Raw genomic sequence first — 115,343 nt, 5'->3', positions numbered from 1 at the left:
GAATTGGTAACCCAGGAACTCGGCCAGCAAGGGCGTGAACTCTTGATTCAGATCGCTGATCAGGTCGGCGATGCCAATGTAGGACAGATGACGATAGCTTTCCTTGTTCGGTGAGTCAGGCATTACGTAATGCTCGCCATAAACATCCTCGTAATAGCCGGTGCTCCATTCATCCATGCGTGCAAACAAGGTGTTGAGTGCCACCGGCCAGCGTTCAGGCACGGTCAACCCCGCCGCCTGCGCCGTCTTTTTCAGCCATGCCAGGTACTGCCGTTGCTTACGTGATGAGTCACCGCTGACCAAGGCGTGCACGCCGCCGCCCCATGCGGTGACACGTTGATAGAAATCTCCCAGGGCCAGGTAGCCGTCATTGCACAACGTCGCGCGAATATCCCCAGACGTCAGATGACCGATCATCAACATATTGCGTCGGCTGGCTTCATGCCCCGTGCTGGAAGCCGGCCGCAGGGGATTGAATGGCAACACTTCCTGGTTTTCCACCATCAGCAGCTCCACGCGCGGATCATCGTGAAAAAACAGTGCGCTATAGCCATGCTGGATCGTATCCAGCGCGGTCTGCGTCATGCCGGCATGCCTCAGTGTCGCAACACGCAGTTGGAACGTTCTGGGGGATCGACCGGCGATAGTCAGTTGCGCGGCGCGCAAAAACGCCAGGCTATAGCTGCTGCCCTTACCCGCGCCGTGGGCCACGAGCACTTTGTAGTCACCAATTTGTTCAATTCCGCCGGCCGCCACGATTAATCGTTGAATCAGCAATTGAAGTGCCGTGCGTTCAGTTCTGGAAAAATGCCCTAATAAGCGTTGCAGCACTTGTTGATAAACATAGTTCATGGCCTGTTCATGAATAGCGCTCATAGTTTTACTACCTGAGTTTAAGTATCAGTTTCGAGCAACCGTTAACGGAATTTCTCGACTGTTGTATTCATAGAAATAACGCCCGTTGCGAGACGCATGGCTTGCCAAAGATTAGCACCGCACAACCAGACAATAAGTGGATAGCCTCGGGTGACGCCCCTCTGAAGCGCAAGCAAAGCAAGGGACTCGCGCAGTAGCCGCGTTCCGTCGGAGGCCCTAGGAGTATTCCGACAGCCTCCTACTCTGATTTGATTCGCAAACTAAAGAAGTGTCTGACACGGGTAACCAAAACAAGTTGATCAATAGTTGTTGTTCCGTTGGAAATGCCCACCACGCAGATCCGTATCCTTGGGTCTGCAAGTGACTAATTTCGACAGGTATGGGCTGTAATTTGAGGCATGGGTTCATTGCTCAGTCCTTGAGATGAAAATGACTCGGCAATTATCAGCGCCTGAACAATGATTAACAGATACAGAACCGGCACATAAACCAGTTCAGATGAGAGAAAGGAAAAACTATAGAGACCCACAAACAACGACGCCGCACTGGGATTCAGGGCGGCGTCAGGGTCGGGCGTATCATTTACGGGGGCACGCTCTGGATCAGTGGCTCAGCACCCAGGCGGATTCAATCCTTTCAAATGGCGCATTTGCCCCATTCACAGCGCTGGGGCAATAACCGTTTGCGAATTTTCCTACGGATTAAACAGCTTCTACCTGCAACGCCACACGCTCACGGCACGGGCATTCGTCCATATAGCGGTGAGCCTCGACGAACTGGCTGAACGGAAACACCGTCGTCTTCAATGGCACCAGCACCTTGTCAGCGGTCAACTGATTGATATCACGCAGGGCCCGTTGCAGCGCTACCTGGTCCTGGATAATGCCCAGCTCCGGCTTGCCGGTGAAGTTGCCGATGCAGTGTACAAAGAACTGAATGTTCTTCTGGAACGCGGCACAGGCCGGGAACGGCGTCTGGTTGCCACCTTGCAGGCCATAGAGCACCAGGCTGCCACGGGGCGCCAGGACATCCCCCAACAACGACATCTGCGGGCCACCCAAGCCATCGAACACCACATCGACGCCACGGTTGTCGGTGAACTTGTTGATCTGCATCAGCAAGTCCTGCTCTTCGGTGACGATCACCTTCTCTGCGCCCAGGGACAGCAGGTATTCACGCTCGTCAGCGGTCTTGGTCGCAGCAATCACCCGCACACCCAAGGCCTTGCCCAGTTGCACGAACGAAGGACCGGCACAGTGACTGGCGTCCGTCACAAGGGCAAATTGCCCGGGTTTGACCCGCGCCAGGTCGATGTAGGCAAAGTAGGCAATCAGTAGCGGCGTGTAGTGCACGCTGGCTTCCACCGGGCTCAAGACATCCGGGTAGCGGGTCAGGGCCGAACGGGGCAGGACAATCTGTTCACCATACACCGGGTAGTCATTGGGGCTCTCGGCCGGAAAGCTGGCGACCTTGTCACCCACCGCCAAGTCCTCAACACCCTCGCCCACCGCGACCACCACACCGGCCATTTCATGGCCCAGGCCTGACGGAAGACGTGCATGGGACGACGCCAGGTTCTGGCGCCAGAGAATGTCGTACCAGCTGATGCCAATCGCTTCGACACGCACCTGCACTTCGCCCGGTGCGGGCTTTGCGGCTGCATGCTCTTCGCATTTGAGCACCTCGGCCGGACCAAACTTGTGAAAACGGATCGTGCGGGACATCGCAAACCTCGTCAAAGTAACCTCTAATGCCATGAACTTTATCTGGGCTTTGGGAGCAAGGCCATCGGTCGCCGTTAATAGTCGACATGCCTGTCATTGATTCCGCAGATGAGGAAAGCAGCTCTATCTACGTAGGAAATCTCAATTAGCCGGTGCAGAGTAGCAGCCTTTCCCCGTAAGATTCGTGCTGGCCATTGTTCTCATATGGCTGCTCTCGTCAAGTTTGCTGACTCTTCCAGGACACAAGATGAACCGTAACGACCTGCGTCGTGTCGACCTTAACCTGTTGATCGTATTCGAAACCTTGATGCATGAGCGCAGTGTGACCCGCGCCGCCGAGAAGCTGTTCCTCGGCCAGCCGGCCATCAGCGCCGCCTTGTCACGCCTGCGCGGACTGTTCGACGACCCCTTGTTCGTGCGCACCGGCCGCAGCATGGAGCCCTCGGCCCGCGCCGTGGAAATCTTCGCCCTGCTCTCCCCGGCCCTGGACTCGATCTCCACGGCGGTCAGCCGTGCCTCCGAGTTCGATCCGGCCACCAGCACTGCGGTGTTTCGCATTGGCTTGTCCGATGATGTCGAATTCGCGCTGCTGCCGCAGTTGCTCAAGCGTCTGCGGGCCGAGGCCCCGGGAATCGTGCTAGTGGTACGCCGCGTCAACTACATCTTGATGCCAAGCCTGCTGGCCTCCGGGGAAATCTCCATCGGCGTCAGCTACACCACCGACCTGCCGGCCAACGCCAAGCGCAAGGTACTGCGGCGCAGCGTGCCCAAGCTGCTGCGGGCCGACACCGTGCCTGGGGCCTTGAGCCTGGACGACTTCTGCTCCCGCCCCCACGCCCTGGTGTCATTCGCCGGAGACTTGAGCGGGTTTATCGACGAAGAACTGGAAAAACTCGACCGCAAGCGCCACGTGGTGCTGGCCGTGCCGCAGTTCAACGGGTTGGGCACGCTGCTGGCGGGCACGGACATCCTGGCCACCGTGCCAGACTATGCCTCCGAAGCCTTGACCGCTGCCGGTGGCCTGCGCGCAGAAGACCTGCCACTGCCAACGCGCGCTTTTGAGCTGCACATGGCGTGGCGCGGGTCGCAGGATAATGATCCGGGGGAACGTTGGTTGAGGTCGCGGATTCAGATGTTCTTTGGGGATCCTGAGAGTCTTTAGGGGGCGTCTGGCAGGCTGTTAAGCTGATCATTTCTGCCTTTTCATAGACTATGGAGATCCATGCACTTCCAGTGGATTGCTACATTGGGGGCACATCTGAGGGCATACTTTGGATGGTTTGAAAAGGATGCCCCCAGCCTGAGGTCCAACAGTTCCCCTCTAGAAAAGTCACCCGTTGTTGTTCCCACACACCGCGGAGTGAAGGTAGGCCGATGAGATGCTCTCCTCTGCCCAAGTGCGTGAGCAACCGAGTGATACCTCCTGTGCAATTAATATTTCAAGTGTAAGTCGCCAAGCTGAATTCAGGTATCACTCCGACGCTTTTCAAGACGCCGCCAAAAGTCGGCTGCTCACTCCAGGGGGCCAGCAGGCTTTACCAGACCTCTAGCTGGAGAAAGGCTGCTAACGGTAAAGAGCGGAAATTCAGTAGGCGCGGTTCCTTGTCTGCCTTGCTGCGATATCTGACACACAGGCAGTCGTGGTCTGACAGCCGCTCTCAGCAATTTTCCGTCGTACGTGAATGGTTGCTTTCGGCTAGTCTTGTCGACTAGGAGCAGGGGAACAAGATGCAATAGGACGCCTGCATTCGATTGCCTTCAGGGAGTCAACTGCAGCATGCACATCACTTTTGGCCTTTTCTTGGACACCCGCCAGGGTCCGTCCCCGACGAACTTCTTCAACACCCCGATAGTCGGCCGCCTCGGATTCCTGTCCCTACTGGAGACTTACCTTGGTCTAAGCGCGCCAGAAGCGTCCAAGGCCAGACGCGTGGCCATCTATTCTGGCCTGCTGCGGGCCCATGACAACAATTCGCGCTTCTACAGTGAGTCCCTGAAGGCCGACAGTATCGGTACGGCCGCGCGCCTCCTGGCCTGGCGTGACGAGTGGCGGCTTGGCGGTTGGGACGGCAGCGCGAATCCAGAGCATCCTTCGCGAATCCAGGAGCTTGCTTCCATTGAAAAGGCAGCTCTCGAAACGCTGCCGCCCGGAGAGGCCGAGCGCTTGCACCTGGTGATACAGGCTCTGAGTGCGTCCGGCCCCGGCCCCATCAAGTCAGTTCACCTGGTTGACCCGCCCGAGGACTTCCCGCTTCTCTGGCGGCAGGTGCTCGAGCGCCTGCCAGCGGTCGAAGTCCGACTTCCCGAGCCACAGGGAGAAGGCCAACTCCGTGCGTTGCAAGAGCAAGCCCTAACCGTTCTGGCTGGAGGCTCTGCGGGCAATCTGACCGTGCAGACCGATGGGAGTGTCTTGCTAGTGCACGCTCTCGCGGCCACGACCGCCGAACACTGGTTGAGCGCACAACACTCGCACCAGCCCGGCGACCGGCTGATCCTGGCTGAGGATGCCGGCGACTCGCTAGATGTGTCGCTGTCTGCGACCGGCGGGGTCAACTGCGGGTTCGAACGCCCTAGTCAGCTCCGCCCAGCCCTACAGGCACTAATCCTTGCCTTGGAAATGTGCTGGGAACCAATAGACATGAACCGACTGCTGGATTTCCTGACGCACCCAGTTGGCCCATTCAGTCGTCCTGCGAGAGGCAGGCTCGCTCGTGCTGTCGCCAAGCAGCCTGGAATTGGGAGCGAAGCCTGGACGGCGGCTAAGGCCAAGATCGCAGCGGGTGACGATGCCCAGGAAGTAGCAGATGAAATTACCTTCTGGCTGGAGTCAGAGCGCTGGTCACGCACCGATGGAGTGCCGGTCGATGCACTGATTGCTCGCGTCGCCCGGATGAAGGAGGCTATGCGGCTTCGCCTCTCAGGTGAATCCGCTGATGCGGCGAGCTTTACGGCGGCGCATAGCCAATGTGCGGCCGTCCATGAAGCATTGATCGAGCTGGCTCGGCAAGGGTTGGCCACGGTGCTGCCTCGGCAAGTCGAGCAGTTGGTCGCCCACGCCACGCCCGCCGGGGCAACCAACCCCGCTGCGGTTTCCCATGTCGGCTGCATGCGCTCCACCAGCACGGCAGCCGCGTGCATCGAAGCTGCTGATGAAGTGATCTGGTGGATGCCATCTACGCCTGCCCTGCCCTCGCCTCTGCCTTGGTCTCCTGCCGAGGTGAATGCTCTGACTCAATTAGGTGTGCAGTTGCGAGACCCGGCGCGTGAGCTTGTATCGTTAGCACTGAAGTGGCTGCGGCCACTACTTGCTGCGAGAAAAAGATTCATCATCGTCTGCCCTCCCCCCGGTTCAGAAGTACATCCGATTCGCCAGCTTCTTAAGAAGCTCGTACCGGATATCGAGTCCGCTTCGCTTGACCTGGACATTGCACTCGACTCCACACTTCTCGGGGTAACCGCCGAGGTGCTTGCACCTCAGCCGCTGCCCGCTACTCCACGACACATCCAACTCCCTCATCCCGTGCAGCTCGGCGACGCTTTACAGTCGTTCACTACGCTCAACGAACTCTTCAATGACGCAGCCCTATTCGTTCTGAAACGAGTGGCGAAGCTGGATCCGACCTCCGTCCTGGCGGTGGATGAGGACAACCGCCTGCTGGGTATCCTCGCTCATCGGGTGCTGGAGAAACTCTTCGATTACAACGATGCCTTGAGTTTGTCAAACTCCGATGCCGTTGCGTGGTTCCGCGCCGAAGCAGACTCGCTCTTGCTGACTGAAGGCGCTGTACTACTCATGCAGGGTGCAGGGGTAACGCAGCAGCACTTCCGGAAGGTTTGCGAACTAGCCATCTGCAGTCTCCTCAATCACCTTAGGCTCGCGGGTGCCGTTCAGGTTCAGACGGAGGTGGAGCTCAGAGGAACCTTGGGAGCAGTCCCGCTGATCGGCAAAATTGACCTCTTGGTCACGCTTGGTAACAAGCGAACTGTCGCCGTGGACATAAAGTGGAGAGGCGATACCTACTACGCCGGGCTGCTTCGCTCTGGCGAGCACCTACAGTTGGCGCTCTACTCCAGCCTCATAGAGCAAACAAGCGGTATCGCACCCGCCGCGCTTGGCTATTTCATCCTGGAAAGTGGCGGGCTGTACATCACCGCTGCCGACATCTTCCCAAAAGCGCAAGTCAGAAGACCGCCGGACGGCGTAACCGTCTCGAATCTACTGGACCGCGCGCGCGCTACCTGGAAGTGGCGCAAGCAGCAGCTGGACGCCGGGACCATCGAAGTCGTTCCGGAAGAGCCGAACGACGAGTACCAGGGCCCTGAGGGAACCCTTCCGGTCAACGGTCCAAGCAAATGGGACCGAGACCACCTTATCTTGCTGGGAGGCTGGAAGTGATGAACAACATCGAATTCATCAGCGCAGGCGCCGGCAGTGGCAAGACCTACAAGCTGACCGAAACTCTCGCACAAGCCCTCGAATCTGGCACGGCACGGCCTCACGCCATCTTGGCCACGACCTTCACGGTGAAGGCCGCTACCGAGCTGCGCGAACGCGCCCGCTCCTGGCTTCTTGAAAAGGGCCGTATCGACCTCGCCACCGCCATAGGCCAAGCCCGCTTGGGCACCGTCAACAGTGTCTGCGGGCAGATGCTCAAGCGGTTCTGCTTCGAGTTGGGCCTGTCTCCCGACCAGACTGTCCTGGGTGAAGGTCAATCCAAGAGACTGCTCAAAGCCACGCTGGCCGAGTCGATGGATGCCGACGCACAAGCGGAACTAGTTTGGCTCACAGAGCGGTTTGGCATCGAACAGGCGGACTGGTCCAAGACTGTTGAGGCTGTCGTCAAGGCCGCGCTCGATAACGACATTGAGCCAGGGGCGCTTCGCGTGATGGGTACTCAGAACGCAGACGCTATGCTCGCGAACTGGCCTGTTCCAACTGTGGGGCTGGACCCGACCATGGCATTGGCGACCGCGTTGGCCAAGGCGCACCAGGAAGTAACCGCCTACGTAGAACAGCAGCAGGCTGTCGGCGCCAAAGTTGCAGACAACCTCTTAAAAGGCCTCGACGGGCTGCAAAAACTGGATCGCCTCTTCCGTGAAGGACGCTGGTGCTGGCCCGACTGGATCGGCGCAGCAGGGTTTGACGCCGGCGCTAAGGTCAGGGATATCGTGGCACCAGTCAAGTCCGCAGCTCAGGCTCACGAGTCTCACCCGGCCTTTCATGCCGAGGTCCGTCGGTACCTTGACAAGGTGTTCAAGCTGGCCGCCGACGTTCTCGACGCCTACGAGCAGGCCAAGAAGGCGCTGGGTGCAGTCGACTTCAGCGACCAAGAGGTGTTGCTGCTACGTGCATTGAGGACAAAGCCAGCCGTCCGTGAAGTGTTGGCGGCAGAACTGGATCTCATCATGGTCGATGAGTTCCAGGACACCAGCCCGCTCCAACTGGCGCTTTTCGTCGAGCTGGCCAAACTGGCTAAGAAGTCGGTGTGGGTCGGCGACCCCAAGCAGGCTATCTACGGCTTCCGCGGAACTGACTCAAGCCTCATTTCCGGCGTTCTCAGCGCCATCAAGGGCTGGGGCGGAGTCATAGGGAAGGCTCTGGACACCTCCAGGCGCTCCACCGAAAGCCAGGTCTTGCTCACTAATAGTGTATTCAACTCTGCGTTCGAGCCCGACCTGACGCCTGAGCAGGTTCGGTTGCAGCCTCTGCGGAAGGACATCCCGGACCAGCCCGCGCTGTTGAACTGGAACTTCGAGAGCAGCCGAAACGACTCGGACTACCTAGGCCTTGGCCAGGCCATCCGCGAGCTGCTCGAGTCCGGGGTTAAGGTCGAAGACAAGGACACCAAGGAGCTCCGTCCGATTCAGGCCGGCGATGTCGGAGTGCTGTGTCGCTACAACGACCAGGTCGAATTTGCCGTCACGTCGCTCACGCGCTGGGGCATCCCGTCAGCCAGCCCACGTTCCGGCTTGTTGGGGACTGCCGAAGCCATCTATGTCATGGCCTGTCTGAGGCGCATGAACGACCCAACCGACACCGTCGCCACGGCGCTGGTTCTAACCCTGGCCGATGGCACTCCGATCGAGACCTGGCTTGCAGACAGGCTGCAATACCTAGCCACCGATGGGGTGAGGTCACACGAGTGGCTGACGAAGGGTGACAGCGCCCATCCGCTACTGGCCCGATTGGAAGAGCTGCGTCCAACGCTAATGGCTTTGACGCCACAGGAAGTACTGCGACTTGCTGCTGCCGAGTCCCAAGTAGTGCGGCTGGTCGGCCAATGGTCCACCTCCCCTCACGAGAGCCGCAATAGGCTGTCCAATGTCGAGGCACTGGTCGAGCTCGGAAAGACTTTCGAGGACGAGTGTGTCGCCGCGAAGCGACCGGCGACCGTCAGCGGCATGCTTCGTTGGCTGGACGAACTCGCCAGCGCAGAGGACGATAACCGGGCCATTTCAGAAGACAACTCGGTCTCAGTCCTCACCTATCACGGGGCCAAGGGGCTGGAGTGGCCAATCGTCGTGCTGACAAGCCTCGATGCGACAGCACGCAGTTCACTTTGGGGCGTGCGCGCGAGGACAGTTGGGGGCTTCGATCCGCAGCAGCCGCTCGCCAACCGCTTCGTACACTGCTGGCTGAAGACCTGGGGCAAGCGGTCCCAGCCCCAAGCCGCCCTCAATGCCGAAGCCAGCGCCACTGGTCAAGCCATGCAGGCAGAAGCCCTGGCGGAGAACAAGCGCCTTCTCTATGTGGGCCTGACCCGCGCGCGTGATATGAACGTCGCAGTGTCGTTCGTTCGCAGGTCAGGGGCGGGGCGCGCCTGGGTCGGCGAAATTCAAGGCGCAGCCGACCTGTTGTTCGGCGACTCAGGAACCATAGCTATACCCGACGGCCAGCAGCTCTCCAGATTATCGAGGTCGTGGAGCAAGGATGACTGCTCAACCGAGCCACCTGCCAAAGCCTCCGAGGCCTGCCGCTGGTTCACAGCTCGTCCGCGCGTGCAGGCCGAGCCGTTGTGGCATCGACCGAGTTCTGCCTCGGGCGGCACGTTCAAGGTAGTCGAGACTGACGCAGTAGGAGTCCGGCTAAGCTTGGCGGGCAAGCCCGACATGGCATCGCTGGGCACGGCGCTCCACCTGTGCATCGCTCGCGCCGGCGTGCTTGGCGGGATTTCAGCCCCTGACGTCGAACGAATCCTGATGGCCTGGGCCGTGGCTCATTCTGTGGATAAGGAAGCCGTTTGCGCCCAGGCCAGAGCGTTCCAAGCTTGGGTAACCAAGCGCTGGCCTGCCTGTCCCGTTTACGTCGAAGTGCCCATCGAAGCCAATGGCCCTAACGGCACTCGTATCCGGGGCCGCATCGACTTGCTGGTTGAACTGCCAGATAGTTGGATTCTAATGGACCACAAGTCGAACCCCGGTGGCTCAGCCAGAGACGAGGACCTGGTGGCTGAGCACGGCCCGCAGCTCGAGTCCTATGGTCATGCCCTTCTCAACGCGACCGGCAAGCCCGTGAGCGAGCGATGGCTCTACATGCCGGTCGCTGCACGAGCAGTCCGCCTCTCCTGACGCTCCTAGAAGCCCACCGGACTTAGTTAAATAGAAACACGAGGAAAAGCAGAGATGGATGTGAAGTTCCTGTCGGCTTCGCAGACGCAATCGACACTCATAGCACTGGTTGAGAACTGCGAGTCGATGCAATGGGCAGTAGCCTGGGCGACCGAGAACGCGGTCTTCGAGGCAGCGATGAAATACAGCTCGAAGTTCGAGCACTTCGTTGTCGGCACTCATATGTTCCAGACGCAGCCCGAGGTGCTTGAGCGGGCAGCAGCGCTAGCGGCCGCAGCCGTCGTTCCTCCTACGGGCGATCTGTTTCACCCGAAGGTCTACCTGTTTCGTAACGGGCAACGCATACGCGGCGTGGTCGGGAGTCCAAATCTCACGAAGGCGGCGATGAGCCGAAACGTCGAGGCGAGCGTGCTGCTTGATGGCTCGCTCGACGATGCAGCGCTGGTAGAGCTCAGTCGCTTCGTCGCAGAAGCGTGGAAGGGGGCGGAGGACATTTCTCACGAGTTCCTCTTTCGGTACCGTCACCAGTACGCAGCTAAGACGGCTGCGCGACAGGAACTGATCAAGTTTGCTGACGTTCGGCCACCTTCTAAGCCGAATACCAAGCGCGCGCCACATGACATGAGCTGGGCGGACTACCTCGTGCAGGTCCGAAGCTCATCACACCCGTCTGCGCACCTGTTTAAGGAGCGCTTGGGAGTTCTGACAAAGGCTCGCGCCCTTTTCGCGACTGGCATACCCTACGCGAAGTGGAGCGAGGACGACCGCAAGCTGGTCGCCGGCACTCTCGGGCGCAAGAAGTCTCAGCAGCCAGGCGTGGACTACGGGCTTTTCGGGAGCATGGGCGCAAGTGGGACGTTCGCGAACCTGGTCATCGAAGCGCCCACAGGTCTCTCCCACGCCCTCGATTTCATCCCGTTGATGGGCGCGGTCATGCAGCGCGACTACGACCGCTACTGCAAAGCGTTCAGAGCAGCCTTCGATCAGGACGGGCGAGTCGGCGGACTACCGACCGCGACTAGGCTCTTGGCGATGAAGCGGCCTGACGCATTCGTGTGCATCGATTCGGCCAACCGGAAGGACTTGTGCGAAAACTTCGGTGTCAGCCCGAGCACAACGAACCTGGAGAACTACTGGCAGCGCATCATTGAGCCGATGCACGGTGATCCGTGGTGGAGACATCCGCAGCCGAGCAATGCGGCTGACACAGAAATCTGGTTGGGACGTGCAGCGCTTCTGGACGCCATCTACTACACGCCCCGTTGAGCCTGCAGCTCTTCGACTTCCTGCGGACGCCGGACACGTCCATCCCCTCTTGAAACCGCCAAGGCTCACCGATGGTGAAGAAGTCGCTGACTTGGTCATCGTCAAAAAAATCTACATCTTGGCAAAGCCTATATAAATTAATAGCTTAAATTTAAATCCAACCCATCAAACCGCCCTTTTCGCGTATCGCAGTATCACTAGACCACCGCGCTTAAACGTTAAAGCCAAACAATAGAACAACTTTCCGGCGTCAGAAAACCAACAAAAATCTCTCCAATCTGCGGTTTACAAGACGACATTTACATGGTGATATCTTTGTGCCATTTATGAGTGTCATATCTATACGTGAAGGGAGTCAACGTGAGCGTCAAGAGCAAAGGCTATCCAGCCACCGCTGTGTCTACGTGGAGCGGCTATGTCTACCAAGGGAAAATTGCACTCTATCACTCGCTCAAGTTAATCCATCAGGGCGACTTAGATTTTGAGCTTCAACTAGATAGCAGCGACGATTTCGCCATTTACAAAAGCGGCGCACTTGTAAGCGCTCATCAAGTAAAAGCCAAGATTGGCACATACAAAAGCGAGTACATCGAGGCACTGGAAAAATCATCTACTGTCGAGTACGATCGAGTTAAAGGCGTATCACGATACTTCCATGTATCGGTCCAACTCAACGATACCGATGATTACACCGGAAACAACAACGAGCTGGTTAAATTCTACTCGTACGGGAACAACAAATATTGTGGTCTAGGCGAAATCGAAAGCCTCACAAAAGCTGTCATCAAAGAAATATGCAGCAGCAACTCCATCCTGCTAACCGACGAACTCTTGCACTACAACTACTGCCTTCTGTCTGAAAAGATAAGCACACAAGCAGTCGCAATTCACCGAATGGTACAGGTCGACCGAGAAAAGGCCAACAAGGCAGCGTATGAAAGCCGTATTACAGCTCAGAGCCTAATAGACGATATTGTTAACAAAAACCCATACAACAACACTGAGTATTATGCGATCGATCTGAAGGCAAAGCTGCACAGTCATCTAGAAGACAGACTCGATCAAGCCTTACCTGGTATGAGCGACGCCTCGTACGGGCGAGCGCGTCGGCTCTTCGAACATATTCGGGATTCAGAAGCCGGCGACATGCAGACGCTTTGTCAACTGATAAAGCCATCAGAGCGTTTCTCCAGCATACAAAAAGCAGATATCCGGCGTTATTCCGGCCTTATCGAGGACATGTCGATTGAGCCGATTTTTAAACAATTCCCGCACTATCTGGACAGTGACAAGCGATTCTATCTTCCGACGGCCCTCGACCTTCCCTTCGTTGATGACCACGAGGGTTGCACTGTAGACCTGCTGGGAGAGATGGATACCAACGGAGATTTACTCAAGCTGCTGTTTGAGTACAACAACCTCATCCCCAGCAGATCTTCCGAGTCTTTCATCATCAACACCAAGTTCACGCACCCCAACGACCTTGACGATCAGCAGGTCAGAGACCGCATTGACAGCAACATTCTCAAATCATTTTGTTTAAGCATCGTGACTAAAGAAGACGCAGAGGCTCGCTTGAATGATAAATAAAATTATTGATGAGGCTCTCATTTATCATGGATTCACCAAAGACTTTGAAACCGACCTTACGAGCTTCTACGTTCGGGAATCCGGCTCCGCCATCCGCTTTGCGATTTTGCACAAGCTGGATCACTTACCCAGCCCCACCGAACTAAATACTCTTATTAATCAATCGGCCCCCGACTCCTTTCTGAACCATCCAACATTCAAGAAAAACTGTGACCTCATCTGCATTCATCACCTGAACCACCTAGCTGAATTCAAAGACCAGGAAGAACAGATTTTTGCGATTGAAGAGGACCCTCACTTTTTCAAGAAATATGTACTTTACTACAGCGATACTGAACAGCATGCCATCCAGGACTATACCTTCAACGAACTAGTGGCCACTGTCTCGGACAAGAGCCAGTTCAGCAACTACAAGGAAGACCCTCTGGCCGCTACGCACTACAGTGTTGCAGCAAAGATTTTCATCAAGCTTCCTTTTCTTGAGCTCCCGTTCACCCGACGTGAGCTTATTTCCTTGCGCCTGCAAGCAGCCGACGCCGTAGCCGAAGCAGGCCTTGATGAAACCTACACAATCATCCAGAAACTCACGTCGAATAACGCTGAAGAATTGATCACGGAGCTGATGAGCAATGAAATGGAAAATAGCGCGGATTGAAGTTTCTCGATTTAAGGCTTTTAAACACATTAATTTGGATCTTGGCACCTCATCGCTGCTAACGCTCGACGGGCCGAACGGGTACGGAAAAACCAGTGTCTTCGATGCTGTCGAGCTGTTGCTCACGGGTCAGATCAAGCGGATCGACAATCTTTTTTCGACATTGATGACGAAGCTCAAAACAAACTATGACGACAACCTCTTCTGGAACCAGCGCACCGATCAAAAAGACCTGAGCATCAAAATCGAATTCCATGATGGGGACAAACGCTTGGTTCTGGCCCGGCATGCGCCAGTAAAAGCGTTCGACAAGAAATCGAACAACCGAGCCGACAAGTTCAAGCACTTCAAGCTGTATGAACTCCCCGATTTCGAATCGAAAGCCTTCACGCCGGCCAACCTCCGTGAGAACGAGTTTCTAGACGAAGTTTTCGGCAGAAACTTCCGGGAAAATTTCACCTTCCTCAACTACCTTGAGCAAGGGCAGAACAAACTGCTTCACACGCGGGTAGACGAGCGTAAAGACCAGCTTGGCAACCTGTTCAACATCAACGATGTTGCAGCTGAGATTGAAAATTGCCGCTCACTCTCGACAAGGTTCACAAAATTCCTAGGGGACGAAAAACGCAAAGCTGATGAAGAAGCGCTTAACAATGAGTGCACAGCCCTGCGCGCGATGGTGCAAGCCGATCTGGGAAATATTGATTACAAAAAGCTGTCCACGGTTGAGGTTGGGCCGGGTTGGGATAAGGAAGATCCCTTCCCTACCTACGACTCGGAGATTCACACCCAGTTCTCGAACGCCATTCGCAAGCTAAATGGCCTGCTCCCTCAGAAAGCAGCCATTCGGGTCAGAACTCAGAATGATGCCATCAATGCGGACATCGAGTCGCACGCGGAGTCGCTGAGCAGCTTGGCACTGCTGGGCACCGACTTGAACAAACTAGATGACCTGGAACAGATCAAAAAGGAGCTCGACGGGCTCGATAAAGCAGCCAAAATCGTCAAGAAAGGTGCTTCCGCCATCACTGCTGAGCAGGCACGAACACTGCCAAGTTGGGCTGCTGGTCGACTTGAATGGTTTGAAGAACAAATCAAAACGCGTAATGACCTGAACATCAAGAACACAGCCAATGACAGCGCCGCTGCCGAACTGGCCCGACTGAAGCAGCAGTTGCTTGATGAGCACGCCAAGCTTTATCCGGACGACAAGTTTTGCCCGTTGTGCGGGAATGACTGGAAAACTCACGTTGCGATGCTCGATGCGATTGAGGTCAGAGCCCAAAAAATCTCTGACACCTTAGGAAAGGATGGGAAGGCACTCGTCGCGTTGACCACTGCGATGACCACTGAGTTGGGCACCATTGATACATTCATTCAGGCGCGCGAAGCGATCCTGAAACCTGGGTACAACGAGGCACTGCATCAGGCACTGGTCAAAGTTAAAAACCGCCTCCCTGCAATCCAGCAGCTCCTGGAACGGCTCAGGGGCGAAGGCATTCTGATCACCTTCACATTCAACAACGACGAAGTGGTGACAGAGGCTCGCCTGGAAGAACTGCGAAAATCGATGCACGCCAAAAAAACGGACGAGACAGTGGTGCTCCCTGACGATTGGCAGCAAACCATCGAAGCAGTCTTCAAGGACTTGCAGGATTTTTACATTTTCGACGCTCAGGATCTGGCAAAAAAAGAGCTCTACATCACGATCAAAGCCAACGAAGCGCAGAGCAGCCGACTTCAAAAATGCCTTGAAGAACTGCAGAAAATGCAACGCGAGACGGAGGCCGCCACCAGAGCAAAGGGCAAGGTCATCCAGCTGCGCGCTACCTTGGAGAAAGCGGAGCAGAAGTATGCAGATCAGACCATCTCGGAGATCGAGCTCATCTTCCACATCTACAGTGGGCGACTGATCCAGAACTACCAACGCGGCCTTGGGTTGTTCATCGAGAGCCGAGATGGCAAGCAGCTCAGGTTCCTGACGGCAGAAAAATCTGAGCATGACGCTGTCATGTCCATGAGCACGGGCCAGGTGTCGGCGCTGAGCCTGGCCTTCTTCCTATCGCTCAACAAGGTCTACGCAGAAGTCCCGCTTATCCTCATCGACGATCCATCCCAATCTCTAGACGAGGTGAACATCGCATCTCTGACCGACCTGCTCCGCTGTGAGCTCAAACATAGCCAGTTGATCGTATCGTCGCACGAGGACGATATCTCGGCGTACATGCGCTACCGCTTCAACCGGGCCGGTCTGACGACGAGCTCGCTCAACATGCAACGCTTGGCCAAGCAAGCGTCCTAATGGTCACCGCGTAGCAATTCAGCGACAGGGGTAACCAGAGCGAGTCATCGATACTGACGCCTTCGAGGTCGGGGTGCATGGAGCGCCCCGGATACGTCAATGCTTCGACATTACCAGGCAAGATCAATGATGGCTGCGCGAAGCCTTCGATATCCAATGCCTATTGTCCGCAGCCGGCACAACGATCATTTTGTCGCTAGCCTACGACTGAGCGGCTGCAGATAAATTATCGATAGAGGCTTTGTTTAAGCCTAGTTCATAAGGCTGGGATAAGAGTTGCTCAAGCCCTATGCCCTCTTGTGGCAGACAGTCGCCCTCCTTCCACACATCGTGAACTTCCTGAGCGAGTTCAGGTATCCACGAAGTAACCGCTTGGTTGTCACCTGCGTAAAGGATGGGCAGTGGCCTGTGGCGACCAATAGTCAGCAGCTTTCGGTAGAGCCAGATCGCCGGGTACAGCTGGGTCTTATGCTTAGAGTTGTATCGCAGCGGTATTGAAACACCCTCGGGGTCCAGATCTCCGAAGTATTCCGCTCCATCACCGTCAACCTCCCTGATGACTTCATCCAGCGCTGTACCCGTCGACGTAATGGCGCTACCCGCGCCATATACGACGGCCGCGTAGCGATGTGCGGTGTCGTTCCATTCGCCAAGGCTGAAGAACGTGTGATGGTTTTCCACGACCAGCACCGGCCGCCCTGGTTTGCCAGGCTGCTGTCGGTAAGGCAAGGGAAGGTCCACCTTTCTGGCACCAATCGCTGACAGAGCAAGCCTGCCGCCAAAAAGTGCATTGGATCGCACCCTGCCATCGAGGTATTTCTCATCCCCGAACATCTCAAGCGATCGCTCACGCAACGGCACCATCATAAAGCGTCCCTTGCGGCGGATGAGCCATTCGTTGATGACCTTGGCCGTCACCTTTTCACTTTCCGTCAATTGCATCCAAAACCCCAGTTCCGGCATCCAGGAAACGGTTGTCCAGTCTGGTTTCAACACCGAGATCGTTTCAACAATCACGGTGATAAACATGGGCATGGCCGGATTGCCAATACGCTCGAAACTGCGGGGAGAAGGAAGTCTCAGGATTCCTTGCTCATCGCCAGCCCTCAGGGCCTCCATGAGTAACCTATCCCGATTGGGATGCTGTTGGAGCTCTGGATGGTGTTCTATCCAGAGGCTCCTTAACTTCAGCAGCTCTATGCGCTTTTTACGGCTGCCGCGCAACGCTTCAAAAAAAGCAATGTTCATCAATTTGTACCTGCTCTTTGCACCGCAGTATTGAAGGTTGCAGTTGCCATTTGAATGTGAGATCGCCCATTTTTCACGCCCTCCTTGCGCAGACGGATCACTCGCTGAAAGCCGGCAAGGATGTTCACATCCTTCATGGCTGTGAAGAAAATCAGCTGCACACCAATGGCCTCGGCCAGCATGATCTGGACATCAATCAACGCCCGGGTCTGTACCTTGGCAAACGGGTTATCAAGAATAAGGGGACACCCGCCACCGCGCTTAGTGACGGCCTGATGGGTACGCCGCAGTTGGCTCATCATCAGGTACATGAACATGGCGATGACCACCCCTTGGCCGCCGGACTTTTTCAGCCGCCCGGCATCCTGGTACTGGTGATCGGCATTCTGCTCCATTTGCAATAATTGCAAGCCGAACGCGCGTTGTGGGGAAAGGTTGATCATGCCGGCCGCGACCAGGTCCGCACCATGTTCAGGAATGACCTTAGTCTCGATCAACGTGTTCAAGTAATGCCGAATAGAAGCCTTCCCGGCTTCCGTCGAAACACCTGTAATCGGGTGACGCATCTTCATGATGACTTTGCCACCGACATAGGGGGCGCCTTTTGGCACCATGACCTCGCAAGCTTTCTTCAGGACACTCATGCCCTCTTCTACCAACTGATGCACTTCGCCCACGCAATTCTCAAAGTCGGGCAGCATGCCGTCCAGCTCAGACTGAGAGGCATCCGTACGCTCAACGATCAGCATCATCAGTCGCTCAAAATCGCTGCAGGTGGTTTCAAATGAGTTGCTCGACAGCTCGTGGGCAAGGCCCGGATCAACGTCCTGCACGGCCTTTGACTTCACCACATCTGTAAGTCCATCGAAGTGCGACTGAGCCAATTTTCGAGCTTCTTCCAGACCGACACTTTGCTGCTTATAGCGGTCGAGCACCTCCATCACTTGCGCTTCGCCGTCACCTTCAAGCTCAATAAACTCAGGAGCGGCAGCCTCATGAGGAACCGCAGAAATGAGCATTTTCTTATGCTTGTTCAGCACCTCGACGTTCTTCTTGCCTTGAGCACGCCTCTGCGATGCTTTCTCGGCTTCGCTCTGATCGGAAACCAGATTTTTCTCAAGCTGATCCGTATTTCCCTGGACCACCACGATGTGTTCTGCAAGCTCATCATCACTGAGTGATAAGACATCATCAGAAGGTTGAGGGGGATCGACCTTGGCGAAGAAGGCCTTTTTATCGCTGCTAGCCACCGCATGTGCGTTCGATGATGATAAAAAAACCTGTTCGTACAAACCGACCTGCGTTATCTGGGCCGTGCATTCATTCGCGAGATCGAGACTGAGTAGGTTGACCACGGCTTCTTCGCGCAGATCGGAAAATTCAGACCTGTATTCTTCGCGAAACGTGGCTTCCGTTTTACGCAATTGCTCAAGGGTTACCCTACGAACTCCCAATCGCTGAGATTCCTCAGTATCAAATACGACTTTGTCGGAGTCGTAGGTCTTGATCAGTGTTTGCAGATCGAAACCAGACTCAAGAGCTGTTCGATAATCGAGACTGGGATCGAAAATCTCGGTGAGGTCTTTGCGATTCAGCAACTGCTGGGCGCGACCCACAAGATCGAACTGCAATTGTTTCGAGTGGGTGATGATATCCGCTTTCGAATCGATCAGTCGCTCAAGGCCTTCACTTTCTGTTTCCGCCTTTTCCCGAGACGCTTGCACCGTTGCCAACTGCTGCTTCCATTGCGCAAGCGGTTGTTCATACTGGTGCGAATAACGCTCCAGACGCTGGATCTTGCTGGTCTGATTGGCGATTTCACTTGGAATCGGATCTATCTCCTTTTCAAGTCCCTTCGCACGCTCTAGCACTTCACTGGCTTCTTCCAGGCACCCTGCCTGCAGACTCGCGAACGCCTGTTCTTCCTCATAGTGAGTGTGAATTTTTTGCTCAAGCTCAGCGATTCGCACAGCACCGAAGCGCCCCTGATATTCTTTGAGTTTGTTGGCTGCATCACGAGCGTCGTTACGGCGCTGAATGTGTGCGTCGCGCGTGCCTGAGATGTCAGCGATTCGCTGTTCAAAATCGAGCAGCGCGGCGGCCGCGGCCTCTAGGTTATAGGCAGAGTCGTCTTCTGCCGGTATCACGACCCGGTCGAATGCAACGACGGTCGCATCCAGGGTGGCAAGCGCGACAGTCACCGGGGTATTCAGGGGTAAGTCAGCACCCGCAACAATCTTGCATGACGTCTCCCACTCTTCGGAGGCCACGCAGACGCCGAGAAACCGGGCTGGGTCGGAGGCGACCAGTCGACGAGCCTCTTCAGCATCGGGGACAACCTTGGCAATGTAGGAATTGGTTGCTCGCGCAGAATGAATGCCGGCGGACCGAAGTAGCCTGACAACTTGATCGACGTCATCACTCTGGCCCGTAAGTTCGGATTCTTCGATGGACTGCCTGGCGCGCTCCAGGTTGGCCAGGCGAATGTCCCGCTCCAGCACTTCACGGTCCAGGGATTGGATAAATTCGTTAACGGTGCCCAGCAGTGTCAGAGAGTCAGGGTCACACAGCTCAGCTTCGACCACCGAACACAGCAACCGATTTTGCTGAAGATCTTCTTGAAGGGTTCTGGCATCACCGACTTCTCTGCTCAGATTTTCCTGAATGTGCGCTTCCGCTTGGGCACGCGATCCGTGCTGCGTCGCCTGATCACGAAGACGGTCAACGTGTTGTAGATAGTCCGCTCGTTCAGTGCGCAACGTGTCGAGGCGACTTTGCGCTTGGGCAATGGCTACCGTGATTCTTTCGATCGCAGCAGCGGCGTCATGATCGAACGCGTCAAGTACCCCGTCGTCCAGCAAACTGGTGCGTTGAGTCTCAGCATTATCGATGTCGGCCCCGGCTTTTGCCTCCTCTTTCTGAAGCGTCCTGATGGATAAGCTCAACGTTTTAATTTGGGCCTTGGCTTGAGCCACTGCCTCAGCAGCCTCCAGCTCAAAATTTTTCTGCGCTATGTGTTTGTCGTCGTTCTGCTTGAGCAGAATATCGATAGCGCCACGAAGCAGCGCTCCCTGTCTTTCGAGCGCTTCCTTGATCGGGCGCAAGCCCTCAACTTCTTCTGCCAGCGACTGCTCTTCAATGAGAACTTGCTCATGAGCGCTGGTGATCTTCTTGTACGAAATGGCACCCTTGAGATGCCTCAGACGCAATTGAGCCGCGTCCCTGCCAACCTTAGCCGCTTCAAACGCCGCTGCTGTGCGATTCACACTGCGCGTGTGCTGCAAAGCATGCATGGAAAACGTGAACGCTCGCTGATGTGCCAATAGCTCCTGGTTTTCCAAAATGCGTGAGTTGAGGGTATCGATCAGGTCACCAAAATTAGTGACCTGCTTTTCTTCACTTAAACGAGACAGCTCCATGGCAGCGGCCAGTCCCGACGCACGGCGTAACAACCCGATGCGCGTTTCAAGTGCAAGCTCAAACGCTTTAGAAGATTCACCCAGGGGCTTCATGGACGACAGGATTCTGGCCAACTGAACAAGCCGCGCTTCAAGGCGAGGTTTATTCTGGTATTTGTCAGCCACATTCACCACGGTGTTGCGTACCGTTTGAGCGCGCTCAGGGTCCATCGTCAGCGCCATGAGCTTACGAACCAGATCCTCTTCATCCTTGAAGGTCAGGAAGCCGCTTTCCAGGCCACCTTCTTGCCCATTGAATTGTCGTTGCATGACCAGAAGATCGAGATCCAACAACCGTGTGGTGGCAAGATGCGTGATCCAATCGTGCTGATTGCGAGTGTGATAAAAGTCTTCAGGACACTTCCTGTACATTTGGGTTAGCCATTGATTGAGCTCTCCCATCGTGCTCACCCCAGGCATGCCAAGCGTGTTAATGCCGGGTGCTGGGATATCTTCAAAAGTTATGCCGTGCTGGGATTCGAAAGCAAAAAACACCCGATCAACGTCGTTACCGCGTTCAATGACATCTCGCGTCGCAACGGCTTGGGCAATGACCAACTTGTAGTCCTTGCCCCCAGGCAGCCGTGATGGCATCGACCATTCGATGATGATGAAAGATGGCTTTCCGTCTTTAGCGAAATAGTCATTGAACTGGTGGTTGGGGTTCTGCATGTGCTGAATGAACAGATCCCGGCGCGGCTCGAAGATGCTGAACACATACGACAGCAACGAGGTTTTGCCACCGGTGTTCTCAAGGTTGACAATTGCGTTGACCGCCTCGTGCGTATCCGGCGCAGTGAAGTCGAGCAAGGTCTGGTCGTACCAGGCAGTGGCAGTACCGTAGCGACAAACATGCATTCGGGTAATTTTTTGCATAAAATCCTCAGGCCGTTGCGCCGGAACGCACATAGTCAAATAGTCGCGGTAGCGTCCGTTCACGTAACTGAATGCGCAGTCGATGGGTGGCGGTGTATTCAACCGCTTCGCCCTCATCCTGGGCCCCCACGTTATTCACCAGCCCGTACTCAATCAGGTAGTTCAGTGCCATGCGCACCAACCCTTCAATCGAGTTTGGCGACGCGCGATCGGCTTGGGGGATCGAAGTAGGCAGGCTGTGAATGTAGCTCCAGCCTGGTCGCAGCTCCTCTCGGGAATAGTTATCGGAATCTTCGAGTGCATTCATGCGCCCGGACAAGCCAGTCAAGGTGTCCCTGAACATGGCCAACGTCGCCGGCATTGGAAACCGGCTGTCATCTTCAATCAAAGCGGTCGTTGGATAAAACACCGCGCAGATGGCCAGGAAGCTCAGCGCCAGCGCGACACGCTGGTCTTCAGACAAGTTTTTGCGTAGATCACCAAGTCGAATCGAGAAGCGACTTTCCTTGCGCGCCGGGGCGATGATCAAACCACGCTCGCTGACATCGAGCACCATCAGTTCCATCCCTTCAGCAATTTGCGCAAGGACCTGCTGCAGTTCTGGGCTAGCACGGTACCGAGCCAATAGCTCGCGATACTCCACGTCATTGGCCGGGGTCGCACTTAGATTAAGTGCCCGATAAATCAGACGTGCTGCGGCGCTGTTCTGGTTATCCAAATGAACCTCCTAAACCTTTGTCTTGACGTCGAATCTGAGGTTGTCGCCTCGGACCACCCAGGTTTCGTATTCACCATCGAGCATCGCATGGTGGTTTTCAAATTCTGATTCGCTGTCGGGGAAGCTGCGGTAAAGGCAGAACGCAATGCACTGCTGCTCAATCGCACTGAAGCCTTCGTTCGCTCCCGCATCAATCAGTTCATCAATCCGCCAAGAACGGTTTTCTTCAAATTTTGCGGATAGCCATTGAGAAATTTTGACAACCAATTGATCTGGAAAAGGATCCGGCCAGACCTGGAACGGCTCGATCTCGTCGTCGTCCTCGTCGTCATCTGCGTCCTTGGTTAACTGACGTCGCTCCAGCAGGATGCTAAGCAGGTTCGATAAATCAGGTGTTTTGGGAAACACTGCCGGGAACAAACTGACAATTAGCTCCTCGGCCGCCACAGCCAACTGCGCGCCTGGGCGGATCATTGCTTGCGGGAGAAGATGTGTCTCAAGATCAGGAATGCCGGAAGATTTTCGGGCACGGAACGCGGCTGTCTGAGCGTCGATGAAACGCCCTTCGGCGCTGCTAACCTCCAGCTGCAGCCGAGCTCTTACGTTGCCAGCCTTCGACAACAAGTCATGCAGGCTTGAAAGCTCTTGCTTGCTCTTGATGTTTTCTACTTCACCAATCTTGTTGCGAATCGCCATGAGCAGCCGCCCCTCTTCCTCCTGGCGAGCTTTAACGTGCTGGCGGGAGTCGTCTAATCGAGGTTTGATATCCGTACTCCATCTCACCGTTCCCGGTGCGCGAATCGCCTGAGTAATATGTCCCTGAATGTGTTGCCGATGCTCAATGGAAAGCACCATGGCGCGCCTGGCGAACTCCGCGGCCTGCTCAAAGCGCCCTCTCTCGATCAAGATCTGCAGCATCTTTTCCATTAGGATCTGCTGATCTTCAACGTCCACATTCAGCATGCCGATCAGAAGCAGATAACCCTCTGGTGAGGGGCGATACCGATAAAAGTCATCAAGATCCGGCTCAAGATTCACCAGGCGAAAGCGGTATACGAGGGCTTGCAGAGTGGGGGCGTGAAAGTAGGTGAATTCGAATTCTTTGTAGTTCTCGGCTTTATTACTCAGGCAGCCAATCACGACATCGGCTGCCTTTGCACACGCTGAGCCGGTTTTTTCTGGCCGGATCCGACTGATCAGTGAACTCACATAGGTGTGCACATCCGCCATGCTGTACCCCGCGCCAACTGCGGATCCCTCCATCATGAAATTGAGGGTGGCCATGCACAGGTAGTGGGTGTCCAGGCCATCAAATAGCGGCTCTCCAGCCTCGTCTTGATGGAAGTTACGAGTCGCATGGAGCTGGTTCATTGGTTCCAGCAACCGCTGATTTCGCAACTGAGGCGATAAGTCGATCAACTCGCTCTTGGGCTCGCCCAGCGAATCGGATGCATCGGGCAACTGTTCGTTTGGCATAGGGCTTTCATCTGCTCAGTAGTGAGGCCAACGCCACTCTTAAATGGTCATCAATTTGATAACCTTGCATGAAGTCTATTGATGATGATGTAGTATGGCAATCCCCTTCACCACAAAAAGTTCGACCATGCTTGAGAACCTCAGTCAGCCACAACGAGACCGCCTCGCCTTCATAGATCTCAGATTGCGCATGCTGGGTGAACTCAAGCGTCAGCACTTGATCGAGCGCTTTGACATTCAGGAAGCGGCGGCCAGTCGTGACATCGCGCTGTACAAAACGCTCAGTAAACACAACCTGGTGTATGACGCGAGTTCGCGCCTCTACAAAGCCAGTGAATCCTTCAAGAGCCTGTTTGACCCCACCGCGGAACACGCGCTGATCTGGATCACCAAGGGGCTCGGTGATGGGGAACCCAGAGACACCACGCCTGGGATTACGGTCGATTTTCCAGATCAGCTGACGTGGCCGAAGCTCGATATCCTGGGCCACGTCACCCAGGCGATTCACCAGAAATGCCCCCTGCAGATTGATTACGAGTCGCTGAACGGATCCAGCCAGCGCGTCATCGTGCCTTTTTCTCTGGTCGACAATGGACTTCGCTGGCACGTCCGTGGGTTTGACAGAAAGTCGGGCGAGTTCCGAGATTTCGTCATCACCCGGATCCGCAAGGCAAGCCCTCTTCTCGATGATGCCGTTGCTGTTCACGAGACGAGCGATCAAGACATTCAGTGGACAAGGATCGTTGAGCTGACACTTATCCCTCACCCTGATCAACCGCGACCGGAAGTCACGCTCATGGATTACGCAATGGTTGATGGGATGCTGTCGCTGAAACTTCGGGCGGCTACGGCGGGCTACACCCTACGTAAGTGGAGCGTGGACTGTTCACCAGATCACAGTCTAAGGGGGACAGAATATAGGTTGTGGTTGTCTGATCCCTTGGCACTGTACGGTGTCAAGAACGCGATCCTTGCTCCTGGTTATGTCGCACCTGACGCGCGCGAATTTTGAATTGGATGGTAGGTGGCTCTGGCGATGGTCTTCTCGTTTAGGTGCTCAATCGGTAGATTTGACCTCGAGCTAATCACCTTATCGCTCTGCAGGTAAAAGCCATTGACGATGATCATTCAGCTACCAGTGTTCTAATCACGGCTATTCCGTTAGCTACCGTTGATGTGTTCGATCAAAACAAAGGCAAGCTCCTATTCCACCGCATCGACACTAAGGCACTAGACGCCCCTGATGTAATCGCAGAGCCAAGGCCGGCGTCGGCATAAGCGGTACCTGGGCACGCGGGCGCTCGCATTCGACCGCCCGCGTGCTGCGCCTCGCTACCCGACAAGTGTCGAAACCGAACCGGTCACTTTGCATTAGCAGGGCCGAACAAGAATTGGGCTGCGCATAACCTGCTTTGGTTTCCAGTTCACCGAGGGAGAACCTCTGAGCGTGCCACTTCCCTCCCCCCCCCAGCTAACCCCAGTTCGGGCGTAAACTCAAAGCCACCCAGAGCCATACTGGATTTCGTCAGGAATCGCCATTCGTGATCGCTCATGTAAGGCTTCTGAGTGGGGGCAAAATTGGGGGCATATTAAGATTTTTTCAAACTGAAACTACCGTGCTAGAGCCCAGTCAAAATGTTCTTTGGAGATCCGGATAGCCTGTAAACCGGAAAGAGCTACCGACACCGGTAACTCTTGCGCCTGGTGTTGCAAGTACGCCTTGAAAAACCTAATCACGTTGCTACCGAAGTTACTCGGCCAGTATTGCTACTGAATCTGCAACCTTGCGCCGCCGACGTTCGAACCACAGATACACCACCGGCGTGGTGTAAAGCGTAAGGATCTGCGACACCGCCAGCCCACCGACAATTGCAATGCCCAACGGCTGGCGCAATTCGGAGCCGGCGCCGTGACCAAAGGCCAGCGGCACCGCGCCGAGCAACGCTGCCAATGAGGTCATCAGGATCGGGCGCAGCCGCAACAGGCAGCCTTCACGTACCGCCTCACGGGGTGACAAGCCCCGCTGCTGCGCCTGCAAGGTAAAGTCGACGATCATGATCGCGTTTTTCTTGACGATGCCGATCAGCAGGATGATGCCGATCATGCCCAGCACCGAAAGGTCCTGGCCGCACAGGATCAAGGCGAGCAAGGCGCCAAAGCCGGCTGACGGTAACGTCGAGATGATCGTCAGGGGATGAATCGCGTTTTCGTAGAGCACGCCAAGCACGATGTACACCGTCAGGATCGCCGCGAGAATCAGCCACGGTTGTGACTTCAGCGAGTCCTGGAACGCTTGGGCGGTGCCCTGAAAACTACCGACCACGGTGTCCGGCATGGCCACCGCCAACTTGGCCTGATCAATGGCATCCACCGCTGCACTCAAGGCCTGACCGGGCGCCAGGTCGAATGACAGGGTAATCGCCGGGAACACGCCCTGGTGGTTGATGATGATCGGCACCTGCTCGGTCTGTACCTTCGCCAGCAGGCTCAACGGCACCAGGCTGCCGGAACTGGCACGTACGAACAGATGCTCAAGGGTGGCCGTGGAGGTCTGCCAGCCTGGATCGAGCTCGAGAATCACGTGGTTCTGGTCCAACTGGGTGAACATCGTTGCGATCTGGCGCTGGCCGAAGGCGTCATACAGCACATCGTCGATGGCTTGCACCGTCACCCCCAGCCGCGCCGCGGTCGGACGATCAATCACCAGCGTCGACTGGGCAATCGCCTGCTGCTGGTCGGAGGTCACGTGCTGCAATTGCGCCAAGGTCTTGAGCTTGTCCAGCAACACGCCGCTCCAGTGGTCCAGTTCGAGGCTGTCCGGGTCCTGCAAGGTGTATTGGTACTGGGTCTTGCTGGCCCGGCCGCCAATCTGGATGTCCTGGTTGGCCTGCATGAACACCTTGACCCCGGACAACGCATCCAGCGCCGGTTGCAAGCGGCGGATCACCTCACCGGCGCTGGCGGTGCGCTCGCTGAACGGCTTGAGGTTGATCATCACCTTGCCTTGGCTGACGGTCGGGTTGGGACCGATCCAGAAATATACCCGCGCCACGGCCGGGTCCTGGCCGATGACTTCGGCGGCACGGTTGACCTGGGCACGCATGGCAATCGGCGAGATGTCCGGCGCGGCCTCCGCAACCCCCTGGATCAAGCCGTTGTCCTGTTGCGGGAAAAAGCCCTTGGGAATCGCCACGTACAACACGGCTGTGGCGGCCAGGGTGGCGATCGCCACAGCCAACGTCAGCCGCTGATGATCGAGCACCCAGTCAAGGCTGCGCCGGTAGCCGTCATGCAAGCGGCTGAAGACGCGCTCGCAGGCCTGGGCGAAGCGCCCTTCTTCATGCTCGGCATGGAGTTTGAGCAGCCAGGCGCAAAGCATCGGGGTGATGGTCAGCGAAACAATGCACGACATGATGATCGCCACGCTGACGGTCACCGCAAACTCGCGCATCAGGCGCCCGACAATCCCCGACATCAACAGGATCGGCAGGAACACCGCAATCAACGACACCGTCATCGAGACAATGGTGAAGGCCACTTCGCGCAAGCCATCGACCGCTGATTGCAGCCGCGACTTCCCCATCTCCAGGTGGCGCACGATGTTTTCCATGACCACGATGGCGTCATCCACCACAAAGCCGACGGCAATCGCCAGGCCCATGATCGACAAGTTGTCGAGGCTGTAGCCCAACAAGTACATCACCCCGAAAGTCGCCACCAGCGACAGTGGAATGGTCAGGCTGGGAATCAGCGTGGCCGTGGCTTTGCGCAGGAACACGAAGATCACCACGACCACCAGGGCAATGGACAGCAGCAAGGTGAACTGCATGTCATTGACCGAGGCTTCGATGGTTTGGGTGCGGTCGCCCACCACTTGCACCTGTACGTCCCGGGGCAAGGAGGCGATAAGTTCCGGCAGCTTGGCCTTGATCGTGGCAATGGTCGACAGCAGGTTGAAACCCGGCTGTTTGTGGATGTCGACGATCACCGTGGGCTCGGCCCCCAGTTGCGCGGCTTGCTGAGTGTCTTCGGCAGCGGCAATCACCCGGCCAAGGTCGCCCAGTTTGATGGGCATGCCACCTTTATAAGCAATGACCTGATCACGGTAATGCTCAGGGTCAAGCAACTGGTCGGTGGCACCCAAGGTAATCGAACGGCTCTGCCCATCCAGGCTGCCCTTGGGTTGGTCAAGGGTGCTGACGCCGATCACGCTGCGCACGTCTTCCAGGGTCAGGCCACGGGCAGCCAATGCATCCGGGTCGATCTGCACACGCACCGCAGGCTTTTGTTCGCCATGAAAGTCCACCAGGCCAACGCCAGGCATTTGCGACAGGCGCTGGGCGATATAGTTGTCGGCGTAGCGATCCAGCTCCGGCAACGTGCGGGTGGGCGATGTCAGCGCCAGCGACAACACAGTGCCTTCGGCCGGATTGACCTTGTTGAAGGTCGGCGCGCTGGACATGGTCTTGGGCAAGTTAGGCGTGGCGGTGTTGATCGCCGTTTGCACGTCTTGCGCAGCACCGTCGATGTCCCGATTGAGGTCGAACTGCAAGACAATCTGGGTTTTGCCCGCCGCACTCGACGAGGTCATCGAGGTGACTTGCGGTACGGCGGCAAACGCCCGTTCCAGGGGCGTGGCCACTGAGGACGCCATGGTCTCGGCACTGGCGCCGGACAACTTGGCGGTGACCTGGATGGTCGGGAAATCCACGGTCGGCAATGGCGCCACCGGCAGTTGGAAGTAGGCAAACGCGCCCAGCAGCATGATGCCGACCGCCAACAGGCTGAGGCCGACACGGCGCTGGATCAGTCCGGCAAGGCCGTTCATTGATTAGCCTCCACCAGATCCGCCGTGGTATCGGTCTTGACCGGCATCACCTTCACCCCCGGCGCGACCCGCGACTGCCCTTGCACTACCACCGTTTCTCCGGCCGCCAGGCCCTGGCGAATCCACTGTTTGCCGTCGACCACACTGCCCGCCTCAACCAGGCGTGGTTGCACCCGCTGATCCGCACCAACCACATAGACAAAGTTGCCCTGGCGGCCGAATTGCACCGCTTCGGCCGGCACTACGGTGACATCCTGGCGGGTCTGCACCAGCAACCGCGCGCTAACCAACTCGCCGGGCCACAGTTGGCCGGAGGCATTATCGAACTGCGCCTTGAGCTGAATCTGGCCGCTGGCGGCGGTGACCTGGCTGTCGATGAAGCTCAAGGCACCCTTGGCGATTTCCTGACGACCGTCGCGGGTCATCGCCACCACGTGCAAGGCGCCTTTGGCGTTCTCTTCGAGGATTTGCGGCAGGTCATCCTGAGAGACCGCAAACGCCACGGAGATCGGATTCATCTGGGTGATGGTCACCAGTCCGGTGGCTTCAGCACCATGGGCAATGGCGCCGACATCCAGCAAACGCTGGCCGGTGCGCCCGGTGAGCGGTGCCTTGACCTGAGTGAATTCCAGTTGCAGGCGTGCCGTGTCCAACGCCGCCTGATCGGCCTGCACCGCGGCTTGTTGCGCGGCCAGTTGCGCACGAAAGGTATCGACGTCCTGGGTCGGGCCGGCCTTGGCGGCGGCCAGTTTGCTCGCCCGGTCAAGGTTGACCCGCAGGTTGGCCAGTTGTGCTTGATCCTTGGCCACCAGTGCCTGGGCCTGGGCGACTTGTGCTTGATAAACCCGCGGGTCAATCACCGCCAGCAGACTGCCGGCGGTGACGGTTTGGCCCTCGTTGAACAGGACCTTTTGCAGCTCCCCATCCACCCTCACCCGCACATTGACGCTGTTAAGCGGCTGCACATTGCCGATGGCACTGATCCAGATCGGCAGGTCCTGGCGACTGACGGGCGACATCTGGACCGGCACCGCCGCGGCCTCGGTTTTCAGGGGTACCGCCTGGGCATGCCTGATCCATTGGAAACCGCTGACGGCCGCTACCAGCGACAACACAACCAGTGCTCCGAGCGCAAGACGATGACGTGGGAGTAAAACATTCATGGCTGAGCCACCTGGACAGAAGAGTTGGAGGCGATGGCGGCGGTAGAAAAGTCCCCGCCCAAGGCTCGAAACAGACCGACGGCGGCCTGTAAATGCTGGAGCCGTACCTGAAGCAAGGTGTCTTCGGCCTGGTATTGAGTGCGCTCGACGATCAGTAAGGTCTGGAAGTCAGTGGAGCCCAGGCGGTAGCGCACCTGTGCCAGGCGCGCGGCTTCCCGCGCCGAGTCCACCGCTGACTGGTTCAAGGCGTAGCTCTTGTCCAGTTCACGGGCGGCGCTGAGTTGGGTTTCGACGTCTTGCAGGGCTTCGAGGATCGACTCGCGGTAACTGTCCGTCAGTTCCTGCACATGGGCCTGGTCGAAATGCAATTGACCCTTGAGTTGACCGCCGGCGAACAGTGGCTGGCTGAGGGTGCCGATGGCGCTCCAGATCTGACCACCGGCGAGCGTATCAATGCCGCCCAGCAGGTCCAGGGACAGGTTGGGCAGAAACGCGGCGCGGGCCACACCAACATCAAAGTTGGCCGACTGCAAGCGAGCTTCGGCGGCTTGAATGTCCGGGCGCTGGCGCAGCAACCCAATGGGCAACCCGGTGGCTGGCTGCGGCACTTGCAGGTCTTTGAGACCGTCGCCGTGCAGATGAAAACCCTCAGGCGGCGCGCCTACCAGCACGGCCAGTTGATACAGCGCCTGATCACGTTGTTGGCGCAGGGGCGGCATGGCGGCTTCAAAGGTCTGCATGGCATTGCGCTGTTGGGCGACTTCCAGGTTGGAGACCGCACCCTGGCTGGCCTGGATTTGCACCAGTTCGAGCACTTGGCGCGCGTCGTCGGCAATCGATTGGGCCAGGCGCAGGCGATCTTCCAGCGACAGCACCTGAAAGTAACTGTCGGCGATGCTCGCGCCTAATGTCATGCGCAAGGTGCCGGCATCGAACACGCTGGCATGGGCCAGGGCATCGGCCGAGTCGGCGGCGGCCCGTTGCTTGCCCCAGAAATCCAGCTCATAGGTGGCTTCGGCAAACACGCTGCGTTTTGGTGTGGTGCCATAGTTGTTCTGGCGCTGGAAATTACCACCCAGGTTCAGCGCCGGGTATTGCGCGGCGCCTACCACCTGGGCTGACGAGCGCGCTTCGTCGATGCGACTGACCGCCGCCTTGAGGGTGTAGTTGGCCGTCAGGCCGCGGGCGATCAATTGATCCAGTTCGGCGCTATGAAACTCGCGCCACCACTGTCCGCCTGCGACTGCCCCGACGCCTTGCCCGGCGCTCCACTGGGCCGCCAGGGGAATTTCAGGCGGTTTATAGTCAGGCACCATTGAACAGCCACTGAGCATCAGCAGCCCAAGGGCGATCAAGGTTATGGAGGTTGGGCGCACCGAGCGCCCGGTTACAACTGACATGGGCAAGCTGTCTCCCGCTTGAGCCGCTGTGGACAGGTCCACGAATGCGTCAAAGATAGCGAGAGGTGCCTGGCAGAGCGTTCGCCGGCAGATAAACTTTTGTTTAATCGCGGCTTGCGGTGCCCTCGAAACTGTAGCCGGCGCCGGGAATGGTCCTGATCAGTGAGTAGTCAAAGCCCTCGTCCAGTTTGCGGCGCAGGCGGTGAATGTGTTTGTCGATCACGTTGTCGTTGGGGTCGAAGTCGTAGTCCCAGGCGCTGTCGAGCAGCATGTCGCGGGTCACCACCTGGCCGCTGTGGCGCATGAGTTTCTCCAGCAGCAGCGCTTCACGGTGTTGCAGGACAATCGCCCGCCCCTGGCGCACCGCGGTGCGGGTCGCACAATCGAGCTGCAGCTCACCCACCTCCAGGGTGCGCGTCGGGCTGCCGGGCTGATCGCGGCCACGCAACAAAGCGTCGAGCCGGGCCAGCACCTCGGCGAAGGCATAGGGCTTGCCCAGGTAATCATCGCAGCCGGCTTGCAAGCCTTCGACCTTGTCCGCCGTCGAGGACTGGGCACTGAGCATCAGCACCGGCACCCGCCGCTGTTGCGCGCGCAAGGCCTTGACCAGCCCGAGACCGTCCAGGCCCGGCAAGCGTCGGTCGACAATCAGCGCATCATGAATACCTTCCAGGGCCATGCCCAGGCCGCTGTTGCCGTCGCTGGCAACATCGACGACATGCCCGCCCTCCGTCAAGCCGCGCAGCAGGTACGCGGCGGTCTGGTCATCGTCTTCCACCACAAGAATGCGCAAGGAGGCGCCTCCAGCAAAAACTAAACTTTAATTTATCCTGCGGGAACGTGGCACCGCAGCAGGCTTTGCCACACTATGCCATCTCTGCCCCGAAGACGTGACCGGTTCCCTTGCCATGACCCATGTTCTGGTCGTTGAAGACGACTTAGCCACTGCCCGCGAAATAGAAGCTGCCCTGTGTGACCACGGCTTCACCGTCACCCTTGCCGACAACGGCCGCGATGGCCTGTTGAAAGCCTTGAGCGAACCGTTCGACCTGATCGTGCTCGATCGCATGCTACCGGGCGGTGTCGATGGCCTGGGCGTGCTCACCGCCCTGCGGGCCGCTGGCACCGCGACGCCGGTGCTGATTCTCAGCGCCTTGAGCGCCCTCGACGAACGAGTCCGTGGCCTGCGTGCCGGTGGCGATGACTACCTGACCAAACCCTTTGAATTCATCGAACTGACCGCCCGCCTCGATGCCTTGAGCCGGCGCCGCGCCGAGCCGTCGGCGCCTGCCCAGGAGACTCGGCTGCGGGTCGGCAACCTGGAAATCGACTTGCTGCGCCGCACGGTGCGCCGTGGTGAACGCATCGTTGACCTGGTACCCCGGGAATATGCCTTGCTCGAACACTTGATGCGTAATGCCGGGCAAGTCATCACCCGCACCATGCTGTTTGAAGCCGTGTGGAATTACAGCTACGACGAGCGCACCAACGTCATCGAAGTACACATCGGCCGCTTGCGGCGCAAGATCGATGGCGAAGGCGACGGGCAGATGATCCACACCGTGCGGGGAGCCGGCTATGTCCTCCGTTCGCCTGAGTGAAATACCGCGCACCATCAGTTTTCGCACCGGGCTGCTGTTTCTGGGGCTGTTCGGCTGCTCGTTCCTGGCTTTGTTCGGCTACATCTATTGGCAGACCGCGTTTTACCTGAAAGGCGAAGCCGACGCCGCGCTCTACCAGCAAGTGGAGAACCGCAGCGCACAAGCGCCCGAGGTTCAGTTGCAGGAAATCCGCAAGCATGCGGTGCAAGACGTCGAAGGTCGCTTGCCCCACAGCCTGTTCGACGCCCAAGGGCAGTACATCGCCGGGGTGATCCGTGAGTTGCCAGACTTCACCACCTATGACAAACCCCAGGAGTTCCGCTGGCTCAAGAGCAACGGCCACCATCGCCCCGTGCGGTTCATCGCGCACCGCCTGGCAGACGGCAGGATCCTGCTGGTCGCCCAGGACATGCACGATATTCGCGAGTTCGACGAACTGCTGATCAACGCGCTGATTTCCGGCGGTGTACTGTTGCTGGTGGTCGGCCTGATCGGCGCGGTGGTGCTGGGGTTTTCCGCCCACCGGCGTCTGGACAAGGTCAGTCGCTCGATCAAGGGCATCATTGAAGGCGACTTGACCGGCCGGCTGCCGATCCAGGGCAATAACGACGACATCGACCGCCTCGCCTCGGTGGTCAACGGCATGCTCGACGAACTGGAGCGCCTGATGAGCGAGGTCAAAGGCGTCTGCGATGACATCGCCCACGACTTGCGCACCCCGCTGACCCGACTGATCGCCGGCCTGGAGCGCGCCCAGCGACGCGGCCTGGACCAGGCGCAGTACGCCGCCAGCATCGACTCGGCGCTCACCGAAGCCAAGGGCCTGCTGCTGACCTTCAAGGCACTGCTGCGTATTTCGGAAATCGAAAACAGCGCCCGCCGCAGTCACTTCGCCCCAGTGGACTTGAACCTGATCGCCGCTGATGCGGCAGAACTCTACGAACCGCTGGCCGAGGAGCGCGGCATCCGCCTCACCGTCGACAACAGCCAGGCCCCAGCGGTGATGGCCGGTGATCCGCAACTGTTGTTTGATGCGTTGTGCAATCTGCTGGATAACGCCATCAAGTTTTCGCCGGATCACAGCCACGTACGCGTGAGCGTGATTGCGGACGGGGCCGCCGTGGGGGTGCGCGTAGAGGACAACGGGCCGGGCATCCCTCAAGCCGAACGCGAGGCCGTGCTGCGCCGCTTGTATCGGGCCGAATCCAGCCGCCATACGCCGGGCAACGGGCTGGGCTTGAGCATGGTCTCGGCGGTGGCACGGCTGCATGACATGAAGCTGACGGTGAGCGATGCGGCACCAGGATGTCGAGTGGACTTACTGGGCAAGGAATAACAAAGGCCGACTGCGCGTACCCGATAATGTTCCTTGCGCCTTGTGCAACAGTCTTTTGCTATCAGCCACATTGATAGCCCCCTAACGAAAGCCCCATGCTAGAGGGCTCGATTCGCGCTTATATCATTCCGAATGATAGTTACCTTTGTTTCATTCGATTCGTGAGACAGCACCTCGCCGAGCATGATCCGCCCATCTCAAATACATTGGCGGATGCACCTCATGGAACAGTCACTCAAACATTTGCGCTATCCCCTGGCCATTTTGGCCGTGCTGGTGATGAGCGCATGCGGCAAAACCCCTGACCAAGCGGCCGCCATGCCACCGAGCAAAGTGAGTGTGGCAAAAGTCATTGAACAACCTGTCAACGAGTGGGACGAGTTCACCGGTCGCCTGGAAGCCCCGGAGACCGTGCAGATTCGTCCGCGCGTGTCCGGCCAGATCGACCAGGTAGCCTTCACTGAGGGTGCACTGGTCAAGAAAGGCGACTTGCTGTTCCAGATCGACCCGCGTCCGTTCCAGGCCGAAGTGCGCCGCCTCGAAGCCCAGCTTGCACAAACCAAAGCCGCCGCGACCCGCAGCGATAACGAGGCCCAGCGCGGCGAACGCCTGCGCCAGAGCAACGCGATCTCCGCCGAACTGGCCGACTCGCGCACCACCGCCGCCCAGGAAGCCCGCGCCGCTGTTGCCGGGATCCAGGCGCAGTTGGACGTGGCCAAGCTGAACCTGAGTTTCACCCGCGTCACCGCGCCCATCAGTGGCCGTGTCAGCCGTGCCGACATCACCGCCGGTAACCTGGTGACCGCCGATGTCACTCCACTGACCAGCGTGGTCTCCACCGACAAGGTGTACGCCTACTTCGACGCCGATGAACGCGTGTACCTCAAGTACACCGAACTCGCCCGCGAAGGTCGTCGTGGCGCCACCACCCCGGTGTACCTGGGCCTGTCCAACGAAGACGGCAACCCGCACCTGGGCCAGATGAACTTTGTCGACAACCAAGTCAACCCGGCGACCGGCACCATCCGTGGTCGCGCCGTATTCGACAACACTGACGGGCGCTTCACCCCGGGCTTGTACGCACGCCTGAAACTGGTGGGCAGCGGTACCTACTCCGCCGTATTGATCAACGACGAAGCCGTCGGTACAGACCTGGGCAAGAAGTTTGTGCTGGTGATGGATGGCGATAACAAGTCGTCGTACCGCGCCGTGGAACTGGGGCCGAAGATCGAAGGTTTGCGCATCGTACGCAGCGGCCTGAACAAGGACGACACCATTATCGTCAAGGGCCTGCAGCGGGTTCGCCCGGGATCGCCGGTAGCGCCGGAAACCATCCCGATGGCCAGCAAGGAAACCCTCGCCGCTTTGGCACAACAACGACAAGCGCTTGAAGCCAGCAACCTAGAGCAAGTGACGCCGGATAAAGCCGCGCCCAAGCTCGCAAGTAGCGCGACTCCACGCGGTTAAGGGACAACACACAAGATGAATTTTTCCCAGTTCTTCATTTCGCGGCCGATCTTCGCAGCGGTGCTGTCGCTGTTGATCCTGATCGCCGGCGCTATTTCGCTGTTCCAGCTACCGATCAGCGAATACCCGGAAGTGGTGCCACCTACCGTGGTGGTACGCGCCAACTTCCCGGGCGCCAACCCGAAGGTTATCGGTGAAACCGTTGCCGCTCCTCTAGAGCAAGCCATTACCGGCGTCGAGAACATGCTGTACATGTCCTCGCAGTCGACGGCTGATGGCAAGATCACCCTGACCATCACTTTCGCCCTTGGTACTGACCTGGATAACGCCCAGGTGCAGGTACAGAACCGTGTCACCCGGACCCAGCCCAAGCTGCCCGAAGAAGTGACCCGGATCGGTATCACCGTGGACAAAGCCTCCCCCGACCTGACCATGGTTGTGCACTTGACCTCACCGGACAAGCGCTACGACATGCTCTACCTGTCCAACTACGCCATCCTCAATATCAAGGATGAGCTGGCGCGCCTGGGCGGCGTGGGTGACGTGCAATTGTTCGGCATGGGCGACTACTCCCTGCGGGTGTGGCTGGACCCGAACAAGACCGCTTCACGCAACCTGACCGCCACGGATGTGGTGACTGCGATCCGCGAACAGAACCGTCAAGTGGCCGCCGGTGCCCTGGGCGCACCGCCTGCGCCGAATGCCACCAGCTTCCAATTGTCGGTCAACACGCAGGGCCGTCTGGTTACCGAGGAAGAGTTCGAGAACATCATTATTCGCGCAGGCGATAACGGTGAGATCACCCGCCTCAAAGACATCGCACGGGTAGAACTGGGCTCCAGCCAGTACGCCTTGCGTTCGTTGCTCAACAACCAGCCGGCGGTGGCGATCCCGATCTTCCAGCGTCCGGGTTCCAATGCCATCGAAATCTCCAATGAAGTGCGCGCCAAGATGGCCGAACTCAAGAAGAGCTTCCCCGAAGGCATGGATTTCAGCATCGTCTATGACCCGACCATCTTCGTGCGAGGCTCCATCGAGGCGGTGGTTCACACCCTGTTCGAAGCACTGATCCTGGTGGTGCTGGTGGTGATCCTGTTCCTGCAAACCTGGCGCGCCTCGATCATTCCGTTGGTGGCGGTGCCGGTATCGTTGATCGGTACCTTTGCGGTGATGCACCTGTTTGGTTTCTCCCTCAACGCCCTGTCGCTGTTCGGACTGGTATTGGCCATCGGTATCGTGGTGGACGACGCCATCGTGGTGGTGGAGAACGTCGAGCGAAACATTGAGCTGGGCCTGCAACCGTTCGAGGCCACCAAAAAGGCCATGAGCGAAGTGACCGGCCCGATCATCGCCACGGCGCTGGTGCTGTGTGCGGTGTTTATTCCGGCGGCATTCATCAGCGGCTTGACCGGGCAGTTCTACAAACAGTTCGCGTTGACCATTGCGATTTCGACGGTGATCTCGGCCTTCAACTCGTTGACCTTGTCCCCTGCCCTGGCCGCTGTGTTACTGCGCAGCCATGACGCGCCGAAGGATCGCTTCTCGAAAATCCTCGACGGGATCTTTGGTGCCTGGTTGTTCCGTCCATTCAACCGTTTCTTCGATAAGGCCAGTCATGGTTACGTCGGCACCGTACGCCGGGTGATTCGTGGCAGCGGCATTGCGCTGTTCCTGTATGCCGGCCTGATGGTGCTGACCTGGTTCGGTTTCGCCCACACCCCGACCGGTTTCGTACCGGCCCAGGACAAGCAATACCTGGTGGCCTTCGCCCAATTGCCGGACGCTGCGAGCCTGGACCGCACCGAAGACGTGATCAAGCGCATGTCTGACATCGCCCTGAAACAGCCAGGCGTGGAAAGCGCCGTGGCATTCCCGGGCTTGTCGATCAACGGTTTCACCAACAGCCCCAACAGCGGCATCGTGTTCGTGACCTTGAAGCCGTTCGACGAACGGAAAGGTGCGGGCATGTCCGCCGGTGCGATTGCCGGGGCGTTGAACGGCAAGTACAGCGACATTCAGGAAGCCTACATGGCGATCTTCCCACCGCCGCCGGTACAGGGCCTGGGCACCATTGGCGGGTTCCGCCTGCAAGTTGAAGACCGTGGCAACCTGGGGTACGACGAGCTGTACAAAGAAGTGCAGAACATCATCACCAAGAGCCGCACCGTGCCGGAACTGGCCGGGTTGTTCACCAGCTACACGGTCAACGTGCCGCAGGTCGATGCCGCTATCGACCGGGAAAAGGCCAAGACCCACGGCGTGGCGATCAGCGACATCTTCGACACCCTGCAGATTTACCTGGGTTCGCTGTATGCCAACGACTTCAACCGCTTCGGTCGGACCTATCAGGTCAACGTGCAGGCTGAGCAACAGTTCCGCCTGGATTCCGAGCAGATTGGCCAGTTGAAAGTGCGCAACAACAAAGGCGAGATGATCCCGTTGGCGACCTTTATCAAGGTCAGCGACACCTCGGGCCCGGACCGTGTGATGCACTACAACGGCTTCATTACCGCCGAGATCAACGGTAACGCGGCACCGGGCTACAGCTCTGGCCAGGCGCAGATTGCCATCGAGAAACTGCTCAAAGACGAGCTACCCAACGGCATGACCTACGAGTGGACCGACCTGACCTATCAGCAAATCCTCTCGGGCAATACTGCGCTGTTCGTGTTCCCGCTCTGCGTACTGCTGGCGTTCCTGGTACTGGCCGCCCAATACGAAAGCTGGAGCCTGCCGCTGGCAGTGATCCTGATCGTACCGATGACCCTGCTGTCGGCCATCACCGGGGTGATTCTCTCCGGCGGCGACAACAACATCTTTACCCAGATCGGCTTGATCGTACTGGTGGGGCTTGCCTGTAAGAACGCGATTCTGATTGTCGAGTTCGCCAAGGACAAACAGCAGGAAGGCCTCGACCCGCTCGCTGCGGTACTGGAAGCCTGCCGCCTGCGTCTGCGGCCGATCCTGATGACCTCGTTCGCCTTCATCATGGGCGTGGTACCTCTGGTGTTCTCCAGCGGTGCCGGTGCCGAGATGCGTCATGCCATGGGCGTGGCGGTGTTCTCCGGGATGATCGGGGTGACCTTCTTTGGTCTGCTGCTGACGCCAGTGTTCTACGTACTGATCCGGCGCTTCGTCGAACGCGGCGAAGCCCGCAAAGCGACCAAGGCCTTGACGCTGGAGGCACAGCAATGAGCGTGAAAGTGTTCCTGCCGAGCTTGCTGGTACTGGCGCTGAGCGCCTGTGCCGTGGGCCCGGACTATAAAACCCAGACTCCGGCGGCGGCCAATATCACGGCCGCCGCCGACGCCAAGCAGTATGACCATGCGAAGTTCGAAGGCATCTGGTGGCAACAGTTCGACGACCCGACCCTCAACCAGTTGGTGACGCAATCCCTGCAAGGCAACCGTGACCTGCGCGTAGCGTTTGCCCGCCTGCGGGCTGCGAGGGCAATTCGTGATGATGCGGCCAACGACGTCATGCCAGTGATCACCAGCCGTGCCAGCAGCGACGTGGGCAAGGGCCAGGTGCCTGGCCAGACCACCCAGCGTGTCCGCAGTGAGCGCTATGACCTGGGCCTCGATATGGCCTGGGAAGTGGACTTGTTCGGCCGCATTCGCCGTAACCTGGAAGCCAGCGACGCTGACCAAGAGGCCGCCGAAGCTGACCTCTATCAACTGCAAGTCACCATGATTGCCGAGTTGGTGGACGCTTACGGTCAACTGCGGGGTGCGCAACTGCGTGAAAAAATCGCCGTGGCCAACCTGAAAAACCAGGAAGACTCGCGCGGCATTACCGTCAGCCTGCGGGACGCCGGTGTTGGCGATCAGCTTGACGTGGAGCGTGCCGATGCGCGCCTTGCAGCGGTTGAAGCCAGCGTGCCGCAACTGCAGGCCGAAGAAGTGCGCGAGCGTAACCGCATCGCCACCCTCCTCGGCCAGCGCCCGGACAAACTGACCGTAGACCTGAGCCCGAAAGACCTGCCGGCGATTGCCAAGGCTTTGCCGATTGGTGATCCGGGGCAACTGCTGCAACGTCGCCCGGACATTCTCAGTGCCGAACGCAAACTGGCCGCCGCCACCGCGCGGATCGGCGTGGCCAAGGCCGACCTGTTTCCACGGGTCAGCCTCAGCGGCTTCCTCGGCTTTACCGCCGGGCGCGGATCGCAGATCGGCTCGGCCGCCGCCAATGCCTGGTCCCTGGGCCCGAGCATTACCTGGGCGGCATTCGATCTGGGCAGCGTGCGAGCGCGTTTGCGCGGTGCCGACGCTGAAGCTGATGGCGCCCTGGCGACCTACGAACAGCAAGTATTGCTGGCTCTGGAAGAGTCAGAGAATGCGTTCAGTGATTACGGCAAGCGCCAACAACGTTTGGTCTCGCTGATTCGTCAGAGTGAGTCCAGCCGCGCCGCTGCTGATCTGGCTGAGATTCGCTACCGCGAAGGCACCGTGGACTTCCTGGTGTTGCTGGACGCCCAGCGTGAACGCCTGGCCGCCGAGGATTCACAGGCTCAGGCCGAAGTGGATCTGTATCGCGGCATCGTTGCGATCTACAAAGCGCTGGGTGGTGGCTGGCAGCCGAATACGACGATCGCCAGCGCCAAGTGATGTAAAGAGCTCCTTTGGTTGGTCGCATCCAGCCAATTTTTAGCCCCGTGTCTCATTCGGTCGCGGGGCTTTTTTTTGCCTGGCATATCAGTTGGCTTCGTTGAGAATCAAGCTGCGATAGTGCCCCGGATTGGACCCCGACCACTTGCGAAACGCTTTGTAGAACGAGCTGACATCGGCAAACCCCAGGCGGGTGGCGATCTCGACAAAACTGATCTCGGGATCTGCCAGCCAGATAATCGCCAGCTCCTTGCGTACGCTGTCCTTGAGCCCTTGGTAGGTCTGCCCTTCTTCCGCCAGACGACGGCGCAGGGTCGAAGCGGAAATGCACAGGGTGACGGCCAGTCCTTCGGTTTCCGGCCAGCTTTCGGCGGGCATCTGGCGCAGGTCGTTCTTGATGTGCATGGCCAGGCTGTCGGGGTCGCGGTATTTGACCAGGATGTTAGCCGGCGCACGGGCCAGGAAACGCTTGAGTTCCTCGGCGCTGCGCTTGATAGGCCCATCGAGGCAATCAGCGGAAAAAATCATCCGTGTGCGTGGCCGATCAAAGCGCAGGTTGTCGGAAAACATCACTTGGTAATCATCACAGAACGGCGGCTGCGGGCAGCGCAGTTCAATCGCGAGGATTGGAATGCGCCGACCTGCCAGCCAGCACGCGACGCCGTGGACGATTATCCAATAGGCAAAATAGGTGAACGCCCGTTTGGGTTCGGGCTCCGGTTCCAGCAGTACGATTTCAGCCAGGCTTTGCTGGCGCACCAACTGCGCGGGCATGCGTTCAAGCATCAACGAGAGAAACGCCAAGCCGGTTTCCAGACCTGCGCCGACGCTGAGTTGCGCCATGGACGCGCGACACAGGAACGCCAGGCTGCCGGACTTGAGCTTGCGCGGGTCCATGCCAAAAAACTCATCGTCCATGCGCCGTGCCAACAAGCGCCATAGCCGCGCATAAGCCATGGCCGGGACGCGGGCGGCAGGTTGTTCCAGCAACGCAGGATCAATCCCGACCTTGTTCAGGACTTCATCGGTCGCCGCACCGGGTGCACAGCTCTGTAGCAGGGCTTCGCGGACCAGATGGATGGAGATGGTGTCTTTTTCCGCCATAACGTGTGAGGTAGCCCGGTTGTGCTGGAGATGTCGCGCATCATAGTGGGCGCAACGCCTCACCACCACCGTTCAGCCACCGTTCAGTAAATGTCAATAATAGCTGTTTAGTAATGAGTATCATTATGTTACAAATTAGCATCCTATCTAATTACGATTCGGTGCCGAATGCTTGTTCCATTTCTAATCATGTTGCGCGAAGGGATTGAAGCGGCATTGATCGTTGGCATTATCGCCAGTTACCTGAAGCAGACAGGCCGCGGCCAGTGGATGCCCGCCGTGTGGATCGGTGTATTTCTCGCCGCCGCCCTGGCGTTGCTGGTCGGTGGTGGCCTGGAACTGATGAGTGCGGAGTTTCCGCAAAAGCAGCAGGAATTGTTTGAAGGCATTGTCGGCCTGGTCGCCGTAGGCATTCTCAGTTCCATGGTGTTCTGGATGCGTAAAGTGGCGCGCTCCATCAAGCATTCCCTGCATCAATCCCTCGATCATGCGCTGACCGGCTCCAGGCATCAGGTCACGGCGTTGATTGCCATGGTGTTTTTCGCGGTGGCACGGGAAGGCCTGGAAACGGTGTTTTTCCTGCTCGCCGTCTTCCAGCAAAGCGAAGGCCCGGCTGCGCCTATTGGCGCCCTGCTCGGCCTGATCCTGGCAATTATCGTCGGCTTCCTGATCTATACCGGCAGCATGCGTTTGAACCTCGGTGCGTTTTTCCGCTGGACCGGCCTGTTCATTCTGGTAGTGGCCGCCGGCATCCTTGCCAACTCGGTGCAAGCGCTGCACGAAGCCGGGGTCTGGAATCACCTGCAAACCGTGTTGTTCGACTTTAGCGCCAGCCTGCCCATGGACGGCCCGCTGGGCTCCGTGCTGGCCGGGATGTTCGGTTATCAGGATGCGCCGACGACCAGCACGCTGGGTGCTTACCTGATCTATCTGGTGGTGGCCCTGGTGATGTTCTTCCTGCCAGCGGCACCCGCCAAACCTGCCGCCAGCAGCACTTCTTCCGTTTCCAGCCAGTAAGGACCGTCTCTTGTCCAACCAATCCCCTCAACCGGCCTCGCCTCCCCGCGCCCTGCGCTGGGCGGTGGCCGGCTCGGTGGTCGTGATGATCGCCGCCGGTGGCCTGTTCTACTATGCCTCACAACTGGCCGCTGCCAAACGCCAGGTTAACCACAACGAAATCGCTGTGACCATCCACGCCCATAGCTGTGAACCCAACGCGCTGACCGTACCGGCCGGCCGTGCCAGCTTCCGTATCATCAACCGCTCGGACCGGGCGGTGGAATGGGAAATTCTTGACGGTGTGCTGGTGGTTGAAGAGCGGGAAAACATCGCTCCGGGCTTGAGCCAAGTGATTAACGCCAACCTGCTGCCGGGCGATTACGCGATCACCTGCGGCCTGCTGAGCAACCCGCGCGGCACCTTGCATGTGACCCCGACGGCCGAATCGGACGCCCAGGCCAAGGCCAAGCCGTCGATGGTGGCGTTTATCGGGCCGCTATCGGAGTTTCGCGTGTACCTGAGCAGCCAGGGTGGCGCACTGATCAAGGCCGTGGCCGCTCTCGACCAGGCCATCGAAGCCGCAGACCTGAACCAGGCTCAGGCGCTCTATGTGCCGGCCCGCGAGGCTTATCAACGCCTGGCACCCGCCTCGCAACGCCTCGCGGAACTGGATAACGCCATCAACGCCCGTGCCGATTACTTCGAAAAGCGCGAGCAGGACCCAGCGTTCAGCGGTTTCCACCGTATTGAGTACGCATTGTTCCAGCAACGTAGCACTGACGGCCTGACGCCGATTGCCCAGCGCTTGCTGACCGACGTCACCACCCTCAAGCAACAGTTGCTGGCCCAGTCGCTGCCACCGGAACAACTGGTGAGCATTCTGGTGCGCAACCTCAACAGCCTGGCCGACGTTCGCGCCGCCAGCGGTGAAGAAGAGCGCTACAGCCACATCGACCTCAACGGCTTTGCCGCCAACCTGGACGTGACCCGCAAGGTGCTCGACCTGATGCGGCCGCTGCTGACCAAATCAGCCGCTGACCTGCTGCCCGGGATCGACAGTGCCCTGACAGCCCTTGACGCCGAACTCAATGGTTTGAAGGTCGATAACCGCTACACCGCGTACGACAGCGTCACCGCCGATCAGCGCAAGCAGATCGCCGACAAGGCCAAGGCTCTGGCCGTTGCACTCGATGGAATCGATCCCGCCCTTGGCCTCTCCGGCCTACAGTGAAGACCCCAGCTAAATGAGTGATTCAGATCAGTGCTCCTTCAACCCTCAGCGTCGTCGCGTATTGCTGGGTATGGCCGCCACCGGTGCAGCGATTGCCGGCAGCAGCCTGAGTTGCCCGGCAATGGCCGCCGGCGCCGCCCAAGTCACCACGGCGCCGAGCAGTAACAACACCCGGGACCACCACGACTTCCACGGCAAACACCAGACCGGCATCGTCACCCCGCGCCCGGCCTGCGGCATGATCGTGTCCTTCGACGTGCTGGCCAGCGACCGTGAGGATCTTACGCGGTTGTTCCGCACCCTGAACGAGCGCATCAGCTTCCTGATGACCGGCGGCACTGTCGCGCAAGTTGATCCGAAACTGCCGCCTACCGACTCCGGAATCCTCGGCCCGGTGGTGACACCAGACAACCTGACTATTACCGTATCGGTGGGTGAGTCGCTGTTCGATGAGCGCTTCGGCCTGACCGACGCCAAGCCCAAGCGGCTGATACGCATGGTCGGCTTCCCCAACGACGCTCTGGAACCGGCCCAGTGCCACGGTGACTTGAGCCTTCAGTTCAGTTCCAACACCCCGGACACCAACATCCACGCCCTGCGCGACATCGTGAAAAACCTGCCGGACCTGTTGCTGGTGCGCTGGAAGCAGGAAGGCAGCGTGCCGCCCCAGGCCCCCGCCCGACCCGGCACACCTGCGCAGAGTGCGCGCAACTTCCTCGGTTTTCGTGACGGTTCGGCCAACCCCGACTCCAACGACAACAAGACCATGGACCAGATTGTCTGGGTCCAGCCTGGCAGCGACGAACCCACCTGGGCAGCCAACGGTAGCTATCAGGCGGTGCGGATCATCCGCAACCTTGTCGAGCGCTGGGACCGCACCCCCTTGCAGGAGCAGGAAAGCATCATCGGCCGAATCAAGGCCAGTGGCGCGCCCATGGACGGTCAAAAAGAAACCCAGGTCCCCGATTACAGCAAGGACCCGGAAGGCAAGTTGACCAAGCTCGATGCCCATATCCGCCTGGCCAACCCGCGCACCCGCGAGACCCAGGCCAACCTGATCCTGCGCCGGCCGTTCAACTATTCCAACGGCGTCAAAACAAACGGTCAATTGGACATGGGGCTGTTGTTCATCTGTTACCAGGCTGACCTGGAAAAAGGCTTCATCAGCGTGCAGACCCGGCTGAACGGCGAGCCCCTGGAGGAATACCTGAAGCCGGTCGGCGGCGGCTATTTCTTCACGTTGCCGGGCGTTACAGGGCCCCAGGATTTCATTGGGCGCACCTTGCTGGATGCGACACACCCACAAACCACTGCCAATACCTAAAACAAACCCACAGCGGAAACCGTCCCATGAAAAAGTCGTCTCTCGCGTTGTCGTTGTTAATGTCCTTGTCTCCACTGGCGGCCTTTGCCGCTACAGCCCCGCTGGACCTGGTTGGCCCGGTGTCGGACTACAAGATCTACGTCACCGAAGAAATCGGTGAGTTGGTGACTCAGACTCAAGCCTTTACCGACGCTGTGAAAAAAGGCGACTTGGCTACCGCCAAGAAACTCTATGCACCCACCCGCGTGCACTATGAATCCATCGAGCCGATCGCCGAGCTGTTCAGCGACCTCGACGCCTCTATCGACTCCCGGGTCGACGACCACGAAAAAGGTGTAGAGGCCGAAGACTTCACTGGCTTCCACCGTATCGAGTACGCACTGTTCTCCAAGAACACCACCGAAGGTCTGGGCGCCCTGGCTGACAAGCTGAACAACGATGTCAAAGACTTGAAGACGCGCGTCGACGGCCTGACCTTCCCGCCGGAAAAAGTCGTCGGTGGTGCCGCTGCGCTGCTGGAAGAAGTCGCCGCCACCAAGATCTCCGGTGAAGAAGACCGCTACAGCCATACCGACCTGTATGACTTCCAGGGCAACATCGACGGTGCGAAGAAAATCGTCGACCTGTTCCGTCCGCAGATCGAGAAGCAAGACAAGGCGTTTGTCGCCAAAGTCGACAAGAACTTCGCCACCGTAGACAAGATCCTGGCCAAGTACAAAACCAAGGATGGCGGTTTTGAAACCTATGACAAGGTCAAGGAAAACGACCGTAAGGCCTTGGTTGGCCCGGTCAACACCCTGGCGGAAGACCTGTCGACCCTGCGCGGCAAACTGGGTTTGAACTGATCGTTACCCGACTTACCTTTCGCCCGGTTCGCCTGAGCAAAAGGTAAGTCGGTACGCCAGATGTCAGCGTGAAGCGGCCACGGCAAAACCTGCCAGTGGCGTCCCAAAGGGCTGCCCACTGCGCAGATCGATCGCGTACCAATGCCCGTTGTCTCGAGCCGCTCGAGTATCAGTCCCCTGGTATTCGCCAACCTGGCTCACCACCGTCTCCACGGCCCGGACTTTGGGCGTACTGACGCTCTGACCGGCAGCAACCATCCAATAGCAGCGCAATTTCTCCTCGGCTGTCAGCAGGTGTGGAGCCACCTTACCCAACTTTACCGCTCCGCGGGTTATCAGTTGAGGCAACTTGACCAACCCCTTGGTCGCCGCTTTAACCATCGCCGAATAGCCATCAACCGGATTAAATGCGGCGCTGGCAAACAGCACCGTTTGTTTAACGAAATCAAATGCCCTGTCACTAAAGGCTACTGCGGGTTTTGCCCAAGCTATCTTCGGCAACGCAGGGCTGACGGACGACCCAAGTCGGCCAATCATCCGGGTTAACGGATTGGGCACCAAGGCCCTGGCCGAACGTATCAGGGCACGTGCCTGAGCTCCGGCGCCGATGGCCACCCCCACCAAGTCCAGTGCCAGGCTGGTCATGCCGTTGCCTATGTCGCCAGCCGCAAACGCTTGGTAAGCCCCCACAAACGGCACTAGCCCCCGCAAGATTCCATGCTCCCGTGCGATGGCCTCTCGGTGTTTTTCCAGAGCAAGTGGCTCCCTTGCTCTTTCGAGCATGCTGCCTTGGGTCTCATAGAAATTACCCTGGGCAATGTGATTGGCAATGCTTGACGTCTTTTGCGATAAATAGCTGTTTGGCACGAACGTCTGTGGCATTGCATTACTCGGCAACACACGGCCAGAAAGACTGACGCCAAGCCTTTCAACAATGACACCCGGCGAAGAATGCCCCGACCGAGGATCCGATCCGCTGCAATACGCTGCAAAATCAAATGGCTGATCACTGCCCCAATGAAAGGGGATGAAGCGATCCGTCTTGCGCAAATCCGACTCTTGCCGAATGACTCCATTGAGTTTCAGGCTACGAGGCAAATCATCACGCTTGATAATCTTTCCTTTGGCAAAGACCTCGTAGTAGTGAACCTGCCCGTTATGCTCAACACGCATCAGCGTGCATTGGCGTCCTCTGGCGACAGCTCGCTGCTCGCGGGTTTCCTCCAGCGCGTTCTCACCGGTTTCGCTTCGCAGGGTAAACAACTCGACTGTACCCAACTCCAGAGCCTGACGATCAGCCAGGGGCAACTCTGCAATCATGAGTTTGAGCTTGGTGGCATAGGCGCCCTGAAGGCTTTTACGATGATCGTTGACCGCCGCTTCCAGCAAGCCGCCAAGCTTGGGCAAGCGACGGATCAAGGTATCCAGTTCAGTACGCTTGTGCGCGGGAGCTTCAGGTGCCTGGTAGTGTTGCATCGCAGTGGCAGCCGGTCGCCCTTGGGGGATGGGCACATCGCGGGTCAAGATCCACTTCCCTGGTGTCAGGTCGCCTGTCATGTAGGTCTCAATAATGGAGCGCGTCCGGGGCTCGGATACCGCCATGTTCCTGCGTACCTGCGCGTCGGCAATCTGTACGGTCATCGCCTTCAACTCATCCGCAGTGGTTCCGGGAAAAGCCCTGAGCAGCTCCTTGATGGCCAGGGATTCTCGAGTTGGCAACGGGGCAGCGGCCTTGGTGAAGGCCGCGCTGGCTTCCACTCGTTGCTTGAAGAAGGCCTGGCTGGCACTCTGGATATCATGTTGGGAATACTCACCATCACTGCGTTCGCGAATGACCCCGTTAAGCACCCCCCAATCGGCCATGATCTTGAGCCCTTGCAGTTGCATCAGGGTCTGCTGTGCTTGGCTGGCAGGGCTCAATGTGGTCAGAGTGGTGACCTGTTCTTCGTTCATCGCACGGGATGTCCCGGGTGCGTGACTGTCGGCCATTGCACACCCCAAACGCAGTTCCATCCAGGCTGGCGTGCCAATATGCACTGCCTCAGGAACATCCCTGACTAGAAACTCCGGTGCGGCTTGACCCAGGCAAACATGAGCGGCCAGCACCGCCATTTTCGGATCAACACCCTTCTTCTCATGCAGATGCTTTTCAATATCAGCCCGCACTGCATCCAGTGAACGCCCCATGTTGGCGGGCTGATAAATCTCATACCCAGCCACTTCACCCGGCTTGCCGGGCATGTCGGGATCGACATGGAGTTTGATCGCTGCAATGGCCAATTGCTGGCGGACTTCCTTTGAAAGCCCTGGACCGCCGTGAGCTGCGCCATACCAATTCACCGCCCTGCCCAGTTGCTCACCAAAAGCCAATGCGTCCGGGCTATTGAGCAGGTTGTCCAGGTGTTTGGCAGTATCCGTTCGCAGCTCCTGCGGCGTCTTGCCCGACAACACGATGAACCCTCGAGATTGAGCCCCGGCCAACCGGGTCCGAGCCAAAGAGCCAAGGGTGCTTTTGTCGCCCTCGGTCAGTTGGCCTGGCGCCCACTCCCGGCCCATCAGACCGGCGTAATCTCCAAGGGATGGCGCCGGTGGCAAGGCTGTTCGCAACCATTGAATGATATTACGTGCCTCACCGGCAGTGCGGGGCGACCCCAGGCCCTTGAAATCAATGAGCTGACGCATGTCGTAGCGCGGTGTCGAATACAGAGCGTTGCCCAGTGGCACGCTGAGGGCCACCAAGGCATTGAGTTCGTTGTTGAGGGACTCCACACCTTCGACATAACGCGTGAGATTGCGCCAGCCGCCGACAGGCATCAATCGCTCAAACTTGCCCTGAGACACTCGAAAGGGCAGGTCAGACCGATCCGCACCCTCTTGCCTGAGCAACTCGCGCATTTGCGGCAACTCGGTAAAGCGCCGCAGCCGTTCACGTGCGGCCTGATCACCCTTGGACAGAAGCGAATCCGGTGACAGTGAGACGGTCTGTTCAGACCAATCCACAGGCCCCTCATCCGGCAAGTCAGCGGCCAACAGAGAAAGTTGATCGGCCAGCGCCTCGCGCTCTTGCAAATCACCAATGGTCTGCCTGACGCAATCAAGGGCAGCAGCCCGATGGCTGAGGTCATCGGCGGACAGGGACAGACCCTCGGTGCGTAGCCGACTGATGAGTAAATCGATGTCTTGCTGTGAGTCGGGCGCTTGAAGACCGAAGGCCTGTATCACAACGTCGCGGGGCATCCAGTGATCATCATCGCCTACATAGCTCAGCCCTTGATCCGCCGGGTCCAGCAGCTCGCGAATCCCACGCAGTTTCACAGAGGCCTGCCACCATCCTGAATCGTCCGAGGTTGTGAACTTCACGGCGGTATACACACCGTCACGCTTGACGTAACCCTGAATGAAATCCTTGTGCACGGTGAGCGAAGTGGTTTCCAGGCCTGTGCTTTTTATCCAATCCTGCACGCATGGTTGATTCAGCAACTGTTGGTAGACGGTCAGTGCAGGGGACAACGTACTGCCTGCAGGCACCTGCACCATGGAATGCCCGCTTGTCATCGCGGCAGATAGTCGCTCTGCCAAGGTCGCGTCTGCCGCATTGCGGTCAGTAGTCTCGTTGTGCAAGGAGCGCTTGATGCGTGGCATCAGTTGCGGGGAAGACGTCGGTAACGTTGTGCGGGCAGCGGTGCTCGGAATTGATTGCCGGGGGGTGGTCATTATCAACGGCATATTCATGTCCTCTTCGGCTGAGTCCCTGAAAATCGGATCCGTGCCTCCATGAACGGTAAGCGCCAGTGTATGAAGCCTGCCGCCCTACCGCCTGTCATCCCCTTCCGAAAGCAGAAAGGGATGACGGAGCAAGCCCCGTCATCCCCTTTTACCTGCCACTGCTACCTATCGCCCCTAGAGGATTCGATAAAGCAATCGCTCGATCCGTACGCGGCTGACTCGGCGCAAGAACTTGCCCACAGCCTCGGGGTACTCCAGCAGCGTCTGCAATTGCTGATAGCGCTCGATCCGCGAGGTGTGCTGGAAGATTTCGGCGAGTTCAATATGCCGTGGCTCCAACCATTCGCCCTTGGGGTCATCGATCAACAAGCCGTTTTCCAGGTCCAGGCGGAACGCTCGTGGATTGAGGTTGTTGCCGGTGAGCAAGGTGTAGCGCTGGTCGACCCACATCCCCTTGAGGTGGTAGGTATTGTCGCCGTCGTGCCACAAGTGCAGGTTCAACTGGCCGCTGTCGATCATCGACTGGTGACGCTTGGCAAAGCGCCGCAGGCTGATTTCGTACAGGTAGGGCAGCGCGGCGATCACCTTGAACGGCTCGCTGGGCGGGATGTAGAAGTCGTTGGCCGTCTTGTCGCCGACGATGATGTCGATCTTCACCCCGCGCGCCAGGGCGCGGTTGATTTCCCGGGTAACGGGCAGCGGCAGGTTGAAGTACGGGGTGCAGATAGTCAGTTGGTGTTGGGCGCTGGCAATCAACTCGCAGATGACCCGGCTCAACGGGTTGTTCTTGCCGACGCCCAGCAACGGGCTGACCGACAAGTTACCGTTGGCCACACTGCCGGCGCTGGTGTCATAGGCCGCATGCTTGAGGCGGCTACGCAGGTCGCCAATGTCATTGCGCAAACTGCGGGTACTCGGCAGGTTCGGCAGGTCCAGTCGGTGCACCGCCTTGGAGGCCACCAAACCGTGCTCCACCAGGTGCTGCATCGAGTCGGCCAGCGCCTTGTTGTCAATCAGGTGATAGCGATCAAAACGGTACTTGTCGAACTTGTGCAGGTACACATTGTTGAGGCTCGCACCGCTGTACAACACGCCGTCATCGATGACAAAACCCTTGAGGTGCAGAACGCCAAACAGTTCGCGGGTTTGCACCGGTACGCCATACACCGGCACAACACTTGTGTGGGACTGGGTCATGGCCTGATACCAGGCGCTGTTGCCCGGCTGCTTGCCTGCACCGATCAGGCCGCGCTGGGCCCGCAGCCAGTCAACCACTACCACGATATCCAGCTCGGGCCGTGCGGCTTTGGCCGCGTGCAGAGCATCGTATATCTCCTGCCCGGCCTCATCCTGCTGCAAATACAGCGCAACGATGTAGATACGCTGGGTGGCCTGGGAGATTTTTTCCAGCAGGCAACGACGAAACTCAGCGGCGCCGGACAACACGCCGATGGCGTCGGGAGTGAGAGGAAAACCGCGCAGCTTGGGCAACAGGGAGCGTTTGAAGAACGACGGCATAGGGCTCGCAATGGGTCTAATCCGAAGAGCCAGAGAGCTTACACCATGGGCGGACTCAGGTCTTGTTGTTGAAATGTAAAATAGTTAATTGACTAAGAAGAATGATCGTTCTACTGTGTTCACCATGAACAATATGACTAGCAACGAAACTCGCGACATCATCCTGGATGTCACCGAAAAGTTGATCTACAAAAGTGGCATTGCTGCCACGGGCATGGATCTTCTGGTGAAGACCGCCGGCGTTTCCAGAAAGAGCATCTACCGTTACTTCGCCAACAAGGACGAGCTGGTCATCGCCGCCTTGCAGCGTCGTGATGAACGCTGGATGCAATGGCTGCGCGACGAGGTGGAACGTAGCGAAACTACCGGCGGGCGCCTGCTGGCGTTGTTCAGTGCGCTCAAGGCCTGGTTCGGCTCCGCCGACTTTCGCGGCTGCGCGTTCATCAACACCAGCGGTGAAACCGGTAACCCCCAGGACCCTGTGCGCCTGTTGGCCAAGGCCCACAAACAGAAACTGTTGGAATACGCCCTCGAACTGTGTAGAGCACATGGCACCCCCGACCCGGAACAACAGGCCGCGCAACTGCTTATCCTGGTCGATGGCGCCATTACCGTTGCCCTGGTCATGGGCGATTCAACCGCTGCCGATAACGCGCAATACATGGCCAAAACGTTATTGAAACTTTGACGCAACTTTCATCTGAACTGTTCAGGAGTGGTCCTATGTCATCCAACACAGAAGTGCGCCCACCGCTGCCGCCGTTCACCCGCGAGTCGGCCATTGAAAAGATCCGCTTGGCCGAAGACGGCTGGAACTCCCGGGACCCGCAACGAGTATCGATGGCCTACACCCTGGATACGAAGTGGCGTAACCGCGCCGAGTTTGCCAACAACCGGGAAGAGGCCAGGGGGTTCCTGACGCGCAAGTGGGCCAAGGAGCTGGATTATCGGCTGATCAAAGAACTGTGGGCCTTTACCGACAACCGTATCGCCGTGCGTTACGCCTACGAATGGCACGATGATTCCGGCAACTGGTTTCGCTCCTATGGCAACGAAAACTGGGAATTCGACGAGAACGGCCTGATGTCCAATCGTCACGCCTGTATCAACGACCTGCCGATCAAGGAAAGCGAACGCAAGTTCCGCTGGCCGCTGGGACGGCGTCCCGACGAGCATCCGGGGTTGTCTGAACTGGGGCTGTAACCGCTGGCCGATGCACGAGGCTGCGATGGGTATCCGCACGGTGGCCATTGCGCCGCCCATCACAGCCTCGTGCCAGTCAATCCTGATTCAATCCCACTCGATACAGCCCCCCATTATCCTCATCCGTCAGCACATACAAAAACCCGTCCGGCCCCTGTCTTACATCGCGGATTCGCGCTTTCAAACCGCCCAGCAGGCGCTCCTCGTGAATCACCTTGTCACCGTCGAACTGCAGGCGGATCAGCTCCTGACTGGCCAACGCCCCGATAAACAGGTTGTGCTGCCAGGCCTTGAAACGATCGGCGTCATAGAACGCCATACCACTGACGCCCGGCGATTTTTCCCAGACATGGTGAGGCGGCACGGTGCCTTCAACGGTCTTGCCCTTAGCCTCGGGAATCGGCGTCAAGGAGTAGTTGATGCCATGGGTCGCCAACGGCCAGCCGTAGTTTTTCCCACGTTCAATGATGTTGATCTCATCACCGCCCCGTGGGCCGTGTTCGTTTTCCCACAGGGTGCCGCTCCACGGGTTCAGCGCCGCGCCCTGAGGGTTGCGCTGGCCGTAGGACCAAATCTCGGGCCGGACCCCTTCCTGGCCGACAAAAGGGTTGTCTTGCGGCACGCGACCATCAGGGAAGATTCGTACGACCTTGCCTTGCAGCTTGTCCAGGTCCTGGGCGGTCGGGCGGTCGTTGTTTTCTCCCAGGGTCACAAACAGGTAGCCATCACGGTCAAACACCAGCCGTGAACCGAAGTGATTGCCCGTGGACAGCTTGGGCTCCTGGCGCAGAATCACCTGGAAGTCCTTCAGCCCGCTCAGGTCGTCCGCCAGTCGCCCGCGTCCTACCGCTGTCCCGGCAGTCCCTCCCTCACCGCCACCTTCGGCGTAGGACAGATACACCAACCGATCCTGCTTGAAGTCCGGCGACAGCACCACATCCAGTAAACCGCCCTGCCCCTTGGCCCAGACCTTCGGCACGCCGCTCAAGGGTGCGGACAGCTTGCCGTCAGGACTGACAAAGCGCAGGTTGCCGGGACGCTCAGTCACCAGGAAGCCTTGCTTGTCCGGCAGAAAGGCCACTGCCCAGGGATGATCCAGACCCTGGACAATCGGGGTAGCTGTGACGCTGCCTTGCTCGCTGGGAAACTGTTGAATATCGGCAGCGAAAACAGCAGGCGCCAAGGGCAGCAATGCGCTGGCGCAGAAGGTTGCTAGAAGGGTTTTGCGTAGAGACATACCGTGGATTTCCTTCTTCTCTTTACACACTCAATCGCTGCAGCCTTCAAGGCTGGCGGTTGCCATTGGCGTCGCGGGTGGGGGCTTGTGGCTGGATCGCTGGCGGCGTTGGAGAGGCATCACGTTGTGGATAACGGTTGCCGATCCCGCCATTCTCCAGGGTCTGCTGGCGAGGCACAGGCGCGATGCTGGTGCCGCGAACGGTCGGCGTATTGGGCTGAGTACCCTGCATGCTGTTGGGATTGGCCCGGTGAATAGGGCTGTTATAGGGATTGTTGTTGCCAGGCAGGTTTTGCGCCTGAACCAGCGAGGTGAGTGCGAGGCCCAACGCCAGCACTGCGAGATTGCACATACGGATGTTCATGACAAAGCCTCTTTGTAGCGAGTACCTGCTTTCGATAACACGCTACGCCTTGGGTTCGGCTTTGGTAACTAAATAGTTTCTCATCAGGTGTAACACGATCTGTCTGAGCAGGCCGTGCCAGCCCGTCGACAGAATGTCAGGGGCCATCTGGAAAGGAGGAATGGGGGGACGCCAATCGGCTGAGGGTCAGCAAGCAGATGAGGGATAAAGCAGGGAACGAGGCTGGCCCGCTCCCGAGCGGTACTTAGATGAGTAGGAAGATCGCCGCCAATCCTGCGAAAATCGCCCATTTCTCCAAGTAGTAGCGTGCGCGGTTGCGCTTCTTGAGTTCTTTGCCACGCAGGCGAATCTTGTACAGCCGGGTAAAAGCCCGGTTCAACCCACCCGTCTTGTCGCCGGCATCATTGGGCGAACCTGCAGCGGCCATCACATTGCGGCTGAACCAGCGGTTGAATGCCGCCGCCCAGCGATACTTCATGGGCCGTTCGATATCGCAGAACAAAATGATGCGATTGTGCGGCGTGGTGTTTTCCGCGTAATGAATGTACGTCTCGTCGAACATCACCGGCTCACCGTCACGCCAGTAGTAACTCTCACCGTCGACATTGATGTAACAACCGGGATCGTTAGGTGTCTCCAGGCCCAAGTGGTAACGGTAGGAACCGGCGTACGGATCGCGGTGGCGCACCAGTTTGGAGCCCGGTGGCAACTCGGCGAACATCGCCGCCTTGACCGAGCCAATGCTTTGCAAGAGCTCGGTGGTGCGCGGGCACAGCTTCATGGCCGAAGGATGGCTGTCGCCATACCACTTCAGATAAAAACGTTTCCAGCCCGACTTGAAGAACGAGTTGAACCCCACATCGTTGTACTGATCCGAGCGCTTGATCTCCCCTGCCCGCATCAGGTTCTGGCCTTCCTGGCGTATCTCTTCCCAATGCTCCTGTAACGGGCTCAGATCCGGAAAGTCGCTGGGGGACAGATAAGGTCGGCTGGGCAGTTTGGAGAACAGGTAGAGAAAGCAATTCACCGGTGCCAGGAAGGTCGAGTGATCGCTTAACTGACGGCCCAGCTTATGTCGCACCCGGCCACGCAGGTGCACATACGCAATGGAGACAACGTAGAGAGCAACAATAATGAGTTTCAAGGTAATTCGTCACAAGTCAGAAGAGAACAGGCTGCTCCTGCGTGCCCACGACGGCCGAGGATTGAATAAGCAGCACCTGAAATCACATTTCACAAACAGGTAACACGTCCGGCTCGGTGATAATCCGGGCGTGGCCATTGGCTGCTATTTTAGCCACAGTTTGTAACCAAAGGTTAATTAAGAATTGTGAAAAGGTGTCCAAATGCTTGGACCAGGCACCGCAAACAATCAAGAGTAGCAGCGAGGAGAGAGGCCTTTGCCCCCCTCCTGTCTCCCCTTAAACCAGAGGCTCGTCATCCTTTTGCTCACGCAGACGAAGGCGACGATCATCCTCGGATAAGCGGGGTACAACCTCACGCTGGGCCAGGACGCAATGGCGAATCAACGCTGCAATGACCCCCAATACCAATCCGACAACCAGGCTCAAGGCAATAACCAGAACCTTTTTCGGTTTGATCGGGCTCAGGGGCTCTTGCGCACGACGGTCGATTGTTACCAGTTTCACGGTGCTCATATCAATGTTCAAGCTACGCAGCCGTGCCACTTCCGCGCGCAATGGATCAACATCTTTCAGGAAGAGGTCTTCATTCCCACGCTTCTTCAGAACCTCAACCTCACGGTTGGTATTGAGCAACTGCAAGTCTTTGCCGATTTCAGCAATGCGTGGGTTGGTGAAGTCGTCGCTGGTACGCTGCTGCAAAGCCGCACGTTCGGCCTCCAGCGCTTCGGTACCCATGAAATACAGCGGGATTTTCTGGTTGTTGACCTCGGTTCGCATGACCTGACTTGAGCCACTGCGCGACGAGTCAGCCATGGACGATGGTGTGGTAGGCGTTTTTATACCCATGGACTTGGCAATGGAAATCGCCTCGGCCAGTTCCGCCAGGCGATTGGTGCGCTCCATTTTCATCTGCAGGCGCAATGCACTGAGCTCATCTTCCAACTGTGCCCGCTTGAGCTTGTCGCCTTCGAGCAGTTTGGCGATCTTCGACTCCTTATCGGTGTCGTAGTTGGCGCGAGCGGCGTCGATCTTGCCTTTGAGTTCATTGAGACGGTTGTTGACGATGACCTTGAGGTCAGCACCGATCTGATCACGTGCCGAGGCAAGGGCGTAGTCCACGAAACCATTGAGAATCGCCACACCGTCAATGTCTTTGGGGTACTGCAACTCAAGACGCAGATAACTGCTCAGTGAGTCAGCCTTTTTAGGGTCGGGGAGTATCAGGTTGATTGAATTGCGATTGAACTCTTCAAAGCTCTGTTCGAGAGTCTGCCCTGGCTTCTGAAACGGCTTGAACAGTGCTTCGTTGGTTTTGAAGAAGCCCAGGCGGGCTTCATAGGAATCCAGTTCAGACCCCACCTTGGCCAACGCGTCTGCCGGTGGCAACTTGTAGACTTCGGAACGATTGAGCGCATCCAGTTCGTTGATCGCTGCCGGGCGTAACACGCTGCTCACCTGATATTCCCGCGGAGCCAGGAATGCATAGCCGACGCCCACCACCCCGGCAAGAATAGTGCACCCAATGATCAGCTTTTTTTGTCGCCAGATGGATTGAAACAGTTCAAACAGGTCAATTTCGTCTGATACAGCTTGAGCTTGGATCTGAGGAGTTTTATTCAAAATCATTGCATCCTGAAAAGTTGACACTCAACGTCTGGAAAGCACCGTCAACCTGAGTAAATGATCAAAAAAACAGGGGCAACGCCCTGGACATCGAACATGCGCGGTCTACTGATGGCTATCCGACCTCTCAGTCACTAGAAAAATCCCACGCATTGCAGATTGTTTTCACTATTAGGTACGAAAATACTCCCACCTATGTCCGAGAGTAGACGAACATCTGCGCGGCATTATCCCTACGCCATGTCAAAGGTAGGTTAAATACCTGCCAGCAAAGAGAAAATACATACGGATATGCCCAAAACGGGAAGTTTCGCACAAAATCGTTTCAGCCAGCCTGAATCAGCACTGAACAGCACGACACTCTTATCAAAAGGAATGTGTATGCCATCCGTATCGACCTCCGAAGAAATCTGCATCAACGCGCATGACCGGCAGCGGCTCCAGGGGGACTGGGTACAAACTGCCCTGGAAGACAGCGGCGTGCTCAACCCCGTCGATGAACACAGCGCCCCCGGCGCCGTGACCACCATCAGCGGTGACCAATTCCAAGTGGTAACTCTCACTGGGGAAGTGTTGCTGGCAGGCAGGTTCACCCTGGACGCCACGACGACGCCCAAAGCGATTATCTGGGTGGATGCAATAGGGGCTGATGCTGGCAAGCAACTACCGGCGAGCTATCGCCTGGAAGGCGATCACTTCATCTTTATTGCTGCTGACGAAGGTAAGCCAAGGCCCACTCGATTCAGTACTGCCCCCGGGCAAACCATGCGCACCTTTGTGCGCAAAGCGAGTGTCACGTCGAACACTTGATCGCTGTCAGGGTGTAGCACAAGGGCAATTGCGCCGGCTGGTGCTCATATTGGTCGTAGAGGTCCTCGCGGTTGGAATGCGGGTACTCTTTCAAATGACTGATCTGCAAACCGGCCCCAAGAGCGCCGCCCACGATGTCCCCCATCGTATGCACAAACCAATAGGACGCGGCTACCGCGCGCTCTGACAGCCCCTCGTAAACGATAGATTCCTGCTGCACAAAAGGTTCGCGCTGAAAATACGAACTGGCGGGCATCATCGGATTGGCAGCCTGGGGGTCAAACATCTCCAGGTACGGGTGAGTTTCATAAATCACCAGAGTGCCGCCAGGCTTGAGCGTGCTCGCGACATGGGTCATGAACAGGCCAATGTCCGGCATCCAGTTGAGTACGCCAATGGTGATCAAGGCGAGATCAAACCGGTTGTGCAGCTGTTCGGGCAATTGGTGGATATCGGCTTCGATGAATTCCGGGCTGTGGGGCGACCTCTCCGCCAACTCGCGAGCCTGCTGCAGGAAGGCTTCGGACTGATCCACCCCCGTGACTGTTCTAGCCCCAAGACCAAACAGCGACAAGCTTTCACGGCCATTGTTGCAGCCCAGTTGCACCACGTCCTTATCCTTGACTCCGACGGCGAGCAACAAGGCGGTCAGCGTCGGGTCCAGCCGGGAGAAGCCGGCATTGCCAACCGAGTCGAGCAACGCTTGCCAATTGGCGGTGCCTTTATGATGTTTGGCGGATTCGTTCCAGGCATCCTTGTTGCTGGATATCGCCTGTTTGTCTGACAACCTGTCCATTGGATCTCCGAATGATCATTACTATATGAAGAGGTCCGCCCTACACCAATAGCCTCGCCATCCTTGAACCGGTAAAGAGCCATAACTGTAGGGCGAACGGACGAAAAGTATTCCAGGACCTTGAAATGTTCAACTGTCATCCATCATGGGACCAAAGAAAACACTGCACGTACTGATTTTTTCGATGCAACTGCCTTACTTTTGTCGATATTTGAGCGAAATTAGTCGATATCCTGTTGCTGAATGCAGCCCGTTTTCCGCCCTTGCCTTCCCCGCCATACAACTCACGCCTCACATATGCGACAATGCGCGCCAAATTCCAACATGTACCCCAATTTTCTGCTCAGCGACAGGGTTTCACGCCTTGATATCGCTGTTGACGTATGCCCGTTGGCCCAGGTCCAGGCATGGTCCGAAGGTTTTCGGCGCTGCTCGCAACCCATTGATAGGTAAAGTAATTGATCTCCACAGCTAACATCACCATGCAGTTCGGCGCCAAGCCGCTCTTCGAGAACGTCTCGGTCAAGTTCGGCGCGGGCAACCGGTATGGCCTGATCGGGGCCAACGGTTGCGGCAAGTCGACCTTCATGAAAATCCTCGGTGGCGACCTGGATCCTTCCGGTGGCCAGGTCATGCTGGAGCCGAACGTACGCCTGGGTAAACTGCGCCAGGACCAGTTCGCCTACGAAGAATTCACCGTGCTCGACACCGTGATCATGGGCCACGAGGAGCTGTGGAAGGTCAAGGCAGAGCGTGATCGTATCTACTCGCTGCCGGAAATGACCGAAGCAGACGGCATGGCCGTCGCCGAGCTGGAAACCGACTTCGCCGAGATGGACGGCTACACCGCCGAATCCCGTGCCGGTGAACTGCTGCTGGGCCTGGGTATCGGCATCGAACAGCACAACGGCCCGATGAGCGAAGTGTCGCCCGGCTGGAAGCTGCGAGTTCTGCTGGCTCAAGCACTGTTTTCCGACCCGGAAGTGCTGCTGCTCGACGAACCCACCAACCACTTGGACATCAACACCATCCGCTGGCTGGAAAACATTCTGACCCAGCGTTCGAGCCTGATGATCATCATCTCTCACGACCGTCACTTCCTGAACAGCGTCTGCACCCACATGGCCGACCTGGACTACGGCGAACTGCGCCTGTTCCCGGGCAACTACGACGAATACATGACCGTGGCGACCCAGTCCCGCGAGCAGTTGCTGTCGGACAACGCCAAGAAGAAAGCCCAGATCTCCGAGCTGCAATCCTTCGTCAGCCGCTTCTCGGCCAACGCCTCGAAAGCCAAGCAGGCTACTTCCCGCGCCAAGGCGATCGACAAGATCCAACTGGCCGAAGTCAAGCCGTCGAGCCGCGTCAGCCCGTTCATCCGCTTTGACCAGACCAAGAAGCTGCACCGCCAGGCGGTCATCGTCGAGCGCATGGCCAAAGGTTTTGACGGCAAGACGCTGTTCAAGGACTTCAGCTTCCAGGTTGAAGCTGGCGAACGCGTGGCAATCATCGGCCCGAACGGTATCGGCAAGACCACCTTGCTGCGCACCCTGGTCAACGAATTGAGCCCGGACGCCGGTACCGTCAAGTGGACTGAAGCAGCCGAACTGGGCTACTACGCCCAGGATCACGCGTCGGACTTCGAAGACGAGTCCAACCTGTTCGACTGGATGGGCCGCTGGACCAAGGAAGGCGAACAAGTGGTTCGCGGCACCCTGGGCCGGATGCTGTTCTCCAACGACGAGATCCTCAAGTCGGTCAAGGTGATCTCCGGTGGTGAGCAAGGCCGCATGCTGTTCGGTAAGCTGATCCTGCAAAAACCCAACGTGCTGATCATGGACGAACCCACCAACCACTTGGACATGGAGTCCATCGAAGCGCTGAACCTGGCGCTGGAAAACTACCCGGGCACGCTGATCTTCGTCAGCCACGACCGTGAATTCGTATCGTCCCTGGCCACTCGCATCATCGAGCTGAGCCCAAGTGGCGTGACCGACTTCAGCGGCACCTATGATGATTACCTGCGTAGCCAGGGTGTGGTGTTCTAAAAGTACGAATTACCTGTAGCCGCTGCCGAGGCACGAGGCTGCGATGCGGTCCGCAAGACCGCCCCCAGGGGGCTGCTACGCAGCCCATCGCAGCCTCGTGCCTCGGCAGCGGCTACAGTATTAGTTAGCCTGCTTCCTTTTCCCTCCGCCCCACGCCATCATGCGCTCACCGCCCGCCCGCGAACGAGCTCCCATGCCTCCATCCCAGCCTGTAGCCCCCAGCTCACTGTCGATCACCCTGCAAATCGTCTCTATCGTTTTCTACACCTTCATCGCCTTCATCTGCATCGGTCTTCCGATTGCAGTGATTCCAGGCTATGTGCATGAACAACTGGGATTCAGTGCGGTAGTCGCCGGGATCACCATCGGCTCCCAATACCTGGCCACCCTGCTCAGCCGGCCTATGGCTGGGCGCATGTCGGACACTGTCGGAACCAAACGCGCAATCGTGCTGGGTTTGAGCGGGATTTTGCTGAGCGGCGTGCTGACGTTTATCGCCACGTTGCTGGAAAGCTTGCCGCTGCTGAGTTTGAGCGTGCTGCTGGTGGCCAGGCTATTGCTGGGCGTGGCCCAAGGCCTGATCGGTGTCGGGACCATCAGTTGGTGCATGGGGCAGGTCGGCGCGGAGCACACTGCACGCTCGATTTCCTGGAACGGCATCGCCTCCTATGGCGCCATTGCCATTGGTGCACCGCTGGGGGTGGTGATGGTTGCCGAATACGGCTACACCAGCCTCGGCATCGCCCTGTCGGTGTTGGCCGGCCTGGGGCTGCTGCTGATCCGTAACAAGCCGTCGGTGCCGGTGATACGCGGCGAGCGCCTGCCGTTCTGGGCAGTATTCGGACGCATCGCCCCCTTTGGCGCAAGCCTGTGCCTGGCGTCTATTGGCTACGGCACCCTGACCACCTTTATCACCCTCTACTACCTGAGCCGAGGCTGGACCGGCGCCGCCTACTGCCTGACGGTATTTGGTGCGTGCTTCATCCTGTCACGGCTACTGTTTATCTCCAGCATCAGCCGCTTCGGTGGCTTCACGTCGGCGATTGCCTGCATGACCATTGAAACCCTGGGGCTGATACTGCTGTGGCTGGCGCCGTCCACCGGCGTAGCCTTGATTGGTGCCGGGCTGACCGGTTTTGGCTTGTCGCTGGTGTATCCGGCGCTGGGCGTGGAGGCGATCAAGCAGGTGCCCAACAGCAGCCGGGGAGCAGGCTTGAGTGCTTATGCGGTGTTTTTCGACCTGGCCCTGGCGATTGCCGGGCCGCTGATGGGCGCCGTGGCGCTGAATCTTGGGTATGCGTGGATCTTCTTCTGCGCCGCGTTGCTCTCGGTCAGCGGCTTGGGCCTGACCTTGCTGCTCAAGCGTCGAACCTACTGATCCGCGGTCTGCATGCCTGCTCGCGTTTCTTGGCCAAGGGTGTGGCTGAAGAAGCGCCCGGCCTCGGAAATCAAGTCACGGTGAATGCCCTCGCGGTCGACACCATCGGCATCGGTGCACACGGCTGGCATGGCGGCCAGCTGGTCGTTATCGCACGGTGCCATGAAGATAAAGTGCCCTGCCCCGGCCAACAGCTTGAAGTCCGGCGGCTCCGGCAGCTTGCGTGCCAGGGCGGCGGCATTCTTGTCTACCGCCACCAGTTTGTCGCCGTCGCCGCTGTAGAGCAACACCGGCACATGCACGTCCGCCAGGGTGTGGCGGCCGAACATCAGGCTCAAAGGTGCCATCAGCATCAAGGCATGGATCCGAGGATCGGCCTGGGGCTGCAAGTCATCACGGTCGACAATCAGTTCGCCCTTGGTGGTACAGGCATCACGGTCTTCCGGGCGCTGTTGGCAATAACGCCGCAGCCGGTCCAGGTCAGGCTTGGCGCCCGCCAGGATCAACGCTGTCTCACCGCCCGCCGAGTAACCAATGACGCCCACCTGATCAACGTTGACGAACGGTGACAGCATCGGGTCGCCCAGGGTGGCGGTGATCGCTTCGGAAATCTGGATCGGCCGGCCGTACAAATTGCTCAAAGTGCCCAGGCGGCTGTGGTCCTTGTAGTTGTCGCCAGGATGTAACACCGCCACTACCACAAATCCCTTGCGTGCCAGAGAGGTCGCCAGGTCATGCAAGGCCAGTGGCGTACCGGTGTTACCGTGGGACAGCATCAGCATCGGAAAGCGGCCAATGGCAACCTTGGAGTCTTCAGTAGCAGCGATGTGATAAGCCCCCACCTGAGTGGAATGCTCGCGACCGGTAGAGGGATAAAAGGCGATGGCCTTCATCGGCTGCAAATCCAGCGGATCGAGAAAGCTCATGCGGTGAAAGCCCACACTCCAATGAGGGTGCGGCGCGGGCGCGGCGTGCACTGAAACCAGGCCACCGAGCAACGAAAGAACCAAGACTGCACAAAGACGCATCATGGGGATGTCCACCTTTGCTGCGTGACCGCCTGCGTGTCTGTTGAAATTCCCATGATTCATGGTGCTCGGGCTCGGTGATAAACCCATGCGTGCATAACCTGGGCCAAACTGAAGACAGCGCGCCAACGAAAAAACTCCGTACTCCGGTCGCTTTCAGGCCACCAGAATACAGAGTTTAGGCGCCTCGAATCAGATTGATATCGAGGTGCGGCGAACTTTACACAAGTCTTACGCAGCGGCGAACAATTGCTCGCTGATTTGCACGTTGGCATCGCTCATGGCTTTGCTGCGGAACTCGTCACCGTAGGCCAGGCCATGGGCACGGACGAACTCGATGTCGGTGATACCGAGGAAGCCCAGCAGCACTTTCAGGTAGTCTTCATGTGCCACGCCCGTGGCTTGGCCAGCGTGCAAACCGCCGGAAGTGGAGACCACAATCACTTTCTTGTTGCCACACAGGCCTTCAGGGCCAGCTTCGGTGTAGCGAAAGGTCTGGCCGGCCACTGCGATACGGTCGATCCAGGCTTTGAGCTGGGTAGGAATAGTGAAGTTGTACATGGGAGCTGCCAGGACCACGGCGTCAGCCTCGAGGAATTCAGCCAGGGTCTGCGCGCTCAGGTCGGCTTCATGCTTTTGTACAGCATTGCGCAATTCAGCGGCGGTACCGAGGGCGCCCAAAGTAGTGCCGGAAAAGTGATTGATACCTTCGCTGGCCAGGTCCCGGTAAGTGACTTCAACGCCTGGCTCAGCCGCTTGCCAAGCCTTGACTACACCGGCACTCAACTGACGGGAAGCCGAGTTGTCACCAAGAATGCTGGAATCGATATGCAAGAGTTTCATGGGGGGATCTCCAAGTGAGGATCGCCACCGGGCGACCAATTGCTGACAATCCTACAGATGAAACCAATAGCCGATTAGCTGGTTAAAATGCGATAGTTCGTTCCACTGACAGGACAATAGGCGCGCTATGCAAGACCTCAATGACCTTTACTATTTCGCCAAAGTGGTAGAAGCCGGCGGTTTTGCCGCCGCCGGCCGGCTGCTGGGGATCCCCAAGTCGCGGTTGTCCCGGCGCATTGCCGAACTGGAAGAGCGCCTTGGCGCACGCTTGCTGCAACGTACTACCCGGCAATTGACCCTGACCGCCGTCGGCGAACGTTACTTGCGCCACTGCCAAGCGATGCTGCTGGAAGCTGAAATGGCCGATGAGGCTGTCGCCAGCATGTCCAGCCAGCCACGGGGGCGCCTGCGAGTAAGCTGCCCGGTGGGGCTGGCCCAGGAGATTCTGCCGGGCATGGTGGCTCGGTTTCTGGCAGCCTACCCGCTAGTCCAACTGGACATGATCCTGGTCAACCGCCGCGTCGACCTGATTGGCGAAGGCATTGATGTTGCGTTGCGGGTACGGGAACTGGGGGATGAAGACCCGTTGCTGGTGACTCGCCGTCTGCGCCAGGCACAAACCGCACTAGTGGCCAGCCCGGACTTTTTGCGAGCGCACCCGGTCAATACGCCAGATGACCTCAAGCAGATACCCGTTCTCGGAGCCCTGGAGCCTGATCGCATGGTCCACTTGCGCATGATTGGCCCCGATGGTCAAAGCTGCGACCTGGCGCTTGAAGCCCGCTTGGGCATAGACGACTTTATCGTACGCCGCACCAGTGCCCTCGCCGGCCTGGGTTGCACGGTGCTGCCAATGATGTATTGCGAGCAGGAGCTGCAAAGTGGCCAACTGGTGCAATTGCTACCCGAATGGTCGCTACCGGGTGGCTGGCTGCAGGCGGTCTACCCCCATCGGCGTGGCGTGTTGCCGGCAATACGGGCGTGGATCGACTTTCTGAACGAGGGGTTCAAAGGTTGCGGAGACCGACTGCTATGAGCACGAAAAAGATGAACATCGATGATGTCGCCCATTTCTGCCTGAGCCTGCCGGGTGCACGTGAGGACTATAAATGGGGCGGCGTACGGGTGTTCTCGATTGCCACAAACAAGATGTTTGCCTTGCAGAACCTGCGGGGCGAGTCCCTCGCGTTCAAAGTCGACAAGGAACTGTTCCTGGGGCATGTCGATCGCCCCGGCATTCATCCGGCGCCTTATCTGGCACGTGCGCAGTGGATCATCATGAACACGCCCTACCCGCTGGGCGCCGAGGAGCTGCGTGACCTGTTGCAGCGCTCGCACCAACTGGTGGTGAGCAAACTGCCCAAGCGCACGCAAGTCGGGCTGCTGCTAGAACAACGACAGTAACGTGCCGCCAAGAAACAGCTGATCGATCCAGAACACCTGGTGCAACAGCACGATCAGCCAGAACACCACCTGGTACGACACTTTGCGGGTCTTGTGACGGAACACTTGCTGGGCAATCAACGCGCCCGGCCAGCCGCCCGCCAGTTCCACCGCATGCAGGACGTTTTCCGGGGTGCGCCAACTGTCCTCGCGGGCTTTGCGCTTATCACTCCAATACAGGAAAAACGCCACGACACTGACCGCGCCATAGGCCGCCAGTGGAATCAACGAAACCCCGCGATACCAAAGCAACGCCGAGCCGAACAGCGGCACGGCACACAACAGCACGAAGATCAGGGCCTTGAAACGTGGATGCTGGATGCTCATGGTCTTCACGCCTTGACTGCCGCCCATTCAACCCAGCCGAACTGCCAGGTCGCCAGAATCACCAGGCCGAAGGCAATGCGATACCAGGCAAACGCCGCGTAGCTGTGGCTGGCGATGAACTTGAGCAAGCCCTTGACCGCGATCATCGCGAAGATGAACGAGGTGACAAAGCCAATGGCGAACACCGGCAGGTCATCGGGCTGGAACAGCTGGCGGTATTTGTAGCCCGAATACACTGCGGCACCGACCATGGTCGGCATCGCCAGGAAGAACGAAAATTCGGTAGCGGTCTTGCGCGACAGGCCAAACAGCAGGCCGCCAATGATCGTGGCCCCAGAACGAGAGGTGCCTGGAATCATCGCCAGGCACTGGGCCAAGCCCACCTTGAGGGCATCTTTCCAGGTGATCTCATCGACAGTTTCAGCGTGTACTGCATGCTGGCGGCGCTCAGCCCACAACATGATGATGCCGCCCACCACCAACGCTGTGGCCACGGTAATCGGGTTGAACAGGTAGTGCTTGATCAGGTCGGCAAAAATCACCCCCAACACCACCGCAGGCAAGACCGCGATCAGCAGGTTAAGGGTAAACCGCTGGGCATTGCGCTGGGTGGGCAAACCGACAACCACATCAAGAATCTTGCGCCGAAACTCCCAGACCACCGCCAGGATGGCGCCCAGCTGGATGATGATATTGAACGCTTCAAAACGCTCGCCACCGAAACCGATCAAGTCGGCGACGATAATCTGGTGACCGGTACTGGAGATCGGCAAGAACTCCGTCAGTCCCTCAACAACGCCAAGTATCAACGCCTGTACGGCGGTCCAAAGATCCATATTCCCCCCAAAAGGTCATGCTCCGGGCATGCCTCGTTGCTATTTTTTAGTGTTTCACTGACGACGAGTGCGCTGAAACCACTGCGCGAAGAGTCACCGCAGGGCCGCGAAATTTCCTTGAAAAATCAAGCAGGACTCAGGTTTTCTGACTCTCGGCCGAAAGCCTATCAGACAAGCCCGGAGTTCGCTGTGCGATATCGACGGGCAGGCCGATTACAGCACCAACAATTATAAGAACACGGAGTGACAGGACCATGAACAGTTTGCGCACTATGTCGATCAGCCGGCGCCTCTGGCTGATCCTGATCGTCGCCGTGTTGATGCTGCTGACCTTGGGCCTGCTGATGCTCAAGCAGATCCATGACGGCCTTTATCAGGCCAAGAGCCAACAAACCCAGCACGTGGTGCAGACCGCCAACGGGGTCCTGGCCTACTACCACACCCTGGAAACTACGGGTGTGCTGAGTCGCGACGCCGCGCAAAAGCAAGCCTTGAGCGTGGTGCGTGGGCTGCGTTATGACCATGACGATTACTTTTGGATCAACGACCTGACGCCGGTGATGATCATGCACGCGGCCAACCCCAAGCTGGACGGCCAGAACCTGTCGGCGATTCGCGACCCCGACGGTTTTGCGGTGTTCAACGAGTTTGTCATCCTGGCCAAGGCCAAGGGTGCCGGAATCGTCAACTATCGCTGGCCGAAACCGGGCGCCGACGCGCCGGTGGAAAAAACCTCCTACATCCAGCTGTTCGAACCCTGGGGCTGGATCATCGGTTCCGGCGTCTACGTCGATGACGTGCAGGCCGAGTTTCGCAGTCAGGTCTGGAAAGCCTCGGCGATTGGCGTGGGGATTGCTCTGATCATGGCGTTGCTGGTGCTGCTGATCGCCCGCAGCATTGTGCATCCACTGCAAGAAGCGGTTAACGCCATGGCCAATATTGCCAGCGGCGAAAGTGACCTGACCCGTAGCCTCGACACCCACGGTCAAGACGAAGTTACCCAGCTGGCCCAACACTTCAACAGCTTCACTGCCAAGCTGCGCCAGGTGGTTGGCCAGTTGCAGAGCTGCGCCAATGCCCTGGGCCAATCGTCCGCAGAATTGGGCAGCAATGCCAGTCAAGCCCATGACCGCAGCCAGCAGCAGTCGCAGCAAATGGAGCTGGTGGCGACGGCCATCAACGAGGTCACCTATGGCGTACAGGACGTGGCCAGGAACGCCGAGCACGCCGCCAGCGAAATGCGCGATGCCCAGGCCCAGGCTGAGCAAGGCCAGGTCAATATCGATGGCAGCCTGCGGCAGATCGATCAGCTGTCCGGCACCATTAACCAGGCTGTGGAAGTGATCCGCACCTTGTCCAGCGAAAGCACTCAGATTGGCGGTGTGCTGGAAGTAATCCGCTCCATCGCGGACCAGACCAACCTGCTGGCCCTTAACGCCGCCATCGAAGCCGCCCGCGCCGGCGAACAAGGCCGGGGGTTTGCCGTGGTGGCCGATGAGGTTCGGTTGCTGGCCCAACGTACGCAAAAATCCACCGCTGAAATCCAGGCCATGATCGAGCGCCTGCAAGGCCACTCGGAGGCGGCGGTCAAGGTGATCAGCGATAGCCACCTGGCTTCACAACTGACTATCGAGCAAGCAGGCCAGGCCGGAGCCAGCCTGAACGCTATCGGCCAGGCGTTGCGCAACCTCAACGGCTTGAATGCGTCGATTGCCAGCGCCACGTTGCAACAGGCCCACGTGGTGGAAGATATCAACCAGAACGTCACCCAGGCAGCCGGGCTTTCTCACAGCACAGCGTTGGCCGCTCAGCAATCCAGCGAAGCCAGTACGCATTTGAAAGACCTCAGCGAGCAATTGGATGGATTGTTGCGTCAGTTCAAAGTCTGACCGCACTCCTATAAGGGCGCTTGTTTGGGTACAATCGGCGCCCTTTCCCACTCTCCAAGGAACCCCCATGTCCGGGCTTGAACTGTTTGCCGCTGCGCTGGGGGTGATCGCCGTCTGGCTGACCGTCAAACAGAACCCCTGGTGCTGGCCCATCGGCCTGGTCATGGTGCTGCTGTACACCTGGATTTTCTTCGACGTGAAGCTGTATTCCGACATGTTGCTGCAAGTGGTCTACGCCGGCCTTCAACTCTACGGCTGGTGGCAGTGGACCCGGGCCGGTGAGGTCAAGCAAGGCCGCCAGGTCACTAGCCTCGGCGTGCAACCAATCCTCCTGGGCCTGGCCGTCGGCGCCGTGGGCAGCCTGCTGCTGGGGGCAGCCATGGCCCATTGGACCGACGCCGCACAGCCCTGGCTGGACGCAGCGCTGACCGGTTTCAGCCTGGTGGCGCAAATGTGGATGGCACAGAAGCGCGTGCAGTGCTGGCCGTTGTGGATTGCCGTGGACGTGATCTTTGTCGGCCTGTTCCTCTACAAAGGCCTGTACCTCACCGCAGCACTGTATGCCCTGTTCACCGTCATTGCGGTGCAAGGCTGGCGGGAATGGCGCGCTGACCCGGCGTTGCAGGCATGAAGATCGTGGTCATGGCCGGCCCGGAGTCCAGCGGTAAAAGCTGGTTGGCCGCTGAGTTACAGGCACATTTTGGTGGGCTGATGGTTGGGGAATACGTGCGCCATTTCATCGATCACCACCAACGCGATACCACCCTGGACGATATCCCGGACATCGCCCACGGCCAGTTGGCCTGGGAAGACACGGCTCGTGCCGAACAGCCTGCGCTGTTGATCCTCGATACCCATCTGCTGACCAATAAGCTGTGGAGTCTGACGCTGTTCGGCGACTACCCGAAGTGGCTCGACAGTGAGCTGCTGGCGCGGCACTACGACCTGCACCTGCTGCTGTCACCTGAGGATGTGGATTGGACCGCTGATGGCCAGCGTTGCCAGCCGGAACTGGCGGATCGCCTGGCGTTTTTCCAGGCAAGCCGCCGATGGCTTGAGCAACATCGGCAGCCCTTCCTGGTGATTGGAGGGGATTGGGAGGAACGCCGTGCCAAGGCGTTCTCAGCCGTTGAACAACTGCTTACTGGCCCTGCTCGCTGATCACCTGCAACTGATACTGCGGGTCCGCCTTGATCTGCTGCTCGGTAAAGAGCAGCGGGCGCAGTTTCTTCTCGGAAAACGCCTGAGTCTGGTCCTTCGAATACTTCGAGGCCGGGTCGCTGGACAAAGAGAACGCCAACAGCCCTTCTGCCTGCGGCCCCTGATCGTCAAAGGTGACAATCTGCAAGTAGCTACTGCCACTGACCACTTCACGCTTGCCGTCTTCTCGAGGCACGCTCTGCATCGCGTTATAAATGCCCAGCTCTTGCGGGCCACCGTGGAGCGGGATCTTGCCGCTGACTTGAACATCACCCCAACGGCTGTCCTGGTTCAACCCCAGCTTTGCCACGTCAGCCGCTGACGCCAGCATCGCCTCGCGCAGCGCCTTGGCCACGGGCGCCCGATCGATGGCCAACCCGCGTGGCGTGGTGAGCGGCTGCTCCGGATCGAAACTTACTTGCCAGGCCTCAGGTACTTGCTGCAGTTGCTTGAACAGGTTGATGAAGTGCACAAGCCCCAGGCCGCTATCAAGATTGGCTTTCTGGTCCCAGTTTTTCAGGCTGTCGCACACCGGCTGCAAGACGGTAGCGTCTGTACCCAGGTCCTGCTCACAGAATTTCAGCAGATCCGGCATGACCTGGCTGGCAAGGTACACCTGATTGTCCATCACCATATGCTGCAAGTCGGCCGTGGTGATCGGTTGTTTATCCAGCTCGTGCAGGCGCTGCAAGGCAAAGCGCGCACGCGGCCCCAAACCGATCTTGTCCTGGCTGATCACCGGCGAGAACCCGGTCAGCGGCGCCTTGGGGTTGACCATCCACGCCGAGTCATTGGAGTGCTGCACATAATCCGTGCGCTCTAACTGCGGCAACTGGTCAGCAGGGAAAATCCCCGCCTGTGCCGCACGCGGATCAACGTCCCAGGCACAGGCGCTATGGGAGCCGTCGAGCATGATCAATTGCAGGCCCGCGCGAGGATCACTGCATTGCGCCAGTTTCTTCGCGCTGACGTTAGGCACCACCGACAAGTTCATGTACAGGCTCTGACCCTGATCATCCGCTGCCAGGGTGTTGACCCATGGAATGCCTTGCAGGGTATGCACGGAGGTCTGCAGTTCCTTGAGGCTGGCGGCGCGGTTCATGGCGTACCACTGCTGCAGCACTCGGTCGTTACCCAGGTTGGCGTCCCGCAGGCTGAAAGCATATTGGTTATTCCAATCCAGCTTGCCCGGCCATTGCACCACCGGGCCGAACTGTGAGCTGTAGACCGTGCGCGACTCACTCTTGGTACTGCCATCAGCGGTTTTCACCTGCACTGCGAGGGTGGTTTTTTCCATCGGCAGGGACTTGCCGTCCAACAGGTAGCGGGTCGAATCTTTCGGGTCCAGGGTCAAACGGTACAAGGTGAAGTGCTTGGAGGTGTCCACTGTGTGGGTCCAGGCCACATGCTGGTTAAAGCCGATATTGATCACCGGCAACCCCGGCAAGGCTGCACCCATCACGTCCAATTGACCGGGAATGGTCAGGTGCATTTCATAAAAGCGCATAGCGCCGATCCAGGGAAAATGCGGGTTGGCCAATAACATGCCACGGCCGTTGAACGAACGGTCACGCCCTACCGCCACCGCATTGCTGCCGCGATCCAGGGCAAAGCGCTGTTGATTGGCGGCCGCGACTTCAAACGTCTGAGTGTCAGGCTGCACACCAGCGGTGGCTTGAGGGGGCGTGGCACCGACCAAGGCCTCAGCGAACTGGCCTACGCCACCTTCCACCAGCAAACGTCGGGTCAACTTGACCAGATCCTCGGGAGTGATCGCCCGCACCCAGGCCCCCTGGCACTGCTCGGGCAGCCCGGTGGCCGTGCGCTCTTTCAAATAACGGTTGTAGCCCGCGACATAGCCTTCAATCCGCTGCTGCATCTGCGCAGGCTGGGCACTCCAGAATGCCGAAACTGCCTCGGGGGTGTTGAGCCAGGTAAAGAACACATCGCTGGTGAGATTGTTACGTCGCTCCAGGGTCGACTTCTCGGCGCCAAAATACTTGGCGCGCTCGCCGTTCACGGTCACCACTTCGTTGGCCAGCAGGCACAGATTGTCCTGGGCGTAGGCATAACCAATCCCGTAACCCAGTCCGCGTTCATCATTGGCACGAATGTGCGGGACACCAAAACCGGTACGGCGTATCTCGGCCTTCGCCTCGCTGACCTGTACCCGGGCCGACACCGAAAGGCTCAAACCGAGACACACACCCGCTACACACACCCGGCACAATCCGTTGGAAATATTCACGCAGACCCCACACTCAACCCGGAAAAATAGACGTGGCCCAGCAGACCACTGCGACCTTCCAGTAAAGACGTAGAAAGCGGGAATAATTTAGCGGGCACCGGCGTTTATTCGCAGGTGTTCACATGTCACAGACCTGATACCGACAAATTTTCTACATGTTGCGCTTCATGATTTGCGCTGCTCGTTCGTCTTAGTCACTAAGAGCGCCATCATTTTCCTGATCAGGCTCTGAAAAGGAGTTTTTGCATGTACAACCCGCAATTGCCCACGGAAGGTCACCCATCGACGCACGATGCCGCTTTTGGCACCGGCGCCCAGGCATTCGGCAAGGAGCTGGAGCGGCACGGTAACCAGCGCATTCGTTACTTGCTCAAGTGTTTTGGACTGCGCACCAGCCTGATCCGGCTGAAGGTCATCGACGCCCTGCTTACCGCCGCCGACAACCAGCGCAGCCTGGGTGTTCGAGGGGTGCACAGCCATTTGCTGGAGCTGGGCATCCCGCTGTCCTTTCTCAGCGTGCGCGAGGTGCTCAAGCGCCTGTGCAGCGAGGGCGTGATCACCCTCAATGCCGATAAAAGCTACAGCCTGCACGAGCAGGCTGCCAAAGTCCTCGAAGGTCGCGCCTGACTCAAACGTTGGGCTTGACCTTGCGGCGCATGACGCCGTTGATCACCACCACAACCACCGCCACACCAATGGCGATGTACTGGAATGTTTTTTCGCTGATAGCCCCGGTGTTCTGCAAATAGGACAGGCCAAACATCGTCCCCAGGACGACCAGGGCGATCAGAATCGAGTATTTCAAACGTTGTGACTGGGTCATGACAGGTTCCTGAACTTGAAGATATGTATCCACTTTGTATCGACAACCATGCCAAGCGCATACCCGGTTACGGGGATGGCGCGGGGTTGTCAGGGTCTCATGTTACAGGCGATGAAAAGCTTTGGCTTGTCTTGTGCCTGTTTGAATCTTGAGAACCCTACGAGGATTTGGAAATGCTCCGTCGAATCACACTGCTGATTCCTTTGCTGATCATGCTGAGCATGAGTGGCTGCATCATCTTCCCCCATGGAGGCGGTTGGCACGACCATCGCTACGCTGATGCCGGCCCGGGGTACTACCACCGCTGATCGCCCGGGCAGCGTAATTGCTTACACTCCAAGGTGAACTCGCAGAGCCTGCCACACCACGCAGTTTGGACGCCCAGTAACAGGGATGTTTGGGGGGCGCCTACTCAAACAGGTGAGCAGCGATGACCTCAATACAATCCCGGCAGACCTTATCGGCCTCCACGGCAGCGTTAACCTCCCAACAAGCGCCTCCTCCCGACGGTACGCCATTGGCGCTGGTCCAGCCGCCAGCGCGTGAACAGCCGCAACCCAGCCAACCCAATACGGCCGACCTCACGTTAAAACGTGCCCTTGGGGACCAGTGCGACTGGCAGACCCTGGCGCAACAACTCAATCAGGCCGCCCAATGCCTGGCGCCACAAGCGGATGCGCAAGCGGTGGCGTCAGTGCTGGCAGAGACACGCTTCAAGCCTCACCCTGACGCATCGTATTACCAGAAGTACGACCTGGAGGTTGGGGCTACCGTCGATCTTGAGTCGTTCCTGAGCGCGTGGAGGGCAACACTGCCCACCACCCGAACTGAGCTAATCACCCTGGCCCGGGCTGCCACCGATCAATCCATGCAACACCCGTTTGGCAACTTTGGTGGCGCGTTGTCCTGGCCATTACCCCTGAACCTTGAACAACAAGAGGCCACCCACGCCCTGATCGCCTCGAATTCGGCGGGCCTGACAGGCCTTCCACTGATAGACAGCCGCCGTGGCGTGCTGGGTTATTTGATTAACGACCGGCCCTTATCCGAGGCTGAACTGCAAGACCCTGCCAAGGCGCTGGAACGCCTCCTCCTCTCCCCCAGGGCGCAGGCGCTCGGACAGACCCTGCAAACCCGACTCAACGGCATTGCGACTGAAACCAGCGTGAATGATTACGTGTTGGCGGGGATCCAGCTTGGGCTTGATGCAGAATCCATCAGCGCGCCTGACAGGAACAAAGTCGCCGGTTTTGACCTCGCGCAAAAACAACATTGGGGCCAATCACCTGCATCCGTCGTCAGCGCATTAAGCAGCCATCTGGTCAACAACGGTAAGACTTCAGCGGCCACGGCCAAACTGGGTGCCCATCTGTTGCTGGGGCGTGTGGCGCCACAGTTCCTGGTCAAAGACATTCCCGAAAACGTGGTGTATGGCAGCCAGTCCTGGACCAATCTTTGCCTTGCGGTGGCAAAAATAGAGGCCAACACGCCGGGCGCGACACCAAACATGAACTTTGCCCAGGTCATGAGCAGCGCCCATGCATCCGACACACCCATTCCCGAGGAAACCCAAAAAAGTGCATTGATTGATTGGGGGGTTGCCAACGGTATCGTCGAAAGAAAAGACGACAACCTGTACAGCTCCGTTGAAATTGAACAGGTGCGAGATGACTTCAATCGCCAATTGGAGGAACGAGCCACGGCGTCAACCGCGCTGGACAGGCCACTACCCAACCTGAAAGAGATCGCGCTGGCTAAACTTGAAGCGCAATTCGGCAAGGGCGTACCCTTTGAGGAAAAGTGCATCACTGCCGACTACTCCTTTAAAGTCACACGGCATCATCAAGGGACTTACTCAATGCTGGACATCGCCATGATGGGCCAGGAAAACGTTCCAAAATGGAAAACGCCAGACAGCCGTATCCCTATCGACGCGCTTAATAGCCACACCGGCATCAATGTATTCAACACGTTTAAACATCAATTCGATGAAACCATTACTGCAAAGAAGAAAGGCCTGGGAACTACCGTTCAACACCTTATCACTCAGCTTCCGCTGGCCGACCGTGAAAACCTGGAACGTGGCAAGATCGATTTTTATCAGGATAAGGTCTACACACTGGCAACGGATTTTTACTCGCCGCCTGCACTCACCTCAAAAAGCAGCAAGCTGCTGATCAAGACCGAACGCAACGCCGTGACCACCCTGTATGAAATTGATCTGGAAAAAGGCGCCATCCACCGGCTGACAGACCTTCAAGCACGGACCCGGATGCATGACTTTCGTAACGCCAACAAACTGCACAAGACAGAAATACTCAAACCCGCCGAAGGTGCCCCCCCAGGCCTGCAAGGTGAGGCCCCCACAAGCGCGCTGCCACCTCAAAGTTTTTCCAGCCAGAGGACACGCTACATTGCCGACACGTTCATCGAAGCCTTTGACCTGGACAACGCAGACATACTCAAGCAAGCCCGGGGCGTCACGACATTCGATCAGGAGCTCGCTTCACGAGAAAAGGTTCGTGAGTTTCTGTTGAACCTGGTCCCCCTGAGATCGGCCATCGTCAATTTTCGGGACGGCAACTATATCGACGGTGCAATGGATTTGGGGATGGACCTATTCGGCTTCCTCACAGCAGGCGCAGGAGCGGCCACCAAAGTGGGAAAAGTCGTGGCCACGGGCGCCTCCAGCGTTGCCAAGGCGCTGAAAACAGCAAGAATCGTAGGTGTCACCGCCATCGAGTCATTCAACCCATTAAGCGGCGTTGGCGACCTGGCCATAGGTGTCGGACGTCTTGCGATAAAGGGCGCCAAGGGCGCGGCAACAAAAATCCAGACACTGCTCGGTGCGGCAGACAGCTATGGCCTGGTAGCCGCCAGCCAGAAGTATGAGGCCACAGCCTCCGGCACGTTCACGTTTTCTGGCCATTATGTCGAGGGCGCTGCGGTGCGCAAGAATGGTCATTGGTATGCCTACGACGTGGGCAAAATGCAGGCCTACGGCAGTCCCCTCGAAGCCTTCAGCCCCACAAAAATCCTGATGCCACCATCCCCCACCCTACGTGTTTCCAACCGGCACCATGAAGCACGCTATAACCCATTGAGCAGGATTAATCGACCGGCTGCCACTCCCCGAGTACCGTTACCCCTGGATGAATACGTGACGAGCCCCATCACCAATGGGGCGCTGATTGACGACCACTTCACCCCCAATAGAATCAAGTTGACGCGGGAAAAATTCACACTTGAGAAGAACGGCTTTTTTCAAGAGATGGCCGCGGGCAACATGCCGCCACGCCCAACGCTTCCTGATATCACGGATACGGTACCGATCAACCAACTCTTCGCCGAGGCCCTGGAAAAAACCGATGTATTGGTCCTTGGTGAACGGCACACTGACGTAGCAAGCCTGATAGCAATGCGTGATGCCATGAAAACCTTCAAGGAAAGTGGCGTCACCGCTATCTTTGTGGAGGGTGCAACACTCGACGCGTATGGCCTGATAAACGATAGAGCGCTCGCACACGCCATCTCGAAAAGGCCGGGTGGCAGCACACTGTATGAAGAGCTGAAAAAAGCAGCCGACGAATTTGAAATAGAAATAATGCCACTTGAACATCGCTATCTGACGCGACATTCAGACACTCCAAATTATTTCGGCGGACTGGATAAACTTCCCCGCTCTTCTCCTGCCTATGCCGCCTTGTCCAAGCAACGCCTCGAAGAAATGAACTACTACGGTGCAAAGCAGGTTCTGAAAAATGAACTCGGAGGAAAATCGGTTGTTTGGGTAGGCCGAGCACATATGAACACCGCCGAAGGCATTCCTGGCATCGCTGAGTTAACCGGGGGAATCGGCATCGGCATTTATCAAAAAGCAGATATTACGCAGAGTGTGGGCCGCAGGGCAGGCGGGCAAAGAGATACAGCAGCGGCCCTCTCCACAACGGATGACTCTGTGGGCGACCTGCAAATTGACGTAAAAGTGTAAACCCCGGTAAAAACCAAAGGCCCTAGGAGAGTCGCCTCGGGCCTTTATTTGTTGAATTCTAGCTTGCGTGCACCCACCGCTGATGCAGCCACCGTGCAAACGCATCCAGGGCAAAGCCCAGCAGCCCGATCAGCAACACCATCGCCATCAGTTCTGAATAAGCCAGCCGATCCCGGGTATCGAGGATGTAGTAACCCAACCCCGCACTGACCCCGAGCATCTCGCACGGCACCAGCACAATCCACAGGATCCCGATGGCCAGGCGCACGCCGGTCAGCACATGCCCCATCACCCCGGGAATAATCACCCGGCGCAAGGTTTCCCAGCGAGTAGCGCTCAGGCTTTTGCTCAGTTGCAGCCAACGCGGGTCCAACTGACGTACACCGGCCGCGGTATTGAGCAGGATCGGCCAGACAGCGGCAAAGGCCAGCAGGAAATAGATCGGCTGGTCCCCTACCCCCATCAGCATCACCACGATAGGCATCCACGACAGCGGTGAAATCATCCGCAAAAACTGGAACGCCGGCGTGGTGGCCGCCTCCAGGTTGCGCGAACTGCCCACCAGCAAGCCCAACGGCACGCCCACCAGCAAGGCCAGAAACAACCCGACAAAGATCCGCTTGAGGCTGACGGCGATGTGCAAGTACAGCTCGCTACGCCCCAGTAGCTCCCACAAACTGGCCAGGGTGGCCGACAGCGAGAACCGTGCGGACAAACCGCCCGTCTCGCCCAATACCTTCACCCCCAGCCACCAGAGCAACAACAACCCTGCCAATCCGGTGACGCCGAGCAACCAGCCCGGCCACACCACGGTTTTGCCGTTGTTCAAACGCCAATCTCCTCGCTGCGCTCAAAGCTATCGGCCAAACCGAAGGTTTTCATGCCACCCACCGCTTCGATGGCATTGCGCACAAAGCGGTCGTCCACCAGGTCCTTGGCCACGAACGCCGGATCCAGGTCGGCAAGAAAGCGCTTGTCGCCTTCAATCAGCGTGTCTTTCAGGCGGCGTACCAGCTCCTCGGTGTAGCTGGGGAATGGGTACGGCTGGAAGTCGATACGGTGCTCATCCCAATTGGCGTGCTGGATCGCGCCATCGGCCAAGTAGGCGGCACGATCGCTGGCTGGAGGTGCCAACACTTTGCTCAACACCGGTTCGGCGTGTGGGGTGTAGCGATTCGGACCGTCCTTGGACAGCAGCTTCACCGCCTCTTCGCGGTTGTCACGGGTCCAGACCTGGGCCTTGACGATGGCATTGACCACCTTCTGCGACCATTCCGGGCGATTGGTCAGGTCGTGCTCATGCATGAACACCACGCAGCACGCATGATTGCGCCACACATCGCCGGTGAAACGCTGCACGCGCCCCACATTGAGGTTCTCCGCCAGGGCGTTGAACGGCTCGGCGACGATATAGCCGTCGATGCGTTTACTGGCCAGGGCCGGTGGCATGTCCGATGGCGGCAGCACGATCAGGTTGACCTCGTTGGCTGCCAGATTGCTGCCGGCGGCGCGGCTGACCGGGGTCAGGCCGTTATCGCGGAACAGTTGCTGCACCACCACGTTGTGGATCGAGTACCAGAACGGAATCGCCACCGACTTGCCGCCCAACTGTTTCACATCGGTAATGCCTGGCGACACGGTCAGGCCCGAGCCGCCCACATGGTTCCACGCCACCACCTTGGCCGGCACTTTACTGCCATAGCGCGCCCAGATGGTCATCGGCGACAACAGGTGAATCACGTTGACCTGGCCCGAGATAAACGCCTCGATCACCTGGGCCCAACTGCGCAGCAGCACCGGACGCTCGGCCTTGATGCCTTCGGCTTCGAACAAACCGTTGTTATGGGCCACCAGCAGCGGTGTGGCGTCGGTGATCGGCAGATAACCGATACGTACCGGTGCGTCCGGCTCGGAAGCAGCTCGAGCTTGCAGGCTGCTCAGCAGCGGCAAGGCGCCGGCCGCGCTGAGCACAGCCGAGAGTTTGAGAAAGTCACGGCGCGAGTGGGTCAGGTCATCCAGACACATGGTGAGGCTCCAGCAGTTCAGGGGTATGGGGTGAAGGTCGGCTTGCCCGCCGTAGGGTTTTGAGAATGTCGATGCGCAGCGCGCCGATTTCCTCCACCTGCTCTTCCCGCGGTTGCGGCAGGTCGATGCGCCATTCTCCCAGGGTTCGCGCCGGGCGGTCGCCCAACAGCAGAATCCGGTCGGAAAGCAGCAGCGCTTCGTCGATGTCATGGGTGATCAGCACCGCTGCCGAACCTTGCTCGCGATTAACCTTGAGCAGCAAGTGTTGCATGTCGGCCCGGGTCACTTCATCCAGGGCACCAAAGGGTTCATCCAGCAGTAACACCTGCGGTTGGCGCGCCAGGCAGCGGGCCAGCGCCGTGCGCTGGGCCATGCCGCCGGACAATTGCGCCGGAAATTGCAGACGGGCGTGTTCCAGGCCGACGGCAGCAATCGCGTGATCCACTCGGTCACGACGCTCTTCAGCACTCAAGTGGGGTTGACGGGCAAAGTCCAGGCCAAAGGCGACGTTCTTTTCCAGGCTCAGCCAGGGCAGCAGGCTGGGGTCCTGAAACGCCACCGCCACCCGTGGATGCGGGCCGTCCAACGGCTCACCGAGCAGACGAATGCTTCCGCCCTGGGGCGCCTGCAAACCCGCGAGCACCCGCAGCAGGCTGGACTTGCCAACACCGCTGGGACCGAGGATCGACACCACTTCACCGGGCTGCAGTTGCAGGTCGAAACCTTCCAGTACCGGCCCGCTGGCATAACCCAGGCAGATCCCCTGGGCCTGCAGCACCGCCTGACTCATAAGGCGGCCTGACGTGCCAACTCGGTCCGCAACTGCACCAGGCTTGGGGTGACAATCGGCACAAAGGCCGACTCTCTCCAGCGCCGGGCAAAGCCGCTGCCGTGGGCGGTCAGGTAGGCTTTGCCGCCGCTGGCCTGCAGCTCAAGCTGCACTGCGTTGGCAGCAGTTTCCGCCAGCGCGATGCGCAAACGGAACAACGGCGCAGGCTCGGCAGTGAAACGCCCGGACAACAACCCTTGCTTGAGCTCGGTGACCAGATGATCCAGGGTCGCCCGCAGCGCTTCCAGCTCCTCACGCAAAACCGTACGGCTGGACCCCAAGTGGTTGGCGACTTCTGCCAGGGAGCGTCGGGCCAGGCCGATGGCCATGCCGCATTGCAGGCCAAGGAAGGCTGGACGCACCGCCGGCAGGAACTTGCGGGCATCTTCATGCAGCAGCCAGCCGCGACTCAGCTCAACGCCTTCCAGGCCAAGGGCGGCGGTGTTGCTCGATTGCAGGCCGAGTAATTCCAGGTCACGGGAACGTTGCAGCCCCGCCACCGAGTCGGGGATCGCCATGATAAACGGCGTACCACCCTGGTTATGCTCGACGGCGGCAGCCACTACAAAACCGTTCTTGCGCAGGTTGGTCACCCAATGCAAGCGACCATTGAAGGTCCAGCCGTCATCCGTCGGCTCGGCATTGATCTGCAAGGTCTCGATGCCGGAAAGAAATTTCATCGCGTTGGAAAGGCCGGTGGCCCCAGCGAGTTTGCCGCTGAGCAGGTCCGGCAGCAGCTGTTCGCGCAGACGCTCGTTGGGGCTCAACAGCAGATACTCGATAAACGACCGCTGGCCCCAGCAGACAAAGGCCGCCGCCAGGGAATGACTGGCCACATCGGCAATGGCCTCTACAGCGCCGGCCACATCGCCGCCCAGGCCGCCCTGGCTTTTGGGTACACCGATTCGTAATACATTGGCTTCTGCCAGCCGTGGCAGCACTTCCTGTGGATCGCAACTGCCCACATCCAGGGCTTGCGCTTGAACATCGAGCCAGCGGCTCAAGATAGGGTCAAGCATGGGTGTCTCTCCTTGTTACAGCATGTTTACCATCGCTGACGCCAGCGCGCCGCTTCTACCTGAGTACATCGCGCGTCTTCAGCCGGCAGGCTTTTCCCAACGGTATTGCGCCAGTTCCGGGTTCAGCGGCGTACGGGCAAACACATTGGCGAAGTTGCACAGCGTGGCCAGGCTGACACCCAAAATAACTTCCAGAGCATGACCGTCCGTGTAACCGGCGGCACGGAATTGTTCGTAACCGGCGTCGCTGACATCACCCCGGGTGGCGATCACTTCCCGGGTAAAGGCGGCCAGTGTCTCATAACGCTCGTTGGGCAGCTCGCCGCGCTGGCGCAGGGCATCGATGACCTCTTCCGAGAGCTTGGCCTTATTGCGCGCGACCGCCGTGTGCCCAGCGACGCAAAAGTCGCAGCCATGAGTAGTCGCGGCAATCAACTGCACCACTTCCCTTTCCGCCAGGCTCAGCTCGGACTTGGCGTTCAGGCCGGAGACGGTGACGTAGGTTTCCAGCGCGGCCGGAGCATTGGCCAGCACCGCCAGCAAATTAGGGATGAAACCAGAGCCCTTGAGGGCATTTTCGAGGAACGGTTTGGCCGCTTCCGGTGCGGTTTCCAGAGTCAGCATGGGTACACGGGACATGGAGTGGTCTCCTGATTGATTCGTGCTGCAAGTCTGTTGGTTATAAAAAAACCTCTCAATAGTCTAAAGTAGCGATTACTTGCTCTAGAGTCTTTCCATTAGATGAATTCGTCCAATTCGCTCCTCGATTGGTTATTAGATAGCCTCGAACTCGATACCAGCCTGTTCCACGTCGGTCGCTATTGCGGCGGCTGGCACGCCAGTACCCACGGTTTGGCCAACGCCAGTTTTCACCTGGTCGTACAGGGTCAGTGCTGGCTGCATGTGGAGGGTGATGACACCCCGGTGCTGTTGAACAACGGTGACGCCTTGTTTCTGTTGCAGGACCTGGCTTTTCGGCTGTCAAACGAACCCACGTCTGAGGGGGCCCGGAAAAGCCCGCGCCGCCCGATGCTGCCGCTGGATGCCGAAGCCACCGACGGCGTGGGCCTGGTGTGCGGGTTCTTTCACTTTCATTCGGGGTTGTCAGCCATGATCGTGGACGCCCTGCCCAACTGGATCATCCTGCGAGCCGGCGATCCGTCATTGGTGGCCGCGCGCAACCTGTTCGAGCTGATTCTCCAGGAATGCCAGCGCAAACCCGCGCCGTCCTCGGCATTGCTGGAGCGTCTGTGCCACCTGTTGTTTCTCTATGTGTTGCGCCAACAGGTGGTGGACAACACCGACCTCGGCGGCTTGGCAGCGCTGGCTCGGCAACCGGCGTTTGCCGGTCTGCTGGAGCGATTGATCGCCCAACCGGCCGAGCCGTGGAGCCTGGAGAGCATGGCTGCCTGCACGGGCTTGTCCCGTTCAGCCTTTTTCAAGCGCTTCAATGAGCTGTGCGGGCAATCGCCGGGGCAAGTGCTGTTGATGATGCGCATGCGCCACGCTTGCCAGTTGTTCAAGAACAACCAGACGGTGGCGGATGTTTCGCTGGCGGTGGGTTATCAGTCGGTGGCGGCGTTTACTCGGGCCTTCCACAAAGTTACTGGCCAGCAGCCCGGTGCCTACCGGAAAGCTCAAGGCTAACGCGTCAATCCACTGCCCGGACGGGCACAAAGCTCCACCAGCCAATCCACAAAAACCCGCACCCGCTGAGACAACTGGCGGTGCGGCGGGTACAGCGCGGTCAACGGCAATGGCGGTGGCAGCAAGGCCGGCAGCACCTCCACCAGGGTGCCCGCTTGCAGCTCACGCCTGGCGTGATAGTACGGCGTCTGCACCAGCCCATAGCCGGCGACACACGCTGCCAGGTAACCGTCGGCGCTGTTGACCGCCACCTGCTTGGGCAGGTCGACCAGGCGGATGTCGTTACCTATCAGGAACTCCAGCCCATAACGCTTGCCACTGGCGCTTGAAAAATACTCGACGACTTGATGGCCGGCCAACTCATCCAGATTGTTGGGTACACCGATGCGCAGCAGGTAATCAGGACTGGCGCAGGTCACCTGATCCATCATCGCCAATGGCCTTGCCACCAGTGATTCGTCCAGGGCCAGGCCGCCGCGCAAGACGCAATCCACGCCTTCGCGGATCAGGTCTACAGGACGGTCATTGAGGCCGATTTCCAGGTCGATCTGCGGGTAACGAGCCGTGAACTCGGGCAATGCCGGAATCACGATAAATCGCCCTATTCCCGCCGGCATATCAATACGCAACGTCCCGCGCGGGTTGCGACGGCTGGTGGAGAACACCGCTTCGGTTTCCTCAAGGTCTGCCAACAGACTGACGCAGCGTTGATAGTAGGCAGCGCCATCCAGGGTCGGACTGACCTGGCGCGTGGTGCGCTGCAGCAGTTGCACACCCAGATGCGCCTCAAGCTGCTTGATCAGAATCGTCACCGACGCGCGTGGCAGTTGCAGGCTATCAGCCGCCTTGGCAAAACCACCCAATTCGACAATCCGCGTAAAGACCCGCATAGCGTTGAAACGGTCCAAGGGATGGCCTCTCCAAAGGATTATTTAGAATTTACTAATAGTGATAGCGTTTTTAGCCGGTTTATCTTGGTTTTGTCGAGGACAACAATGGAGCCCTTCCCCCTCAACGGAGCTGAACCCATGCACACTCGTCAACTCGGCAAGAACGGCCCCCGCATCAGCGCCATCGGCCTTGGCTGCATGGGCATGACTGATTTCTACACCACCGGCACCGATACCACCGAGGCCACGGCCACCCTGCACCGCGCCCTGGAGCTGGGGATCAACTTCCTCGACACCGCCGACATGTACGGCCCCCATACCAACGAAGCCCTGATCGGCAAGGCCATCGCCGGCAAGCGCGACCAGGTGTTCCTGGCCAGCAAGTTCGGCATCGTGCGTGACCCGGCCAACCCGGCGTTACGTGGCGTCAATGGGCGCCCAGAGTACATTCGCCAATCCATCGACGGCACACTGAAACGCCTGGGTATCGACACGCTGGACTTGTACTACCAACACCGCATCGACCCCGCTGTGGCCATCGAGGAAACCGTCGGTGCCATGGCCGAATTGGTCAAGCAAGGCAAAGTGCGTTACCTGGGCTTGAGCGAAGCCTCGGTCGCCACCCTGGAGCGAGCCCACAAGGTCCACCCCATCAGTGCGCTGCAAAGTGAATACTCATTGTGGAGTCGGGATCAGGAAGACAACGGCTGCCTGGCGGCCTGCCAACGGCTGGGGATCGCCTTCGTCCCGTACAGCCCACTGGGCCGTGGTTTTCTGACCGGCGCACTGAAAAGCCCGGATGATTTTGCGGCAGACGACTACCGCCGTTTCAGCCCACGCTTTCAGGGTGAGAACTTCACGAAGAACCTGTTGCTGGTGGACCAGGTGCAGACGCTGGCCGTCGAGAAAGGCGTGAGCGCAGGCCAGCTGGCGTTGGCGTGGGTGTTGGCACAGGGGGACTACCTGATCCCGATTCCGGGGACCAAGCAGCGTAAATACCTGGAAGAGAATGTGGCGGCACTGACGGTCAAGCTGAATGCGCAAGAGCTGGCGGCACTGGAGGCGATATTCCCCGCCAATGCCACCGCAGGCCAGCGGTATCCGGAGGCCGTGATGCAATTGCTCGATAGGTAGCCTGTAGCCGCAGCCGAGGTACGAGGTTGCGATGGGTTTGGTGCGGCATCCCGACGAAGCGACCCCCGAGGGCGGTCCTGCGGCCCGCATCGCAGCCTCGTGCCTCGGCAGCGGCTACAAGGTGCAAGGTGCAAGGTGCAAGGTGCAAGGTGCAAGGTGCAAGGGTGCAGGGTTATTTATCCTTGAACTCCGGCGTGCGCTTGGCCACAAACGCCGCCATCCCTTCCTTCTGATCCTGTGTGGCAAACGCCGCATGGAACACCCGACGCTCAAAGCGCACGCCTTCAGACAGGCTGACTTCAAAGGCGCGATTAACGCTTTCCTTGACCATCATGCTGATAGGCACCGATTTGCTGGCGATCAACGCCGCGACCTTCAGGGCTTCTTCGAGCAACTCATCCGCCGGCACGATCCGCGCGACGATGCCACAGCGCTCGGCTTCCACCGCATCGATGAAACGACCGGTAAGGCACATTTCCATGGCCTTGGCCTTGCCCACCGCGCGGGTCAGGCGCTGGGTACCGCCCATGCCCGGCAGCACGCCCAGGTTGACTTCGGGCTGGCCAAACCTGGCCGTGTCGCCCGCCAGGATGAAGTCGCACATCAACGCCAGTTCACAGCCACCACCCAGGGCAAAACCGTTGACCGCTGCGATGATTGGCTTGCGACGGTTGGCCACGCGATCGCTGTCACTGAACAGGTCGTCCAGGTAAATCTGCGGGTAAGTCAGCTCGGCCATTTCCTTGATGTCGGCACCGGCCGCAAAGGCCTTTTTCGAGCCGGTGATCACGATGCAGCCGATCTCGGGATTAGCCTCCAGACTGTCCAGCGCCTGGTTCACCTCGCGGACCAACTGCGCGTTCAGGGCGTTCAGCGCTTGCGGGCGGTTCAGGGTAATCAGCCCGACCCGGCCCTGAACGTCCAGCAAAATGGTTTCGTAACTCATCTAGTGCTCCTCAGAGATTGCGTGAGATGACCATGCGTTGAATATCGCTGGTGCCTTCATAAATTTGGCAGACCCGCACATCGCGATAGATCCGCTCCAGGGGAAAGTCGCTTAGGTAACCGTAGCCGCCGAGGGTTTGCAAGGCGTGCGAACAGACCTTTTCGGCCATTTCCGAGGCAAACAGCTTGGCCATGGACGCTTCCACCAATGCCGGCTTGCCGCTGTCACGCAGGGCCGCGGCGTAATGCACCATTTGCCGAGCGACCGCAATCTGGGTCGCCATGTCCGCCAGACGAAACGCCACAGCCTGGTGCTCGATCAGCGCCTTGCCAAAGCTCTCCCGCTCACGGGCGTAATCACGGGCCGCTTCAAACGCCGCTCGGGCCATGCCCACTGACTGCGAGGCGATGCCGACACGACCGCCTTCCAGGTTAGCCAGGGCGATCTTGTAGCCTTCGCCCTCCTCGCCCAGACGGTTAGCCACTGGCACCTTCACGTCCTCGAAGAGGATCTGGCAGGTGTCGGACGCATGTTGGCCAAGCTTGTCCTCGACCCGCGCCACCTTGTAGCCCGGCGAGTCGGTGGGCACGATAAACGCACTGATCCCACGCTTGCCGGCCGCCGGATCGGTCACGGCAAACACGATCACGATCCCGGCGTTTTGCCCGGAAGTGATGAACTGTTTGCAGCCGTTCAACACGTAATGATCGCCGTCCAGGCGGGCACGGGTTTTCAGGCTACTGGCATCGGAACCGGCCTGGGGCTCGGTCAGCGCGAAAGCGCCGAGCATCGCGCCGCTGGCCAACGGCTTGAGGAATTGTTCTTTCTGCTGGTCAGTGCCGAACGTGAGGATCGGCACGCAGCCAACGGAGTTGTGCACGCTCATGATCGTCGAGCAAGCACCGTCACCGGCGGCGACTTCTTCCAGCGCCATGGCGTAGGCCAGGTAACCGGTGTCACAACCGCCCCACTGTTCCGGCACCAGCATGCCGAAGAAGCCCAGCTCCGCCATTTCGCCAATCGCTTGCTTGGGAAAGCGGTGCTCGCGGTCCCACTCGGCGGCGAACGGTTTGAGCCGCTCCTGGGCAAATTGCCGGGCCGCTTCGCTGATTTGCAGTTGTTCGTCATTGGGCAGCATAAAGGCTCCTCAGTACAGGCATTCGACAGCCATCGCCGTGGCTTCGCCGCCACCGATGCAGATGGCCGCCACACCACGCTTCAACCCTTGCTGGCGCAGGGCCGACAACAGTGTCACCAGAATCCGCGCACCGGACGCGCCGATCGGATGCCCCAGGGCACACGCGCCGCCGTGGATGTTGACCTTGCTGTGGGGGATTTCCAGCTTACTCATGGTCACCAGGCTGACCACGGCAAAGGCTTCGTTGATTTCAAACAGATCCACCTCACCCAGGTTCCAGCCGGTCTTTCTCATCAGCTTGCGAATCGCGCCCACCGGTGCAACCGGAAACAGGCCCGGCTCATCGGCAAACGCCGCATGGCCATGAATCACCGCCAAAGGTTTAAGCCCACGCTTTTGTGCCTCGGACTGGCGCATCAACAGCAACGCCGCCGCGCCGTCGGAAATGGAACTGGAATTGGCCGCCGTCACCGTGCCACCCTCGCGGAATGCCGGTTTCAGGGTCGCGATCTTGTCCAGCTTGGCTTTGGGCGGCTGTTCATCGTGGCTGATGGTTTTCTGTTCCTTGCCGACGGTGACCTGCACTGGAACGATCTCCGCAGCAAAGTTGCCTTCAGTGATGGCCTGCTGAGCGCGGGTCAGGGAGGCAATGGCGAAGGCGTCCTGGGCTTCACGGGTGAAACCGTTGTGTTCGGCGCAATCTTCGGCAAAGGTGCCCATCAGGCGGCCCTTGTCGTAGGCGTCTTCCAGGCCGTCGAGGAACATATGGTCGATGACCCGGCCATGGCCCATGCGGTAACCGCTGCGGGCTCGGTCCAGCAGGTACGGGGCGTTGGACATGCTTTCCATGCCACCGGCAATGATCACCTCGACGCTGCCAGCCAGCAGGGAGTCATGGGCCAGGATGGTGGCCTCCATGCCCGACCCGCACATTTTATTGAGGGTGGTGCAACGGGTGGATTTGTCCAGGCCGGCACCCAGGGCAGCCTGACGTGCGGGCGCCTGGCCCAGCCCGGCGGGCAGCACACAACCGAACAGCACTTCATCCACCGCATCGCTGGCAATGCCTGCGCGCTCCACAGCTGCGCGAATGGCGGCAGCTCCCAGTTGCGGCGCGGTCAGGCCCTTGAGGTCGCCCTGAAAGCCGCCCATGGGCGTGCGGACAGCACTGACGATAACGATGGGATCGTGGTTAGTAGTCATGACAAATACTCCTTATTTGGCGGCCATGCGCAAGGCGCCGTCGAGACGGATCACCTCGCCGTTGAGCATGCTGTTTTCAATGATATGCCGGACCAGCGCGGCGTACTCGGTCGGCTTGCCCAGGCGTGGCGGAAACGGCACGCCAGCGGCCAGGGATTCGCGCACTTCGGGGGTCATGCCGGCCATCATCGGGGTCTCGAAAATACCGGGCGCGATGGTCATCACTCGAATGCCGAAACGCGCCAGTTCCCGGGCAGCGGGCAACGTCAGGCTGGCAATCGCGCCCTTGGAGGCCGCATAGGCCGCCTGGCCGATCTGGCCGTCAAAGGCGGCCACCGACGCGGTGTTGATGATCACGCCGCGCTCACCGTCAGCATTCGCCTCAGTCTCAGCGATGGCCGCCGCGCACAGGCGCAACAGGTTGAAGCTGCCAATCAGGTTGACGTTGATCACCTGGGCGAAGCTGCCCAGCGCATGAGGACCGTTCTTGCCAAGGATCTTCTCGCCACGCACCACACCGGCGCAGTTCACCAGCCCGTGCAAACCACCGAAGGCGGCAACAGTCGCCTGCACCGCCGCTTCGGCGGCGGCTTCCTGGCTGATGTCAGCCACGGTGCTGCGGGCCTGATCGCCCAGCTTGGCGGCCTGGGTGGCGACAGCGTCGGCGTTCAGGTCGACCAGCATCACCTTGGCACCGGCCGCTACCAGCATCTCAGCGGTGGCCGCACCGAGGCCCGAGGCGCCGCCGCTGACCAGAAAAACCTTGTTCTCGATTTGCATCACTGTTTCCTTGAAAGATGGAATCAAGCCGTAGTCGAGGAAGCTTGCGCCGCCTGGACCTTGGCAATTTCCTGATTACGCAAAATAAAGCGTTGCAGCTTGCCGCTCGGGGTCTTGGGCAGCTCGCTGACAAATTCGATTTCCCGTGGGTACGAGTGAGCCGCCAGGCGCTTGCGCACGTGTTGGCGCAACTCCTCGGCCAGTTCCGGTTCGGCGCGGTATTGCGGACTGAGTACCACAAACGCCTTGACCAGTTCGGTACGCTCCGGGCAAGGCTTGCCCACCACCGCCGCTTCCACTACGGCCGGGTGTTCGATCAGCGCACTTTCCACATCGAAAGGGCCGACCCGATAGCCTGAGGTGGTGATCACATCATCGCTGCGCCCGACAAAACTAATGCTGCCGTCAGGGTTCAACTCCACGGTGTCGCCGCTGAGGTAGTACTGGCCGACGAATGCCTTGGTCTTGCCCCCTTCGTAGCCGGCAAACCAGCACATCGGTGATTGGTCGCGGTCGATGGCCAGAATCCCAGGCTGACCGGCAGGCAGCTCCTGATGGTTATCGTCCAGTACCACAATACGATGGCCCGGCGAGGCGAAGCCGGCTGAGCCGACATGCACCGGGTGATCCAGGCCATGGTGATTGCACAGGACCATGCCCAGTTCGGTCTGGCCGTAATGGTCGTGGATGGTGACGCCCAGGTTGTCGGCAAACCAGCGGATCACTTCCGGGTTCAACGGCTCGCCGGCACTGCTGACAATCCGCAGTTTGCCCTTGATCGAACCGGCGAATTGTTCGCCACCGGCAATCAGCAGCCGATAGGCCGTGGGTGAACCGGTGAGGTTGGTGATCCCGTATTTATTGATGACCCGGCAGGTGCTTTCCAGGGTGAACGGACCATCGTAAAAGGTGATCGGATGGCCCATGGACAAGGGCCCGGTCACGCCAAAGTAGATGCCATAGGCCCAACCCGGGTCGGCCACGTTCCAGAACGCGTCTTCGGGGCGCAGGTCCACGGCATCGCGGGTGTAGCTCTGGAAGGCAACAATCGCCTTGAGCGGCACCGCCAAGGCTTTCGACGGACCGGTGGTGCCGGAGGTGAACATCAACAGAAAGGGCTCATCAGCGCCCAACAGCACCGGCTCGCAGACGTTGGAATGAGTGGGCAGCTCCGCCCAGAAGCTGAAATCGCCCCGCACAATGCCTTCGCCCTTGGGGCCGGCGACGGTGACAATGGTTGGGCAGTCGGCAACTTCATTGAGTTTGGGCCGGTTGACCGCGTCGGTGACTACCAAGGCCGCGCCCGAGCTGCTCAAGCGGTGCTCGATGGCCTTGGGGCCGAACGCGGTGAACAGCGGCTGATAGACCGCGCCGATACGCCAGGTGGCAAATACCACTACCAGCAATTCGGCAGTACGCGGCAACAGGCCGGCGACTTTGTCGCCACGCTTGACGCCCTGGGCCAGGAGGAAATTGGCGAAGCGCGCCGCCTGGTCCTGCAACTCGCTGAACGTGGATGTGGCGCTGCGGCCATCCTTGCCCTCCCAGAACAGCGCAATACGCCCCGGCAACGCATGCCGGTCGCAACATTCGACGCAGGCATTGAGCCCTTGCAGGTTGCCGGACAGTGCAGCATCGACCGTTTGCTGGTAGTTGAACTGAGTGGTGGCCGTCGAGTAATCACGCATCGCTTCAAATCCCTGTGTATTTTTGTTTTCAGGATGGGCTACGTAAACCGGTGAAATAGTCGCTCCAGAGCGCTCGGCGGACAATGGTCAAAGCCTTCAACATGGCTGACTGGTTTGGCCAATGGCCTGGGTCATAGAGCTGGCCGATCACTCGGTCGACACTGACGATTGGACGCTGTACCCCCAGGCTTCTAATCTGATGGCCTGCACTCGTGATGAAGCCCTCCGATGATCGTCCGTCCAAAACCCAAGCTGCTCGGCATCCTCTTCTCTCTCAAAGGCTCGATTGCCAAGCGCATCGCCATGCGCAGCCTGATGGTCACGCTGCTGGCGTCGGTGATCGTGTTGGTGGAAACCCTGCACCCGGCGTATTTCTCCAAGGTCAACGCCACACCCTTCACGTTGCTGGGCCTGTCGCTGTCGATCTTCATGAGTTTTCGTAACAACGCCTGCTACGACCGTTGGTGGGAAGGCCGCAAGCAACTGGGGCAAATGATCATTGAGATACGCTCGCTGATCCGTGAAACCCAGGTATTGCACGACCCCGCTGAGCGCGCCGGCGTACTCCGGGGTTTGTGCGGGTTTGCCCACGGCTTGGTTGCGCACCTGCGCCGGGAAGATGAGGCACGCGTTATCCAGCCGTGGATCGCTGTGGATCCTGGTCACCCCAACCTGCCCGACAGCGTCCTGCAAACCATCGGAGCCCGTTGCTCAGGTTGGGCCGAACAAGGCCGCATCAGCGACTGGCGCTACACCCAGCTGGAAAGCCGGCTGGTGGGCCTGAGTCAGGTCCAGGCCGCCTGCGAGCGGATCAAAAGCACCCCGCTGCCCTTCCCCTACACCTTGCTGCTGCACCGCACCATCTACCTGTTCTGCATTCTGCTGCCCTTCGCCATGGCTGAGCCGTTGGGCTGGCTCACGCCGCTCTTCACCGCCATCGTCAGCTATACCTTCTTTGGCCTGGATGCCATCGGCGATGATCTGGAGGACCCGTTCGGCTTCGATGAAAACGATCTGCCCTGCGATGCCATCGTGCGCACCCTGGAACGGGAAATCCTCGCCGCCCTCGGCGAAACCCACCTGCCGCCGGCCCTGGAGCCTATGGACTATGTGCTGACATGATGTGGGTTTGACACATCGAGTGGTCTGACCGAAGCTGATGGCTTTGTAATAGCTGCCCAGCTTTTGGACGCCTGCATGTCAAAGTCTCGCCGTTACTCCATCATCGGCTTGTGCGCCCTGTTGTTTATCGTGCTGATCACTTGGTATTTCACCCGCACCGCTCAAGTGGCGGTGCCGCCAGCCATTGCCCATGGCTATTCCAAGGCGTTGAAACAAGCCCGTAACGGCGAACCAGGGGCCGCACGGGTGTTGTACCAACAACTGGGACGCCCGGACTTGTCCGATGTACGCCGGGCGGCCCTACATGCCGAACTGCCGAACTACCCCAGCCCCCAAGCCCTGAAGCTGGCAGACAAGGACCTGGCCAACGAAGCGCCGTTGGTGCGCCAGGCAGCCATTCACAGCGTTGTCGGGCTGGTGCCCAGCGGCCAACGCACTTTGTTGCTCGGCCCCTTGCTGGAAGATCCCGAACAAAGCGTACGGTTTGCCGCCGCCAACGCCTTGCTGGGTCTTTCACCCGACACCCTGGGTTTGTATTTCGGCCCGCTGCAACGCGTGCTCGACGAATTTGAGAAGCAGCTCAAGGGCCAACCCGAATCTGCCGAGGGCTGGATTCAACTGGCACGCCTGTACATTCACAACGCTCGCCTGGCAGAGGCGCAAAGTGCCTTGGAACAGGCTCTGCGCCTGGAGCCAGACAACCTGCCAGCCGTTGTGGCGCAGATTGAGTTGTTGGACAAACAAGGCAAGGTCGACGATTCCCGCCAATTATTGGCCGCCCAGTTGCAAGCACACCCTGAATCAGCCTACCTGCAACATGCCCTCGGCATGTGGCTGTTGCACCATGGCGAACGCGAATACGCCCTGCTCGGCCTGTCCAAGGCCGTGGAGCTTGAACCCGGCAATCAGGATTACCGCTACGACCTGGCCACCACCCTGCACGCCCAGCAGGAACTGGAAGCCGCCCAGCGTCAGTTGGAAGAGATCGTCCAGCGCCACCCGGAGAACCGCAAGGCACGGGTGTTGCTGGTCAACTACTGGACGGAAAGCGGCCAGCTGCAAAACGTGCAGGTACTGTTGGCGCAACTGGAACAGCAGAATCCCGACGATCCGGCACTGCAACAGGGTCTGTAGCTCTGCAAAAGCGGAAAACTGCTCGCTACCTTGCCTCATTGAAAGAGATCGAGTCCGAGCAACGGAGTGATCTGTTGACGGCGAAGGTACAGGAGATGATTCGGGCGTAATGACATAAGTGTGGCTATTACCTGTCAGGCACGTTGGCAGGGCAAAACGCTGAAACCATTGGTTTTTCGCGAATTGGAATCGCTCATGAGGTTTGGGTACGAAGGTTTACACCGGAGGGGATGAAATGTTCCCCAGGTGTCCCAATAACCAGAATGAGCCACCAATGATTACGTCCAACAGCGTTATTCAGACACCCCGTCAAATGCCCTTGAATGGTGCCTCTGCACAGGTTCCCACCGAACCGCCCCCCCTCACCCGGTACAAGCGCGATACTGCGATCTCTTCTGAACCTGATGAAAACACCCGAGCAGGAGGAGACAGCGCCCTGGCAGTGCTTTATGGGAAAGCGCTGCTTCAAACGACGGGGGTTCCCAGCCAAGACAGCCAGCTCATGCTTGAGAATATCCCGCCGAGCTCGACGTTTGGCCAATGGTGGGCGCAACTGGGACGGGCCATGCAGTCCCCGGATGTTGCTGAATGGATGAGATACGTGAGCGCTGATCCCCGATCGGTGAAAATCGCTCCCGAGTCAGGTCACATCTCCTATAAGGTCCAGCACCACATTAGCTCCAACCCGAAGGTGCAAAGCGTTGGGCAAGATGACAAGCGCTGGTCGGCAGTGAACGGTCCTGTCATGGAGGCCGCAAAAGTCATCGCCGCAGGCTACGGGTTTTCTACCTTTCAGCCACCGTTATCCGAAAGCAGCAGCAGTGCACCGTTATGGCTGGTGAAACGTTTCTACAGGGAGAAGGAGCAACTATCTGTTCCGGCAGCCCAACAGCGGGCGGCTGAGTTGGAGCGCGATAAAGCCTTCCCGGAGCTCCCTATGGCGCATTTTTCAGGTTTGCACGAGGTGCGTAGCGAGGATGCACTCGACAGGCAGAAGGCGGTATTGGGCAACCATAATACCCGGCGCAACGCCGCCAGTGAATTCAAGCATTTAGCCACTCTTCTGGAGAGCGGCGACCTTGTAGAGCCACTGATTCGCGATCATCTGGAAAAGAGTAAGTTCCAGGTTGAGCCCTACAGCACGTATTCGAAAGATAATAGAAACACCTGGGGTGAGATCAGCCTCAAGCAATTCCTGGACGACAACGGTTTGGATATTCCCACCCATCGCCAGGAAGTGGAAAACCTTACCGCTGCCCTCCTCAACCCCGAACCGAAAAGCCCACCTTATGGCAACTATGGTGGTGCTCTGGCATGGCCGACCCCTCTTGACAGCACCAGCCTACAGCAGCTGAAGGCTAATCTTAAGCACGGTAAGTTCGGCGAACTTGATCTGAAACCCTTCAAGAACGTGCTGGAGTATTTGATGCAAGGCACGGCATTCGAGCCTTCAGAGTTGCATAACCCGCCGCGGGTATTTGATAGGCTAATCCAATCGCCTAAGGGTCAGGCATTGGGCAAAGCCATTCAGGCCAAGTTCGAGACGATGTCAGTCAAAGGCAGTGTCAACGACTGGTTACTGGCAGCCCTGAGCGTCGATCAGAGCGATCAGGTGAACACCGTCGGTGCGTCCTCAAAGTTCAGTGTCGCGGGCTTTCCACTGACCGCCCCCAGTAATGACGGCAAGACTGCATCAGCGATCTTCAAAGGCCTGGTTGATGGCTTGGTCTCCACCGGCAAATCATCATCGCCCGAAAAGGCCGCGCTTCAAGTCAACCTATTGCTGTCCACCCGAGCCCCGGAGTTTCTGGTTGAGGGCATCCCCGACAAAGTAACCCCCGGTTCCCATAGTTGGGTCAGCTTTGTCACCGCTGTGGGGCGTCTCGAAGCCAAGGCCCCCGGTTCGACTGCAACGATGACTTACGCCGACGTGATGCTACAAGCGGCCATTGCGCCGATCTCTGCCAAAGAACGCCATATTGAATACGCCGCCCAGCAAGATGCCCTCAAGGATTGGGGGGCTGCCAACGGCCTGCCATACCCTCAGACTGATGCGCAGATGGACACGGTGCGTAACGCCTTCAACGCGCAGATCAGTGAGTTGAAAACAGCTTCCGAAACGCTAAACACTCCGATGCCAAATACCAGAGACATGGCATTGGAACAGTTGAGAAAAGCGCTGCCAGACATGGACCCGGAACTGTTTGATGAAAAACACATAACCCTGCAGCCACCTGTTCGAGATCTTCCTGGGCCTTACTCGATCCTGGATCTGTACAGAGATGGGAGAAGCGCAAGCGGGGCACCCACTGCATCTCACGATGCTTTTTACAGTGCTTTCTTCACCAATGGAGAAAAGCCATATCCCAGCAGATTTACCTCCTCAACAAGGGCGATAAATATCCCTGAGATGTTGAAAGCAATAAAAGAACTTCCAGACATATCAAGCATCTTTAAAAAATGCTTCTCAGAATATGCTCATGCAATGGAAAAAAGCATTGCGACCCAAGCCAAGCACTTGATATCACAACAGCCAATCCATATCCGAAAAAATTTCGAGGAAGGAAAAATCACAATTGTCCGTGAGGACGCCATCGATTACGCAGTTTACTCCATGGCCCCGACAGACATAAGGCGCGCGGATAATAATCTATTGATAAAAACCGAGCGCAATGGCTCGATTCACACCTACGAAATTGACCTAAAACAAAGTCGAATCATTGAACGTATGGACTTAGGGGATTTTCAGCCTGGAACACTCCCACTTAATCACACCCATCCTAATAAAAGGCTTGTAGAAGTAAAATCCAGCACACCTGACCAGTACACGCCTGGTTTAACTGATGAAAAACTCGGGGCCCCATACATCCCTGACAGTTTCAATAGTGAGAGGACGTCCTACATAGCGGACGCACTGGTAAAGAACACTAATATTCGGGAGCTCCAAAGCGAAGCCATGGGATTGACAACCTTTGATACCGAGGTGCCCTTTTACAAGAAATTCAACGAATTCATGCTCAACCTGATTCCTTTAAGATCAGCGATTGTCAATTTTCAACAAGGCAATATCGGAGAAGGCATTCTAGATTTGTCATTGGACGTATTGGGTTTTGTGGTCGGCGTCGGGGCGGCGGCAAAAGGGGCCAAGGTGCTATCAGCTGGGGCGTCAGCGTTTAGCAAACTGGTCCAAGGCGCCAAGATTGTGGGGCGGGCGGCCATCGGTAGCCTTAATCCCGTGGATGGTTTCGTTGACCTCGCCAAAAGCGTTTTCACATTAGGGAAAAAGGGGGTTAATGCGGCCACTCATAAGTTTAAGGCGCTGATTCATTCTGCCGATTATGATCTTTTGTCAGCCAGCAAACGCTTCGATGCTTCCTCAATAGGAACATTCAAGTTTAACAATGAGCTTTTGGAAGGACCTGTTGTTCTTACTAATGGGAAATGGCATACCTATAACCCAATAACGGGCGAAGCCTACGGCCCGGCGCTAAAAGACTTTTTGCCGTCCGCACGAATAAATACGGAGGATTTCGGAAAATGGGCCACGGCGGACGGCCCAGTCAAAAAAGTGGATGAAGCCGTTGTCAACACCTGGAAAAAAACCGTTAACACTCATCGAAACGGGCCTGAAAAAAACGCCTTTGAAAATGGCTATCACTCTGGAAACCCGCAGACGATCAGAGGTTTCTCCAGAAATATGAAGGCCGCAGACGTGATGAAGTTGGCCGGCAATAAAGGTCTCACAGCCGAACAAATAGGGATGCTGGTCAAGAAATACGACGATATCGCCTACGAATTTGGCCGGGTTGGATCAGCCAGGTTTATCGACAATATCGAGCCTCGCTTCGGAGAAGTAATACCCATGCCGCAAGTTGTTTACTTTTCCCAGACAGCACAATTGTCTGACGGACAGTGTGCCGCACTTTCGCGAGCCATGGCCACGGCCATGGCGGAAGGAAAGGAGCAGATATTAATCAAAAACATGTTCACCGCAGCCGCTTTTCCAACGGATCCGGCCTCCAGGGACTTTATAGCCAAGTTGAGCAAGATTCAAACTCAAGTGGGTGGCCAAAGCGCCTTCCATGCGGGGCAACCGATCCGGCAGCTTTCAATTCAAGATATGGTCAAAGAACTGGCCGATGCCACTGTTTCAAAGTCAATAATGATCGACTCTCCAGGTCACGCAATGGCAGCTGGCGTAAAAATCGATGGCACCAGCAAAACCTATTATTTTTATGACCCTAATCATGGCCTTGCAAATTTCTCAAGTGCAGAGGCCATGGAAAAGGGGCTGGAAAGACTTTCTCGCGATAAAAAATTAACCCCACAATATAAAACCCACAGCACTGATTCTAACAAGCTGGAGTTCAAGGTTTTTGATCATGATGACACTTGGCAGAAAAAAAATAGTGTTTTCGGTTCGGACGTTAAAAAGTTGTATGACGCTCCAATCACTCCATCTAGAACGCCGCACCTTTCTAACGCTGAACTGAAAAGGAGCTGGGAGACCTTACAAAAGGCTCCGGGCAATCAAGACCTGATCTGTTACGAGGCCTCTATCCGTGTAGGGCAGGCTGAAAAAAATCTCTTACCCGAAGTATTTGATGCAGTCAAAGCATCCACAAACCGTCGGGGCGGTACAAACTACTCACAAAACTATCTGGATATCATGGGGATCAAACCAGACAGCCTGAAAACCACGTTCAATCCCGCCGACATTACCGAATCGGGGCTCCTCAACTTCAAGCATGCCAACGAAGGCGGCGCGTTTGGTCACACCGTCTACATCCAAAAAACCAACAACAATGAACTGTTCCTTTTCAACACCAATAGCCCAGACCTAGACGTGGCCATGATCAGAAATGGCAATCCACCGCAGATCAGCGGCGCAATGACCGTATATAACCTTAGCGATGGCAAGCACAAAGGCCTACAGGACTTCCTCGGTGGATTCAATGGAAAAGAGGGTTGGCAATTCGCCTATACACCAGCCAGTACGCTCAATGCCAATGTGCAGAATCTAAAACCCTAATCACTTGAAACCAGCGGCGCCCTAGCTGTTAGGCGCCGCCAGTCTCAAGCCAACAACCGCTGAATATGCTCCTGCAACGTATCCAGATCAAACGGCTTGGCCAGGATCGGCGCATCACGGGTAATCGGGCTGTTGCAGTCCAGAATCTCCTGCGGATAGCCACTGATAAAAATCACCTTCAACTCCGGCCGCAGCTTGACCGCCGGTTCGGCAATCTGCACCCCGGAAATCCCGCCAGGCAAACGGTAGTCGGTAATCATCAAGTCGAGGTGCGGCTTGCTGGCGAGGATTTCAAAGGCCTGCTCGCCATCAATTGCCTTCAGCACACGATACCCCAGGCCTGACAGGTATTCGCCCAATACGAACATAATCGACTCGTCATCCTCAACGATCAGTACCACATCTTGTGCATCTTCACTCATGGGAAGCCTTTGTCCGGTCAATTGCTGCTGATACGACCATCGGGTCACGCAGAGGTTGCGTCGGATCTGTCTTAGTGTTCAAACCTCGCCCCCAAGGGGCAGGCACACACGGAACAACGCGCCCTCGCCTATCCGACTCTCGACCTCAATCGTCCCACCATGGGCCGCGACGATCTGCTCGGAGATAAACAGTCCCAAGCCCAGGCCCGCCACCGCATGGTTGGCCGACACCCGCTCGAACTGCTGAAAAATCCGCTTCTGGTTGTCTTCGCTGATGCCAATCCCGCGGTCCTGCACCTCGACCCGAGCCTCGCCGTGTTCAGCATACACCCGCACGTCCACCGGGCTCTTGGCTCCGTAGCGCAGGGCGTTGGTCAACAAGTTGGACACCACCTGTTCGATACGGAACTCATCCCAACTGCCTTCCACCGGTTGCGGCGCATCCAACTGCACCGAGGACTCGGCCGCGGCCACTTGCGGAGCAAAATTCTCCAGCAACTGGCGTACCAACTGCACCAGGTCGAAATGCCCCGGACGAATCGACAACTTGCCGGTGCGGATTCGCGACACGTCGAGCATGTCTTCGATCAGGCGGATCAGGCTCTGGATCTGTCGCTCATCGCGATCGACCATGGCGTGCATCTTGTCCAGGGTAAAGGCTGCGGCGTTATCCCGGGCCAGGTGCATCTTGCGCAATTGGGTTTCCAGGATGAGACCGTTGAGGGGGGTGCGCACCTCGTGGGCAACGATCGACATGAAGTCATCGCGCATGCGTACCGCTTGCTCCAATTGCGCCTGGGTTGCTTGCAGGCGCGTCAGCAACAGCTCCTGCTCGCGACGACTCTGTTCCAGGGCCTCGACCTGCAGCTTCATGGCCTTGCTCTGGCGGTACAGGTCGACGAACACATTGACCTTGCTCTTGACCGCATGGATATCCAGCGGCTTGTGCAGGAAGTCCACCGCTCCGCTCTCGTAGCCCTTGAACGCATAGTTGAGCTCACGGCCGGCGGCGCTGACAAACACAATAGGGATGTTCTTGGTCTTGTCAGTGCCGCGCATCAGCTCGGCCAGTTCAAAACCGTTCATGCCGGGCATTTGCACGTCGAGAATCGCCATGGCGAACTCGTGCTCCAGCAACAGCGACAAGGCCTCGTCAGCACTCAGGGCCTTGTAGACCTGGCGGTCCTCGCGTTTGATCAAGGCCTCCAGGGCCAGCAGGTTTTCCGGCAGATCGTCAACGATCAACAGTTTGGCCTGGATATTACTTAACATGAGGAAGATTCCAGGGAAGCCAGCAAATCGCCAATGTGGCTCAAGGTGAGAATATGGTCAGGTGTGTGCAGTGCCAGGGCGGCCCGGGGCATGACATCTACCCGCGCCTGCAAAGGGTCCTGGACCACGGTGGTACCGCCGCGTTGCTTGACGTGAGCCAGGCCGCGCGCGCCATCCTGATTCGCGCCGGTCAGCAGGATCGCCAGCAGGTGTGGGCCGTAGGCGTCGGCGGCCGACTCAAACAGATAATCAATGGCGGGCCGGGAGTGATGCACGCGCTCCTCCTGACTCAACGACAGGCTACGGTCGTGCTCCACCGACAAGTGGTAACCAGGACCGGCAAAATACAGAGTGCCGGCCTCGATTGCCTCCTTGTCCCGCGCCTCCACCACGGGCATCGATACCCGCCGGGCAAAGACCTCCGCCAACTGACTGCGGTGCTCGTCCGGCAGGTGCAATACGGTGATGATCGGCAGGCCGAAACCCTGAGGCAGCCGGCCATAAATGCTCAGCAACGCCTCGACCCCACCCGCGGATGCGCCAACGACAATGGCTTCGATACCGGGTACAACCACCGGTCTGGCAGCAGCTTCATTCATGATTTTCGGTAGATCCGTTCTTGCTTGACCAAGGGTTCGAACTGCTTGCTGTAGGCGGAGAAATCCAGGGTTTCCTTACTGCCCAACACCAGGAAGCCGCGATGGCACAGCGACTCATGAAACAATCCAAATGCTCTGTCTTGTAATTTTTTATTAAAGTAAATCAATACGTTGCGACATGAAATTAATTGAGTTTCTGAAAAGACACTGTCGGTTGCGAGGCTGTGGTCGGCAAACGTCACGTTTTCCCGCAGGGTCTTGTCGAATATCGCGTAATCGTATGCTGCGGTGTAGTAGTCGGCAAACGAACGTTGCCCGCCGGCCTTTTGGTAGTTATGGGTGTAGGCGCGGACATTCTCCAGGGAGAAGATCCCCTGCTTGGCCTTTTCCAGGGAGCTTGGGTTGATGTCAGTGGCATAGATGATGGTGCGCTCCAGCAAACCCTCCTCCCTCAGCAGAATGGCCATGGAATACACCTCCTCCCCCGTGCTGCAGCCAGCGATCCAGATCTTGATCGACGGATAGGTCTTGAGCAGCGGCACCACTTCCTGGCGAATGGCCAGGAAGTGCGAAGGATCGCGAAACATCTCGCTGACCGGGATGGTCAGGAACTGCAACAACTGCATGAACGCCGTGGGATCGTGCAGCACTCGCTCCTGCAAGGCCGAGATGGTCTTGCAGTCGAACTGGCGCAAGGCATGCGCCACGCGGCGCTTGACCGAGGCCCCGGAGTAGTCACGAAAGTCATAGCTGTACTTGAGGTAAATCGCCTCAATCAATAAACGCAGTTCAATATCAGTACTTCGATCCACTTAGCGTATTTCCACTTAAATGCGTTCCATCTTCGGCAACCACACACGGATCAACGAGAACAGGCGATCCAGGTCAATGGGCTTGGCCAGGTAATCGTTGGAACCCGCCGCCAGGCAGCGCTCCTGATCGTCCTTCATGGCCTTGGCCGTCACCGCAATGATCGGCAGTTTGCGCCAGCGCGGGTTTTGGCGGATCAGGGCTGTGGCCTCGTAGCCGTCCATCTCCGGCATCATCACGTCCATCAGCACCAGGTCGATGTCGTCGACTTCATTGAGTTTCTCGATCGCCTCACGGCCGTTACGGCCAATGACCACAATCGCCCCCTTGTGTTCCAGGGCACTGGTGAGGGCAAAGATGTTGCGTACATCGTCGTCCACCAGCAGCACCTTGCGCCCCTCGAAGACTTTATCGCGGCTGCGGGCGGTCTTGAGCATCTTCTGGCGCTCTTGGGACAACCCGGATTCGACTTTGTGCAGAAATAACGTCACTTCGTCCAGCAACCGTTCAGGTGAGCGGGCGCCCTTGATAATGATGGAGCGCGAATACTTGCGCAGTTCAGCCTCTTCATCCCGGGTCAGGTTGCGCCCGGTGTAGATAATCACCGGTGGGAACGAACAGATGTCCTCGGTGGCCATGCGCTTGAGTAATTCGTTGCCAAGCATGTCCGGCAGTTTAAGGTCGATGATCATGCAGTCATACACCGTGCTGCGCAGCAGATCCAGAGCCTCCTGGGCAAAGCCAACCGCAGTGATTTCGATGTCATCATCGCCGATCAGGCGGGCAATGCTGTCGCGCTGCAGGTCATCGTCCTCCACCAACAGGATTCGTTTGACCTTCTGTGTCAACTTGGCCTCCAGACGTGCAAACACATCCTTGAGCTCTTCGCGGGTGGTGGGTTTAACCGCATAACCAATAGCGCCCATGTGCATGGCGGCTTCGACGCGGTCTTCCACGGAAATCACATGCACCGGGATATGCCGGGTTTCGGCGTGTTCCTTGAGGCGTTGCAGCACGGTCAGTCCGGAGTGGTCCGGCAGGCGCATATCCAGCAGGATCGCGTCGGGCAGGTACTGTTCGGCCAGGCTGTAGCCCTCGTCCGCGCCATGGGCCACCAAACACTGGTAACCCAGTTCATGGGCCAGATCGAAGAGGATGCGTGCAAAATTCGGCTCATCCTCCACCACCAGGATGCAGCGAGTGGCAAACGGCGCTTTTTCGCGGTCGTCGGCAAAACGCGGAATCAGTGTTTCGTCGGCCATCGGCAGTGGTGAAACCTTGATCGGCACTGCAGGCGCCGGGGTGACAACCACCGTCCGAGCGTGCTCTATCGCAGGAGCGTCTTCGTCACGTTCGACATACTGCTCCGGCAACACCAACGTGAAGATACTGCCCTGGCCAGGCTCACTGGTGACGCTGATGTAGCCCCCCAGCAATGTCGCAAGGTCCCGGGAAATCGAGAGCCCCAGGCCTGTGCCGCCATAACGGCGGTTGGTGGTGCCATCGGCCTGGCGGAAGGCTTCGAAGATACTTTCCTGCTGGTCCTGGGCAATACCGATCCCGGAATCGCGCACGGTAAAGGTGATACCCTCCCCCGGCTGGCGGGAAACGGTCAGGCTGACTTGACCCTTTTCAGTGAACTTGACCGCGTTGGACAGCAGGTTCTTGAGGATTTGCTCCAGGCGCTGACGGTCGGTAAACAGCATCAGCGGAGCACCTTCCTGCACCTCCACCTGGAACCCCAGTTTGCGGTCTGCGGCCAACGGTTCGAACATCCCGCGCAAGCCATCCGCGAGCCGCGCCACACTGGTGTTCTCCGGGCGCATTTCCAGCTTGCCGGCCTCGACCTTGGCAATGTCCAGAATGTCGTTGATCAGGTTGAGCAAATCGTTGCCCGCCGAATAGATCGATTCGGCAAACTTGACCTGTTCGGCACTGAGGTTCTCCTCGGAGTTCTCCGACAGCAACTTGGCCAGGATCAGTGAGCTGTTGAGCGGTGTGCGCAGTTCGTGGGACATGTTGGCAAGGAACTCGGACTTGTATTTGCTGGAACGCTGCAATTCGTCCGCACGGTCCTCCAGCTCGACCTGCACGCGATTGAGTTCAACGTTCTTGCGGTCCATGGCGTCGCGCTGGTCGGCCAGGATCTGGGTCTGTTCAGCCAGTTGCTCGTTGGTTTGCTCAAGCTCCGCCTGCTGGGTTTCCAGGTGAGCCTGGGACTCCTTGAGGATGCGCGACTGCTCTTCCAGTTCCTCGTTAGCGGTCTTGAGTTCTTCCTGCTGCACTTGCAGCTCTTCATTGAGCTGTTGGGTCTCGGCCAGCACTTCCTGCAGGCGCTGGCGATAGCGCGCCGCTTCGATGGAGGTGCCGATATTGCCGGCGATCAGCTCCATCAACTCGACATCTCGCTCATCCAGCGAGCGCAAGAAGCCCAGCTCAATCACTCCGTTGACCCGGTCATCGTTGCTGGTGGGCACCACCAGTACGCTGCGCGGTGCACCATCGCCCAGGCCCGAACTGACCTTGAAATACTCCACCGGCACATCATCCAGGCGAATCAAGCGTTGCTGCTGGGCGGCCTGGCCAACAATCCCTTCGTCGTTATAAATAGATTGTTCCTGCTGCTCCTGCTCACGGGAGAAGCCGTACGCAGCCACGCGTTTGAGGCCGCCGTGCTCTTCGCGCACATACAGCGCAGCAACCACCGACCCCATGTATTGGGCAAAGAACTGCAGGATGTTGCGCCCCAGCAGGTTCACCGTCAGTTGGCCCAGAACCTGTTCAGCCAGTTCGGTCTGACCGTTACGCAACCAGGCTTGCTGCTCCAAGCGCTTTGCAATTTTTATTTGTGACGCGAGGGTTGCACTGTAACTGCCTGAAAGTATTAATAGATTCTTTCTTCCTGCATAGGCTAGAAAACCACTCAGGCCGAGTACAAACACTAGGTAAAGCGTCACGCTCAACACGGTGCTGCGGGTAACATCCTCATTACGGTTGATTCGAAACTGCTGTTCCATCGCAATGGCTTCGTCGTACTCCTTGCGAATCTCGTCCGTCAGGCGCTTGCCACGACCTGCCTTCACAGCGCTGCGGTAGTCACCGTTCTCACGTTGCAGATCAATCATCGACTGGGCGTAGTTGTTCCACTCGACCTGCAGCGACTCCAGGCGTTTGAGTCGATCCACCTGCTGAGGGTTATCCGCGACCAACGCCTGCAAACCGCGCAAGTCGGAAATGATCCGGGGCTTGGCCACTTCGTAGGGGTCGAGAAAATGCTCATCACCCGTGATCAAGAAGCCGCGCATACCGGTTTCCAGGTCAACCGTCAGTTTTGAAGTTTCATTGAGGTTATTGATCACCCGGTCTGTGTGCTCCACCCACTGGATCACCGACAACAGGTAGGTAATCAGGCACACAAAAAACACCGCGCTGAGTACCCCAACCCCCAGCGGCAACGCCACGTTGCGGCTCAGGAGTTTGCGGAAACTGTTCTCATCGACTGACGAAGCGGGAGTCATGGGCATGCCTTGGCCGAATACGGAAAAACCGCGAGTTTGCCCCAAAGTTGAGGGTCAGGGCTATGTTTCTGACGTCTTTCAAGGACAAAACCTCCACCTTCCCTCAAAGCGCTTGGTTACATCGTGTCATCTACATAAAGCCTGACAAGTGCAGGCTGCACCAAGTGGAACGTTGCTATCTGTTTTGAACACCCAACAAGACGCCTCGGGTACATGGAAGCTCCTTCAGGACGGCGTTTTCCAGCACACTCAAACAGGTAATCCGTGATGAATGCAGTCAATAGCTTACACCTGACTTCCGCCACTGATCTTCAGGCAATCCCCACGCAAACCCCTGATTCACCTGCTCAACCGACGCCCGTCAACACCCCCGCCGTGACGCTCCCTTCGCCCTTCAAGGGTGCCCAGGCCCTGCAACAGGCACTCGGGGACCAAGGTAATTGGCACAACCTGGCGCAAGCACTGAACACCGTCGCCCAAGCCCTGCCAGAAAACGCCGATAAAAATGCCGTATTGGCGGCTCTGAAAAGCCAACAAATGGATATTCATCCCGTCTCCAGCTACCCCCTGCAATCCTCGCAAGCAAGCAAGCCAACGGCCAGCCTTGAAGCGTTCATCACCGAGAAGGGACTCGCCCTGCCAAAAACCCGTAACCACCTCATTTACCTGGCTGATGCCGTGGCCCAGAGAGCGCTGCAACATCCTCTGGGCAATTTTGGTGGTGGCCTGTCCTGGCCAATCCCGTTGAGTGTCGAAGACCAGAGCAGGATTGGTACCCTCGTGGACAAGAATACGGCCGACTTGCCGGGCCTCCCATTGGCGGATGTACGCAAAGGTGCGCTGGGCTATCTGTTGAATGCCATTGATCCCCCCTTGGCCACCGCCGAACTGCAGGACCCTGCCAAAGCGCTGGAAAAACTTGTCGTCTCCCCCGCAGCCCAGGCCCTGGGGCAAGCTATCCAGACTCAATTGAGCGGCATTCCCACCGCTACCAGCGTCAATGACTATGTACTGGCAGCCATCAACCTTGGCCTCAATCACAGCGCCATACTTGAGCCCCGCAGAAATAGCGTCGCCGGCTTTGACCTGGCAAAGGAACAACACTGGGGCAAGCCGGCTTCATTTATCATCAATAGTTTGGGCTGCCATCTGGTCAGCGAAGGCAAAGCGACAAACGCGACGGCCAAGCTAGCCACCCACCTGCTGCTGGTACGGGCCGCGCCCGAGCTTCTAGTCAGGGACATTCCCGCCTCCGTCGTTTACGGCAGCCAAGCCTGGGCCAACTTCAGCATCGCGGTCGCCAAAGTAGAAGCTGAAGCCCCCGGAACGGCCGCCAATATGACCTTCGCCCAGATCATGAAGGCCGTTGATGGATCCGGTGCAACTGCACCCGAGTCTGCGCAAAAAGCAGCCCTGGTGGACTGGGCGATAGCCAGTGGGGTTATGGCCAAGAGCGGGGACGACACCTACACCCCCACTCAACTGGAGACGGTAAGGACCCTCTTCAATCAACAACAAAGTGAACGGATGATTGCCTCGGGATTACTGGACACACCGACCCCCAGCCGAAAAGAAATCGCACTGGCCAAACTTAAACAACAGTTTGGAGAGACTGTACCGTTTGAAGAAAAACTCTTGCGCCTTGATGAGCCTGGCACCCCCTACGCCGAGCCACTCTACAACCCCCATAGACGGCCCGCCGGCCTTCATTCGATGCTCGATATCGCCATGATGGAGCTGGGTGATACCAAATGGAAAACCACCGACAGCCGGATTCCACTTGAAGCGATAAATGCGCCCCTCAAACTCGAGGTGAACAAGGCGTTCAACCATCAGTTCGCGCAGGCGATCCAAGCACGCCAAAAGGGCATCGGCACGACCATCAAACACCTTATTGCCCAGCTTCCATTGACCGACAGGCAAAACCTGGAGCACGGCAAACTTGAGTTTTTCCAGAAGAAGACCTACGCGCTAGGCATGAACTTTACGTCCAAGACACTCCACGACAAAGACAACACTCTATTAGTGAAAGCCACCGGCGTTAATGGAGAAACCGTTTATAAAATTGACATCCAGAAAGGAGAGATCAGTACGGTTCCAGGCCGTGAGCTAACGAGGAAAAGGGAGCGAGAGGCCAACAAAGAAGAAAAAATAGAACCGTTCACCCCAACCAACACCAACGAAGCAGCCCTGAACCAGACACCGCAAGACGGCGCTTCTACCACACCCTCAAGCTTCTCCTCAACGCGAACACAATCCATCGCCGATGTGTTTGTCGAACATCTTGATATCGACAGCAAAGACGTGGTGAAACACGCCAAGGGGGCCAGCACATTCGACAAACAGAAAGAACACGAATGGGCCGTCGCGGACTTTTTTCTGAACCTGGTGCCGCTCCGGTCAGCCATTGTCAACTTCCAGAACGGCAACTACCTGGACGGCGCAACAGACTTGGTAATGGACGTCCTGGGCTTCTTGACCGCCGGCGCAGCAACAGCAGCAAAAGTCGCAAAAGTTGGGGCCACCGCCGCCAGTACGGCCGTCAAAGCCGCGAAAGTGGCAAAAATCATTGGTGTGGGCACCATCAACGCGTTCAACCCGGCGGGAGGGCTCGGGGATTTGCTGGTGGGTGCAGGACGAGCCATGATCAGCGGCGCAAAGACCACCGCAAGGGGCGTGCGCTCCGTTGGCCGTGCTGGCCTATCACTAGTGTCCGACACTATCAACAACGCCCGTGGCGCATCGGGTAATTATGACCTGTTGAAAGCAGCCAGCAAAGAACATGGGCCAGCACTCATAGGCTCCTTCCAGTCTGCGGGGCGCAACATCGAGGGGGTGGCCATACTCCGGAATGACAATTGGTATCACTACAATCCGATCACGAATCAGCCATATGGCCCCCCAATCAAGGACTTTACGCCTATACGTGGTAGTCGGACTCACGCCATCGCTGCAGGGGGGCAGTACGAAAGGATCCACGCTAAACTCTACGAGAACGTGATTAATGCGCAAACCCCGGAAAAGATTCGCGACTATAATCGCGGTTATATAAATGGAAGTTTGGAAAGCCTTCCAGATTATTACCCCAACATCTCAACTGACGAACTAAAGAAACTCGCCTCAAAGCCAAATAGATCGCCAGAAGAAATCGGTACTCTGTCAAAGGCGATAAAGCAGAGTCAAATCGAGGATGCCAAATATCATTCTTATCTCCTGATGAACGACGTACAAGCGCCAGGCGTTAAGGTGACACCTGTCTCGCAAACTTATTACCTCGCCCACGTTGACATCACCTCAAAAGGCGAATGCGCCGGATTGGTCAATACCATGGCACTCGCTATTCAATATGGAAAGGAAAAGCAACTCATGAAAAATTTTTACAGAGCTGCTGATCTCGCCTCTCCCCAAGCAATCAAGTTCAACCAGGACTTGAGAGACTTTCAGGACATCGTAGGTAGGACTCATACTTTTCATATGGGGAAGACCCCAAAAAAAGTTGACTACCAGGAGATCATTGACGATTTGACAAACTCTCCCACGTCAAAAACAATTAGAATTGCCAGTGAAGATCATGCAATGCTAGCAGGTATAAAAGTCGAAAACGGTAAAACCGAATGGTTTTTCTACGACCCTGACTCAGGATTCGTAGAGTTTGAAACGTTGAGGTCCATGCAAGAAGGCCTGGAAAAAACGTTAAATAGTGGGGGAATTGCCGCCTCGCAAAAAACATCTAAATCTCAAACTGGAGCCCGTGAGTACCATATAAGTGAGTTTCATACTGGCGACATAGTTGCAGATGGCGTAGACGAATTCGCCGTCGCGAACTTGGCTATGGCTACACTACCTTGATTTAACCGGCGGTCCTGTGAATAACCCCAGCCTTGATCCATTATTGAACTCGGCTGGGACGGCCACATACCAGAGCTGTCCGCACTTTCTATTACTGCGCCCTGCCTGATACAAACACCCCATATTGAACGGGACATTTGTGCTCATTATCGTCACAATGCCTGCCCTGTTTCGGGAACTTGTCGCGATCGACCTGACTCGCGAGAGGATGATCCTTCAACGACTTGTACCCTCATTTCTTGGGAACCCTCACCATGTCCACCGCCGCCACCATCCTTGTAGTCGAAGACGATGCCATCGTGCGCATGCTGATCGTTGATGTCCTCGAAGAACTGGCGTTCAAGGTGCTTGAAGCGGCAGACGCCACACAAGCCCTGCAAAATATCGAAAACGCCAATCAAGTGATCGACCTGATGATGACCGACTGGGGCCTGCCCGGCATGAACGGCAAGGAGCTGGCGCAAGAAGCCCGGAAACTGCGCCCCGCCTTACCGATCCTGTTTGCCAGTGGTTATGCCGAGAACATTGAGCTTCCCCCAGGCATGCAGATAATTGGCAAGCCGTTTTCCATCGACCAGTTACGCGATAAAGTCAAAGCGATGCTGGCGAACCACTGACCTCCTTTCTCCCAAGGTTGCCATCACGGTGACATCCTTCAACAAAACCGTGACTTCCCCCGCACAAAGCAACTAATTCATTCGCATGACTAGCGAGTCTGGATTTTGCTGCTAGCTTAAATCGACATGTCCTGCATGATCTTCAAATATGGACAAACTGACAGCCTTTAGAAAAAGGCGCTATCGGGTCAGTGACCACGGAACAGGGGAATTATCATGTTCACCTCATCGTGCACTCCAGCATTTATGTTGGCCGCCCTACTGTTGCCCGCGTTTTCTGCCCAGGCCGATAACGCCGACACCGCGAACAAGAGCAACAACCCGCTCAACCTTGCGCCGGGTGCCAACCTGCAGGACTACTACACCCCCAGGCTGTACAACACCAATGCCCATACCAATGACGTATTGCTGCGCGGCACACTGCCCATTGCGCCGTCGGACGTTATGGGTGTTCCCCAACTGTTGCGCGCCACCCTGCCCCTCAGTACCCGACCCGCCCCCCGCAGCGGCTACAGCACTGGCATCGGCGACCTGAACCTGTTCGACATTTTCCTGCTCAAGACCGAAGGCGTGCAATTGGGCATCGGCCCGCAAATCACAGCGCCCACCGCCGAGCACGATGAGCTGGGAACGGGCAAGTGGCAGGCGGGCCTGGCGGCAGTGGCTATCGACGCCTCTCCCCGTGGCCTGCTCGGGGCACTGGTGCAGTACCAAAGCTCATTTGCCGGTGACAGTGACCGGGCCCGCGTCGAAAGCGCCACCTTCCAGCCCTTCCTCATCCATAACCTGCCCAAAGGCTGGTACCTGCGTTCCACCGGCACCTGGACCTTCGACCTGAAAAACGACACCCATTACATCCCCATCGGTTTCGGGATGGGCAAGGCCTGGAAGACCGGCAGCAATATTCTCAACGCCTACGTCGAACCCCAATGGACCGTCGCGCGTAAAGGTGACGGGCTGCCCCAGTTCACCCTGTTTGCGGGCCTTAACGTGACCTTCGGGAAATAGGGATATGGCTATGCACCTGTTGATTCGTAACGCCGGTTTGAGCCTGCTCGCCCTGGCCATCAGTTATGGCCTGCACGCACAAACCCTCGAGACCCGCATCGGCCCGATCACCATGGACGGTGAACTACCGGCCCATAGCGAGATCGCCAAGCTGTATGGCGAGCTGGATTTTCAACAAGCCACCCAAAGTTTCCTCTGGGCCTTGCCATTGGTGTCCTACGCCCAGTGGCAGGATGAGTTCAGCACCAAACTGGGCGCCCGCAGCGGTGACCTGATGGTGCTCAACAGCTACGAAGACAAGCTCGGCGTGATCACCGCCAATGCCACCACGCCGTATATCCTGGGTTTCGTCGACCTTAATGAGACCGGCCCACTGGTGATCGAATTGCCGCCGGGCCCTACCGCTGGCGGCATTGGTGACTTCTGGCAGCGGGCAATCATTGACATGGGCCAGACCGGCCCTGACCAAGGCAAGGGTGGCAAGTACCTGGTACTGCCCCCAGGCCATAAGCCGCCTGCCGATGCTGGCCAGTATTACCTAGCCAAGTCCGAAACCATGAACGTGCTGGTGGGCTTTCGTGTCCTCGACCCTGATCCGGCCAAGGGCAAAGCCCTGGTCGAGCAGTTCAGGATGTATCCCTACGCCCAGCGCGCCAACCCCGGCAAAACCCGATTGCTCTCGCCCGGTGGCAAGCCCTGGTCGGGCACCCACCCGCGTGGCATTGCTTACTGGGAGCGACTGCACGGGATTATCCAGAAGGAGCCGGTCAACGAACGCGACCGTTTCTACATGGCGATGCTTGCCAGCCTGGGTATCGAGAAGGACAAACCCTTCAACCCCAACGAGCACCAGCGCCAGGCCCTGGAGCAAGGCGCACAAATGGGCGAGTTGATTGCCAAGGCCAACGCCTTTGCCAAACGCTTCCCTCAGGCCCAGTACTGGCCTGACCGTCAATGGGACACCGTCCTGAACATCGCCGAACCGTCCCAGCGCGTGACCTATTACGACCAGTTGTGGGAGCGCAGCGCCTGGTTCTACGAAGCGGTGACCAACACCAAGGGCATGGTCTCGAAAACGCCAGGGCTGGGTCAGACCTACCTCGGCGCCTACACCGACCACAAAGGCCAGTGGCTGGACGGTGGCCAGAACTACACGCTGCACGTGGGGGCCAACCCGCCCGCCAGGCAGTTCTGGTCGCTGACCGTGTATGACATCGAAAGCCGCTGCCTGATCGACAATCCACAGCGCAAGGCCGACCTGTCTTCACGTCAGGATTTGAAGAAAAATCCCGATGGATCCATCGATCTTTACTTCGGACCGCACGCGCCAAAAGACTTCGAGAGCAACTGGGTGCAAACTCTGCCGGGCAAACACTGGTTCAGCTATTTCCGACTGTATGCTCCCACCGAGGCCTACTTCGATAAAAGCTGGAAACTCGACGTCATCACCCCAGCTCCCTAATAGAGACGCAACAACATGATCAGAAAACCGACGCGCCTGCTGTTGGCGAGCCTCTCGATTCTCATGAGCACCGGCGCCTGGGCCGACTTCACGGCCACGCCCAGTGACGCCAGGGCCATTGCCAAGGATGCCTACCTGTATGGCTTCCCGGTGGTGGAAATGTACAAGACCCTCTACACCCAGGCGGTGGACAAGGGCGGCCCGAACTTCAAGGCGCCGTTCAACCACATCGGCAACACCGCTCAGGTCTTCACCCCCAAGGATACAGCGTTCGTCACCCCCAATTCAGACACGCCCTACTCCTTCGTCTGGCTGGATCTTCGAGCTGAACCGGTGGTACTGACCCTGCCGAAAATCGAGGAAGACCGTTATTACTCGGTACAGTTGGTCGACCTCTACACGCAAAACTTCGGCTACCTGGGCACCCGCAGCACCGGCAACAACGGTGGGCACTACATGATTACCGGACCTGACTGGAAAGGTCAGCAACCGGCCAATATCGATCGCGTGGTGCGCAGCGAAAGCAACATTGCCTATGCGCTGTTTCGCACCCAGTTGTTCGATGACAAGGACCTGGGCAAGGTCAAGCAGATCCAGGCCGGCTACAAGGTGGAGCGCCTGAGCCGTTATGTGAACCAGCCCGCCGTCAAGGCGTCGAAAATCATCTGGCCAAAACCCGCACCCCATATGAGCGACAGCCCGCAGCTGTTCCGCTACCTGAACTTCATGCTGGCCTTCGCCGCCCCGCAAGACAGTGAAAAAGACCTGCTCGCACGTTTTGCCACCATTGGCATCGAAGCGGGCAAGCCGTTTGACCTCAAGGCGCTGACCGCCGAGCAACGCAAAGCGCTGGAAGACGGGATCGCCGACGGCAAGGCCGAGTTTGCCGCCTTCAAGAAGGACAAGGTCGACACCCATCAAGTCAGCAGTGGCGACCTGTTCGGCAGCCGTGACCACCTGCAAAACAATTACCTGTACCGCTACGCCGGCGCCAACATGGGCATCTTTGGCAACTCCAGCGATGAAGCGGCGTACATGAGCTATTTCGTCGACAGCGAAGGCAAACCCGTCAACGGTGCCCGGCACAGCTACACCTTGCACTTCGCCAAGGACCAGTTGCCGCCGGCCGACGCGTTCTGGTCCCTGACCATGTACGACGGCAAGACCAAGTTGCTGGTGCCCAACCACAAGAAGCGCTACCTGATCAACTCGCGGATGTTGCCCAAACTCAAGCTCGATGCCGACGGCGGCCTGACCTTGGCCCTGCAACACCACGAGCCACCAAAAGCGGAACAAAGCAACTGGCTGCCCGCGCCACCCGGCCCGTTCTACGCCATTTTGCGTATCTACCTGCCAAAGCCTGAGGTGGGTAACGGCCAGTGGAAGCTGCCACCGCTGACACCGCTCAAGTAACACCCCGTGTCCGGTCACAACAGGCTGAGACCAGACACGTAAACCCCTGACATCAGGCCTATACAAGGAGTAAAGCCATGGTTTCACGTACACGACTAAGTGCGCTCACCGCTGCAACGCTGGCGCTGGTGCCAGGGATCAGTTACGCCGACAACGCCAGGGATTGGCAAAATACCCCGACCAACCTGAACATGGTGTTCGGTTACTACAATCGGATCGACACCAACACCCCCATCGACACCACGCTGCCCATCAACGGTTTATCGTTGAATGCCGATCTCTACCTGTTCCGTTACGCCCGCTCCTTCAGCATCGATGGCCGCAACAGCGCCATCCAGTTTATCCAGCCCTACGCCGACGTCTCGGCCTCCTTCGATAACGCCCAATTTTTCAATGGCACCAAGCGCAATGGCGGCATGGGCGACGCGCAGGTGGTATTCGCCCATAACATCTTCGGTGGCCCCGCGTTGACGGCCGAGGAGTTTGCCAGCTGGAAACCCGAAACCTTCCTCACTGGTGCCCTCTGGGTAACCCTGCCAACCGGCGACTACGACAAGGACCGCATCATCAACATCGGCTCCAACCGCTGGGTGTTCAAACCGGAACTGGGTTTTGGCACGCCCATCGGCCCAACCTGGCTGGAGATCAATACCTGGGTCTCGCTGTTCGGCGACAACAAGGATTACCACGGCAACAGCAAGCTGGAACAAAAGCCGCTGTACGCCATCGAGGGCCATTACAGCTACACCATCAACCGCGCCCTCTGGGCTTCTCTCGACGGCACCTACAGCCGGGGCGGAGAAAGCAAGATCGACGGCGACTGGCAAGACAACAAGCAGGAAAACGCGCTGCTGGGCGCCAGCCTCGGCTTCATGCTGTCACCACAGTTCGGTGGCTTGCTTGCCTATACCGACACGGTCTCTGAACGGCGTGGTTCGCCCGATGTGACCACCTGGACCCTGCGTCTTCAGTACGTCTGGTGAGCTTGACCTTCATGGATTGAACGGAGTGCGCCATGTCCCGTATTCATCGTACCCGCGTGTTGCTGATCAGCCTGTTACTGAGCGCCAACTGCGCCTGGGCCGAAGAAATCGACCCCAAGGCCCTCTCCGCCCTGGAACAAATGGGCAGCTACCTGCGAACCCTGCAGCAATTTCGCATCAATGCCAGCAGCCAGACCGACCAGGTGCTGGACAATGGCCAGGTCGTTGAATTCAGCCACCAGACCCACTTGCTGGCGGTACAGCCCGACAAACTGCAAGTCTCGGTCGAAACCGACGGCTCACGCCGCAGCCTGTTCTACAACGGCAAAGTTTTCACCCTCTATGACAGCCGCAGCGGTTACTTCGCCAATCAGGCGGCACCCTCGAACATCGGCCAGTTACTCGACCAATTGAGCGAACGCTACGGCATCGAACTGCCCTTGGCCGATCTGTTTCGCTGGGCACCCGGCACCGCCAAGGACGTGGGCATCAGCAACGCCGTGATGATCGGCAGCGACCTTATCGAAGGCCAGGCCTGCACGCATTACGCTTATCGCCAACCGGATATCGACTGGCAACTGTGGGTTCGCCAGGGCCCGCAGCCCCTGCCGTGCCGATTAGTCATCAGCCGCCGCGACACGCCCGAACAACCTCGGCACAGCGTCAACTATCAGTGGGTGCTCAACCCTCTGGTGAACAGCAGGGACTTCGAATTTACCCCTCCGGCCGGCGCCCGTTCGGTGCCCTTGCAACAGTTGGAGCCCAAGGGAGACCAGCCATGAAAGGCACGGCGGCGGTCCTCACCGCAAGTTTGCTGCTGACGTTGTTCGACCCGCTGGCCGCCCAGGCCTGGCAACTGCGCGGCGGTGGCGGTGCCCGGACCTTCGTGGTGCCCCATGGCGGTGGCGGGATGCACCCGGTCCAGCCGATGCCGCATCCAACGCCCGCGCCAAGGCCTATGCCGCCTCAACCTCACCCGGAACCGCATCCCCAACCGGGTCCGCATCCCTATCCACAACCTGGGCCTCAACCCTATCCAAGGCCTGAGCCACATCCCTATCCGGTACCACCAGGACCAGGGCCGCATCCTTACCCGATGCCACCGCCGCCACCTCCACCACCGCCTCCGCACCCGGATGACTGGTATCACCCGTGGGCCACCGCCGCCGTCATCGGCGCGACCACCGCTACGGTGCTGGCCATCGGCACCCGGGTCACTACGGTGCCCGTGAATTGCGTCTCGGTGATCGCCAACGGCGTGGCCTATCAACACTGCGGGCCAACCTGGTATCAGCCGCAATACGTCGGCAGTTCGGTGCAATACATCGTGGTCACCGCGCCCTGGTGACCCCTCGATTCAAGGACGATTGCCATGACCGCGCTCAACGATTTAAACGCCCTGCAAGCCAGCATCGCCGAAAGCGTGCTGGGCCAGGACCGGGTGATCCGGCAGATCCTGCTGGGCTTGCTCGCCAACGGCCACCTGCTGCTGGAAAGCCTGCCCGGCCTGGCCAAGACCCGCACGGTCAAGGCCCTGGCCCGGCACCTGGACGCGAAGATGAGCCGTATCCAATTCACTCCGGACCTGCTGCCCTCAGACATCACCGGCGCCGAGGTGCTGCATCAGGTGGACGGCCACAACCAGATCCGCTTCCAACCCGGCCCACTGTTCGGCAATTTGATCCTCGCCGATGAAATCAACCGTGCCCCGGCCAAGGTCCAGGCCGCCTTGCTGGAAGCCATGGAAGAACGGCAAATCACCGTGGCCGGCGCCAGCCATCCTTTGCCCGAACTGTTTATCGTGGTCGCCACCCAGAACCCCATCGAGCAGGAAGGCACCTATCCATTACCGGAAGCGCAGATGGACCGGTTCCTCATGAAAGTACTGCTGGACTACCCCAGCGCCGACAATGAAAGCCAGGTACTGCGCCTGCTGCGCGAAGAAGAACAGGCCGTGGCCGCCCACGCGGTACAGGGTTTTACCCTGGCGCAAGAGGTGATCTTCGCCGCCCGTCACGAAGTCAGCGCGATCCAGGTGTCACCGACCATCGACCGCTACCTGATCGACCTGATCAACGCCACCCGCCACCCCGCCGACTATGACCCTGACCTCGCCCGCTGGATCAGCCTGGGCGCCAGCCCCCGTGGCGGCATCGGCCTGGACCGCTGCGCGCGTGCCGACGCCTGGCTGCAAGGCCAGGCCTTCGTGACCCCGGATAACGTGCGGGCAGTGGCTCATCCGGTGCTGCGTCACCGCCTGCAACTGAGCTATGACGCGGTGGCCGATGGCGTCAGCGCCGATCAGGTGCTGGACCGTCTGCTGGACACCGTGGCGATCCCGGCATGAACACTGACGGGCTGGTCTATGTGTCTTTAGGGCAGTTGATGGCCCTGCAATTCCAGGCGCGGGACCTGAGTTTTGTCGCGCGCCAGCCCCAGGGCAGCCTCCTCGCCGGTAACCATGCCTCGCGGCTGCGGGGGCGTGGTTTGAATTTCGACGAGCTGCGGCGCTACCAGCCCGGTGACGACTTGCGCCACCTCGACTGGCGTGCGTCCCTGCGCACCGGCAAACCGGTGGTGCGCACCTTTACCGAAGAGCGCGATCGTCCGGCGCTGATCGTGGTGGACCAACGCATGTCGATGTTCTTTGGTTCGGTGCGCAGC

At 58.2% G+C, this 115,343-nt stretch carries 85 protein-coding genes (1 of these 85 running past the window's edge); 45 read left to right on the top strand and 40 right to left on the bottom strand.

Annotation, left to right across the window (positions count from 1 at the left end; all coding sequences use genetic code 11):
- On the bottom strand, window positions 1-876 hold the 5' portion of the coding sequence (locus GNF76_RS07890; protein ID WP_246211884.1) for a hypothetical protein. Its footprint begins 546 nt before the window's first position; only the first 876 of its 1,422 coding nucleotides appear in the window; it begins with the start codon at window positions 874-876; the stop codon falls past the left edge of the window.
- Window positions 877-1,577: 701 nt separating this feature from the next.
- Window positions 1,578-2,600 carry a zinc-dependent alcohol dehydrogenase family protein gene (locus GNF76_RS07885; protein WP_155582615.1) on the bottom strand — a complete coding sequence of 341 codons (1,023 nt, stop codon included), beginning with the start codon at window positions 2,598-2,600 and terminating at the stop codon, window positions 1,578-1,580.
- Between the two features lie 247 nt (window positions 2,601-2,847).
- Here GNF76_RS07885 and GNF76_RS07880 point away from each other — a divergent pair, with 247 nt between their 5' ends.
- The 7 genes from GNF76_RS07880 to GNF76_RS07850 all read left to right on the top strand — a co-directional run bounded on the left by GNF76_RS07880 (window position 2,848) and on the right by GNF76_RS07850 (window position 15,982).
- Window positions 2,848-3,762: a LysR family transcriptional regulator gene (locus GNF76_RS07880; protein ID WP_155582614.1), complete on the top strand. Its 915-nt coding sequence runs from the start codon at window positions 2,848-2,850 to the stop codon at window positions 3,760-3,762.
- A 615-nt stretch (window positions 3,763-4,377) separates the two neighbouring features.
- Window positions 4,378-6,996, top strand: a complete 2,619-nt coding sequence (locus GNF76_RS07875; protein WP_155582613.1) for a PD-(D/E)XK nuclease family protein — start codon at window positions 4,378-4,380, stop codon at window positions 6,994-6,996.
- On the top strand, window positions 6,996-10,169 hold the full coding sequence (locus GNF76_RS07870) for a UvrD-helicase domain-containing protein (protein ID WP_178123225.1): 3,174 nt from the start codon (window positions 6,996-6,998) through the stop codon (window positions 10,167-10,169). Before GNF76_RS07875 ends, GNF76_RS07870 begins: the two co-directional genes overlap by 1 nt.
- 54 nt (window positions 10,170-10,223) lie before the next feature.
- Window positions 10,224-11,435, top strand: coding sequence for a phospholipase D family protein (locus GNF76_RS07865; protein WP_155582611.1), 1,212 nt, complete (start codon window positions 10,224-10,226; stop codon window positions 11,433-11,435).
- Window positions 11,436-11,795: 360 nt separating this feature from the next.
- Entirely contained in the window at window positions 11,796-13,025 is a 1,230-nt protein-coding gene (locus GNF76_RS07860) for an ABC-three component system protein (RefSeq protein WP_178123224.1), read from the top strand.
- On the top strand, window positions 13,015-13,680 hold the full coding sequence (locus GNF76_RS07855; protein ID WP_155582610.1) for an ABC-three component system middle component 1: 666 nt from the start codon (window positions 13,015-13,017) through the stop codon (window positions 13,678-13,680). Before GNF76_RS07860 ends, GNF76_RS07855 begins: the two co-directional genes overlap by 11 nt.
- The gene (locus GNF76_RS07850; RefSeq protein WP_155582609.1) at window positions 13,655-15,982 is read left to right on the top strand and encodes an AAA family ATPase; all 2,328 of its coding nucleotides are present in this window, start codon (window positions 13,655-13,657) and stop codon (window positions 15,980-15,982) included. Before GNF76_RS07855 ends, GNF76_RS07850 begins: the two co-directional genes overlap by 26 nt.
- A gap of 201 nt (window positions 15,983-16,183) precedes the next feature.
- Here the strand turns inward: GNF76_RS07850 and GNF76_RS07845 are convergent, their stop codons facing one another.
- Genes GNF76_RS07845 through GNF76_RS29305 form a run of 4 tightly spaced genes read right to left on the bottom strand, consistent with a single transcriptional unit; the run spans window position 16,184 to window position 23,758 of the window.
- The gene (locus GNF76_RS07845) at window positions 16,184-17,230 is read right to left on the bottom strand and encodes a Wadjet anti-phage system protein JetD domain-containing protein (protein WP_155582608.1); all 1,047 of its coding nucleotides are present in this window, start codon (window positions 17,228-17,230) and stop codon (window positions 16,184-16,186) included.
- Complete coding sequence (locus GNF76_RS29540; RefSeq protein WP_246211883.1) at window positions 17,230-21,564, bottom strand: coiled-coil domain-containing protein; 4,335 nt, start codon at window positions 21,562-21,564, stop codon at window positions 17,230-17,232. Before GNF76_RS29540 ends, GNF76_RS07845 begins: the two co-directional genes overlap by 1 nt.
- A gap of 7 nt (window positions 21,565-21,571) precedes the next feature.
- Window positions 21,572-22,282: a DUF6063 family protein gene (locus GNF76_RS07835; protein WP_155582607.1), complete on the bottom strand. Its 711-nt coding sequence runs from the start codon at window positions 22,280-22,282 to the stop codon at window positions 21,572-21,574.
- 9 nt (window positions 22,283-22,291) lie between these two features.
- Entirely contained in the window at window positions 22,292-23,758 is a 1,467-nt protein-coding gene (locus tag GNF76_RS29305; RefSeq protein WP_178123223.1) for a hypothetical protein, read from the bottom strand.
- Between the two features lie 127 nt (window positions 23,759-23,885).
- Here GNF76_RS29305 and GNF76_RS07825 point away from each other — a divergent pair, with 127 nt between their 5' ends.
- Window positions 23,886-24,770 carry a BrxR family transcriptional regulator gene (locus tag GNF76_RS07825; RefSeq protein WP_484573245.1) on the top strand — a complete coding sequence of 295 codons (885 nt, stop codon included), beginning with the start codon at window positions 23,886-23,888 and terminating at the stop codon, window positions 24,768-24,770.
- Window positions 24,771-25,508: 738 nt separating this feature from the next.
- Here GNF76_RS07825 and GNF76_RS07820 read toward each other — a convergent pair.
- The 4 genes from GNF76_RS07820 to GNF76_RS07805 all read right to left on the bottom strand — a co-directional run bounded on the left by GNF76_RS07820 (window position 25,509) and on the right by GNF76_RS07805 (window position 31,942).
- Complete coding sequence (locus tag GNF76_RS07820) at window positions 25,509-28,586, bottom strand: efflux RND transporter permease subunit (protein WP_155582606.1); 3,078 nt, start codon at window positions 28,584-28,586, stop codon at window positions 25,509-25,511.
- Window positions 28,583-29,749, bottom strand: coding sequence for an efflux RND transporter periplasmic adaptor subunit (locus tag GNF76_RS07815; RefSeq protein WP_155582605.1), 1,167 nt, complete (start codon window positions 29,747-29,749; stop codon window positions 28,583-28,585). Before GNF76_RS07815 ends, GNF76_RS07820 begins: the two co-directional genes overlap by 4 nt.
- Window positions 29,746-31,149 carry an efflux transporter outer membrane subunit gene (locus GNF76_RS07810; protein ID WP_155582604.1) on the bottom strand — a complete coding sequence of 468 codons (1,404 nt, stop codon included), beginning with the start codon at window positions 31,147-31,149 and terminating at the stop codon, window positions 29,746-29,748. Before GNF76_RS07810 ends, GNF76_RS07815 begins: the two co-directional genes overlap by 4 nt.
- Before the next feature lie 103 nt (window positions 31,150-31,252).
- Window positions 31,253-31,942 (bottom strand): response regulator transcription factor, encoded by a 690-nt coding sequence (locus tag GNF76_RS07805; protein WP_155582603.1) that lies wholly within the window; start codon window positions 31,940-31,942, stop codon window positions 31,253-31,255.
- Window positions 31,943-32,057: 115 nt separating this feature from the next.
- Between GNF76_RS07805 and GNF76_RS07800 the strand changes: the two genes are divergently transcribed.
- The 5 genes from GNF76_RS07800 (at window position 32,058) to GNF76_RS07780 (ending at window position 40,160) form a co-directional block, all read left to right on the top strand.
- On the top strand, window positions 32,058-32,750 hold the full coding sequence (locus tag GNF76_RS07800; RefSeq protein WP_155582602.1) for a response regulator transcription factor: 693 nt from the start codon (window positions 32,058-32,060) through the stop codon (window positions 32,748-32,750).
- A complete protein-coding gene (locus tag GNF76_RS07795; protein ID WP_155582601.1) occupies window positions 32,728-34,086 on the top strand; it encodes a sensor histidine kinase in 1,359 nt (452 codons plus the stop codon). The genes GNF76_RS07800 and GNF76_RS07795 overlap by 23 nt, the downstream gene beginning before the upstream one ends.
- A gap of 222 nt (window positions 34,087-34,308) precedes the next feature.
- Window positions 34,309-35,553, top strand: a complete 1,245-nt coding sequence (gene mexE / locus GNF76_RS07790) for a multidrug efflux RND transporter periplasmic adaptor subunit MexE (protein WP_155582600.1) — start codon at window positions 34,309-34,311, stop codon at window positions 35,551-35,553.
- 15 nt (window positions 35,554-35,568) lie between these two features.
- Window positions 35,569-38,748: an efflux RND transporter permease subunit gene (locus GNF76_RS07785; RefSeq protein ID WP_155582599.1), complete on the top strand. Its 3,180-nt coding sequence runs from the start codon at window positions 35,569-35,571 to the stop codon at window positions 38,746-38,748.
- Window positions 38,745-40,160 carry an efflux transporter outer membrane subunit gene (locus GNF76_RS07780; protein ID WP_155582598.1) on the top strand — a complete coding sequence of 472 codons (1,416 nt, stop codon included), beginning with the start codon at window positions 38,745-38,747 and terminating at the stop codon, window positions 40,158-40,160. The genes GNF76_RS07785 and GNF76_RS07780 overlap by 4 nt, the downstream gene beginning before the upstream one ends.
- Window positions 40,161-40,247: 87 nt before the next feature.
- On the opposite strand, the gene GNF76_RS07775 is transcribed toward GNF76_RS07780, so the two are convergent.
- Complete coding sequence (locus GNF76_RS07775; protein ID WP_155582597.1) at window positions 40,248-41,264, bottom strand: AraC family transcriptional regulator; 1,017 nt, start codon at window positions 41,262-41,264, stop codon at window positions 40,248-40,250.
- Window positions 41,265-41,432: 168 nt separating this feature from the next.
- Here GNF76_RS07775 and efeU point away from each other — a divergent pair, with 168 nt between their 5' ends.
- The 4 genes from efeU to efeO (GNF76_RS07755) are packed head-to-tail and all read left to right on the top strand — an operon-like array spanning window position 41,433 to window position 45,663.
- On the top strand, window positions 41,433-42,281 hold the full coding sequence (efeU, locus tag GNF76_RS07770) for an iron uptake transporter permease EfeU (protein ID WP_155582596.1): 849 nt from the start codon (window positions 41,433-41,435) through the stop codon (window positions 42,279-42,281).
- A gap of 10 nt (window positions 42,282-42,291) precedes the next feature.
- Window positions 42,292-43,494 carry an iron uptake system protein EfeO gene (efeO, locus tag GNF76_RS07765; RefSeq protein ID WP_155582595.1) on the top strand — a complete coding sequence of 401 codons (1,203 nt, stop codon included), beginning with the start codon at window positions 42,292-42,294 and terminating at the stop codon, window positions 43,492-43,494.
- A 13-nt stretch (window positions 43,495-43,507) separates the two neighbouring features.
- A complete protein-coding gene (efeB, locus tag GNF76_RS07760; protein ID WP_155582594.1) occupies window positions 43,508-44,818 on the top strand; it encodes an iron uptake transporter deferrochelatase/peroxidase subunit in 1,311 nt (436 codons plus the stop codon).
- Window positions 44,819-44,844: 26 nt separating this feature from the next.
- A complete protein-coding gene (gene efeO / locus GNF76_RS07755) occupies window positions 44,845-45,663 on the top strand; it encodes an iron uptake system protein EfeO (protein WP_155582593.1) in 819 nt (272 codons plus the stop codon).
- 63 nt (window positions 45,664-45,726) lie between these two features.
- Here the strand turns inward: efeO (GNF76_RS07755) and GNF76_RS07750 are convergent, their stop codons facing one another.
- Window positions 45,727-49,389, bottom strand: coding sequence for a hypothetical protein (locus GNF76_RS07750; RefSeq protein WP_155582592.1), 3,663 nt, complete (start codon window positions 49,387-49,389; stop codon window positions 45,727-45,729).
- Between the two features lie 174 nt (window positions 49,390-49,563).
- Window positions 49,564-50,907: a CDP-diacylglycerol--serine O-phosphatidyltransferase gene (gene pssA / locus GNF76_RS07745; protein WP_155582591.1), complete on the bottom strand. Its 1,344-nt coding sequence runs from the start codon at window positions 50,905-50,907 to the stop codon at window positions 49,564-49,566.
- A gap of 124 nt (window positions 50,908-51,031) precedes the next feature.
- Here pssA and GNF76_RS07740 point away from each other — a divergent pair, with 124 nt between their 5' ends.
- Together GNF76_RS07740 and GNF76_RS07735 are read left to right on the top strand one after the other, a co-directional pair.
- Entirely contained in the window at window positions 51,032-51,595 is a 564-nt protein-coding gene (locus tag GNF76_RS07740) for a TetR/AcrR family transcriptional regulator (RefSeq protein ID WP_155582590.1), read from the top strand.
- 35 nt (window positions 51,596-51,630) lie between these two features.
- Window positions 51,631-52,110: a nuclear transport factor 2 family protein gene (locus GNF76_RS07735; protein WP_155582589.1), complete on the top strand. Its 480-nt coding sequence runs from the start codon at window positions 51,631-51,633 to the stop codon at window positions 52,108-52,110.
- A 76-nt stretch (window positions 52,111-52,186) separates the two neighbouring features.
- Here GNF76_RS07735 and GNF76_RS07730 read toward each other — a convergent pair whose 3' ends face one another.
- The 4 genes from GNF76_RS07730 to GNF76_RS07715 form a co-directional block, all read right to left on the bottom strand.
- The gene (locus GNF76_RS07730; RefSeq protein WP_155582588.1) at window positions 52,187-53,347 is read right to left on the bottom strand and encodes a PQQ-dependent sugar dehydrogenase; all 1,161 of its coding nucleotides are present in this window, start codon (window positions 53,345-53,347) and stop codon (window positions 52,187-52,189) included.
- Window positions 53,348-53,393: 46 nt separating this feature from the next.
- Window positions 53,394-53,711, bottom strand: coding sequence for a hypothetical protein (locus tag GNF76_RS07725; protein ID WP_155582587.1), 318 nt, complete (start codon window positions 53,709-53,711; stop codon window positions 53,394-53,396).
- Window positions 53,712-53,955: 244 nt separating this feature from the next.
- Window positions 53,956-54,855, bottom strand: a complete 900-nt coding sequence (gene lpxO, locus GNF76_RS07720) for a lipid A hydroxylase LpxO (RefSeq protein ID WP_155582586.1) — start codon at window positions 54,853-54,855, stop codon at window positions 53,956-53,958.
- 277 nt (window positions 54,856-55,132) lie between these two features.
- The gene (locus GNF76_RS07715; RefSeq protein ID WP_379652551.1) at window positions 55,133-56,482 is read right to left on the bottom strand and encodes an LPS O-antigen chain length determinant protein WzzB; all 1,350 of its coding nucleotides are present in this window, start codon (window positions 56,480-56,482) and stop codon (window positions 55,133-55,135) included.
- Window positions 56,483-56,860: 378 nt separating this feature from the next.
- On the opposite strand from GNF76_RS07715, the gene GNF76_RS07710 reads away from it, so the two are divergent.
- The gene (locus tag GNF76_RS07710) at window positions 56,861-57,289 is read left to right on the top strand and encodes a TIGR03067 domain-containing protein (protein WP_155582584.1); all 429 of its coding nucleotides are present in this window, start codon (window positions 56,861-56,863) and stop codon (window positions 57,287-57,289) included.
- Here GNF76_RS07710 and GNF76_RS07705 read toward each other — a convergent pair.
- Complete coding sequence (locus tag GNF76_RS07705; protein ID WP_155582583.1) at window positions 57,273-58,085, bottom strand: class I SAM-dependent methyltransferase; 813 nt, start codon at window positions 58,083-58,085, stop codon at window positions 57,273-57,275. The two genes, GNF76_RS07710 and GNF76_RS07705, sit on opposite strands and share 17 nt — an antisense overlap.
- A 458-nt stretch (window positions 58,086-58,543) precedes the next feature.
- Here GNF76_RS07705 and GNF76_RS07700 point away from each other — a divergent pair, with 458 nt between their 5' ends.
- The gene (locus GNF76_RS07700) at window positions 58,544-60,133 is read left to right on the top strand and encodes an ABC-F family ATPase (RefSeq protein WP_155582582.1); all 1,590 of its coding nucleotides are present in this window, start codon (window positions 58,544-58,546) and stop codon (window positions 60,131-60,133) included.
- A gap of 193 nt (window positions 60,134-60,326) precedes the next feature.
- Window positions 60,327-61,511, top strand: coding sequence for an MFS transporter (locus tag GNF76_RS07695; protein WP_155582581.1), 1,185 nt, complete (start codon window positions 60,327-60,329; stop codon window positions 61,509-61,511).
- Here the strand turns inward: GNF76_RS07695 and GNF76_RS07690 are convergent.
- Window positions 61,505-62,542 carry an alpha/beta hydrolase family protein gene (locus GNF76_RS07690; RefSeq protein ID WP_155582580.1) on the bottom strand — a complete coding sequence of 346 codons (1,038 nt, stop codon included), beginning with the start codon at window positions 62,540-62,542 and terminating at the stop codon, window positions 61,505-61,507. The two genes, GNF76_RS07695 and GNF76_RS07690, sit on opposite strands and share 7 nt — an antisense overlap.
- Window positions 62,543-62,770: 228 nt before the next feature.
- Window positions 62,771-63,382: an FMN-dependent NADH-azoreductase gene (locus GNF76_RS07685; RefSeq protein WP_155582579.1), complete on the bottom strand. Its 612-nt coding sequence runs from the start codon at window positions 63,380-63,382 to the stop codon at window positions 62,771-62,773.
- Window positions 63,383-63,509: 127 nt separating this feature from the next.
- Here GNF76_RS07685 and GNF76_RS07680 point away from each other — a divergent pair, with 127 nt between their 5' ends.
- Window positions 63,510-64,418: a LysR substrate-binding domain-containing protein gene (locus GNF76_RS07680; RefSeq protein ID WP_155582578.1), complete on the top strand. Its 909-nt coding sequence runs from the start codon at window positions 63,510-63,512 to the stop codon at window positions 64,416-64,418.
- Complete coding sequence (locus tag GNF76_RS07675) at window positions 64,415-64,786, top strand: MmcQ/YjbR family DNA-binding protein (protein WP_379652552.1); 372 nt, start codon at window positions 64,415-64,417, stop codon at window positions 64,784-64,786. Before GNF76_RS07680 ends, GNF76_RS07675 begins: the two co-directional genes overlap by 4 nt.
- Here the strand turns inward: GNF76_RS07675 and GNF76_RS07670 are convergent.
- Together GNF76_RS07670 and GNF76_RS07665 are read right to left on the bottom strand one after the other, a co-directional pair.
- Window positions 64,769-65,152, bottom strand: a complete 384-nt coding sequence (locus tag GNF76_RS07670) for a DUF1294 domain-containing protein (RefSeq protein WP_155582577.1) — start codon at window positions 65,150-65,152, stop codon at window positions 64,769-64,771. The genes GNF76_RS07675 and GNF76_RS07670 overlap by 18 nt on opposite strands.
- 5 nt (window positions 65,153-65,157) lie before the next feature.
- On the bottom strand, window positions 65,158-65,988 hold the full coding sequence (locus tag GNF76_RS07665) for an undecaprenyl-diphosphate phosphatase (RefSeq protein ID WP_155582576.1): 831 nt from the start codon (window positions 65,986-65,988) through the stop codon (window positions 65,158-65,160).
- 254 nt (window positions 65,989-66,242) lie between these two features.
- Here GNF76_RS07665 and GNF76_RS07660 point away from each other — a divergent pair, with 254 nt between their 5' ends.
- The 3 genes from GNF76_RS07660 to GNF76_RS07650 all read left to right on the top strand — a co-directional run bounded on the left by GNF76_RS07660 (window position 66,243) and on the right by GNF76_RS07650 (window position 69,038).
- Complete coding sequence (locus GNF76_RS07660) at window positions 66,243-67,877, top strand: methyl-accepting chemotaxis protein (protein ID WP_155582575.1); 1,635 nt, start codon at window positions 66,243-66,245, stop codon at window positions 67,875-67,877.
- 67 nt (window positions 67,878-67,944) lie between these two features.
- A complete protein-coding gene (gene pnuC, locus GNF76_RS07655) occupies window positions 67,945-68,508 on the top strand; it encodes a nicotinamide riboside transporter PnuC (protein WP_155582574.1) in 564 nt (187 codons plus the stop codon).
- Window positions 68,505-69,038, top strand: coding sequence for an AAA family ATPase (locus tag GNF76_RS07650; RefSeq protein WP_155582573.1), 534 nt, complete (start codon window positions 68,505-68,507; stop codon window positions 69,036-69,038). The genes pnuC and GNF76_RS07650 overlap by 4 nt, the downstream gene beginning before the upstream one ends.
- On the opposite strand, the gene pvdQ is transcribed toward GNF76_RS07650, so the two are convergent.
- Entirely contained in the window at window positions 69,019-71,325 is a 2,307-nt protein-coding gene (pvdQ, locus tag GNF76_RS07645) for a bifunctional acylase PvdQ (protein ID WP_178123222.1), read from the bottom strand. The two genes, GNF76_RS07650 and pvdQ, sit on opposite strands and share 20 nt — an antisense overlap.
- 246 nt (window positions 71,326-71,571) lie before the next feature.
- Between pvdQ and GNF76_RS07640 the strand changes: the two genes are divergently transcribed.
- The gene (locus tag GNF76_RS07640) at window positions 71,572-71,952 is read left to right on the top strand and encodes a fe2+ zn2+ uptake regulation protein (RefSeq protein WP_155582572.1); all 381 of its coding nucleotides are present in this window, start codon (window positions 71,572-71,574) and stop codon (window positions 71,950-71,952) included.
- A 1-nt stretch (window position 71,953) separates the two neighbouring features.
- On the opposite strand, the gene GNF76_RS07635 is transcribed toward GNF76_RS07640, so the two are convergent.
- On the bottom strand, window positions 71,954-72,148 hold the full coding sequence (locus tag GNF76_RS07635) for a hypothetical protein (protein ID WP_155582571.1): 195 nt from the start codon (window positions 72,146-72,148) through the stop codon (window positions 71,954-71,956).
- A 173-nt stretch (window positions 72,149-72,321) separates the two neighbouring features.
- On the opposite strand from GNF76_RS07635, the gene GNF76_RS29765 reads away from it, so the two are divergent.
- Together GNF76_RS29765 and GNF76_RS07630 are read left to right on the top strand one after the other, a co-directional pair.
- The gene (locus GNF76_RS29765; protein ID WP_281354886.1) at window positions 72,322-72,456 is read left to right on the top strand and encodes a hypothetical protein; all 135 of its coding nucleotides are present in this window, start codon (window positions 72,322-72,324) and stop codon (window positions 72,454-72,456) included.
- A 122-nt stretch (window positions 72,457-72,578) separates the two neighbouring features.
- Window positions 72,579-76,139 carry a TraB/GumN family protein gene (locus GNF76_RS07630; RefSeq protein WP_155582570.1) on the top strand — a complete coding sequence of 1,187 codons (3,561 nt, stop codon included), beginning with the start codon at window positions 72,579-72,581 and terminating at the stop codon, window positions 76,137-76,139.
- Window positions 76,140-76,197: 58 nt separating this feature from the next.
- Here GNF76_RS07630 and GNF76_RS07625 read toward each other — a convergent pair whose 3' ends face one another.
- The 5 genes from GNF76_RS07625 to GNF76_RS07605 all read right to left on the bottom strand — a co-directional run bounded on the left by GNF76_RS07625 (window position 76,198) and on the right by GNF76_RS07605 (window position 80,651).
- A complete protein-coding gene (locus tag GNF76_RS07625) occupies window positions 76,198-76,950 on the bottom strand; it encodes an ABC transporter permease (protein WP_178123237.1) in 753 nt (250 codons plus the stop codon).
- Window positions 76,951-76,964: 14 nt separating this feature from the next.
- On the bottom strand, window positions 76,965-78,164 hold the full coding sequence (locus GNF76_RS07620; RefSeq protein WP_155582568.1) for an ABC transporter substrate-binding protein: 1,200 nt from the start codon (window positions 78,162-78,164) through the stop codon (window positions 76,965-76,967).
- The gene (locus GNF76_RS07615) at window positions 78,151-78,954 is read right to left on the bottom strand and encodes an ABC transporter ATP-binding protein (RefSeq protein ID WP_155582567.1); all 804 of its coding nucleotides are present in this window, start codon (window positions 78,952-78,954) and stop codon (window positions 78,151-78,153) included. Before GNF76_RS07615 ends, GNF76_RS07620 begins: the two co-directional genes overlap by 14 nt.
- Window positions 78,951-80,012 carry an acyl-CoA dehydrogenase family protein gene (locus tag GNF76_RS07610; protein ID WP_155582566.1) on the bottom strand — a complete coding sequence of 354 codons (1,062 nt, stop codon included), beginning with the start codon at window positions 80,010-80,012 and terminating at the stop codon, window positions 78,951-78,953. Before GNF76_RS07610 ends, GNF76_RS07615 begins: the two co-directional genes overlap by 4 nt.
- A 78-nt stretch (window positions 80,013-80,090) precedes the next feature.
- The gene (locus GNF76_RS07605; protein WP_155582565.1) at window positions 80,091-80,651 is read right to left on the bottom strand and encodes a carboxymuconolactone decarboxylase family protein; all 561 of its coding nucleotides are present in this window, start codon (window positions 80,649-80,651) and stop codon (window positions 80,091-80,093) included.
- Between the two features lie 102 nt (window positions 80,652-80,753).
- On the opposite strand from GNF76_RS07605, the gene GNF76_RS07600 reads away from it, so the two are divergent.
- Window positions 80,754-81,659, top strand: a complete 906-nt coding sequence (locus tag GNF76_RS07600; protein ID WP_155582564.1) for an AraC family transcriptional regulator — start codon at window positions 80,754-80,756, stop codon at window positions 81,657-81,659.
- On the opposite strand, the gene GNF76_RS07595 is transcribed toward GNF76_RS07600, so the two are convergent.
- Window positions 81,656-82,567: a LysR family transcriptional regulator gene (locus GNF76_RS07595; protein ID WP_155582563.1), complete on the bottom strand. Its 912-nt coding sequence runs from the start codon at window positions 82,565-82,567 to the stop codon at window positions 81,656-81,658. The two genes, GNF76_RS07600 and GNF76_RS07595, sit on opposite strands and share 4 nt — an antisense overlap.
- A gap of 120 nt (window positions 82,568-82,687) precedes the next feature.
- Between GNF76_RS07595 and GNF76_RS07590 the strand changes: the two genes are divergently transcribed.
- Complete coding sequence (locus tag GNF76_RS07590) at window positions 82,688-83,683, top strand: aldo/keto reductase (RefSeq protein ID WP_155582562.1); 996 nt, start codon at window positions 82,688-82,690, stop codon at window positions 83,681-83,683.
- Between the two features lie 172 nt (window positions 83,684-83,855).
- Here GNF76_RS07590 and GNF76_RS07585 read toward each other — a convergent pair whose 3' ends face one another.
- Genes GNF76_RS07585 through GNF76_RS07565 form a run of 5 tightly spaced genes read right to left on the bottom strand, consistent with a single transcriptional unit; the run spans window position 83,856 to window position 89,438 of the window.
- The gene (locus GNF76_RS07585) at window positions 83,856-84,629 is read right to left on the bottom strand and encodes an enoyl-CoA hydratase (RefSeq protein ID WP_155582561.1); all 774 of its coding nucleotides are present in this window, start codon (window positions 84,627-84,629) and stop codon (window positions 83,856-83,858) included.
- Between the two features lie 10 nt (window positions 84,630-84,639).
- Complete coding sequence (locus GNF76_RS07580) at window positions 84,640-85,767, bottom strand: acyl-CoA dehydrogenase (RefSeq protein WP_155582560.1); 1,128 nt, start codon at window positions 85,765-85,767, stop codon at window positions 84,640-84,642.
- Window positions 85,768-85,776: 9 nt separating this feature from the next.
- Window positions 85,777-86,970 (bottom strand): acetyl-CoA C-acyltransferase, encoded by a 1,194-nt coding sequence (locus tag GNF76_RS07575; RefSeq protein WP_155582559.1) that lies wholly within the window; start codon window positions 86,968-86,970, stop codon window positions 85,777-85,779.
- 12 nt (window positions 86,971-86,982) lie between these two features.
- Window positions 86,983-87,750, bottom strand: a complete 768-nt coding sequence (locus GNF76_RS07570) for an SDR family NAD(P)-dependent oxidoreductase (protein WP_155582558.1) — start codon at window positions 87,748-87,750, stop codon at window positions 86,983-86,985.
- A gap of 23 nt (window positions 87,751-87,773) precedes the next feature.
- Window positions 87,774-89,438 (bottom strand): AMP-binding protein, encoded by a 1,665-nt coding sequence (locus tag GNF76_RS07565; RefSeq protein WP_155582557.1) that lies wholly within the window; start codon window positions 89,436-89,438, stop codon window positions 87,774-87,776.
- A 228-nt stretch (window positions 89,439-89,666) separates the two neighbouring features.
- Here GNF76_RS07565 and GNF76_RS07560 point away from each other — a divergent pair, with 228 nt between their 5' ends.
- The 3 genes from GNF76_RS07560 to GNF76_RS07550 all read left to right on the top strand — a co-directional run bounded on the left by GNF76_RS07560 (window position 89,667) and on the right by GNF76_RS07550 (window position 96,726).
- The gene (locus tag GNF76_RS07560; protein ID WP_155582556.1) at window positions 89,667-90,560 is read left to right on the top strand and encodes a bestrophin family protein; all 894 of its coding nucleotides are present in this window, start codon (window positions 89,667-89,669) and stop codon (window positions 90,558-90,560) included.
- A 75-nt stretch (window positions 90,561-90,635) separates the two neighbouring features.
- Complete coding sequence (locus GNF76_RS07555; RefSeq protein WP_155582555.1) at window positions 90,636-91,694, top strand: HEAT repeat domain-containing protein; 1,059 nt, start codon at window positions 90,636-90,638, stop codon at window positions 91,692-91,694.
- A gap of 274 nt (window positions 91,695-91,968) precedes the next feature.
- Window positions 91,969-96,726 carry a DUF8038 domain-containing protein gene (locus GNF76_RS07550; protein WP_155582554.1) on the top strand — a complete coding sequence of 1,586 codons (4,758 nt, stop codon included), beginning with the start codon at window positions 91,969-91,971 and terminating at the stop codon, window positions 96,724-96,726.
- A 44-nt stretch (window positions 96,727-96,770) separates the two neighbouring features.
- On the opposite strand, the gene GNF76_RS07545 is transcribed toward GNF76_RS07550, so the two are convergent.
- From GNF76_RS07545 to GNF76_RS07525, 5 genes are all read right to left on the bottom strand, one after another.
- A complete protein-coding gene (locus GNF76_RS07545; RefSeq protein ID WP_155582553.1) occupies window positions 96,771-97,148 on the bottom strand; it encodes a response regulator in 378 nt (125 codons plus the stop codon).
- A gap of 78 nt (window positions 97,149-97,226) precedes the next feature.
- Window positions 97,227-98,420: a hybrid sensor histidine kinase/response regulator gene (locus GNF76_RS07540; RefSeq protein ID WP_155582552.1), complete on the bottom strand. Its 1,194-nt coding sequence runs from the start codon at window positions 98,418-98,420 to the stop codon at window positions 97,227-97,229.
- Window positions 98,414-99,019: a chemotaxis protein CheB gene (locus GNF76_RS07535; protein WP_155582551.1), complete on the bottom strand. Its 606-nt coding sequence runs from the start codon at window positions 99,017-99,019 to the stop codon at window positions 98,414-98,416. Before GNF76_RS07535 ends, GNF76_RS07540 begins: the two co-directional genes overlap by 7 nt.
- The gene (locus GNF76_RS07530) at window positions 99,016-99,831 is read right to left on the bottom strand and encodes a CheR family methyltransferase (protein ID WP_178123221.1); all 816 of its coding nucleotides are present in this window, start codon (window positions 99,829-99,831) and stop codon (window positions 99,016-99,018) included. The genes GNF76_RS07535 and GNF76_RS07530 overlap by 4 nt, the downstream gene beginning before the upstream one ends.
- Before the next feature lie 15 nt (window positions 99,832-99,846).
- A complete protein-coding gene (locus GNF76_RS07525) occupies window positions 99,847-103,347 on the bottom strand; it encodes a response regulator (RefSeq protein ID WP_155582550.1) in 3,501 nt (1,166 codons plus the stop codon).
- A gap of 267 nt (window positions 103,348-103,614) precedes the next feature.
- Between GNF76_RS07525 and GNF76_RS07520 the strand changes: the two genes are divergently transcribed.
- The 10 genes from GNF76_RS07520 to GNF76_RS07475 all read left to right on the top strand — a co-directional run.
- Window positions 103,615-107,196, top strand: coding sequence for a hypothetical protein (locus GNF76_RS07520; RefSeq protein ID WP_155582549.1), 3,582 nt, complete (start codon window positions 103,615-103,617; stop codon window positions 107,194-107,196).
- Window positions 107,197-107,450: 254 nt separating this feature from the next.
- Complete coding sequence (locus GNF76_RS07515; protein WP_155582548.1) at window positions 107,451-107,813, top strand: response regulator; 363 nt, start codon at window positions 107,451-107,453, stop codon at window positions 107,811-107,813.
- Between the two features lie 246 nt (window positions 107,814-108,059).
- Entirely contained in the window at window positions 108,060-108,821 is a 762-nt protein-coding gene (locus tag GNF76_RS07510; protein WP_178123236.1) for a hypothetical protein, read from the top strand.
- 10 nt (window positions 108,822-108,831) lie between these two features.
- Window positions 108,832-110,283, top strand: coding sequence for a DUF1254 domain-containing protein (locus GNF76_RS07505; RefSeq protein ID WP_155582757.1), 1,452 nt, complete (start codon window positions 108,832-108,834; stop codon window positions 110,281-110,283).
- A 15-nt stretch (window positions 110,284-110,298) separates the two neighbouring features.
- Complete coding sequence (locus tag GNF76_RS07500; protein ID WP_155582546.1) at window positions 110,299-111,696, top strand: DUF1254 domain-containing protein; 1,398 nt, start codon at window positions 110,299-110,301, stop codon at window positions 111,694-111,696.
- Window positions 111,697-111,773: 77 nt separating this feature from the next.
- The gene (locus GNF76_RS07495; RefSeq protein ID WP_155582545.1) at window positions 111,774-112,679 is read left to right on the top strand and encodes a transporter; all 906 of its coding nucleotides are present in this window, start codon (window positions 111,774-111,776) and stop codon (window positions 112,677-112,679) included.
- Between the two features lie 32 nt (window positions 112,680-112,711).
- Window positions 112,712-113,461 (top strand): DUF2092 domain-containing protein, encoded by a 750-nt coding sequence (locus GNF76_RS07490; RefSeq protein WP_155582544.1) that lies wholly within the window; start codon window positions 112,712-112,714, stop codon window positions 113,459-113,461.
- A complete protein-coding gene (locus GNF76_RS07485; RefSeq protein ID WP_155582543.1) occupies window positions 113,458-114,027 on the top strand; it encodes a hypothetical protein in 570 nt (189 codons plus the stop codon). Before GNF76_RS07490 ends, GNF76_RS07485 begins: the two co-directional genes overlap by 4 nt.
- A gap of 24 nt (window positions 114,028-114,051) precedes the next feature.
- Window positions 114,052-115,026, top strand: a complete 975-nt coding sequence (locus GNF76_RS07480; protein ID WP_155582542.1) for an AAA family ATPase — start codon at window positions 114,052-114,054, stop codon at window positions 115,024-115,026.
- Window positions 115,023-115,343 (top strand): DUF58 domain-containing protein (locus tag GNF76_RS07475; protein ID WP_155582541.1); only part of this gene is annotated, 321 nt, incomplete at its 3' end. The genes GNF76_RS07480 and GNF76_RS07475, both read left to right, overlap by 4 nt.

This window comes from Pseudomonas spelaei (assembly GCF_009724245.1).
In the GTDB taxonomy this organism is placed as follows: Bacteria; Pseudomonadota; Gammaproteobacteria; order Pseudomonadales; family Pseudomonadaceae; genus Aquipseudomonas; species Aquipseudomonas spelaei.
Note: the sequence above shows the minus strand (reverse complement) of the source record. Positions and strands in the feature narration are given on the sequence as shown.

What these genes read in the sequence shown, in the direction of transcription:
- GNF76_RS07885 (WP_155582615.1), bottom strand. Translation starts at nt 2,600, where the DNA reads ATGTCCCGCACGATCCGTTTTCACAAGTTTGGTCCGGCCGAGGTGCTC.
- GNF76_RS07880 (WP_155582614.1), top strand. Translation starts at nt 2,848, where the DNA reads ATGAACCGTAACGACCTGCGTCGTGTCGACCTTAACCTGTTGATCGTA.
- GNF76_RS07875 (WP_155582613.1), top strand. Translation starts at nt 4,378, where the DNA reads ATGCACATCACTTTTGGCCTTTTCTTGGACACCCGCCAGGGTCCGTCC.
- GNF76_RS07870 (WP_178123225.1), top strand. Translation starts at nt 6,996, where the DNA reads ATGAACAACATCGAATTCATCAGCGCAGGCGCCGGCAGTGGCAAGACC.
- GNF76_RS07865 (WP_155582611.1), top strand. Translation starts at nt 10,224, where the DNA reads ATGGATGTGAAGTTCCTGTCGGCTTCGCAGACGCAATCGACACTCATA.
- GNF76_RS07855 (WP_155582610.1), top strand. Translation starts at nt 13,015, where the DNA reads ATGATAAATAAAATTATTGATGAGGCTCTCATTTATCATGGATTCACC.
- GNF76_RS07850 (WP_155582609.1), top strand. Translation starts at nt 13,655, where the DNA reads ATGAAATGGAAAATAGCGCGGATTGAAGTTTCTCGATTTAAGGCTTTT.
- GNF76_RS07845 (WP_155582608.1), bottom strand. Translation starts at nt 17,230, where the DNA reads ATGAACATTGCTTTTTTTGAAGCGTTGCGCGGCAGCCGTAAAAAGCGC.
- GNF76_RS29540 (WP_246211883.1), bottom strand. Translation starts at nt 21,564, where the DNA reads ATGCAAAAAATTACCCGAATGCATGTTTGTCGCTACGGTACTGCCACT.
- GNF76_RS29305 (WP_178123223.1), bottom strand. Translation starts at nt 23,758, where the DNA reads ATGCCAAACGAACAGTTGCCCGATGCATCCGATTCGCTGGGCGAGCCC.
- GNF76_RS07825 (WP_484573245.1), top strand. Translation starts at nt 23,886, where the DNA reads ATGCTTGAGAACCTCAGTCAGCCACAACGAGACCGCCTCGCCTTCATA.
- GNF76_RS07820 (WP_155582606.1), bottom strand. Translation starts at nt 28,586, where the DNA reads ATGAACGGCCTTGCCGGACTGATCCAGCGCCGTGTCGGCCTCAGCCTG.
- GNF76_RS07815 (WP_155582605.1), bottom strand. Translation starts at nt 29,749, where the DNA reads ATGAATGTTTTACTCCCACGTCATCGTCTTGCGCTCGGAGCACTGGTT.
- GNF76_RS07810 (WP_155582604.1), bottom strand. Translation starts at nt 31,149, where the DNA reads ATGTCAGTTGTAACCGGGCGCTCGGTGCGCCCAACCTCCATAACCTTG.
- GNF76_RS07800 (WP_155582602.1), top strand. Translation starts at nt 32,058, where the DNA reads ATGACCCATGTTCTGGTCGTTGAAGACGACTTAGCCACTGCCCGCGAA.
- GNF76_RS07795 (WP_155582601.1), top strand. Translation starts at nt 32,728, where the DNA reads ATGTCCTCCGTTCGCCTGAGTGAAATACCGCGCACCATCAGTTTTCGC.
- mexE (WP_155582600.1), top strand. Translation starts at nt 34,309, where the DNA reads ATGGAACAGTCACTCAAACATTTGCGCTATCCCCTGGCCATTTTGGCC.
- GNF76_RS07785 (WP_155582599.1), top strand. Translation starts at nt 35,569, where the DNA reads ATGAATTTTTCCCAGTTCTTCATTTCGCGGCCGATCTTCGCAGCGGTG.
- GNF76_RS07780 (WP_155582598.1), top strand. Translation starts at nt 38,745, where the DNA reads ATGAGCGTGAAAGTGTTCCTGCCGAGCTTGCTGGTACTGGCGCTGAGC.
- GNF76_RS07775 (WP_155582597.1), bottom strand. Translation starts at nt 41,264, where the DNA reads ATGGCGGAAAAAGACACCATCTCCATCCATCTGGTCCGCGAAGCCCTG.
- efeU (WP_155582596.1), top strand. Translation starts at nt 41,433, where the DNA reads ATGCTTGTTCCATTTCTAATCATGTTGCGCGAAGGGATTGAAGCGGCA.
- efeB (WP_155582594.1), top strand. Translation starts at nt 43,508, where the DNA reads ATGAGTGATTCAGATCAGTGCTCCTTCAACCCTCAGCGTCGTCGCGTA.
- efeO (WP_155582593.1), top strand. Translation starts at nt 44,845, where the DNA reads ATGAAAAAGTCGTCTCTCGCGTTGTCGTTGTTAATGTCCTTGTCTCCA.
- GNF76_RS07750 (WP_155582592.1), bottom strand. Translation starts at nt 49,389, where the DNA reads ATGCCGTTGATAATGACCACCCCCCGGCAATCAATTCCGAGCACCGCT.
- pssA (WP_155582591.1), bottom strand. Translation starts at nt 50,907, where the DNA reads ATGCCGTCGTTCTTCAAACGCTCCCTGTTGCCCAAGCTGCGCGGTTTT.
- GNF76_RS07740 (WP_155582590.1), top strand. Translation starts at nt 51,032, where the DNA reads ATGAACAATATGACTAGCAACGAAACTCGCGACATCATCCTGGATGTC.
- GNF76_RS07735 (WP_155582589.1), top strand. Translation starts at nt 51,631, where the DNA reads ATGTCATCCAACACAGAAGTGCGCCCACCGCTGCCGCCGTTCACCCGC.
- GNF76_RS07730 (WP_155582588.1), bottom strand. Translation starts at nt 53,347, where the DNA reads ATGTCTCTACGCAAAACCCTTCTAGCAACCTTCTGCGCCAGCGCATTG.
- GNF76_RS07725 (WP_155582587.1), bottom strand. Translation starts at nt 53,711, where the DNA reads ATGAACATCCGTATGTGCAATCTCGCAGTGCTGGCGTTGGGCCTCGCA.
- GNF76_RS07715 (WP_379652551.1), bottom strand. Translation starts at nt 56,482, where the DNA reads ATGATTTTGAATAAAACTCCTCAGATCCAAGCTCAAGCTGTATCAGAC.
- GNF76_RS07710 (WP_155582584.1), top strand. Translation starts at nt 56,861, where the DNA reads ATGCCATCCGTATCGACCTCCGAAGAAATCTGCATCAACGCGCATGAC.
- GNF76_RS07705 (WP_155582583.1), bottom strand. Translation starts at nt 58,085, where the DNA reads ATGGACAGGTTGTCAGACAAACAGGCGATATCCAGCAACAAGGATGCC.
- GNF76_RS07695 (WP_155582581.1), top strand. Translation starts at nt 60,327, where the DNA reads ATGCCTCCATCCCAGCCTGTAGCCCCCAGCTCACTGTCGATCACCCTG.
- GNF76_RS07690 (WP_155582580.1), bottom strand. Translation starts at nt 62,542, where the DNA reads ATGATGCGTCTTTGTGCAGTCTTGGTTCTTTCGTTGCTCGGTGGCCTG.
- GNF76_RS07685 (WP_155582579.1), bottom strand. Translation starts at nt 63,382, where the DNA reads ATGAAACTCTTGCATATCGATTCCAGCATTCTTGGTGACAACTCGGCT.
- GNF76_RS07680 (WP_155582578.1), top strand. Translation starts at nt 63,510, where the DNA reads ATGCAAGACCTCAATGACCTTTACTATTTCGCCAAAGTGGTAGAAGCC.
- GNF76_RS07675 (WP_379652552.1), top strand. Translation starts at nt 64,415, where the DNA reads ATGAGCACGAAAAAGATGAACATCGATGATGTCGCCCATTTCTGCCTG.
- GNF76_RS07670 (WP_155582577.1), bottom strand. Translation starts at nt 65,152, where the DNA reads ATGAGCATCCAGCATCCACGTTTCAAGGCCCTGATCTTCGTGCTGTTG.
- GNF76_RS07665 (WP_155582576.1), bottom strand. Translation starts at nt 65,988, where the DNA reads ATGGATCTTTGGACCGCCGTACAGGCGTTGATACTTGGCGTTGTTGAG.
- GNF76_RS07660 (WP_155582575.1), top strand. Translation starts at nt 66,243, where the DNA reads ATGAACAGTTTGCGCACTATGTCGATCAGCCGGCGCCTCTGGCTGATC.
- pnuC (WP_155582574.1), top strand. Translation starts at nt 67,945, where the DNA reads ATGTCCGGGCTTGAACTGTTTGCCGCTGCGCTGGGGGTGATCGCCGTC.
- GNF76_RS07650 (WP_155582573.1), top strand. Translation starts at nt 68,505, where the DNA reads ATGAAGATCGTGGTCATGGCCGGCCCGGAGTCCAGCGGTAAAAGCTGG.
- GNF76_RS07640 (WP_155582572.1), top strand. Translation starts at nt 71,572, where the DNA reads ATGTACAACCCGCAATTGCCCACGGAAGGTCACCCATCGACGCACGAT.
- GNF76_RS07635 (WP_155582571.1), bottom strand. Translation starts at nt 72,148, where the DNA reads ATGACCCAGTCACAACGTTTGAAATACTCGATTCTGATCGCCCTGGTC.
- GNF76_RS29765 (WP_281354886.1), top strand. Translation starts at nt 72,322, where the DNA reads ATGCTCCGTCGAATCACACTGCTGATTCCTTTGCTGATCATGCTGAGC.
- GNF76_RS07630 (WP_155582570.1), top strand. Translation starts at nt 72,579, where the DNA reads ATGACCTCAATACAATCCCGGCAGACCTTATCGGCCTCCACGGCAGCG.
- GNF76_RS07620 (WP_155582568.1), bottom strand. Translation starts at nt 78,164, where the DNA reads ATGTGTCTGGATGACCTGACCCACTCGCGCCGTGACTTTCTCAAACTC.
- GNF76_RS07615 (WP_155582567.1), bottom strand. Translation starts at nt 78,954, where the DNA reads ATGAGTCAGGCGGTGCTGCAGGCCCAGGGGATCTGCCTGGGTTATGCC.
- GNF76_RS07610 (WP_155582566.1), bottom strand. Translation starts at nt 80,012, where the DNA reads ATGCTTGACCCTATCTTGAGCCGCTGGCTCGATGTTCAAGCGCAAGCC.
- GNF76_RS07605 (WP_155582565.1), bottom strand. Translation starts at nt 80,651, where the DNA reads ATGTCCCGTGTACCCATGCTGACTCTGGAAACCGCACCGGAAGCGGCC.
- GNF76_RS07600 (WP_155582564.1), top strand. Translation starts at nt 80,754, where the DNA reads ATGAATTCGTCCAATTCGCTCCTCGATTGGTTATTAGATAGCCTCGAA.
- GNF76_RS07590 (WP_155582562.1), top strand. Translation starts at nt 82,688, where the DNA reads ATGCACACTCGTCAACTCGGCAAGAACGGCCCCCGCATCAGCGCCATC.
- GNF76_RS07585 (WP_155582561.1), bottom strand. Translation starts at nt 84,629, where the DNA reads ATGAGTTACGAAACCATTTTGCTGGACGTTCAGGGCCGGGTCGGGCTG.
- GNF76_RS07580 (WP_155582560.1), bottom strand. Translation starts at nt 85,767, where the DNA reads ATGCTGCCCAATGACGAACAACTGCAAATCAGCGAAGCGGCCCGGCAA.
- GNF76_RS07575 (WP_155582559.1), bottom strand. Translation starts at nt 86,970, where the DNA reads ATGACTACTAACCACGATCCCATCGTTATCGTCAGTGCTGTCCGCACG.
- GNF76_RS07570 (WP_155582558.1), bottom strand. Translation starts at nt 87,750, where the DNA reads ATGCAAATCGAGAACAAGGTTTTTCTGGTCAGCGGCGGCGCCTCGGGC.
- GNF76_RS07565 (WP_155582557.1), bottom strand. Translation starts at nt 89,438, where the DNA reads ATGCGTGATTACTCGACGGCCACCACTCAGTTCAACTACCAGCAAACG.
- GNF76_RS07560 (WP_155582556.1), top strand. Translation starts at nt 89,667, where the DNA reads ATGATCGTCCGTCCAAAACCCAAGCTGCTCGGCATCCTCTTCTCTCTC.
- GNF76_RS07555 (WP_155582555.1), top strand. Translation starts at nt 90,636, where the DNA reads ATGTCAAAGTCTCGCCGTTACTCCATCATCGGCTTGTGCGCCCTGTTG.
- GNF76_RS07550 (WP_155582554.1), top strand. Translation starts at nt 91,969, where the DNA reads ATGATTACGTCCAACAGCGTTATTCAGACACCCCGTCAAATGCCCTTG.
- GNF76_RS07545 (WP_155582553.1), bottom strand. Translation starts at nt 97,148, where the DNA reads ATGAGTGAAGATGCACAAGATGTGGTACTGATCGTTGAGGATGACGAG.
- GNF76_RS07540 (WP_155582552.1), bottom strand. Translation starts at nt 98,420, where the DNA reads ATGTTAAGTAATATCCAGGCCAAACTGTTGATCGTTGACGATCTGCCG.
- GNF76_RS07535 (WP_155582551.1), bottom strand. Translation starts at nt 99,019, where the DNA reads ATGAATGAAGCTGCTGCCAGACCGGTGGTTGTACCCGGTATCGAAGCC.
- GNF76_RS07525 (WP_155582550.1), bottom strand. Translation starts at nt 103,347, where the DNA reads ATGACTCCCGCTTCGTCAGTCGATGAGAACAGTTTCCGCAAACTCCTG.
- GNF76_RS07520 (WP_155582549.1), top strand. Translation starts at nt 103,615, where the DNA reads ATGAATGCAGTCAATAGCTTACACCTGACTTCCGCCACTGATCTTCAG.
- GNF76_RS07515 (WP_155582548.1), top strand. Translation starts at nt 107,451, where the DNA reads ATGTCCACCGCCGCCACCATCCTTGTAGTCGAAGACGATGCCATCGTG.
- GNF76_RS07510 (WP_178123236.1), top strand. Translation starts at nt 108,060, where the DNA reads ATGTTGGCCGCCCTACTGTTGCCCGCGTTTTCTGCCCAGGCCGATAAC.
- GNF76_RS07505 (WP_155582757.1), top strand. Translation starts at nt 108,832, where the DNA reads ATGCACCTGTTGATTCGTAACGCCGGTTTGAGCCTGCTCGCCCTGGCC.
- GNF76_RS07500 (WP_155582546.1), top strand. Translation starts at nt 110,299, where the DNA reads ATGATCAGAAAACCGACGCGCCTGCTGTTGGCGAGCCTCTCGATTCTC.
- GNF76_RS07495 (WP_155582545.1), top strand. Translation starts at nt 111,774, where the DNA reads ATGGTTTCACGTACACGACTAAGTGCGCTCACCGCTGCAACGCTGGCG.
- GNF76_RS07490 (WP_155582544.1), top strand. Translation starts at nt 112,712, where the DNA reads ATGTCCCGTATTCATCGTACCCGCGTGTTGCTGATCAGCCTGTTACTG.
- GNF76_RS07485 (WP_155582543.1), top strand. Translation starts at nt 113,458, where the DNA reads ATGAAAGGCACGGCGGCGGTCCTCACCGCAAGTTTGCTGCTGACGTTG.
- GNF76_RS07480 (WP_155582542.1), top strand. Translation starts at nt 114,052, where the DNA reads ATGACCGCGCTCAACGATTTAAACGCCCTGCAAGCCAGCATCGCCGAA.